Genomic DNA, 115343 nt, shown 5'->3' on the forward strand with positions numbered 1-115343 from the left:
TGGACATAGTGGTTTTACCGGAACATTTGCCTGGGCAGACCCTGAGGAAGAGATTGTTTACGTATTTTTGTCAAACAGAACTTATCCTGATTCTAATAACCGAAAGCTTATTCGTGAAGACATAAGATCTGAGATCCAGAAAGTGATATATGAATCTATAGAATTTTAACTAATGAAAATTGCCATTGTTTGTTATCCTACCTTTGGAGGAAGTGGGGTTGTCGCCACAGAGTTGGGACTCGCACTATCCCGCAGAGGTCATGAGGTACATTTTGTAACCTACAAACAACCGGTAAGGCTGGAGACTATTTCCAGTCATATCAGATTTCATGAAGTCAACGTACCGGAATATCCACTTTTCCATTATCAGCCTTACGAGCTTGCATTAAGCAGTAAACTGGTAAACGTGATCAAAAATTATGGGATAGAACTTCTGCATGTACATTATGCCATTCCGCACGCTTATGCCGGTTATATGGCAAAAAAGATGCTGGAAGAAGAAGGAGTTAGCATTCCCATGGTAACCACACTTCACGGCACAGATATTACCCTGGTGGGGAACCATCCATTCTATAAGCCCGCGGTTACCTTTAGTATTAATAACAGTGACTTTGTCACGTCAGTATCCAATAGTCTCAGGGAGGATACTCTAAAATCCTTTGAGGTTCGCAAGAATATAGAAGTGATCCCCAATTTTATTGATGTAACCAAGTTTCAGAAAAAAACATTTACAGATTGCCAGAGGGAGTTAATGGCGCATAGTGATGAAAAGATTATTACTCATGTAAGCAATTTCAGAAAAGTAAAGAGAATTGAAGATGTAATCAGGATCTTTTTTGAAATTCAGAAAAAGGTGAAAGCGCGCTTGATGATGGTTGGTGAGGGACCGGAAAGAGAACTGGCAGAGAAACTTGTTAGGAAATTAGAGATCAGGGATCGGGTTCTTTTTTTAGGACAAAGTAACGAGATAGATAAGATCCTGTGTTTTTCAGACCTGTTTTTATTGCCTTCAGAAACTGAAAGTTTTGGTTTAGCTGCACTTGAAGCAATGGTTCAATCAGTTCCTGTAATATCTTCTAATACAGGGGGTTTGCCTGAAGTGAATATTCATGCGTTTTCAGGGTTTCTGCATGATGTAGGAGACGTGGAAAGCATGTCTAAAAGTGCCATCTCTATCCTGGAAGATCCTGAAAAACTGGTTCAGTTTAAAAAGCAGGCTGGTGAAGCGGCACAGAAATTTGATATTAATAATATAGTGCCTATGTATGAAGAGCTCTATCAGAAAGCTCTTATAAAAGCATAAAAAAAGGTGGAAACATTATAATCTCCACCTTTGTTTTTACCTTTTTACCAGGAAGCTCTAGAACTGATATCTGATCCCTAAAGCTATATCTGGCCCAAAATCCTTACTTTCTCTATAGTTTGAAAAGTAAATCTCTGGTCTGAAATCCAGGGATAATAAAAGAGGAAAATCGAAATTATACTCGATCCCGACATCTCCAGCGATTACAGCAAACAAGCCATCGTCGTAGTCGATATCATTTCTTCGATTATCATCGTAATTTCCCAGCCCGGCACCTGCACCAACGTACCAGTTAAAACCTCCTTCGATATTCCATACCCATTGGTATAAACCAACTAGTTTTATGGCATCAAAATTATCGTTGTTTCTCCAGCCAAGGTCCAGCTCCAGACGGTTATTATCACCTCCAAGAGCTCTTTGGTAAGAAACTTCAGCACCAAAACCTCCACCATCGCCAACTCTTAAGCCGAGCGCATTTTCAGAAATTTGCTGTGCATTTACATTGCTAAAAAAAACAGCTCCCATAGTAAAAGCTGCCCAAAGAACTAATTTTTTCATGTTTGATTGTTTTGTTAGATCGAGACAAATTTATATTGAATATAATTACCACAACGTGGTGCGTAGCAAATGTATTGTTAATATTAAATAAAAATCTGTTAAGCGGTATTCCATAAAACTTCTAAATTTGAGTATGGAAAAGAAGGAAGCGTTGCGAGGGTTGGCCCAAAAGTTAACCGGCAAGTTATATTACGACGATTTATGGAAAGCCATATATGCCACAGATGCTTCTGTTTACAGGGAAATTCCCCTGGCTGTCTGTATCCCGGAAAATGAAAAAGACCTTTTATTGCTAATTGACTTTGCCAGGAATTATAAAACTTCATTAATACCAAGAACTGCAGGGACGTCTCTTGCGGGGCAATGTACCGGCGATGGAATCGTGGTAGATGTATCTAAACACTTTACAGATATTCTTAGCATAGATACACAAAGAAATAGGGTTACGGTACAGCCGGGTGTGATAAGAGATGACCTGAACAGGCGACTGGAAAAGCATGGATTGTTTTTTGGACCCAACACCTCTACCTCCAATAGATGTATGATAGGGGGAATGGTTGGAAATAATTCCAGCGGTACCACCTCCATAAAATATGGAACTACCCGGGATAAACTGGTTTCTTTGAAAGTCATTTTAAGCGATGGTTCGAAAGCCGAATTTAAAGATCTGAGCCAGGCGCAATTTCACGCAAAGCTAAAGCTGAAAAACCTGGAGGGCGAAATTTACCGGCTTATTTATGACCGGCTTTCAGATATAAATAACCGCAATGAGATTTTAAAAAACTATCCACCTGCTGAGCTGCATCGTCGTAATACCGGTTATGCGCTGGACGAATTATTACGGTCTGATGTTTTCGACCAGGGAAAAGGCCTTTTTAATTTTTCAAAATTAATGGCAGGCAGTGAAGGAACTCTGGCCTTTATTACAGAGATCTCTTTAGCGCTAGATGTGCTGCCTCCCAATCATACAGCTATGATTGCTGCTCATTATGACAGTATAGATGCCTGTATGCAAGCTGTAGTGCCTGCAATGGAACATTCTCTTTACACCTGCGAAATGATGGATAAGGTTATCCTGGATTGCACTGAAGAGAATCTCAAATACCGGGAAAACAGATTTTTTATTGAAGGAGATCCCCAGGCGATATTAATGCTTGAACTTAGAAGTGATTCTGAGGTAGAACTTCAAATGCAGGTTGAAAAATTATTGAAAACCTTAAGAGACTCAGGATTAGGTTATGCCTACCCGGTATTATATGCAGAGCAGATCGACCTTGCCCTGGAGCTAAGAAAAGCAGGATTGGGTTTACTGGGCAATATGAAAGGAGACAGGAAGGCAGTAGCATGCATCGAAGATACCGCCGTCGCTTTACCGGTTCTGGCAGATTATATATCAGATTTTAGTGAGATCATGAGATCCTATAACCAACAGGCTGTTTATTATGCCCATGCGGGTGCGGGAGAAATTCATCTCAGACCTATACTTAATTTAAAAAAGTCTGATGACGTCAGCTTATTCAGAAATATAACCAGGGATGTAGCCAGTCTGGTAAAAAAATATAATGGCTCTTTGAGCGGAGAACATGGTGACGGAAGGGTAAGGGCAGAATTTATTCAGCTCATGTTTGGTGAAAAAGTTTATGATCTACTTAAAGAGGTTAAATTTGCTTTTGATCCAGACAACATATTCAATCCGGGTAAGATCGTGGATGCTCCGGCGATGGATACTTCCCTGAGGTATGAATTTGACAGGACAGAACCTGAGATAGGTACTATTTTGGATTTTTCTGATTCTGACGGAATTTTACGCCTGGCTGAGAAATGTAATGGCAGTGGAGATTGTAGAAAACCAGTCGAGGCCGGGGGAACCATGTGTCCCAGTTATCGTGCGACCAAAGATGAAAAAGATACAACCCGCGCCAGGGCAAATGCCTTACGGGAGTTTCTAACCAACTCAGATAAACCAAACCGGTTTGACCATGAGGAATTAAAGGAAGTTCTTGATCTATGCATAAGCTGTAAAGGCTGTAAAAGTGAATGTCCCTCAAATGTAGATATGGCAGCCATGAAAGCTGAATTTCAGCATCAGTATCATAAAAGCAATAAACCTGGTTTCAGGGATAAGGCCTTCGCCAATATCACGCAACAGAATGAGAGAGCTTCAAAATTTCCAAAAATTTCAAGGTTTGTATTAACCAATAGTTTTACTTCAGGAATTGCAAAGAAAATGCTGGGTGTTGCTCCGGAAAGGGAATTACCGGTAGTGGCGAAACAAACCCTTAAAAACTATTATCTTAAGAATAAACAGAAGTTTAGCCCGGCCAATCCCATAAAAACCATTTACCTCTTTAATGATGAATTTACTAATTACCTGGATGTTCAGGTTGGAAAGGATGCCTTGAACCTGCTTGCAAAACTTGGTTACCGGGTACTTATTATAGATCATCCTGAAAGCGGCCGAAGTCAGATTTCTAAAGGTTTTCTTGATAAAGCCAGGGAGCTGACCAATAAGAATGTCTCCATTTTTAAAGACCTGGTCTCAGATGAAACGCCATTGATAGGACTGGAGCCTTCAGCTATTCTTAGTTTCAGAGATGAATATATACGCCTCGCAGATGAAAAAGATGCCGCGGAACAACTCTCCGCTAATTGTTTTTTAATTGAAGAATTCCTAAAACAGGAAATTTCAGAAGGTAATATTAAACCGGAATCGTTCACTAATAGGAAGGCTCAGGTGAAAATACATGCACATTGCCATCAAAAAGCGCTTTCCAATTCATCAAGGACATTCGATATTTTGAACCTGCCACGAAATTACCGGGTTACTATCATTGCTTCCGGTTGTTGTGGAATGGCCGGCTCCTTTGGTTATGAAAAAGAGCACTACGAAATAAGTATGCGTATTGGCGAAAATTCACTTTTTCCTGCGATAAGGAAAAGTGATAAAAATACTATCATTGCTGCCAATGGAACCAGCTGCAGGCACCAGATAAAAGATGGTACGGGCAGAGCTGCTCTTCACCCGGTTACAATTCTAAGAAACGCTTTGAAGAAACATGCGTAAATTCAATGTTAATACTCTCTAAAAAGGGTGGGGCAGAGATTCCAAAAGTTATAAATTTATCCTGTTAATTTTTAATAATGCAGGTTAGATCAACCCCTGAATCTACAATGGAGCAAACTCAACGTGTAACAGAACTTGAAGAGAAGCTGCTTAGAGCCCGGAATGAGCTCAAAAATCTAAGGCAAACCGTAAATACCCGGAATACCGGCTCTGGAATTTCTCCATCTGGAAAGGAAGAACTTAAAAACTCCATAATTGATAATATTCATTATCCGCTTTTGGTCCTTGATGAGGATCTAAGAGTAGTTTTTGCCAATAAAAAATATTATAAGGAATATGGATCCAAGGTCGAAAAGATCGATGGCGAATTAATATACGATCTGGGAAATGGCCAGTGGAATATTTCTCAGCTTAAGAAAATACTGGAAACAACACTTCTCACAAAATCCAGTATGAACAACTTTGAGTTGAAGTATAAAAACGATGAAGGCCAGGAGCGATATATATGTCTCAATGCATCCGAGATTCACCTGAAAGAATCTCCCGGCAAATATATCATGTTGTCTATCGAAGACCAGACTGAGAAAAAACTGGCAGAAATACGGCTTAAGGAAAGTCAGCATAAATACAAGGAGATGATACATTCTTCTACCTCCCTGATCGCAATTCTCAAAGGTCCGGAAATGATTATTGAAACAGCTAATAAATCTATCAAAAAGGTCTGGGGAAAAGGAGACAATGTGGAAGGTAGATCTCTCTTTGAAGTACTTCCCGAGATCAACGAGCAGGGAATGCCAGAACTTTTTGAAAAAGTTTACAAAACAGGTCAACCATACACGGCAAAAGAACGGCCAATTAAACATGAGGTGAACGGCAAGTTGGTTCCTGGATATTATAATTTCATCTATCAGCCGCAAAGAAATCTGGAAGGAGAAATAGTTGGTGTTTCTGTGATCGCAAATGATGTTACCAAACAGGCTCTCCTAAACCGGAAGATCCGCAAAAGTGAGCGTGAATTTCGTGAGTTGGTCAACTTCATGCCGCATAAAATAAATATGGCAGACCCAGACGGCAATGTTATTTTTTACAATAAAAGCTGGCTGGATTATGCCGGGAAAGAACTGGATGAATTTCTGGCAGAACCATGGCCCCTTATGATACATCCAGACGAAAGAGAGCAGGTGGTAGAAGAGGTTGATCATTGCCTTAAAACCGGATGTGACCTTGAGATGGAGTTGAGAATTGAAGATAAAAATGGGGATTACAAATGGCACTTATGCCGCGCTACTCCCGTAATTGATGATGAAGGGAATATTAATTCCTGGTTAGCTTCAAGTACAGAGATACAAAAATTAAAAGAGGAGGAACAAAGGAAGGAAGATTTCCTTAAACTGGTAAGTCATGAATTAAAAACGCCGGTTACTTCTATCAAGGGCTATGTACAATTACTTTTATCTTCACTGCAGGAACAAGCCTTGAAAGAACTAAATACTCCAGTAAAACCATATTTAAAGAGAATCGAAGGCCAGGTGGAAAGGTTAATTCGTTTAATTTCAGAAATGCTTGATCTTTCCAGGATTGAACAGAATGAACTAGAATTACAAAAAACAGAATTCAACCTTAATGAGCATGTGGAAGAGCTCGTGGAAGATCTTAAGTATTCTAATAAAGATATTGAAATAGAGATACAGAATGATTGTGATTGTGATGTGGTGGCAGATCGTGACCGGATAGGACAGGTGATCATAAATTTTGTTACCAATGCCCTTAAATATACTCCTGATGGTAACCGGGTGGAGATCAGAGTTTTTAATGAAAGTCCCGATAACGTTGCCGTAACCGTAAAAGATTTTGGGATTGGAATCGATGAAAAAGAGCAACAACAGATCTTTAAACGATTTTACAGAGTTTCCGGTAATAAAGATGATACTTACGCTGGTTTTGGAATAGGTCTTTATCTTTCCAGCAAAATCATCGAAAGACATAATGGAAAAATCATGGTAAATAGTGCAATTGGAGAAGGATCTGAATTTACTTTTACCTTACCCATAAATCAAAATTAATAATGGCAAAAATTTTAATTGTAGATGACGACCAGACTATCGGGTTCATGTTAAAGGATATTCTTGAATTCAATGGTCATGAAGTGTTTGTTTCTCAAAAACCCAGAAGGACCAAAGAGAATATTTTAGAATATAAGGTTGATCTTATTTTACTTGATAAACTCATTTCTGGCGTAGATGGCACAGATATTTGCCAGGAGCTTAAAAAAGATGAAGAGGTGGCCGAGGTGCCAATTATTATGATGTCTGCGCTACATAACGTTGGAGATATCTGCAAAGAGGCCGGAGCGGTCGATTTTCTATCGAAGCCATTTGATATGGAAACCCTGAATAATAAAATTAATTCCATCCTTTCTCCCGAACCCGGAACCTCCTGAGTGTAGATCTGAAAATAGCCGGTATTTTGAAAAAAAAATGCGTATTCACATTAAATAGAATTCCATTTTTAAATATGTAGTTAAAAAATTACATTTGTTCAAAATCCTTCTCATGCCCGGAAATTCCTTTGGTAAGATATTTAAATTAACCACGTTTGGCGAATCACATGGAGTGGCCATAGGCGGAATTATCGATGGCTGTCCCGCAGGTCTTGTGATAGATGTTGAAAAAGTCCAGAATGACCTAGACCGAAGAAGACCGGGGCAATCTGCAATTGTGACTCAACGCAAGGAGCCTGATACGGTAGAATTCCTTTCCGGAATTTTTGAAGGTAGATCCACCGGTACACCTATTGGTTTCGTGATCAAAAACGCCAATCAGAAATCCAAAGATTACTCTCATATTAAAGATACTTATCGACCTTCCCACGCAGATTACACCTATGACGAAAAATACGGTGTACGCGATTATCGTGGTGGAGGCAGATCCTCGGCCAGGGAAACTGCCTGTAGGGTAGTAGCTGGCAGTATTGCTAAGCAAATGCTTTCAGGTATTGATTTTAATGCCTTTGTTTCTTCTGTAGGTACATTAGAATTGAAAAAACATTATTCTGAATTGGATTTTTCAGAAATCGAAAATAACCCGGTTCGTTGTCCCGATCCTCAACTTGCAGCTCAAATGGAAGCATATATACGCGAGGTAAGAGCTGAAGGCGATACAGTTGGAGGTGTGGTGCATTGTGTCATTAAAAATGTTCCAAAAGGCCTTGGTGAACCTGTCTTCGATAAACTACATGCAGAATTGGGAAAAGCTATGCTTTCTATTAATGCCGTAAAAGGTTTTGAATATGGCAGCGGCTTTGAAGGAACGAAAATGCGGGGAAGTGAACATAATGATCACTTCAATAAGGACGGAAGTACGAAAACGAATTTAAGCGGAGGAATCCAGGGAGGTATTTCCAACGGTATGGACATCTATTTTAAAGTAGCTTTTAAACCTGTGGCCACCTTAATGCAGAAGCAACAAACTATAAATGCCAGCGGAGAAGAAGTGGAAATGCAGGGCAAAGGAAGACATGATCCCTGCGTGGTTCCCAGAGCAGTTCCTATCGTAGAATCTATGGCAGCCCTGGTCATTGCTGACTTATATCTTCAAAACAAATCTTCAAAAATCTAAATAGAAACACCATAAAATGAAAAAACTTGCACTGCATTGGCAGATTTTATTAGGAATGGCCGGCGGGGTTATTTTTGCCCTGATCATGACTAATTTTAGTTGGGGAGCAGATTTCGTTAGCGATTGGATCAAACCTTTTGGTAACATTTTTATCAATGCTTTAAAATTAATCGCAGTGCCATTGATCCTGGCTTCGCTGATCAAAGGGATATCAGATCTAAAAGATATTTCCAAGCTGTCAAAAATGGGAACCCGTACTATCGTAACTTATATAGCTACTACGGTGATTGCGGTAACTATTGGTCTGGTCATGGTAAACCTGATCGCACCTGGAAAAACAATCTCAGATGAGACCAGAACAGATCTTATTACAAGTTATGAAGGTGATGCCTCGGTTAGAATTTCAGATGCACAAAAACAAAAAGATGCAGGACCTTTGCAGGCACTGGAAGATCTGGTACCAAGTAATATTTTTGGTGCAGCCAGTGATAATGGGAATATGCTACAGGTGATTTTCTTTGCTATTTTCTTCGGAATTGGATTGATCCTGATCCCCGAGAAAACTGCGAAACCGGTAAAGGACTTTTTTGATGGATTCAATGAGGTGATCCTTAAAATGATAGATCTTATCATGTTAACGGCACCCTACGGCGTATTTGCTTTGCTGGCAGCTTTAGTGGTAGAATCACCAAGCACAGATCTGTTTGCCGCACTCGCGCTGTATGCACTTACCGTACTAATAGGTTTAGCCCTTATGATAGGAGTTTACATTTTATTGGTATGGGTTTTTACAAAAAATACACCATCATTCTTTTTAAATGGGATTGGACCTGCACAGTTACTTGCCTTCTCTACAAGTTCCAGTGCGGCTACCTTACCTGTAACTATGGAAAGGGTAGAGGAACATATGGGAGTACATAAGGAAGTGACGAGTTTTGTTTTGCCTATTGGGGCGACTATTAATATGGATGGTACAAGCTTATATCAGGCCGTTGCCGCGGTTTTTATTGCTCAGGCCTTCGGGATGGATCTAAGTATAGGCGCTCAACTGGGGATCATTGCCACAGCAACCCTTGCTTCCATTGGTTCTGCTGCCGTTCCCGGAGCGGGGATGGTAATGCTGGTGATTGTTCTGGCACAGGCAGGCATTCCGGAAGCGGGTCTTGCCCTAATATTTGCTGTGGACAGACCTTTGGATATGTGCAGAACTACCGTTAACGTTACCGGTGATGCAGCTGTTTCTCTAATGGTTGCTAAATCTGTAGATATGATGGGACCTCCTAATGTAAAAAACTGGGATGACGACTATCATCCCGAAACCGAATCTATAGCTGAACCAGAAAAGGTTTAGGCGGCTAAAAGTGATCTTTCTGCTTAAAAATTTATTCCTGGATTATTCTCTGATATGGGCTTAATCCAGGAATTTTGCTTTTAGTTCCGGGGTGGGGATCATGCACTGATCTTTTTTTCCAAACCATTTATACCGGTTATTGGCAATAATATCATAGATCCCATCCCTTATAACTTCAGGCAGAAATAAGAAATTCTTTAAAAGGGAATAACCTCCGGAAAGTTCACGGGAAATTTCCAGTGCCGCGGTAGATTTTTTATAATAAGCAACCCCAGGGTCGATTAGAATTATTGAATCTATTTCTTCGGGATCCATACCTCTTTCTGCTACCAGTTTCTTACCCAAATCGCTCTGTAGAGAAGCAAAACGAAAAACATCCTTTTTATCGTTTTTTATAATTCTTTGTACCGCTTTATTACAAAGATTACATACACCATCAAACAGGACGATCTTCTTATTTTCGGGAATACTGTTCATATTTTATTTTTTTGTAGCCTGTACAAGCTCCAGTTGTTCTAACCCAACTGATGTTGTAAACATACCATAATTTACAATCGCTTTACCTTTTTCAATATTATCAATTGAACCTACAGCTTTTCCATCTTCCAGTCTAACACGGTCACCGATCTTTAATTTTGCCTTAGGCTTGTTAGCTTCCTGTTTTTTTAACTGCTCTTCTTTTTTCTTTACTTCTTTTTTCTTCTCCCTGATAGGCTGGATCTTCTTCTGAACTTCCTGCTTTATCTGTCGTTCTTTTGCTTTCTTTTTCTTTTGTACTCTGGCATCTTCCTTCTTCCTTTTTGAATTTTCTATTTCAACGATCTTAAGCAGCTCACCAATTAGCTCCTTTTTCTTTTTATTGTTGAAATATTTTTCGCTCAGGTCATTTACTTTCTGGCCTAGATAGATCAATCGCTGGTTGGCATCATAAAGTTCCTGGAAATTTTCCAGTTTTTGCTGCACCCTTGAATTGATCTCTTCAAGTTTTTCTTTTTCTGCAGCGGCTTTTTCTTCTTTCGTTTTTAGAGAATCTGTTGTTTTTCTCAAAACAGATCTTTCCTTCTGAAGTTTCGCAATACTCCTGTCGAACCTGATCTTTCCTTTTTCAACTTTCTTTTTTGAGCGGTTGATCAGGCTATAAGGAATGCCATTTTTCTGCGCTACTTCAAAAGTAAATGAGCTACCTGCCTCCCCAACCTGAAGTTTATAGACAGGCTCGAGAGTTTGATTGTCGAACATCATATTGGCATTGCTCATATCTGGCAATTCATTCGCTAATTTCTTCAAATTTGCATAATGAGTGGTAAGTATACCATAGGAACCTTTCTCGTAGAATACCTCCAGGAAGGTTTCAGCTAATGCACCGCCAAGTTCGGGATCACTACCGGTACCAAATTCATCTATGAGAAAGAGAGTCTTGTCATCACATTTCCTCAGGAAATAATTCATATTCTTCAGCCTGTAACTATAGGTGCTCAGGTGGTTTTCGATAGATTGATTATCGCCGATATCGGTGAGTACCTTGTCAAATAAACACATGCGGCTGTATTCATGAACCGGGATTAGAATTCCGCTTTGGATCATGACCTGTAAAAGTCCCACGGTTTTCAGGGTAATACTTTTTCCTCCAGCATTAGGTCCGGAAATAACCATAATACGGTTATCTGGCATTAACTCTATACTTTGAGGATAGGTTTTATCGCCCTTTCTCTTATTACTTAAATAGAGTAGCGGGTGGTAGGCATCCTTTAAATGTAGTTCCCTATCACGGGTTATTTTAGGCAGGATACCATTGATCTTTTCGGCATATTTAGATTTCGCCGATATAACATCCATATCACTTAAAAGGTCCTGGTATGTTATAAGGTCTTCACGGTAAGGCCGGGCAAATTCAGTAAGTTCCTTTAAAATACGTTTTACCTCTTCTTTTTCTTCGTATTCCAGGTTATTCAGTTCCCTGGTGTATCTAAAGGTTGTTTCGGGCTGGATATAAACAATACTCCCGGTTTTGGAATTACCCATGATGCCACCTTTTACCTTTCTTCTATACATCGCCTTTACCGCCAGCACCCTAACATTCTCCACTACACTTTCTTTGATCTCATCGAGATAGCCGGAAGCCAGGTACGAACTAAGAGCAGAATTGAAACTGGAATTTATTTTACCTCTTATGGAATTAATAGAACGCCTTAATTCCTGTAGCAGGGGAGAAGCGTCATCTTTAATTTCCCCATACTTATCAATGATGCTGTCAATTCTATCAGAAAGGCTGGTATTATATTCCAGGTGTGAAACTGTTTCTGATAATGCCGGGTATATTTCCCTGTATTTTCTGAAATATTTCAGATGCGTGTTTACAATCTCTGTGATCGAAGAAATTTTCCGAAATCCGGTGATCTCAATAACTGAACCATCGATCCCTAAAAGTTTAATTTCAGACTGAATAGAATCGAAACCATGATTTGGTATAGGCTGATCCTGGGTTTTAGAATTGAAATATTCATTGGTCTGGTTTAGACCAAAAACCGTCTTATTATAATTTGGATAAGGTTGAATACTTAGAGCTTTTTCTTTTCCCTGACCGGTTATGCACATTTCACTAATTTGTTCACAAACTACCGGAAATTCAAGATCTTCGAGACTCCTGGAACTTATTTTAATCATATCAATTTTTCCCTACTTTTGAGGCTCTGCAAAGTTACTTAATTCTCATGAACGTTAGAATACACGATAGCTGGAAAAAAGCGCTGGAATCTGAATTTGAAGAAGATTACTTTAAAAACCTGATTGAATTTGTAAAACAGGAGTATTCTGAACATAAGTGTTTTCCACCTGCACCACAGATCTTCGCAGCTTTTGATCATTCAAAATTTGAAGATACCAAAGTCGTCATCCTGGGTCAGGATCCATATCACGGCAGTGGTCAGGCCAATGGCCTGTGTTTTTCAGTCAATAATGGTGTTTCCTTTCCTCCATCCTTAAAAAATATTTTCAGGGAAATAGAGAACGATCTGGGAAAACCGGTTCCAATTACCGGAAATCTGGAAAGATGGGCAGACCAGGGCGTATTGCTTTTGAATGCAACTTTAACGGTAAGAGAAGGACAGGCAGGTTCTCATCAGAAAAAAGGCTGGGAAACCTTCACCGATAAGGTCATTAAAACTATTTCAGAAGAAAAAGAAAATGTAGTTTTCATGCTTTGGGGTGGTTACGCACAAAAGAAAGTAAAGCTTATTGATGATTCTAAACATTTGATATTGACCAGTGGTCACCCTTCACCTTTAAGTGCGAATAGAGGTTATTGGTTCGGGAATAAACATTTTAGCAAAGCCAATGATTATCTGCAAAAAACTGGTAAAAAAGCCATCGACTGGTAAAAATAAAAGCTGCCTCAAAACTTATAATTATTTAGTTCTGAAGCAGCTATTTTAATACAATTAATCCACCTACTAATTAACTATGAGCTTTTTAGAAGTCCTATCTACTTCGTTAGCCAACTGAATTATATAGGTTCCTGCAGGCAAAGAAGTATTTAAGGTAATCCTTCCTGACTGGACTGGATCTACTCTTTGTTCATGCAACTGAATTCCAACCATATTGAAAACTTTAATTACTGAAGGCCGGTCAACATTCTCAAGTTGAACATTAACCTGTGAATCTGAAGGATTCGGACTCAAACTAATTTCCATACTTATCTCTTCCGGATATACGATACTGGCTGTATTCACATTATTACACGGACCTTCGCTATCCCCATGGGCCAAATGCCTGCTTAACTGTTTTGAAGAAACACATAAGGTGGTGAACCTACCATTATTCTCATGACAGATCACGATCTTATCTCCCCTGCAGTATGGATTCGGGTCGTTACAATCAGGGATTTTATCATTATCTGTATCGATACTATCATCCAGACCATCACAGACATCTTCACAATCAACCACGCCATCCCCATCTGAATCTATCGAAACTCCAAAGGCATCCACGCTTCCCGGACATGGGGAATTTTTCTCTAGGTCAATACATCCAGGCACATTATCACCGTCCCTGTCACTTGTGTCTTCGCGATTTTCACATCCACAAATTCCAGGATCTGTTTTTTGAGGATTTTGCGGACAGGCATCTAAACAGTCTGGAGTTCCATCGTTATCAGAATCCAGAAGATCGTCTGCCCCGGGACAAATATCCTCTGCATCACAAACAGTATCTCCATCGGCATCAGGACAATCCTCACAGGCATCTCCAATACCATCTCCATTGCTATCTGCCTGGTCAGGATTAGAATTTTCCGGACAGTTATCATTACAATCCAGCACACCATCACCATCGGAATCTATATCAGCTAAACCACAACCGCAGGCTCCTGGGGTAGTTTTATCTGCATCAGATGGACATTCGTCAAGACAATCTGGAGTTCCATCATTATCAGCATCTGCCAGATCATTCCCACCGGGACAAATATCCTCTGCATCACAAACGGTATCTCCATCGGCATCAGGACAATCCTCACAGGCATCTCCTATACCATCACCATTGCTATCTGCCTGGTCAGGATTAGAAGTTCCCGGACAGTTATCATTACAATCTGGTACGTTATCCCCGTCTGAATCTATATCGGCTACACCGCATCCACAAATTCCTGCTTCGGTTTTGTTAGCATCATCCGGGCAACCATCGTTACAATCTGGAGTGCCATCACCGTCTGAATCTGTATCAGCGACACCACAACCACAGGTTCCGGGTTCAGTCTTATTAATATCATTCGGGCAGTTGTCGCAAAAATCTGGAGTTCCATCATTATCAGCATCTGCCAGATCATTTCCTCCGGGGCAGATATCCTCTGCATCACATACGGTATCTCCATCGGCATCAGGACAATCCTCACAGGCATCTCCTATACCATTTCCATTGCTATCTGCCTGGTCAGGATTAGAAGTTCCCGGACAGTTATCATTACAATCTGGTACGTTATCCCCGTCTGAATCTATATCAGCTACACCACAACCACAGGTTCCTGCTTCGGTTTTGTTAGCATCATCCGGACAACTGTCGTTACAATCTGGAGTTCCATCGCCATCTGAATCTGTATCCGCGACACCACAACCACAGGTTCCGGGTTCAGTCTTATTAATATCATTCGGGCAGTTGTCGCAAAAATCTGGAGTTCCATCATTATCAGCATCTGCCAGATCATTTCCTCCGGGGCAGATATCCTCTGCATCACAAACGGTATCTCCATCGGCATCAGGACAATCCTCACAGGCATCTCCTATACCATCTCCATTGCTATCTGCCTGGTCAGGATTAGAAATTCCCGGACAGTTATCATTACAATCTGGTACGTTATCCCCATCTGAATCTGTATCAGCTATACCGCATCCGCAAATTCCGGGTTCAGTCTTATTAATATCATTCGGGCAGTTGTCGCAGAAATCGGGAGTTCCATCGTTATCGGCATCTGCCAGATCATTTCCACCGGGACAAATATCCTCTGCATCACATACGGTATCTCCATCGCCATCAGGACAATTACAGGCTTCGGTGGTAATAAAATCTCGATTTTCGCATATACCACCGGGTCCACTGGCCGCGATAACGACTTCATACTGTCCGCTATCAAAGGGTCCATAAACTCTATTAAAAGTGTCTGTATTACCTCCAATCTCATATGGTATATTCAGAACCTGTTCAGCAGTGGCAGTATTAATAATACTAATTTCAAGTAATGTAAAATTCTGAAGTTCCAGAATATCTACTACTATACCTGAACCCTCAGGACAATAAAAATCACTGGAATCCAGGCTGTATACAAATGGTTGTGTACATTCTGCTGGTTGACAGGTGTCATCTGAAAGCCCATTACAGTTTTCATCAATACCATTCCCACATATTTCCTCGGCCCCGGGATAGATTAAAGCATTAGTGTCGTCACAATCATCACTATTTTGAACATAGCCAGGCCCTAAATCTGTTAAGCAAGAAGTTATAAAGTTTAAAGAACCGAATCCATCGCGATCTGCATCTATATAAAACAGATTTTGTTGAAAACCTTCATCAATGTTTCCATCGCAATTGTTATCTACTCTATCGCAAATTTCTGTTGCTCCAGGGTTCACATTTGGATTATTATCATTGCAATCTACATCTGCAGTATAACCGTCAAAATCTGAATCAATTTCTGAACAGGCAGGAATGACCGAAGTAACAATCTGATCCGGACATTGTATTCCATTAATAGTTCCCAAAAAAACTATTGTATAATCGCCTGGAGCTATATTTTCAAATACAAATACAAAACTATCAACTCCATTTGTTGAGATTCCTTGTGAATCTACTGGAAAACCTAGTTCAGTGGATTCTAATATAACTTCTACTTCATCATAAGATGAAATTTCTAATAATAGAACCTCGAGGGGTATTCCATTTGGACAGCTATCTGTATTGACAATCGGTATAATTTGTACAGGTGTACACTCCTGTGCATTAAAAGACCATGCACAAAGTATAAAAACCAGTGAGAGTATAATATTTTTCATGATTCAATTCTTTAAATGACTAAATATCAGAGCAATATTTGTAGGAAAGAGGTAATCTCACACGATTATCCGGGCTAAAATTAAAAACAGGAGAGAAGGAAAGTTATCGCTGTGCTTTTAATGAATTCAACACATTTATTAAAACCACTTGAATGCCAGATTTCAGAGTCACTTTAAATCACCTTTTTTTAGTTCGATTTGACTGATGACTTTTTGATTTAATGTGATTTTCAAATGATATATTCCCGGTAGCAGATGATCGATACTTATATAAATGCTCTTGGGTTCTTTTTTATTCTCTGATCTGGCATTCATTATGGTTTGATAAGTTTCCACAGGCAAAACTCTATAAAGGGAGTTTAGTAGTTAAACTGTGCCTGTGGAATTTATAAAGTATTATTCTGTTGGTACGCTAAACTCCACCAGCATTCCTTTTCCACTTGCATCAGGAACTTCAGCGATAAAAGCATAATTTCCAGGCTTGAGAACAGTATTTATATAGGCTTTGCTGCCTGCCTGCATATCCTGAACACCACCTAAAAAGGTAAATCCTTCCGGCCCTGGAGATTCAAATTCGCCCGGAGTTGACCATACCATCCATTCTTCCAATGCGCTAAGATTGGCACCAGGATCATCAATTCGCACCAAATTGAAATCATGTCCCAGGAAATGCGAATAAACGCTTTGGTCAACGAAATTCACACCTATAGTATGTTTTCCCGGTCTGATATTTCCGGAAACGATTTCGATGCCGCTGGTACTACTAAGATTGATCTCTATATTAGCCTTTGGTTCTTTTATGCGGGTTTCTTCTGAAGTGACCACTACATCTGTAAGCATTCCTTTGTAAGAATGGAATTCCCCATTTTGGTTTTTTACATAACATTCCATGACATATCTTCCAGGTTCAGCAAAATGAGTGGTCATAGCAGTTTCCCCTCCGGAAACAAAGCCAACTCCACCAGAATACACAACACCAGCAAACCATGCAGGTAAACTTCCAAATGCTGCAAATGCTGCTTCGAAATCTCCTTGTGCGATATAATTCATACCGTCCTGAAATGGCGGGATTATCTCAGCTTCCCAGTCTGCCACGGTTTTACCCTCAGGTAATTTTGCGAAAGTAAAAAAGTGTGTTCCGGGTGTTTGGTTATGATACCTGAAGGTGGTCCAGCCTGAAGGGATTTCTTCCGGTAAATTAAAATTTAAGCCTATGGAATAGACATCTACGATATTCGCATCAGACCTGGCAGAAATATCTGAAACTTCGATATTTTCAGAATTGATTATTTCTGATTCACATGAAATCATAAATAAAGTTACCAGAAGAATCGAAATAGTTTTAAAGAAAAATTTAAGTGTTTTCATAATAAAGAAATTAAGATTATTGATTTGTTAGGTTAACTACTTTTGTGTTTACCCTAAAACTATAATCTTAATACCTTGAAGGATTGCACGTATGTTTCTATGTGTTGCACAGATGTTGCACTACCCGTAATCACTCATTACGCAAGGCGGTAGGAGAGGAGTTGAATTCCTGTTTGAAGGATTTTATGAAGTAAGAAGGAGAATTAAAACCAACTTTATAGGCGATTTCAGATATATTTAAATCTGTTTTATGTAAATAATCTTTTGCGATTTTACATCTGAATGACCTGATAAACTGGGTGGTACTTTTTCCTGTAAGGGCGGTCAATTTTCTATGAAGTTGTGTTCGGCTTATTCCCAATTTTTCAGATAAACTCGCGGCAGTGAGCGAAGTATCTGTTAAATGCACTTCAAGGGTAGTATAAATCTTCTTAAGGAATTCATGATCTACATTGGAGCAGGGTATCTCCTGAAATTTATAAGTTTCGGAAAATTTTTCCTGCAACCTTTTTTGTAATTCAAGAAGATTGAAAACTTTCAATTTCAATGCAGTTTCGCTGAATGGCTTGGTGATATAATCGTCTGCCCCTGATTTAAGACCTTCAATTTCATTAAAGTTTCCCGATTTTGCGGTAAGCAGGATCACCGGAATATGGCTGGTTAACTCATGGGATTTTATCTTATGGGTCATTTCAATTCCATCCATTTCAGGCATCATCACATCACTAATAATTACATCTGGAATATATTTTCTGCTTTTTTCAATTCCCTCAATTCCGTTCGTAGCAGTTTTTAATAGATAATCCTCCTTAAAAATAGATTTTATGAACTTCAAAACATCCCTGTTATCTTCCACCACTAACAAAACCGGCTTATTTTCTAAACCATTTTTTGAAGTTTCTATTTTCGAATTAAAGGATTTCTTTAAATTATCCTTTTCTACCTCCACTAATTCCGAAGGATGGTAGGCCTCCAGATTTACAGGTAACGTAACCGTAAACTGTATTTGATCCTGATTAAGAAGGTTGGCTACAATAGTTCCATGAGACAGAAAACATAATTCCTTCACCAAGGCAAGACCGATACCTGACCCAGGGTTTTGAGTATTTCCCTGATAATACCTTTTAAACAATTTAGGTAGATCCTCAGGACTTAGATCAACACCATTATTTACCACATTGATGACCAATGAATTTGCTGAAGTTTGAATATCACATATTATTTCCCCATTCTCGGGAGTATATTTAATGGCATTTGCCAGTAAGTTAGTAATAACCTTTTCCAATATTTCCGTATCTATCCATACTTTTTCTTTAACTGAAATTTCAGATCTAAGTAATATGTTTTTTTCTTCGGCCTGATATTTAAAAAGGGAAATTAACTGCGATAATAATGGTTTTATCGGCTGATTTTTCACCGATATTTTTAAGTTTCCGGTTTCGAGTTTCGAAAGATCCAGCAGTTGATCCACCAGGCTTAAGAGTCGGTCTGAATTTCGCTGAATAAGTTTCAAATTTTCCTTATGTTCCGGATCTAATCCTTCCTTGCTCAATTGCCTCGTTACCGGCCCGCTGATAAGGGTTAACGGAGTTCTGAATTCATGTGAAACATTGGTATAAAGCCTGTTTTTCAGGACATCGAGTTCCTTTAACCTTTCGGCTTCTTTGTGTTCTGCTTCTAATTCTGCCTTTAAAAGCCATCTTGCTTTTAAATACCGGTATATACCGGTTGAAATAAACACTGCCAGAATTATGTATATGATCCAGGCCAGGTTAGTGCCATACCATGGTTTTAGTATAATGAAACTAAAAGTAGCCGGGCTTTGGTCCCAAACCCCATCGTGGTTACTCGAAATAACCTGGAATTCATAGTCACCTGGAGGAAGATTGGTATATCTAACCGAATTATCAATCCCGCCGGAAGACCAGTTATTGTCATATCCGGTTAATCTATATCTATATTCGTTTTTTTCAGGATGAGAAAAATGTAAACTATTAAATTCAAAAGAAAAGGTGTTGTTTGAATGCTTAAAGCTTTTATCCCTATTATCTCCTAATGCTTCTGAAAACAAGTAAACCTGGGATATCACAGTTTCTGGCGGAAATGGATTTTTTTTGATATCATCCGGATGAAACCAGTTAATACCTTTCTCTCCTCCAAAAAAAAGAATGCCACTTTTGAAATCCTTAATACGGGCTTTTGAATTAAATTCCAGCGATTGTAACCCATCAGAAATATCAAAACTTTCTACCTCAGAGGATTTTGGATTAAACCGAATTAAACCTCTACTGGTGCCCATCCATAAAAAATCATTTCCCGGTAAAATGGAATAAATGGTATTCTCTAAAAATCCATTTTTTTTATTGTAGAAAACCTGTTTGTTATTGGCGGGATTATAATAGATGAGACCACTCGTACCTGTAGTTAACCAGATAGAATCATTTTTGGCTATGTAAATATCGGTGATCACGTCATTCCTGCCAATATCAGGATGATAAGTGGTTTTTCCGGTATCTATATTATAACTGATTAATCCTTCGTTAAAGGTTCCAAACCAGAGATTTTTTTGCTTATCCTCAGCAATGGAGAACACAAAATTTTCGGAAACATCAGTCGGTTTATCAACTAATTCCTTCCATGAAATAATTTCAGAGTCTTTATATAGAAGCATTTCTTTGGTCGTAAGAAACCAGATAGCACCGTTGGAATCCTGATAGATATCCTTTACAGTACCAGCTTCCTGAAATTTTGGGTTTGAAGTTAGATCCAGATCGCGAAAATTACCGGCTCTATCTACAATCTGAATTTTTTCGTCAAGATTGTATAACCACATTTCACCATTGATATTTTTCACAAGAAATGTGCGATCTGTCAATAGTTCCGAATTCTTACTGGTATAATGCTGATAGGTAGCATTTTTAAGGTCAAGTTTCAGAACACCATTCATTAAAGTTCCTAACCATACATTACCTTCATCATCTAAATCTATGGATCTTATAATAGAAATATCAGTCTCTTCCAGTTCGTTTGAAGTAAGCCGATTAAATTTTAAAAGATACTCATCAAAAAAGCTCGCGCCATTAACGGTTGAAATCCAGATCCTTTTATGCCTGTCCTCGTAAATGGAGTGCACGACATTGTTGGCAATAGAGTACTGGTTATCAGGATCAGATATTAAATGCCGTATTGTTTCTTTCTCAAAATCAATCTGAAAGACTCCCTCTCCAAAGGTGGCAACCCACAAACGGTCCCGACTATCAAAGAATAGGTAGCTTATATACAGGTCATTTCTAAACCTGTTATTTTTAAAACCCTTAAAAATATTGAATCTTTGAAGTTGGTCATCAAAACTTAATAAACCCATTTTTTTTGTTCCCAACCATAATCCATGTTTTTCAGAAGAATTAAGCATAGTGTATAAAGAATCGATGCCAGGTGGGGTAATCAACGGTTTCAGATCATTATTTTGAGGTAATTCATAGACTCCGTGATAGGTGTTCGTATAAATTCGGCCATCATATTCCGTGATAGATTGAAAGTCTTCTTTTCGAAATTGTTCTGAAATTATGTGGAGCGTATCTTTTTTCGAAGGTTTAATATTATAAATACCATTTCCTGAAGTACCTATAAAAATGACTCCACCAGATGTTTCAGCGACACTTTTTGGTCTTTTTATATTCTTGAGGCTAACGATGGAATCTTTTTCAAAGTTGAATCTGGCCAATTCATTATCGCTTGAGAGGATCCATAGGTTACCACTGCTATCTGTAAAAAGTTTCTGGTCACGAATAAACATATCTGCAGTACTCCGCAGAGATTTCTCATATAGTGAAAAAGTTTCACCATTATATTTATTTATTCCACTTGCATTAGCAAACCATAAATAACCAGTACTATCCTGGACAATAAAATCTACCTCATTTTGAGACAGACCGTCTTGAGAATTTAATGTGTTAAAATAGATTCTATCAGAACCAACTTGCCCGTATAGGAAAACGGGTAAAAAAGCTAAAAGGTATAATATAGATTTATACACCAAAAAAGATTTGATATAGTTAATTAGTTAAAGGTCAATTAAATATAATCAAAAAAGCACTGTGAATCTAAACCGGAAATTTATAATATGATGAGTTGAGCTAACCAATTAAAATTTGTAAAAACCTGAATAAGCTGCCTTAAATTCAGAATTATCTACAACCTATTCGTAAGGCTAATGAATACATGTAAAAAAGAAAGCCGGCAAAATCATTTGCCGGCTTTCATAATAAGGTGATCTTACTTTAAAACCTGTATCCAAGATTTACCATAAACTGGCCAACTATGGTGGGTGAGTTATCACTGAGTAAATTTCTGCCTATACCTGCATTCAGATCCAGAAGGAAACCGCCCTGGGATACAAATTTACCTCCCAGACCAAATCCGATAGCAAAATCGGTGTAATTTTCGGTTTCATATACATATTCCCCAGATGGTTCACTGAAGTAATAATCGATATCATATTCCCCATTGGAAAGCATCCCGAATCCATTCACATAAAAGCCACGGGCATATGTAGAACTAAAGAAATGTTTATACTTTCCTGTTAAAGATGTATTTTTAAAAAATCCATCACCGTAGTAATCATCATTATTAGGATATAGATATCCCTCGATAGCCCAAGTAGAATTTTCGTCTATCACTCTTTCGTAGGCAATATCGATGATACCAAAGGCCACAAGATTAAATGCATTTATACTTAATTCATTTTTATTGATGTCTCTGCTATCGGGAACAGATTCTTCAGTAGTTTCCTGAGCATTAGACAAAGAAGTTGCGAAAAGCAGGATACCTGCCAGAAATAGGTTTTTCATTGATTTGGTTAGAATTTATTGAAATCGAAAGTAGAACTTTTTTCCTATTATCTCCAACCGTAATAAAGGATATGTTTGAATAATTGATTTAAAAATCTATAGCATCAAAAATATTTAAGGATTGGTAAGTGGCTAATACCTTATTTTTCAAAATATTGCATAATAAAGACCGGTATGTTTACCGGTCCTTATTATAAAAAAGAAAATTCCATTAATTATCAAGTATTCTAACGATAGCAGATTCGCCTATAAACAGTTTATTTTCTAATAACCAGAGATTACCTTTTTTATCAAAGGTTATTGCGCCTGGGTAGACCAATCCTGTGGCTACTTCTTTTTCCATTTCACCACTATCAGTATTATACGCCTTGACAGAACCACCTCCCCATGGGATACTTGGAACTACAGAAGACAACCAACTGTTCGCATCAAACTCGACTACGTATAATAGCCCGTCCGGTCCAATTTCTAAATCAATAACTGAAGTTAATCCTTCAATTAGCAAATTGCATTCTGAAGATCCATCAATTTCAGAACAGACCAGGTTTTTTGCCTCTGCAGGCATTTTCCATACCCTTGAAAGACCAATAGGAAGTCCGCCAGCTGTTCCACCGGTAAGCTCTCCAACATAAACATAACCATCATCTCCAATAGCAACAGAGGTCGGTACGGGTTGGACATAACAGGTAATATCCTCTGAGCCGTCACTAGTTTCAAATAATTGCATCCACTCTCCATCAGAATTTAATGGCGGAGTTAGAATAGCTTTCCAATCTACATTGCCATCAGTGGTTGCCTGTAACAAGGTATTCCCGGCAGCATCAGCAACTAGTACTGTTTCTCCATCAAATGCTGAAACTTTATAAGGGTTGTTCTGTGGACCGGCCGTAAAAACGAGACCTCCATTGTCATCAAACTCTTCCTCGCATTGTTGATTTTTCCATTGAAGTCCTTCGAAGGCATCCGGATCCCTTTCTCTTTCAAATTTAGCCAGATCTGCTACCATTCTCACTTTCCCATTGGATGCCCTGTACAATTCTCCATTAATAGCGAGGTCTGTACCTCCAGTTGTGAAGAACGCATTTCCTGTACCAATAGATTCTATTCCCTGAATATCTGTTTCTGTATTCAAATCTATCATTTTCTTTAACTGTCCATTTTTGATGAGCTGAATACTACGGTTCCCAGAAAATTCATTTACTCCTACCATCACACTACCATCTGGCGTAGCCGAAATATCAAAAACAATGGCCCCCGGGAACTCGAATGGACCGGAATTGTGATTTTCCATTTTGAGGTCTTTAACGCTTTCTGTTACTGTGTTGCTTTCAGTTTCACACGCTACGAGACCAATTAATAAAATATTAAGTAAGATTAGCCAGCTTAATTTGAGGCTGATTGGTGGTTGTTTGAAATTTTTCATAATAAATGATTTTAATTGAACTATTAATAAATAATATTCCAAGATGATGTTTAGAATCGTGAATTTTGGAAATCCTGATCTCAAATAGGCATAAGGGTTCCAGAACTTTTAAAGCTTTGCTGGGCATGAAGAAGTGGGGTGATTTGAATGAATTGCAGGAATCTTGTACTCGTCTATTTTGAAAAATTTTTATTTGACAACCATTTTATTAATTTTTACTCTGTTTAAGCTGCCCCATAAAACTCAGATTCTGATATTCATTTTTATTTATCGAGGTTTTTACCTGGTTCAAGGACTGTGCGGTTAAGATTAAATTATTCTTGGATTTCTTCTTGTCGGTATAATGCATCTCAGTTATTAATCCCTCCGAAAATTGTTTGACCAGCCTTGGGTCTATATTTGGCATATTCATATTCTTAGCCCCGGAAAAATTAAACAGGTTGGTCATTTCTATTGGTGCCTGGGTGGTATGATAAACCTGTACTATATATTTATCATTTTCCATTTCAGTTCCTTTACTGTTATAACCCATGATAGTTTTATCTGGTAGTTCTCTTATTTCAAAATCGCCAACATCACTTAAATCACCATTATTATCCGGTTTTTGCATAGGATGTATCTGGAGGAATTTGCTGCCTCCAGATTCTACGAACATTAACAAAGCATTGATATCAAGATCAAATATCATCGTAGCTTCATCAAGTCCGCCAGATTTTGGATTCTCTACCTTGACCCCCTGATAATTAGTATTTTTCTTTAGAAGGAAAACAAGATCAAGCGGATCTTGTTTTTGATTGACCATCTCCATTTTTAAGCGATATTCCCAATCAAAGTTATAGGTTGCCGGCAAATCCTCTGTACCGAGATCACTATTCTTAAGATTGTCTGTCATTTTATCCATACTCTTATGAGACATGCCATCGGAATCTACCGGCTCGCTGCTGTTATTGTTTCCAGAAGTTCCAGAAATAACCCCTGGGGGTGTTGCATCTGCACCGGTCATGAATAGATCCTGAAATGGCATTTTTACTTCCTTGGCGTCGGGAAGGCTAACCGTCACCGGCTCGTACGAAAATTTATAGCTTCCATCACCCTGTGCCTGCTGAGTATTGACATTTGCATAGATCTCAGATAATCGTCCCTGATCATCAAAAAGAACCCAGGATCCTTTATATTCAGGATCTGTATATAGAAATTTAGGACAGGTACCGCCGCCATTAGGACAAGGGACTGTTGTTTTCTCATAGTCTTCTGAACGAAAATGCTCAGGTTTATAAATAAAAGCCCATTCCACGATCTGGAAGGTATTCATGTTTAATCCCTGTTCTTTAAATTTTTTCGATGTTTCCAGGGTTGGTCCGGCCGGAAGTTTTAGCATACCCATAGACATCATAGGCATCATGAAAGACATGGCATCAGAGCGCATTAACCCGGTTTTCTCCCAACGATTATTAGATTTGTTATAACCATATTGAAAACCTTCGCTATCTATAAAAATTGGGTCCTCACTTTTTGGAGATGTCCCGCGAGCAGCGATAGCATCGCTGTCAAAATAATAGACACTGCCATCTCCTTTACTGTCTGAAGTTCGTACCACCACATCAGCTGTATAAAAAGACTGCTTGGCTTCAGTGTTTTTTAACTTTGCTTCATTCTTACCTTCTGTGAATTTTTCCGCGCTGTCTCCCTGGTCATTCCCGGTTTTTTCAGAGGTTCCAGAAATTCCGTCTATAGAGCCTTCAACTGTTTTTTCAGTGGCTTCTTCGGTTTTCTTCAGCAAGACCTTCTCAGTGGTTTTTTCAACTTTTTTCTTAAGTTTTTTTAAAATCTGAGCTTCCGCAGGTATAGTTGCGATCAATAAAATTATAATCGTGAGGATAAATCTTGTTTTCATGATATCTGCTTTTTTAGATCCAAAATAAATGGCATAAGCAGTTAGGCTGAAAAGCCAGGTAGAAGGGTGAAAACTGTGGGGGTGGATGGGAAATTAAAACTTTAAAAAAACGCGACCCATCTGATTATGAGCTAAATGCAAAGATACAAAGTAAATATTTCAATTTTATAGATTTGAATATCATTTAACTGCAGAATTTTCATTTGAATCTAAGATCAAAGCTTGAATGTTAATTCTTCTGAATTCAATTTTTTATCTATAAGGTCCAGAACAAAGAGGCTATTCTGAACATTCTCAAGGTCTTCATCGCTTATCTGTTCCTGGCTCCACCTGGTAAGATCCAGCCATTTTCTAATATCCTCTAGTTTTTGGCCGTATCTTTCAGAAAGCAGAATATCAACGTTCTTTTGAATTTTGAAATCTTTCGTCTCATCATTCAAAACTTCCAACATTGTTTTTAATGCTTCAGGATCATTTTTTATAATATCGTTTGTAGCTGCGATAACGAAACAAGGCCATGGAGTAGGGCAGTCGGCTACCAGTCTAAAAGTATGATTGTCTACCAAAGGCTTGGTGGTAAAATGCTCCCACATAAAGTATTGTGCCTTATCGTTTTTAAGTGCCTTGATCGCGCCTTCCAGGTTGTTGACTATCTGGAATTCCAGCATTTTTAAATCCCAGTTCTTATGCTGAGCATTCACATAGGCCATTAAATGTGAACCGCTACCTTCCCGGCTAATTGCTGCTTTGGTCCCTTCAAGGTCCTGCACATTTTTATATGGCGATCGTGCATCTACATGAATACCCCAAATAAGAGGACTGGCAATATAGGTTTGAATAATTTTACTTTGATTTCCATTGATAATATCCCGAATCACACCTTCAGTTAGGATCACCGCTATATCGATCTCTCCAGCTCTCAGGGCTTTACACATGGCTCCAGTACCTTCAGGAAAATCTTTCCAGATAACATTTATTCCTTTTGCTTCAAACTTTCCATTCTCTAAGCATAGATGCCAGGGCAGATTAAAGTGTTCCGGAACTCCACCAACTTTGATCGTTTTCATATCGAATGTTTTTCTTTTAAATAATTGTAGATCTCATACTGGGATCGGATACTTTTTTCACCTTTTTTCTTGTGGACATAAGTATTGGATTCTTCGGCATCCTGTATCCTGGCTTTTACATTATCGTTTAGCTGAATGTTAAGAATATCCTTGAATTCTCTTTTTATATCTTCATCAAGAATAGGTGAAATCACCTCGATCCTTCGGTCAAGGTTCCTGTTCATCCAGTCTGCACTTCCAAAAAACATCAATTCATCTCCGCCATTCTCAAAATGATAGATCCTGCCGTGCTCCAGAAAACGGTCTATAACGCTGGTGATATAAATATTTTCACTTAAATCTTTTACCCCGGGAATCAAACAAGTAAAACCGCGTATCAACAACCTGATCTTTACCCCGGCCTTACTCGCCTTGTATAGAAGTTCAATCATTTCCTCGTCCTCCAGACTATTCATTTTGGCAGTGATGGCAGCCTTTTTCCCTTCCCGGGCATTTTCGATCTCATTATAAATCAATTTCAGGAATTCCTGCCTGGTTGAAAAGGGGGAGATAAGAAGATTTTTTTCCCGTGGAATAATAAGTTCTCCTTCTAAAACCTTGAAAAGTCTTTGCAATTCTTTCGTAATATGATTGTTGGCCGTAAAAACAGCATGATCACAATATATCTTGGAAGTATCACTATTAAAGTTTCCGGTTCCAATGTAGGCATAGCGCATACTTGTATCACCTTCCTGCCGGCAAATTAGCATGATCTTGGAATGTACTTTAACCTTGGGGAAACTGTAAATTACATTGGCTCCTTTTTCTTCAAATTTTCGGCCCCAGCTTATATTATTCTCTTCATCAAAACGAGCCTTGGCTTCCACAAAAACAGTTACTTTTTTACCGTTTTCTAGGGCTTTCATCAGGGAATTAGTAAGATGAGACTCATCTGCAACCCGGTAGAGGGAGATGCTTATATCTGTAACATACTCATCTTCTGCTGCTATTGCTACAAACTTTTCCACATATGAAAAAGACATATATGGAAAATGTAAGGACTGATCTTTCTGGGCGATCTCTTTAAAATAATCCTCACTTTTCTCTAAAACTGAATGTTTTAGAGGTTTTAGATTCTTATAATGCAGCTTTTTATTTTTGGTTGGATCTGGAAAGGTGAAAAAGTCTTTAAAATTATGATATTGCCCTCCTGGCATCATATCTATTTTTCCCAGTTTCAGCAATTTCCTGATCTTTTTCTGTACCTCTGTAGGCATTTTTGCGTCATAGAGTAGGCGTGTGGGCTGTCCATCTGTACGCTGTTTGAGCGATTCATAGATCTTTTCTGCGAGGATGCCTTCATAAATGTCATCTATATATAATTCGGCATCACGGGAAAGTTTTATTTCATAAATCCCAGTAATCTTATGCTCCGGAAAGATCTTATATGCTTCAAATCTAATTATTTCATCCAGGTAGGTGATCTCATGTTTATCCCTGATATCCAGATTTACGAATCTACCGCATTCCTCAACCGGAATATTTAAAACAGCAAGTTTATCTTCATTTTCGAAAGTGACCAGAAAATAAAGAATAGAGTTTTCCAGGAAAAGTTCATTTTCCTGTTTTAGATTAAGCATTACCGGCTTTAAATGTTTCTCTACCTTAGTCCTGAAAAAAGTGCTGATGAATTTCTTGTGTTCACTTTTGAAATGCTCCGCATTCAAAATATGAATCCCATTCGCGGCAAGTTCCGGAATAATTTCATTTTTATAAATATGTCCGAATTGATCCTGTTGCATTTTGACCTCCTCTATGATCTGCTTGGTAATTTTTGAAGGTCTTAAAGCAAGCTTCTTGCGGATGCTTTTTTTAACACGTTTCATCTGCCGGAGCTGTGAAACCCTTACCCGGAAATATTCATCCAGATTAGAAGAGAAAATTGCCAGAAATTTGATCCTTTCGTAAAGTGGATTTAATTTATCTGTGGCCTCCTGAAGAACCCTTTCATTAAAACTTAACCAGTTCAGATCACGATGTCTGAAATGATCATTATTAGGTTGCTGCATGGATTGTAAATTGTTTTCCCAAAAATACAAAGTACCCCATGCTTTGCTTTTAATATATTGTTAAATAAGAAGTCTAGGAAACCAGCTTATCCAGCGTATAAATGATCATTTCGTTCATTAGCACATCTGCATTCTCAGCGAATTCCCCAGTGGCACGGTTAGCCACTACAAGATTAATGGAAGCTGCGTTATGACCTAACAGCTTAGACATCCCGTAAATCCCTGAAGTTTCCATTTCAAGATTGGTAATGAAGAGATCATTATGTTTGAAAGCAGCGATCTTATCATTCAATTCAGGGTCTGGCAATTCCAGCCTTAGAACCCTGCCCTGGGGGCCATAAAAACCAATATTAGTTCCTGTAAATCCTGGAATCGTTTTAGCTGACCTTAGTTTTTTGAGAATATTCTCACCTCCTTTAACAACGTAAGGCGTCGCTTTTTTGGGCGACCAGTCTGTTTGACGTACAAAAGCTTCGGCTATATCTGTTTCCAAGATATCATCAGATTTATAATAATACATCAATCCATCAAAACCTAAGGCCATTTCACTAAGAACAAAACTACCCGTTGGAATACTTTTATGTAAAGAACCGGTAGTACCAATTCGCACGATATTCAGACTTTTTTGCTCTTTCTTTTCTTTTTTAGCCTTGAGATCTATGTTTACCAGAAGATCCAGTTCTGTTAGAGCAATATCGATATTATCTGTTCCCATTCCAGTCGACATGACCGTAATACGGGTGCCTTTATAAGTTCCGGTATGAGTGCAAAATTCCCTTTTATGTTTTCTAACTTTTATATTGTCAAAATGTTCACTAATAAGGGGAACGCGATCCGGATCTCCAACCGTGATCACAATATTTGCCAGATCTTCTGGTAAAAGTCCAAGATGATAAACAGACCCATCCTTATTAAGGATAAGTGTAGAAGCATGTAAAGTCATTCTATAATTTTAATAAACGGTGAGATTCAGATTCGTAGAGAAAATCATATTTATTGGCCCCGCCAAAACAATCCTCATTCTTAAGATCTCTGTAATAATTTTTCTTATTAGCAAGTACCAGTTCTCCCTTTTCGGTAAGGATCAATTCCTCACCGTTATCCTTATAAAAAATAGCGAGATTATCAAGTAGTCGCTGCATTTGGGTGTCACTGTAGCCATAGTAACCCTGGTATTGAAGAGCGTAGCCAAGGAGATGATTTCGATTTTTTATAGTATGATTCTCTATTATTTTGAGAATATTTCTTTCAAGAGTATTGATCCCGGTAATACTGTTAGGAAATCTCTCTATATGAGCCCTTATGCAGGATGATAAATACTCGAAGTTTGTAGACATTTTAATAAGTGGCTTAAGCTTCAAAGGATTATTTCCACAATATAATTCCCAGATTAAAAGAGCGGTTTCAATATCGTCTGTATTTAATTCGATTCGGTTTTTATAGTGATTATGAAGTTCATTTTTGTTCAGCTGGGATAGAGGTTGAAATTCTTTTTCACCTTCCAGCTTCTTGCTGCATACCAGGGAAATTGGTTTAGTACGGTCTGTTTCAGCAATTAGATTGATCGCCGCCAGCATGTTTATATGACAAAAAAGATCAAATTCAAACCAAAGAATGAACCTGTCGAATTTCTTAAGGTTTTTAAGCTTTTTAATCTCCTCGATAAATCGCTCTTCATAATTTTCTGCAGTGATATCGTAAGTGGTGCGGAGAAATTTTTTCCGAATCTTAAAGAATTCAGAATTAATATCTTTTATGGTTGGACCTTCACAAAGTAATTCTCTCCAAACAACGACCTTCCCGGGCAAATCCAATTCCTGCATCTGCTCAGCCAGACTATCCCCATTTACTATGTGTAAGGTTTTATTATCCATTGATTATATTAAAGAAGCGTGTTAGATTAACCTCCAACACGCTTTACATTATATCCTTCTTTCTTGAGAATTTGCATTATTTTTTCACGATCATCACCCTGAATAATAATTTCACCATCTTTTGTAGATCCACCAACACCGCACTTCTTCTTAAGCATTTTACCCAAAAGAATAAGCTCCTCTTCAGGACCTGTAAAACCTTTGATGATAGTAACGGTTTTACCACCGCGACCTTTGTTGCTGAAATGAGCTTCCAGGTTCTGATCTTCGGGTTTTAAATCTTCCTGATCTTCAGAATCTCCAAAAACAGATTCTTCAAAATCATCATTAGTAGAAAAAACAAAACCTCCAAGATCTTCCAGACCTAATTTTTTCTTTGCCATAACTATTTTTTAGCCAGTCCTATTTCTATAAGGCGCTGATTCAAAAATTCACCGGCAGTGATATCTTCGTATTGTTTTGGATGATCTTCATCTATACATTCCTCTAAGCAATCCAGGCGCATTTCACTTCGCGGATGCATAAAGAAAGGAATAGAATACCTTGGTTTGTCCCATTCTTCTTTTGGTGGATTGATCACACGGTGTATAGTAGACCTTAATTTATTATTAGTATGCCTTTCCAGCATATCCCCAACATTAATAACCAGTTCATCTTCCTGTGGGATAGCGTCTATCCATTCTCCATCTTTTCTTAAAACCTGCAGACCTCCTGTAGATGCACCCATTAAAAGGGTTATTAAATTAATATCTCCGTGTGCACCTGCTCTTTCAGCACCTTTTGGCTCTTCCTTGATAGGAGGGTAGTGGATAGGTCTTAAAATACTGTTCCCGTTACTTGCCCAATGATCAAAATAAAATTCATTAAGGCCAATGTATAATGCTAATGCTCTAAGAACATAGATGCCGGTTTTCTCCAGCATTCTGTATGCCTCCATTCCGGTTTTATTGAAATTCTCTAGCTCTTCCACCTGAACATTTTCCGGATATTCTTCGGTGAGATTAGCATCTTCTGTAGGTTCCTGTCCAAAATGCCAGAATTCCTTAAGGTCTCCTTCTTTTTTACCTTTGGCATGTTCTTTTCCAAAAGAAATATAACCTCTTTGACCCGCCAGCCCTTCAATTTCATACTTCTTCTTGGTTTCTTCAGGAAGGTCAAAAAACGATTTAACTTCTGTGTAGAGTTCATCAACCAGGTTATCACTTAAAAAGTGATTTTTTAAAGCTACAAAACCTATTTCTTCATAAGCTTTACCAATTTCATTTACGAACTTCTCTTTGCGCTTAGGATCGTCAGATAGAAAATCTGCCAAATCCACGCTTGGGATATTATTCATTGCCATTTTAAGCAGTTTTTTAATTAATGGTAACAGGCAAAGTTAAGTAAAATTAGGGGATATGCTTCGCCTTTTTAATTTTCTTAGCATATGGAAATTTGGTTACATTTGAGTTATAAACGAAATATATGTTCTCTGGTAAAACCAAATCTAAAGGCGTTATTTATAAAGATCATAAGTTAAACGCTACCCAATTAACAGACCTATACACTTCTATGCTGAAACCCAGAATGATAGAAGAAAAGATGCTGATACTTCTTAGACAGGGTAAAATATCTAAATGGTTTAGCGGTATTGGGCAGGAGGCAATTTCTGTTGGGGTCACTAAAGCAATGCAGGAGGATGAATATATACTGCCTATGCATAGAAATCTCGGAGTATTTACCAGCAGGAATATTCCTTTATATAGATTATTTTCTCAATGGCAGGGGAAGGCATCTGGCTTTACTAAAGGTCGTGATCGTAGTTTCCACTTTGGGACCCAGGAATACAAAATAGTGGGCATGATTTCTCATTTAGGTCCGCAGTTGGGAGTGGCAGACGGAATTGCCCTGGCCCACAAACTAAAAAATGAAAAAAAGCTTAGTGCGGTTTTTACCGGGGAAGGTGGAACCAGTGAAGGAGATTTTCACGAAGCCTTGAATATTGCTGCCGTTTGGGATCTGCCGGTTTTATTTTGCATTGAAAACAATGGTTATGGACTGTCTACTCCCACAATAGAACAGTATAGATGTAAGGACCTGGCAGACCGCGGTCCAGGCTATGGTATAGAATCTCATATTATAGATGGTAATAATATTATAGAGGTTTTCGAAAAGATTTCTGAACTGGCTCAAAGCATTCGAAACGAACCTAGACCTATTCTAATCGAATTTAAAACCTTCAGGATGAGGGGGCATGAAGAGGCAAGTGGCACCAAGTATGTGCCTGAAGAGTTAATGGAAGAATGGGGTGATAAGGATCCTATTATAAATTTTGAAAATTACCTGCTTCAGGAAGGTATTTTGAATGAAGAAAAAATAAAAGGGTTCAGGAAATCTATTAAGAAAGAAATCGATGAGAACCTGCACAAAGCTTTTTCAGAAAATATAATTGAATCTGATACCTCTCAGGAAATTGCAGATGTTTATGAAACATATGATCACCAGGAAATTATTTCAAAATCTAACAAGGAAAACATTCGTTTTGTAGATGCTATCTCCCAAGCATTGAAACAATCGCTTGAACGACATTATGACCTGGTATTCATGGGCCAGGATATAGCAGATTATGGGGGAGTTTTCAAAATAACTGAAGGATTTATGGGAGAATTCGGGAAAGACCGGGTTCGAAATACTCCCATTTGTGAATCTGCAGTTGTAGGCACAGCGATGGGACTATCTATTAAGGGAATGAAAGCTATGGTAGAGATGCAATTCAGCGATTTTGTAAGCTCAGGCTTCAATCCTATAGTAAATTACCTGGCAAAGGTGAAATACCGCTGGGATCAAAAAGCAGATGTGGTAATAAGGATGCCCTGTGGGGGTGGAGTTGGTGCCGGCCCTTTTCACAGCCAGACCAATGAGGCCTGGTTTACCAAGGTTCCGGGTTTGAAAGTTATTTATCCGGCTTTCCCATATGATGCAAAGGGACTATTAAATACAGCTTTTAACGATCCTAATCCGGTGCTTTTCTTCGAACATAAAGCATTGTACAGAAGTGTTAGACAAGATGTACCAGTAGATTACTACACTTTACCTTTTGGGAAGTCTTCTAGGATTAAAGAAGGGGAACAAATTAGTATTATAACATACGGGGCCGGAGTTCACTGGGCTCTGGATACCCTGGAAGAAATGAATTTTGCTGGTGCAGACTTATTAGACCTGAGGAGCTTACAACCGTTGGACCTAGAAGGTATTTGTGCCTCGGTCAACAAAACAGGAAAAGCAATAATATTAACTGAAGACAGTCTGGCTGGTAGTTTTGCTTCAGAAATAGCGGCATTAATATCAGAACATTGCTTTGAAAGCCTGGATGCTCCGGTATTGAGAGTAGGCAGCCTGGAAACTCCAATTCCATTCGCTCAAACCCTGGAAAGAGAATATTTGCCGAAGGAAAGATTTAAAAATAAACTACAGGAATTAATAGAATATTAATAAACTTCGGCTTTTTTCTAAAAATTTTTAAGATTCCTGAATAAAAGCATTGTTAAATTAATAATAATCTTTTGTGGGAGGTAAACCACTGCTGTAATTTAGATTCAACTAATCAATTAAATCTATTAATTATGGTACGTTTAATCGTTATTTTTCTGATCATCGCGATCATCGCCGCAATCTTTGGATTTGGTGGTATTGCAGAAGGTGCAGCAGATATTGCCAAGATCATATTTTATATTTTCTTAGTTCTGTTGGTAATTTCACTTTTAAGCCGATTATTCAGAAGATAAAAAATAATTAAGTAACAGTATCCAATGTGTTTTATGAAATTCATACTTCACATTGGATTTTTAGTTTAAATTAATCAGACAATGAAGAAGTATCTAATCTTAATTTTTATCTCTGCATTTCTCCTTTCTTGCGGGGGAACCAGTAAGGTTGCCAAAGAGGCCAGGAAAACCTTTGACGGGAACTGGACCTTGACCAGCATTACTTATCCTAATAATGCAGGGGATTTTAATGTAACCCTTTTTAACGAAGCCTCGGCCTCCTGTTTTGAAAACAGTACCTGGGATTTTGTATCTAATAATAATCGTGGAACCTATACCGTAAGCGGAATTGGTTGCGATGGTGATACAAATTACTTTATCTGGTCTATAGATGAAGAAAATACTCCAGCGGGGTTGTATGATTTTCTTTTAAAGCCAACAAACGACGATTATAAATCTACTACTGGTAATCAGGGATTCAGATTAAATCTGAAAAACCTTTCAGAAACAAATATGGTTTGGGAACAAACTGTAAGTCTTGATGGATCCCCGTTCACCATAAGAATGAACTTTACTAAATAATATTTTAAACTCAGATAGCTATGAATAATGTAATAAACAGAATGTTCGCAATTTTGCTAGCTTCAACACTTTTATTTGGTTGTGAGGCCACCAAAAATGCGAATAACAAACAAAAAGGTGCCGTGATAGGTGCTACCGGAGGTGCCGTTGTAGGAGGCGTGATAGGTAATAATACCGGAGATGGAAATACAGCTCTTGGGGCGATAATTGGAGGAGTCGTAGGTGGCGCTGCTGGGGCGATCATAGGTAATAGAATGGATAAACAGGCACAACAGATCGAGGAAGAAATTCCGGGTGCTGAAGTAGAAAGGGTAGGAGAAGGTATCAATGTTACCTTTGATGAAAAAAGCGGCGTTTACTTTGCCACAGAAAAGTATAACATTAACGATAAATCTGAGCAGACCTTAAACAAGCTTGCCGATATCTTTAAAGAATATCCAAATACTAATATTCTTGTGGAGGGGCACACCGATAACACCGGTAGTGACAGCTATAACCTGACCTTATCCAAGAACAGAGCACAGGCTGTTACAAGTTTCCTTGTAGATCAAGGGATAGACAGAGGAAGGTTTACCACCAAATGGTATGGTGAATCTCAACCTAAATATGATAACAGCACTGAGGAAGGTCGTGCCAAGAATAGAAGAGTTGAGCTCGCAATTGTGGCCAATGAAGAACTTAAAGAACAGGCAAAACAGCAGGCAGAGAAATCTGATGGAAACTAATTTCTATATAAAATCATAGAAAAGATTTAAATCCCGGTACTATTCCGGGATTTTTTTTATTCTTTTAAGTAAATTGAAAAGGTGAAGTGTACCCAGGTTATAATTATTGGTGGCGGGTTAGCTGGCCTTACTGCGGCCATAGATCTTTCTAATAAAGGGATCGAGGTTATCCTGTTCGAAAAAGAGAAATATCCGCATCATAAAGTCTGTGGTGAGTATCTTTCAGCCGAGATCCTGCCATACCTGAAATCAATAGGGGTAGACCTGGAAGATCTCAATCCCGCAAAAATAGATACTTTAGAATATTCCTCAAATTCAGGGAATTTGACCACCTGTCCATTAGAAATGGGAGGTTTAGGGATTAGCCGGTATAGTTTAGACTATTACCTATATACAACTGCCCTTAATTCAGGATGCCAGATCATTAAGGCCACTGTAATGGACGCAGTATTTAGCGAGAATAGCTTCACCATCTCAACCAGTACCGGCGAGAAATTAAATGCGGATTTCGTGCTAGGAGCTTATGGGAAAAGGTCTAATCTTGATAAAAAGCTGGATCGAACATTTTTTATGAACCAATCTTCCTGGCTTGCGGTAAAAGCTCACTATAAAAATGATCAATATCCTGATAATCTGGTATCACTGCATAATTTTGAAGGTGGCTACTGCGGATTATCTAAAACGGAGTTGGACACAATTAACGTCTGTTATCTGGCTACCTATAACAGTTTCAAAAAATATAAAAACACCGAAGAATACAGAACTGCAGTATTGATGCAGAACCCCAGACTGAAAGAATTCTTTCAAAATTCAGACCTTATTTTCGAAAAAGAATTAAGTATTGCCCAGGTAAATTTCGACAAAAAGTCTGTAGTAAAGGAGCATATACTAATGCTGGGTGATGCCGCAGGCTTAATTCATCCTTTATGTGGTAACGGAATGGCTATGGCTATTCATAGTGCTAAACTGGCAACAGATCAGGTCCTCTCATATTACCAAAAATTTCCGGTGAGCCGTGAAATGATAGAAAACAATTTTGAAAAAAACTGGCGTATTAATTTTGAACAGAGAATTAAAACGGGAAGGATATTGCAGAGGATACTTTTAAATAATTCATTCGCAACTATGTCGCAAAGGCTGGTTAATACCTTCCCGGGAATTATGCCCTATATTATCAAAAATACGCACGGACAACCAGTATATGTATAAAATAGATACCTCCATTCGCAGTGATGAGAGCGAGATCATGGATAATTTTAAACTCCAGGGATCCGCTCTGGGAAAAACGTTGGATGATCTCGAAAATATCAATACCTGGCTTGGGGGGAATAGAATTACGATTAAAGGAGTAGAAGAACTTTTAAAAAATTCCCCGACAGACCGGGAAATAAGAATTGCAGATATAGGCTGCGGTAATGGAGCTGTGCTCAGAAAGATTTCAGCCTGGGCCGGAAAAAAAAATTATAAACTACAATTAACCGGTATCGATGCTAATGATCATGCGATCAAAATTGGGGAAGAATTATCGGCAGACCATTCCAATCTTGATTTTAAATGTCTGAACATTTTTAGTGAAGAATTTAAGCAAATGAAGTTTGACATAATTCTTTGTACGCTCACCTTGCATCATTTCAAAGATCAGCAAATCATCAACCTTCTGGATCAATTAACCGGGCAGGCAGAGTTGGGAATAGTGATTAATGATTTACATCGCAGCAGTACAGCATATTTCTTATTTAAAGCATTTTGCGCTGTTTTTGTCAATAACGATATCGCCAGGAAAGACGGGCTAATATCAATTTTAAGAGGTTTTAAAAAAGAGGATCTTGCCGGTTATAAAGATCGCATATCTGCCAGCAATCATTCCATAAAATGGAAATGGGCTTTCAGGTATCAGTGGATCATAAAAAAATAAAAAGGAATTAATGAGTGTAAAAATCGTCAGGGCAGAAAAAGAATTACCGCAATATTCGCGTGAAACCAAAGATATATTACCTTTTGTAGAGGCTTGGCTTGCCGGGCAGGAGGAAAGATTTAAACGGAAGGTTCTTAAAATATTTGAAGGTGCGGCAGTGGATAAGAGATATTCCATAATGTCTCCTGAAGAGGTTTTTACTACAACTACTTTCGAAGATAAGAATGATATTTATATACGAGAGGTAAAAAAGCTGGGCAGGAATGTTCTTGAGAAATCTTTAAAAAATACCGGTTGGGATCCGGCTTCTCTGGACTATATCATTACCGTTAGCTGTACGGGGATCATGATTCCATCTCTTGATGCTTATTTGATCAATGAACTGGACCTTAAGCGCAACATCACTCGACTGCCGGTAACAGAAATGGGCTGTGCTGCCGGGATAAGCGGGATGATCTATGCATATAATTTCCTGAAGTCGAATCCGGGAAAAAGAGCTGCCGTGATCGCAGTTGAAAGTCCTTCAGCAACTTTTCAACTTGAAGATTACAGCATGGCCAATATGGTAAGCGCAGCTATTTTTGGCGATGGAGCTGCATGTGTCTTATTGTCTTCTGAAGATAATATTGATGCACCCCGAATTCTGGCTGAAGAAATGTACCATTTCTACGATGCCACTAATTTAATGGGATTTGATCTGAGAAACAGCGGTTTGCAAATGATCCTCGATCCGGAGGTACCAGCCACCATTTCTGAACATTTTCCAGAGATCATTCATCCTTTCCTTAAGAAACATAATACCTCCATTGAAAATATTGAGCATTTGATCTTTCACCCCGGGGGACGAAAGATCGTTCAAACCGTTTCTGATCTTTTTGGTAACTTAGGTAAGAATATTGACGACACCCGGGAGGTTTTACGTTTGTATGGAAATATGAGCAGTGCGACCGTAATATATGTTCTGGAAAGATTCCTTAAAAAAGAGATCCCTAAAGGAGACCAGGGAATTATGCTCAGTTTTGGACCCGGATTTTCAGCTCAAAGAATTTTAATAGAATGGTAGCAGAATTTAAAGATCAGAATTATTGGGCTCTTGTACTGGGCGGAAGCAGCGGCCTGGGTTACGCCAGTGCCAAGAAACTGGCCAGACATGGGATGAATATTATCATTATTCATAGGGATCGTCGAAGTGAAATTCCCGATATAGAAGAAGCTTTTGATGAGATCAGGAGATCTGGAGTGCAATTTGAAAGTTTTAATGCCGATGCGGTTAAAAAAGAAAGTAGAAAAGACTTAGTTGATAAGATAAAAAATGTTCTGGGTGAAAAAGGCAGGATCAGAACCCTGTTACACAGCATCGCTAAAGGAAATCTCAAACCTATGATTGGTGAAGATAATATCCTGGAGAATATAGATTTTCAACTTACTATAGATGCCATGGCTTTAAGCCTGTATGACTGGACCCAGGCTGTTTACAGGGAAGGTCTGTTCACGAAAGATGCTAGAGTGCTGTCCTTCACCAGCGATGGTAATCGCAAAGCATGGAAGAATTACGCGGCTGTATCTGCGGCCAAGGTCACCCTGGAAGCCTTAACACGAAGTATGGCATTGGAGTTTGCGCGTCATGGCATCAGAGCTAATTGTATACAGGCCGGGATAACTGTAACCAGGTCTTTCCAGATGATCCCGGGAAATGAAACTTTGAGAGTTCATGCATTAAAACACAATCCATTTAGAAGACTTACCGTACCAGATGATGTTGCCAACGTGGTATACCTTTTAAGCAAGGATGAAGCCAGCTGGATCACCGGTACGATCATTCCTGTAAATGGTGGAGAACACTTGATGTAAATGCAGGAATTACTCGAACAACTTCCATATTCCCGCCCGTTCCTATTTGTGGATGAGATCCTTCAGGTTAGCGATAATAATATTGAAGGTATTTATACCTTCTCTCCTGATCTTTTCTTTTATAAGGGACATTTTAAAGAAAACCCGGTCACGCCGGGAGTTATAATTACAGAATGTATGGCCCAGATCGGGCTGGTATGTCTCGGAATCTACCTTTCCAATAAACAATCATCGCTTAGATCTGAAGCAAAAATTGCTATGACTTCTACAGATATTGAATTTTTGAAGCCAGTATTTCCCGGAGAAAAGGTGCGGGTATGTTCAGAAAAGCAATACTTCAGGTTTAATAAGCTAAAATGTAAAGTTGAGATGTACAATTGTGAAAATATTATAGTTGCTAAAGGAACCATTGCGGGAATGATCATAAAGGACAATAGCAGGATTTAATGGGAAAAAGAGTAGTTATAACCGGTATGGGCGTTGCCGCACCAAATGGTGTGGGATTAGAAAACTTTAATTCTTCACTAAAAGCAATGAAAAGTGGGATTCAATTTTTCCCCGAATTGGAGAAATTGAAATTTAGCTGCCAGATAGGTGGAAAACCAGAAATTAGTGAGGAAATATTAAACCGTTATTTTACCCCGTTACAACTGCGGGGACTTAAAAGCAGCGGAATTATTTATGGAGTTATATCTGGTACTGAAGCCTGGGAAGATGCCGGTCTAAAAATATCAAAAGAAGAATCTCCAGACTGGGATACCGGGATTATTTTTGGAACGGGCATACTTGGGGTTGATAAATTCAGGGAAGCAATCCACCTGATAGATGAGGGTAAAACCCGCAGGCTGGGTAGCACAAGTGTTGTACAAACTATGGCAAGTGGAATAAGTGCATACCTGGGCGGAATACTTGGATGTGGAAACCAGGTAACCACAAATTCTTCAGCCTGCACAACAGGAACTGAAGCTCTTTTAATGGGATTTGAACGAATCCAAACTGGTAAAGCGAAACGAATGCTTGTTGGCAGTTGTGGTGACCACGGGCCTTATGTATGGGGTGGGTTTGATGCAATGAGAATTCTTCCAAATAAATTTAATAAAGAGCCGGAAAATGCTTCTAAACCTATGAGTCGGGAGGCGGCGGGTTTTGTACCGGGAAGCGGGGCAGGAGCTCTAGTTCTAGAAGATCTTGAGGTTGCTTTAGAAAGAGGAGCAAAGATCTATGCAGAAGTTCTTGGAGGAGATATAAATAGTGGAGGCCAGAGGGGAGAAGGAAGTATGACGGCCGCCAATAATGAGGCTGTAGTGCGTTGTATTCAAAAAGCGATTAAAAATTCAGGAATAACAGCTGATAAAATAGACGCTGTAAACGGTCATCTAACCGCTACCACCAAGGATGCAGTAGAAATAATGAACTGGACAGAAGCATTGAAACTAAAAGGAGGTTCTTTTCCTTTTATAAATTCATTAAAAGGAATGACAGGCCATTGTTTAAGCGCGTCAGGTTCTATAGAAAGCGTGGCATCTGTACTTCAGATTTCGAACAATTTTATTTTTGGCAACCTCAATTGCGAGGAAATTCATCCCGAAATTTCAGATCTTATTAGCCATAAATGTATACCCACTACCATGCTTGAAAAAAAGATAAATATTCTGGCTAAAGCCAGCTTTGGTTTTGGTGATGTGAATGCTGTGGCTATCTTTAAAAGATATAAAGCTTAATTTATTTACCATGAGTGAAAAAGAAATTTTAACCAGACTGAAAAAGATCGTAGAACCCTATGTGCAAAGCCTGGAAGGTCTGCAAAATTTTAAGGAGGAAACTGATTTTCTAAATGATCTGCAGATCAATTCTGCAAACCTTGTGGATGTCATCCTGGATGTGGAAGATGAATTTAATATTGAAATTGATAATGACAGCATGGAAGGAATGCTAACGGTTGGCGATGCGAAAGCAATTATTCAAAGAAAACTACCGCAAGGGTGATTGGAAATGATATCATAGATCTTAACCTAGCCAGGACGGAAAAGAAATCGGAAAACCTCCGGATTCTTCAGAAAATTTGTACTGAAGGAGAAATAGAATTAATTAAAAGTTCTGAGGACCCTGAACTTTTTTTCTGGAAAGTCTGGTCTATGAAGGAAACTGCCTATAAGGCACATCAAAGATTATTTGATATCCCGAGAAAATTAAATCCGCAGAAATATGAATGCCATTTTAATCCTGGAAATAAGGTTGGCTTGGTTTCTATTGATGGGTGCGATTATAATGTAAAACTTTCCATTTCAGCAGATTCTATTCATTGCCATACCCGGGATGCTAGCATTGAGGTTTTTACTGGTGTAAAAAATAAAGATCAGATTTTAATCAACTTTCTGGCAAGCCATTATACAAAAGAAAGAACATTTGATCTTAGAAAAAATTCACAGGGAATACCTTCCTGTTATCTGCATAATTTGAAAAAAATAATTCCCTTATCTGTTAGTCACCACGGGAAATTTACTGCTTTTGCGATTCCGTTAATTAAGTCCTAAAAGCAGTTAAACATTTAAAAACAGCATTGACCTCTCCCTGCTTGTTTTGTATCTTCAATCATCAATTAAAAATAATTTTTATATGAAGACAGTAGATAAAATGGAGGTGATTCATAGCCAGACGGCTGAGTTTATTGAGCAGGGAGAAACAGGTAAATTTTTAAAATTAATACCTGATACTTTTGTAATCAAAGGAGAAAAAGAAAACGGTGTCTTTAATCAGGGTTACGCGATTAGACACTTGAACCGAAGGGATATGCTTCTCATTGATGTTGTTGAAGAATCTAGCAAACCAGCGATAAAAAAACTGGTTGATGAAGGTTACATTATTAAAGGAATACTAATCACTTGTGATGCTGTTTTAAAATCTGCTTATGCAGACCTTAAGACCATTTCTGAAGATGCTGGCGGAGCACCAATCTATGCTCATCCAAGGAATAATATAAAAGATGATTTTAAAACAAAAGATATAACCGCCAAAGATAAAGTGTTGGAAAGTTTTTCTATTAATATCTTTGATCTGCCCGGTAGTGAAGGAGCTTCGGTTGTGGTATATTCTGAAATTAATGATGGAATGTTATTTCCGGGGGAAGATGCTGTTGGATCTGATTATGATTCAGAATTGAATACATTCATTAGACCGGAAAAAAAGAATGAAAATAATGACTATGGTCTGGCAGAAAGCTGGTCTGCCTTTGATACTCCATTTAGCTTTCTTTTTCCGCGGAAAGGAAAACCGGGGTTCAACCTTGAAGAAGGGGAACAAATAGATATTCTTAATAAACTAGGTAAAAGCTAAAATTCAGTAAAAATAAAATTTTCGAAAGGGTTGTTTTGAAAGATAAAATTTGACTTTGATTACCTTGAATTCAGTAAATCCGTCAAATAAGTTTTCTTTCAGAACAACCTTTATCTTTTAGGATTTTTCTGAAGATTCTTCTTTTTCCTGTTCCTTTTGTTGCTCTTCGGCCTCTTCGGCTCCCTCTTCAGAAATTAGCGGATGATCCTTAATATTAAGACCTACAATAAGGATAACATTGGTGATAGTACCATAGAGCATCATGACCACCGCAATAAAACCACCTCCAAGCAAAGAAGCCATTCCCAGGCTAACATAATAGATAGTCTCATACCATGATGTTACTACCTCTTTAGATTCACTAATAGGCAGGTTTAGCATCAAAAAGGTAATAACTGCGGCTACAATTAAAATAGTGTCAGATTTAGCGATCATAAGAACGTCCTTGTAATGCCTGTCTGTTAACCTGGATTCTGAAGACCGGCTCAACCCCAGTAAAGTAAGCATAAGCGCCAGGATCGTTGTCGAGCCCAGGATTACTGTATTACAAAGCATGTTGATCCCAGACATAGAATTCTGAAGTAGATCTAATGCTTTATATCCGGAGATCTGACCTAAAATAAAAGTACCTGAACCCATCACAATGGTAGAAACAACTCCGCCAACAATGGCTCGTTTTACTATGGCATTCATGATCAAGAAAAATTAGATGATGCTAATAATATTTCAATTTCTAAATTGGTAAAAAATAACTTCAATTTGGCTAAGGTTCTGTTAAATACCGATATTTTTCCTACAAAAGTGATTAATTTAATGATTAAAACTTCCAATTATGTCAAAACTGAATGTCACTCAAAAGCTGATCAAGGAACACCTTTTAAAAGGTAATATGGAACCGGGAAAAGAGATTGGTATAAAAATAGACCAGGCGCTATTACAGGATGCCACTGGTACATTGGTTCAGTTGGAATTGGAAGCAATGGGCTTAAAAAAAGCCCAGACAGAAGTTGCCGTGCAATATGTAGATCATAACCTTTTACAGACAGATTTCAAAAATGCCGATGATCATTTGTTTTTGCATTCTGCAGCCCAGCGTTTTGGCTTGTGGTATAGCAGACCTGGAAATGGAGTGAGTCATCCCGTACATATGCAAAGATTTGGTAAGCCCGGCAAAACCATGGTAGGATCAGATAGCCATACTCCTGCGGCAGGGTCCCTTGGGATGCTGGCCATAGGTACCGGTGGACTTGATGTGGCTGCAGCTATTGCGGGGCAACCGTATTTTGTAAAAATGCCTGAAGTCATGGGCGTTAAACTAACGGGTAAATTGCCAGATTGGGTGAGTGCCAAGGATGTGATCCTGGAGATGCTCAGGAGATATGATGTAAAAGGAGGAGTAGGCAAAGTAATAGAATATTATGGGCATGGCCTTAATAATTTAAGCGCTATGGATCGCCATGTAATCGCTAATATGGGTGCAGAACTTGGAGCAACCACCACCGTCTTTCCCAGCGACGAGGAAACGAAAAGATTTTTAAAAGCCCAGGGCAGGGAGGAAGACTGGATCGAACTAAAGGCTGATGATGACTGTAAATACGATTATCATGATGAGATTATTTTAGATGAATTAATTCCGCTCATAGCCCTGCCTACAAGTCCAGGCAATGTAGTTCCGGTAAGAGAGGTTGAAGGCAAGGAAATAAGCCAGGTTGTGATAGGATCTTCAGCAAATCCGGGTTTGAGGGATTTTTGGATCGCCGGAGCAATTGTGGAAGGCAAATCTGTAAACAATGATGTCTCTTTTGATATTAATCCAACCTCAAGGCAAATGATCCAGAACATGATCGATAATCGAGCCTTTGCAAATTTAATCAAAGCAGGAGCTAGATTTCATCAGTCCGGATGTATGGGTTGTATCGGGATGGGACAGGCACCGGCATCTGGCACCATAAGTTTAAGAACCATGCCACGAAATTTTCCTGACAGATCTGGAACCAAAGATGACCAGGTGCATTTGTGTAGTCCTGAAACTGCAGCAGCATCGGCATTAACTGGAAAGATCACAGATCCAAGAGATCTGGAAAAACTTTATGATATGAAGTATCCTGTCTTTAAACATCCGGAGACAGAAATTATTAATACAGAGATGCTGGTAGCACCACCAGAGGATGGATCAAATATAGAATTGAAAAAAGGACCAAATATTAAATCACTGCCCTATATAGAACCGATGCAGGAAAAATACTGTGTACCTGTATTGCTGAAAATGGGTGATAATATCTCTACAGATGAAATTTTAAAGGCCGGAGCTGAAGTTCTGCCATTTAGAAGTAATCTTCCCGAGATAAGTAAATACTCCTACACGGTAATAGACGAAAGCTTTTACGATCGCGCTATGGAAGCTAAAACCACCCATGGTGGACATATAGTAGTTGCTAAAGATAATTATGCCCAGGGTTCCAGTAGAGAACATGCGGCAATTGCACCAAAATATCTCGGACAGGTAGCGGTTATCGCAAATTCCTATGCACGTATTGCCTGGCAGAACCTGGTTAACTTTGGAATTCTACCACTCGAATTTATTGATATTAAGGATTATGATAAAATAGACCAGGGCGATACCATTTACTTTAGAAATCTTCGCGATGATGTTAAAGAAAGGAATAATATAAAAGTCATTGTTAAAAATGATAATGGGAAGAAAGAAGAATTTGAAACTAAACATTCCATGAGTGACAGGCAGATAGATGTACTTCTAAAAGGTGGAATTATTAACGAATTTAAAGATAGACTGGAAGAAGAGGACCTGAAGGCTTAAACATTTTGAGCAGTTAGAAAAAAAAAGCCCTTTCATTTCTGAAAGGGCTTTTTAAATTAATTTGACCTAGTGGGTACTCATTTTAGATTTACGCTTACTGCATTGTCTTTCTATATCGCTTGTGGATTTAGCAATTGCTGCCTCAAAAGAATCTTCGTTAGATTCTGCAAAAATTTCAGGGCCCGGGGCACTTAATCTTATTTCTGTGATATACCCATTTGGTTTCTGATTTTCGTCTCTTTTAAAGAATACATTCGCTCTAACTACCCAGTCATATTTATTCTCTATTTTATCAAGTTTTTTCTGAGTTAAAGCTTCAAGACTATTGCTCTTGTCTATGTTTACGAATTCAAAAATAGCTTCCATATAAATTTCTTTTTATTTATTTAAATAAACTTATTTCTTTAAGGTTGACCAAGGCTCTTAGGGTAGAATTGGCAAAGTTTTAGGAGTATTTTTAGACTTTTAAGGTGATACCTTAAATTATAATTGAACGCAAGGTAAATAGTGTGAAAATTTAAACCAGGGATATATAATTGCTTATTTTTATTATGTTATGGAAACAAACAAATTACATAGAAAAATGATGGAACGGGCTATTGAATTAGCCCGGGAAGGTCGTGATATGGATAATGGAGGACCCTTTGGGGCAGTAATTGCCAAAGGAGATGAAATTATTGCCGAAACCAGGAATGAAGTTCTCTGTAAAGGAGATTGCACACAGCATGCTGAACTTAGAGCTATTCAAAGAGCATGTAGAAAATTAAACAGCCTGAATTTGAAAGGTTGTGTATTGTATACGAGTTGTGAACCCTGTATGATGTGTCTTGGCGCTGCTTACTGGGCAGATCTGGATTATATCTATTATGGAGCTTCTGCCGATGATGCTAAAGAATATGGATTTAAATACAGTGACATGTACTATAATTCAAATGCGGAAGAAAGGCATAGAGAATTTAGAATGTTCCAGATATCCAGGGAGGATGCAGTAGGCTTATGGGATAGTGTAAGTAGAAAGGAACTTAACGTATAAAATAAAAAGTTTAACTTTTAGAACCGAAGTGATGGCAATTGCTTCGGATTCTTTATTTTAAATAACGAAATATTTTTTGAACTAATGGGCCGGAATAGCGAAGAAAAAACCAAGAAAGAAAAGGAACAGCAGGAAAAGGTAGATGAAGAACTGGATAAATCTGGTAACGAAAATGATGATAATGCTAAAACCCATGGTGAGATTCTCCGGCAACAGATCATTGATGGGTGTGAAACCTTTGACAGAAGCCCAAGTAGTATACTTTTAAGCTCATTCACTGCCGGTCTAGAACTGGGTTTTAGTTTTCTTTTGTTATGCTCGGTTTTCAGCTTTTTTCAGGGTAGTGTAGAAGAAGAAACTTTATATAAAACCATTTCTTTCGTCTATCCGGTTGGTTTTATCCTGGTAATTTTAGGTCAGTCTATTTTATTTACAGAACAAACCTCGCTGCTCACTTTACCAGTACTTAGTAATAAAAGAAGTGTATCCAGTCTTTTAAAAATCTGGGGGATAGTAATAATCGGAAATCTTGCAGGAGGTATTTTAATTGGTTTGACCTTAACCTGGATAGGACCACAACTGGGATTATTCCAGACAGATGTAATTGCAAAGATTGGAGAACACTATGCCAGTTACGGAATTCTAACCATCCTGGTAAGTGCATTGTTAGCCGGGTGGTTAATGGGATTACTTAGCTGGCTGGTGACCTATTCCAGGGAAACTACTTCAGAAATAATCATAATTTATATAATTACTGCCGTCATGGGCTTTACAGGCTTGCATCATAGTATCATTGGAAATATTGAAATATTCTCAGCAATGTTGATCTCTCCCGAAATCGATTTTTTGAGCTATTTAAAAGTTCTGATTACAGCATTAATTGGTAATGCCCTTGGTGGAGCAATTTTCGTAGCCTTGCTTAAATACAGGGCTTTTGTATTCAATGTGAAATTGCCCTAATTCCATGTTAAATGAATTTTAATGTATCAGGTTGAGGTCGATGTAATTATTAAATTGAAGAAAAATTAAAACTATGTCTGAAGATAAAAATAACCAACAAGCCGATTGGCAAAAAAATTCAGGAAGATCTTCTAATTTCAACTCTAAAGATGAAGACTTGAAGAAAGATGGGGATGGCAACTTAAAGATCAGAAAAGAAAATCAGGGATTGAGCGAAGAAGAAAATGAAAGTATCCGGGAAACTCTCGATTCGCTATCTGATGAAGATAAAAATGAAGAAGAGGAATAGATTGTGATTGAATATTAATTAAAGATCTGATGCAAACGCCATCGGATTTTTAATTTTTGTTAAGTTATAGGTATAAATAGGGGGGAGGCACTTAGTATAAATCTGTATCTTTATTGGAATTGAGACTTCTATTCGACTGTAAATTACAGATTTATCAAATATGAGATTGAAAGAATTCCTGAAAGAATGCCATGACAAAGGCGTCGTCAAACTGCTGTCCATATATGTGCTCTCGGGTTGGATCATTCTTCAGGTTTTATCTGTAATCCAGGATCCACTAAGTCTACCTTTGAAAACGATCACTTATTTTATAATTGCCCTACTGATAGGCTTTCCTGTTTATATCTATATCATTTGGAAATTCCAGCTCGAACCCAGGGAGAAAAATCCTGGTAGATCACATAATTTCCAAAGGATGTATTTTACCGGTCTTGGAATAACTGCTTTCCTGTCTTTTATAATTGCATTTTTAATAGGCGCTAACAATTTTGTGGCACAGAATTTATTAGTGCCTGATCTTACAACAACAGAAAAAATTGCCGTTTTGGAATTCGGCAATAATACAGGTGATTCCAGGAATGAAATTCTGGGAAAAATGGCTGCAGACTGGATTGTACATGGTATTAACTCTACGCAGGTCGCAGAGGTGATATCTCCTGAACTTGTTACTTCTTATGCTTCAATGATCTCAGATCAACCACCTTCTGCAGATAAAGAATTTATCAAGAGATATTTTAAACCGGCAATGATTATCTCTGGTAATTTTTACAGGGAAGGAGAGAACCTTATTCTTCAATCCCGGATACTTAATAGTGAAAACGACGAAGTCGTCATAGCCTTTAAAAAACAGCAATGCGATATAAATAAACCGCTGGAATGTATAGAAAATCTAAAACAATTGATCTTGAGTTTTCTTGCCACAAACCAAGATCCCGATATTAATCTTCAGGAAGATCCACCAACTTTTGAAGCTTATCAATACCTGCTAAATGCAAAAACTCTGGGTAATAATTCAGATAAATATCTGGAATTAATTAATCTGGCAATTGAAGCAGATGCAACATATTTTGAACCTAAGGTTTTAAGGATAGCACATTATTATAATAAAGGGGATTATAAGACTGCAGATTCGTTGAGAAAAGCAATAGACGAAACTATTTATAATGATAAGCGGCAATTAAATTTATTAACTCTTTATAAAAGTTTACTGGAAGGTAACAACCGGAAGATCTTCACAACAATGATGAAAGAATATGCCTATGCACCTTATGAGTTGGGAAGTAATTCCAGTGCCATGGTGATAGCCCTGCAATTTGTAAACAAACCGGAATTGGTAGATACCATTTACAACCAAATCGAAAAAAGTATAAATGACCTGGAAAATTGCCAGGAGTGCAGGTCCCGGATTTACATCAAAGCTCTTGCAGATATTGAATTAGGTAATTATCAGGAGGTTATTAAATTAATGCAGCCCGTGGTAAAAAATTCAGATTTGGAATATTTACAGAAACCATTATTGGTGGCATTTATACGGTCAAATAACGAAGAGGAACTGGAAAATTATTTTTCAAATAAAAAACCAGGCCTGGAACCTGAAGTTCTTCAATCGCTTTACCTGATGGTTGCCAGGGAATACCTTTTACAGAATAATAGCGAAAAGGCCAATTTATATCTTAATAGAATTATTAATACTAAGGTTGCAAAAAATCCTGGTTTAATGGCTGAAGCATATTTTTTGCTTGAAGAATATGAGCAGGCATTTTCTATCTATCGGGAGATAATTTCCGAAGCACCTGAAAATATTACAGCGTTGGGAAGATTGGCCATAATCTCATCCAGATTAGGAGAAAAGGATAGGTCTCAGAAATATTTAGAAAAATTAAATTCAATTAGAGGAAATTACCAGTACGGCAGCATAGATTATCAGATGGCCATATTTCATAAAATGGAAGATAACTGGGATAAAACCTATGAATTTCTACTGAAGTCTATCGCCCGGGGAAACACCTATACTTCAGATAATTTTCAAAATGATCCTCTCTTACTGGATTATAAGGACAGGCCTGAATTTAATAAAATACTAACCTATTGGCATTAATAGAATTTTATCGGGGAAGTGAATGTAATGCTAACAATCTCTCATTGGGCAGGTAAATTTCCTGTAAATGCTAGTGCCTCTTTAAGGTCTGTAAAATGCTTAATTTCACCTTCTTTATAGAAAAGTCGTTCTATCTTGATATTGGTAGTACCGGTCCATCCATGGGTAACTATACAAAAACTCCTAAATTTTCTATTCTGATTAAAGAATTTGAGCCAATCCTGGGCAACTACAGAATAATCATACATACGGTTAGAAATATAATTCACATGAAGGTCTTTCCCGTAAACTTTTTCAGCTAAAGCAATTACCTGTTTTGCTAATTCCCAGCCAAAAGTAATTCCTTCATTTAATTCGGCTACAATGGTGTTTTCTAAAAATATAAAATCCCCAAAATCGAGCTGATGTTTCTGAAGAACATCTTTAGAAGGAATTATATTTAAAACCGAATTAGGATGAATGGCCACGTGAAAATCAATATTAGAGCACAAAAATAACATCTAATTATCTAATATTCATTTTATTATGAATTATAAATACCTTTCTTATTTTATCACTCCAGGATAAAACCTGTCTAAAGCGTATGGAAAAGGGGGAGATTTTATATATAGCCTATTCTTCATATAAATTATTCTATTTTACATAATATAAATTATAGTTCAAACAGGTTGTTTATTCAAGAGGAGTTTATTTGTTTATTATCTTTTAATTTAGCTGTAAGTTCCCTGAACAACCCACGAGCGATCAATACCTTCATTATTTCATTGGTACCGGCATAAATTCTGGCAGCTCTGTTATCTGCATACATTCTGGCAATTGGATAATCCAACATATACCCATAACCTCCAAATAACTGAAGACATTCATCTACAACTTTATTATGCATTTCTGTTGTTGAATATTTCGCTATGGATGCACTTTCAGTACTGAGTTTATTTTCTGAAAGTAATTTTGTACATCGATCTATGAAAGCCTGATGTATTTGCAACTGGCTGGCGCACTCTGCCAGTTTAAACTGAGTATTTTGAAATAAGGCAATTGGCTGCCTGAATGCTCCCCGTGTGGATGTATATTCAATGGTTTGTTCAATAGCTCCCTGAGCACCACCAATGGCATTTAAAGCCACTATTAATCTTTCTCTGGCTAATTCCTTCATCATAATTTTAAATCCGGAACCTTCTTCTCCAAGCAAATTTTCCTTCGGTACCATAACGTCATCAAAGAATAATTCACATGTATCCTGGGATTTCATCCCAATTTTCTTCAAGGGAAGGCCTTTTTGGAATCCCCTGGATCCGCTTTCAACTATTAATAAGGAAACCTTATTATTGATCTTGACTGCTACAATTGTCATATCGCTCATATAACCATTTGTAATAAAGGTTTTTTGGCCATTAACCAGGTAGTGGTCGCCTTTATCCTGAGCATGTGTTTTTATCGCTTTTAGATCACTTCCACAGTCTGGTTCGGTCATACCCAGAGAGGTGATCATTTTCCCGGCAGCCATTTGAGGCAGATACTTTTTCTTTTGGGTCTCAGTACCATATTTAAGCAAATATGGAGCAATAACATCTGAATGTAATGAAAAACCCGGCCCGGAAATTCCTTTTCTGGCTAGTTCTTCTATGAATAAAGCATTAAAACTAAAATCTAAACCGCTCCCACCATATTCTTCTGGTATATCAATACATAATAAACCTAATTCACCTGCTCGTTCCCATATTTTCCGACTAACCATTCCATTTTTTTCCCATTCATCTAACTGATCCATTATTTCATTTTGGATGAAATCCTGAATCATTTTTTGTGTCATTAAATGCTCTTGAGTTGAATATATCTCACGTTCTATTAAAACATTCTGTAACATACCGGTTGGTTTTAAATTTGAGCACTATACAGGACCCTATGAAATCAATACTTTATTTAGAATTATACCGTATTTAAAGAGTAAAAGAATATATTAAGTGAAATTCCTGAAGCTTTAATTACATTCTTTATGCTTTGGTAATTTTAGAATTTAATCAGGCTCATCCTTTTTGTAATATGACATTTCTTACTTTTTTGGTAATCTTCTCTTCAGGCTCCTTTTTATTTTTTGGAGTCAGCTGTTTTTTTACAGAACATATGCGAAATGAATTTATTCGGTATGGTCTTGGAAAGCAGCTAAAACTTGTCGGCTCTTTGCAAATTGCAGGGGCAATTGGTCTTGGCCTGGGATATTTGTACCTGTTAGAATTGAGTATTCTGGCAGCCTCCGGTTTAATGGTATTAATGATTCTCGGCTTTGGAGTACGTTTAAAGATCAGGGATACTTTTCTGCAGTCTTCTCCATCTATACTCTATGCCCTGATAAATGCTTATATCGCACTCAGCCTGTATAACGCACTTTAAAATTCCAATTAGACGACAAAAACTATTAACAGGCATAGAATTAAAAACAATAATGCCGGAATCGATTTTTTAAGAGGATCATTTATTTTAATATGCATAAAAACAGATCCTGCTAAAAGAAAAGCCAGTCCAAGAGCTGAAGGATTAACAAGTTCAGGATACCAGATTCCCGCGATTAATGCAATTGCCAGGGTGACCTTGAGAAATCCAATTAGATATAAACTCCATTCAGGCATGCCATAAACGGCAAATTCTTCTTTTAAGGTAGTGGCATTTCCACCCCGCCATTGTGTACTTTTATTATATTGAATGAGCCATACATTAAGAATACTTAATCCTACAATTAATTGTAGTGCAATTGATATGTAATCCATTTTCCCTGTTTTTTGAAGTAATATTAATCCTAATCTACTAAGATTATTTCGAATTGTATGGCATGTAAAGGGATTAATTGAGAAAACCTGCCGGTAAATCTAATTTTTGATACGAATTTTATAATATTTTAAGATTTGATTAGCCTATCCCTTTTTTAAAATGTTCCTCGAATTCATTCCTCAGTATTTTTAACTTCGGTTCAATATATGTTTTACAAAATGGTCTTTCCGGATCTGTCTTATAATAGTTTATTATTTCTGGTCTCGATGCTTTGAAATCTTTGATTCTGATTGGCCTGGTAATAAGTCGATCTTCTGTTTGTGAAGTAAAAATTTTAAGTATTTTCTCTACTTCCCGAAACTGTTTCTGATCAAAAGTATATACTGCAGAAAGATATTTAGATCGCATACTGTGATTGGAGGTGCTTTTGTGTGAAGAAATATGAACCTTAATTAAAGTTTTCAGACTTATTGAATCGGGATCATAGCGAACAAGTACACCCTCATAAAATTCCTCTGGCGCCTCCCTGGTGGAGATATATCCCTGTCCTACCTTCTCCACTCCTATTAAAGATTGAAAAACCGCTTCGGTACACCAGTGACATCCCCCGCCAAATCCTATTTTAATTAACTTTGACATCCTGAATATGAGTTTTACTCATTCATTTCTGTCCCGTCCTTCCGAAACATTATATCTTTATTTTTACCCTTTTGTTTAAATTCAACATCATAGAATTCCCCTTTTTTAGCATTCAGAACATGTTCTACCTCCGTAATCTCAAGTTTTGAATATTTTTCCCTGATCACCTTTTTGATTGCATCTGGCAGATTTTGTTTTTTAATATCATTTTCGGTTTCTACCCATGTACCATCAGCTTTAAAATCTGCTCTGTATTTCTCACCTTTCTTTTTAAAATGTGATTCCCAGTACCCATGATCATCTTTTTCCCAGTCCGGGTCATCCTCACCAGGGTATTTTTTCTGAAAAGAAACTTTAACGGCTTCTGGTACATCCTCTTTCTTTTTCTGACAACTAAGCATTCCGGATATCAGGCATATTACAGTCAAAAGTGAAATTGTTCTCATAATATATTTTCTATAAAGCTAATCATGACTGTTTTGAATAAGGGCTAATGAAATCATAAATTTGAAATTTATCACCCTAAAGGTTTTAATATTAAGCATGTATAAATTAAATTAAGGTTTATTTTTAAAGGCAATGATCAAATTAATCAAGACGAACTCAGAAAATGGAGATTTTCAGGAACTGGTTAAAATGCTTGATTCATACCTGTCGGTAACAGACGGAGATGAACATGAGTTCTATGACCAATTCAATAAACTGGATAATCTGGACCAGGTCGTTGTCCTGTATAAAGAAAATGAGCCGGTAGCATGCGGAGCTATTAAAGAGTTTGGTCCTGGTGTTATGGAAGTAAAAAGAATGTTTGTTAAACCGGGATTCAGGAATAAGGGTTACGCCAGTAAAGTTCTGAAGATTCTTGAGTTGTGGGCTATGGAACTGGGTTATAAAAAGTGTATTCTGGAAACAGGATTAAGACAGGTGGAGGCAATTGGCCTGTATCACCGCAACAATTACAAAGTAATAAAGAATTACGAACCGTATAGCAACAGGCCCAATAGCAAATGTTTTGAAAAGGTTCTCGCTCAACCTTAAATTTAAAATTAAAACAGTTCATGTCTGTCTTAATTTGTTGTTATTAATAAACAACATACTCCCTGCGCTATTTCTCTAAATCAACTAAAGTCTTCTGAATATTCCCTGGTACGGGTTGGTAAGACGCAAAATTGGCCTTAAAAGTTGCTCTCCCCTGTGTCTGGGATCTAAGGTCTGTGGAATAGGCATGCAGTTCTGATTCCGGAGCCAGACATTTGAGAATCTGAAAATTCTCTCTGCTCTCTATTCCCTGAATAATAGCTCTGCGGGATTGTAAATCTGTCATTACATTTCCCAGCATTTCTTCAGGAACTTTAACGATAAGCTCAATAATTGGTTCAAGTAATCTAGGGTTGGCATTAAGGAAAGCTTCTCTAAAAGCATGGGCTCCCGCTATTTTGAATGAGATATCATTGGAGTCTACAGAATGCATCTTTCCGTCATAAACCATTACCCGCACATCCCTTATATAAGAACCGGTTAAAGGACCTTCTTCCATAACTTCCAGAATACCTTTCATTATGGAGGGAAGATATCGCTGATCTATAGCGCCACCTACGATACAGTTATAAAAAATGAGTTTTCCTCCCCAGGCAAGATCAATTTCTTCTTTTCCACGAATATTGAAACCCTCTGGTTCGCCTAATTCTTCGTACCAAGGTTCAATTTTCATATGCACCTGGGCAAACTGACCTGAGCCGCCAGATTGTTTTTTATGACGATAGTTCGCATTCGCTGAGCGTAAAATAGTCTCCCGGAATGCGATCTTTGGTTTTTGCCAGGTAACCTCGATATTGAATTGATTATTCAGGATCCATTCTACAATCGCCAGGTGAAGTTCACCCTGACAATTTATAATTAATTGCCTGCTTTCCTTAGCATAGGAAACAATTACCGTTGGATCCTGACTACTGATCTTCTTCAGAGCGTCACTCATTTTTTCTTCATCCTTATTATTCACTGCAGAAATTGCCATACTATATCTGGAATCGGGATATTGGATAGGCTTTAAAATAACTTCTGTTTCAGGATTACTTAAGGTGTCACCGGTTTCGGTTGCTTTTAATTTCAAGGTTGCGCCCATATCCCCTACCGTAAGCCTGGAGACTGAAATCCTCTCTTTTCCATCCATAATAAATAACTGGTTGAACACTTCTACTTCCCCGCTTCTTGTGTTGAGGAGCTTGTCATTAATGGTGACCTGGCCCCTTTTTACTTTAAAGAAGCTAACCTGACCCAAATTAGACTGATGCACGGTTTTATATATTAACAGGACACTCGAACCGTCGATTTCAGGTTTAATTTCACGGCCATCGAGACTTTGTTCAGGTCCTAAATCTGCTGCCGCGGGTGCAACATTATCTATAAATCCCATTAAGCGACCACTTCCCATATCACTAAGGGCAGAAATACAGAAAACCGGAAATAGTTCATGGTTCAACATCCCGGCTTTTATACCTTTTCTCATCTCATCTTCGGTAAGGGAATTGTTTTCGAAAAACTTTTCCAGCAATTCCTCATCATTTTCAGCAGCCTTTTCCACCAGTTCATTATGCAAGTAATCTGCTTTTTCCTTTTCCTCTACAGGAATGGATAATTTTTCTGGCTTCCCTCCTTCCGGAGAAAATTTATACATTTTCATTTTTAAAATATCTATGATACAATAAGAGCCTGATACGATGAGAGGATATTGTATCTGCACTACATTGTTGCCCACGAGGTTGTGGATACTTTGGAGACTTTTTTCGAAGTTAAAGGCGGGATGATCCAATTGATTTATGACAAATAAAGTAGGTTTCCGGTACCTGTCAATATAGTTCCAGATAATCTCTGTCCCCACTTCCACCCCATGCTGACCGTTAAGAATAGTAAGAACGGTATCTGCAACTCTAATAGAACTAATCACTTCCCCTATGAAATCATCAAGACCCGGTGTGTCGATGATATTGATCTTATAATTACGCCATTCGGTATAGAGTGGGGTCGCAAATATGGAGTTCCCCTTTTCATGTTCTACCTCATGATAGTCTGATACTGTATTCTTATTTTCGACACTACCTCGCCTGTTAATTAGTTTAGCTTCATACAGCATTGTTTCAGCCAACGTAGTTTTACCACTATTGTGAGCGCCAACAAAAACAACATTTTTAATGTGCTTTTCATCATATACCTTCATCTGTTGTTAGTTTTAATAACAGCAAAGCAGGTTTTTAGAAAAATAAGAATGGGTTATAAAGTTGCAGAAATGCTTCTTAAAGATAAGGATTCCTGATATAATTCAAACAATTTCAAGTTAGGTTTACCTGATAAAATAAGACATTAAGTTTTTTTATATTAGGAATCTGACTCTTTGGGAAATTCTCTTTTACTGAACAATATGCCATAGGGTTCCAGGGATTTAATGTTCAAAAGGACTACGGTAATGATCCCCATCACCGGGATGGCCAGGATCATTCCAATCACTCCCCATACTAAATTACCCAGAATTACAGATAGTATTACAAAAAAGGGATGCACATCTACCCTCTCACCAACGACATATGGCTGAAGAACATAGCTCTCCATAAACTGGGTGACGGTAAAGGTTAGCGCAATCCCGATAAGCACTGTGGTGTCACCAGAGGTTAAAAACCCAAATGCTACCGCCATGGTAAAACCTATGATATTACCAATATATGGAATTAGCGTTAGCACCGCTGCGATCACACTTACCAGTATAAAATTATTTACGCCTGATATACCAAGACCTATTGAATAAAGTACGGCCAGAAGCCCCATCAAAATGAGTTTACCTAATAAGTATTGTGGAGCGACCCGTGCCGATTTATTTATAATTGTCTTAACAGTTTCCCTTTTCTCGTCTGGAAAAACAGTAAGCAGAAAATTTTTGAAAATATGCCGATAATTTAGTAGAAAAAATACGTAGACGAACGTGAGCAGATAATTGGCAAAGAAACTGGATAAACTACTCATAAAAGCAGTGATTTTATCGCTAGCCCCGGAGCTAACATCTGAAGAACTATTTTTGGCTTCTTTAATATCTTCCTGATCCAGGGGAGAATGTGCTAAGGCAAATTCTTTGAGCTGTTCGATTTTGGGAGCCATTGTTTCCTTGATCTGAGGCCAGTCATCTGCAAATGATCTTATTTGATAAGATACCAGGGCCATTAATCCAACCGAAATCAGAAAGAGCAATAAACTGTTTAAAATAGCCGCGACAGGTTTCTTTATCTTTTTTTCCAGTCTTTGTGACAATGGTAAAACAACCAGGCTAAGAATTATTGCGGTAAATAATGGTGCAAAAAAACCTTTGGCTTTGGTCATGCCCAGGAACAGAAAATAGATAGACACGATTATAGCGGTTACATAAAATAATAGCTTTTTATTGGTAAACATTTGGTTGGTTTTCTGGTATGTATGAACCAATATCGGAAATGTTTTAAGTTCTTTCTATTAAAGAAATCTAAAAGCATCTGAATTTTTATGATACGAAAGAGCATTTGCTTTTAAAATCCTGAAGTTGCCATCTCCTTTCTAACTATCAAACCTAAAATTTTATAGAATTAACCAGGTATATAAATATAAGGATATTGGTTATCCCGAATTCAAACATAAAAAAAGCCATCATTTCTGATGGCTTTAATTTTTCGAAAAAGAAAAACGTCTTAGTCGATTAGCTCAACATTAACAGCGTTTAATCCTTTTTTTCCTTGCTCAGTTTCGAACTGAACTCTATCGTCTTCTCTAATCTCGTCGATAAGTCCACTTGAGTGTACAAATATATCTTCGTTAGAACCTTCAGTCTGAATAAAACCGAATCCTTTTGTATTATTGAAAAACTTTACTTTACCTTCTTGCATTACTATACTTATTAAATGTTATAAAATCACCATGACAATTTAGAGATCACATGGTGCACGATCTTTATTATTTTAAATCTACCAGGAAGGCAGTTTAAAAATACTTAGTCGATCACTTCAACGTTTACAGCGTTAAGGCCTTTTTTGCCTTGCTCAACTTCGAACTGTACTCTGTCGTCTTCACGAATTTCATCGATTAAACCACTTGAGTGTACGAAGATGTCTTCGTTTGAATCGTCATCTTTAATAAAACCAAATCCTTTGGTATTATTGAAAAACTTTACTTTACCTTCTTGCATTACTATACTTATTAATTGTTACAAATTTGCCGTCTTTGTTTAAAGATCGTACGACATCCAATCTACATTATAATCAGATCCCTAAAGACCTTGAAAATACTTAGTCGATCACTTCAACGTTTACAGCGTTAAGGCCTTTTTTACCTTGCTCAACCTCGAACTGTACTCTGTCGTCCTCACGAATTTCATCGATTAAACCACTTGAGTGTACGAAGATGTCTTCGTTTGAATCGTCAGCTTTAATAAAACCAAATCCTTTGGTATTATTGAAAAACTTTACTTTACCTTCTTGCATTACTATACTTGTTATTATTTATAAAATTGTCGTTTTTGTTTATAGATCGTACGACATCCAATCTTTTCTTATTATCCTGCTCTAAGATTATCCATCCTTCCTAACTGGCGAAGCATTTTAAAATGTTCCCCAACCGCCGAGACAAAATTATGTTTATTATGATACGGCAAGCCGTATTCTTTAGCAGTTTCTGCTACTATATGTGAAATTTTTCGATAATGAACATGACATATATTGGGTAATAAATGATGCTCAATCTGGTAATTTAATCCACCGATAAACCAGGAAAACAACCTGCTTTTTGGAGAAAAATTACTGGTAGTCATTAACTGGTGACTTGCCCAATCTCCTTCTACAATACCATCTTCATTAGGAAGAGGATAATCTGTGGTAGGAACTATATGCGCCAACTGGAATACGGTAGTGATTAAAAGTCCGGTAACAAAATGCATACTAATAAAAGCTAGTACCACGATCCACCAGGCTACCGGGGCCATAATAATAGGTAATATTAATACGAAACTAAAAGATACAATCTTCCAGGCAATAACACTCATTAATTCTTTACTGAAAGGCTTGTCATCATTAAAGAATCCCATCTTTTTAAACTTTGCCATTCTTACAAAATCCTTTGCGGTTACCCAGGATACTGTAGACAGACCATAAAAAAACCAGGAATAAAAATGCTGAAATTTATGAATATAATACCTTTTGGTATGCGGTGTAAACCTTAAGAAGAAAGGAGGATTTATATCATCATCTGCTTCCTCTATATTGGTAAATGTATGGTGTAATACGTTATGCTGTATTTTCCAGATACTGGCATTTGCCCCTATTAGGTTAAGCGTGTATCCTAAAAACTGATTTACCTTCTGGTTCTTTGAATAAGAATTATGAATTGCATCATGCATGATACCCATTCCAATTCCTGCCATTCCAAAACCACTCGTAATATATAAAGCGAAGATCATCCATACACTAGACACCATACCCGTATTTATAATCACTAACGGAGTAATAAAGGCTAAAAGCATTAAAACCGTTTTTACGATCATACTGCCATTGGCGTGTTTACTAATATTATTAGTTTTAAAATATGAATTTACACGGCTTCTAAGAGTCTTGGAAAATTCGGAGGCCCTTTTTTGGGCAAATTTTGGATTATTGATATTTGTACTGTTTAATTACTGTCTAAATACTGAAGTGAACAAAACTTGGAATATCCTGAACGGATTTACTAAAGTGAAGAAAACTAAATTATTTTTACATGGCAAATGTACAGTTTTATATTGAACACCCACCATAATAATTAATTAATTTTCAATAAATTACAATTCAGGATACCTTAGGTAATGTGAAAAGGCTTAAAATCAGCCTCTGGAAGATCTTAGATAAGTTTTACTCTTACGGCATTAAGGCCTTTCATTCCCTGTTCTAATTCGAAACTTACTTTGTCGTTTTCATCGATCTCGTCTATAAGACCGCTAACATGCACAAAATATTTCTCACCGGTAGTTTTACCAATAATAAATCCGAAACCTTTTGAATGATCGAAAAATGAAACTTTTCCTTCTGTATCTGTAACTTCCTCCTCATAATCCCTATCTTCCTTCTTTGGGATAGCGATCTCAATATCTTCTACCTCTACCTCTACCTTCTGGGAAGGATCTGGTGGAGTATCTGTAAGGTTTCCATCTGCATCTACATAAGCGATCATATCCTCGAAAGATCCTCCCTTGTTGGAATTTTCTTTTCTCTCAAGTTTTTTCGCTTCTTTCTCCTTACGCTTTTTAAGCTTTTTCTTTTCTTTCTCTCTTTTGTTTTGGGTTTGTCCGGATCTTGCCATTCACTAAAATTTAATTACTATTCGTTTCTAGTTTTAATGCACTGCACCAACCAAACGAATACCAGAAAAATTTAATGTGTAAGATTATCTTTTGAAGGTTTAATTCAGAGAGAGCAATTGCCAGTATCGGCCTGCATCAAAATTTTGGTAAAGATAGTTAACCGAATCCGATTATAAAAGATTTATAGCTGAGACTTAAAAAGAAAATGGATCTATAAAGTAATTTTATGGTTTTTCAACTTAAAAAACCCTGATCCCATATGAGATTATCGTGTGGAAACGCTTTGGTGTAATTCAAATTACTAATCGGGGATATTCATTAATTGCCTTAACTTCTGGATATGCTGTTCAACTTCCCTGATCTTATCTTCATAAGATCTGGCAATCTGTTTAGAGCCTTTATTTTGAAATTTTTCAACCATATCCCGTAATAAATTTTTCTTTTCTTCCAGAGTCCTGAAACAAACCCAAAGCGTTTCTTCCAGATTTTCATTCTGTGCGAGAAGCAATGCTTCCTGAGAAAATGAATGCCCTACATGACAGCGATATCTATCGATTTCTGTATCCTTAATCTTCCATAGTGGCCCACCGCAACTGGCGCAACTTAAAGGAACTTTTTTACCGAGATAATTTTCCTTTCTTATCTGGCTTTTAATATTCTGGGCTATTTCAGCTTCCCTTCTGATTGTTTCCGGAATTTTTCCTGTTTCTGGCAGTGCATCCTTAATAATAGTATTTAAATATTCGCCCATATCCTCAAGATTAACGGTATGATCTATACTCACAAATTTCTGTGCGGTTAAGGGCATACCAGCAAATTCTGCCGTATCAGGATCCTGAATTACAGTAATTCCGCCGCAACGTTTTATAGCTTCCAAACCCACGGTACCGTCATTTAATCTACCTGAAAGCAAAACACCTACGCATCTATGGGCATAATGGACTGCCGCTGAACGAAACAAAACGTCAATAGAAGGTCTGAATAAATTCTCCCGGGGTCCATGGGTGTTTTTTAACCGCCCATCCTCCACTACCATATGCTGGTTGGGTACAGCCAGGTAAACTTTTCCTTTCTCGATTTCCAGATCATGCCTGGAGTCAAGTACAGGAATTTGCAATTTTTGATTCAGATATGTAGAAAAGCTGGAGATCATATCGAAAGATGTGTGCACGACCACAAGAAAAGATGCGTCAACATCTGAAGTAAAGTTTTTTAAGACGGTCTCTACCGCTATTCTTCCTCCAGCTGAAGCTCCAATAAGAATAATGCGATGTTCTTTCATTTTTTATTTTCTTATAAAAAAAGCCGGTATTTCTACCAGCCTTTCAAAATTATTTGCTACAAATTCTAACTATCCTTTTCGAAAGATATTTTAGCATTTACAGCGTAAGAAGTAATTGCGTCACCGGAGACATGAGCTTTCATTTCCTTGATATAGACAGACCTGATATTCTTTACGGATTTGGCGGCTTCTTTAACGGCATTTTTTGTAGCATCGTCAAAACTTTTTTCTGAAGAAGCAATAACTTCGATCACTTTTACTATTCCCATAATTTAAAAATTTAGATGTAAAAAATATTTTCACCTGAATTTACCTATTACAATATTGTATTTCAAATCATTAACACAACATTATAAGATCGAAAAGTAATCGCATCTGCTCATGCCTCTTTTACTGGTATTAAATAAACAGGAATTTTTGTGCGTTCAAGAATTCTGCTGGCCGTGGTACCCATTAATACTTTTTCAAGGACCGAGTGGCTGTGAGTTCCCAAAACTAGCAGATCTGCATTCCATTCTTTTGAATAAGTAAGAATAGCCGAAGAAGTCGGGCCTTCTGCCAGATGTGTGGTTACCCCCGGATCCTCCAAATGTTCAGCTGCGGTTAAAAGGAATTTCTTAGCAACTTCTCTAAGTTCAGAAATTACATTAAGATCCACCTGCATTTCATTATAGCCTTCAAATCCCATAAAATTAGGATAATTGATCCCATAGTAACTCACATCTGCCAGGACATGGATTAGGCAGACCTGTGCTCCTAATTTTTTGGCCAGGTTATAACCTTCCTGGACTACTTTTTCTGATCTTGGATTATAATCCACCCCTATTAAAACCCGTTTCATATTTTATATGTCTTGATTATTACATCAAGTTAATCAAAATAGTGATAAGATATTAATCAGGGCTACCTTCCATGGCATCTACTGCCCCTATAAAAGCTATGAATAATACACAAGGTCCGGCATCTTTACACCTGGCTGTATGTGCTTTCCTCGCCGGACCGTAGGCATAGGTTCCCGGTTTTAATTGCTGTGTCTCTTCACCTTCATAAGTAACATCCATTTCTCCGGATAACAGGACCATGCGTTCAGCTGAATTGTGCCAATGCAACGGAATATCTGTATTTGCGGGTACTTTGAAAAGAACATCTGCATTGCCGGCATTTGGATCACCATGCAAGACACTAATATTGCAACCTACTGGCATAAACTCAGGGCAGCCTCCCCATTCCAGAGAACTGTCATAGATGTCTATGGCCAAAGAAGACTCCTGTGAATAAGAATCAATTGTAAAGAACAGGGAAATTAGCATTCCCAGGAACACGTGTTTCAAGTTGTAAAGGAAAGTTTTCATATTAAATAAATTAAAGTGACAGTAATTGAAATCATCATTTCAGGTATTTGATCTGCCAGTTAGAAATTAAAGTAAGTTACCCTTCTCACTGTTAGAATTAAATAGGTATAAACATGTAATTTTATTTTAGAGAGAATTGCGAAAACCATGACCATTGTCATTTTAATTTACCCCTTATTTCTTCAGTTTTGACTGTGTAATAATTATCTTTAATAAGGCAATCCAATTAAATTTAAGAGTCATGAAAACTACAAGAGAAGCAGCCAGAGAAGCGAGTCATAAAAATCTTGTTCAGGTTCTAACAGATCTTCTGGAAAAGAATTATGATGCAGAAAAAGGATATAAGAAAGCTATTGAGCACACGAGTAATCAAGATCTTAAAGAGTTTTTAAAAAAACAGGCATTACAGCGCAATCATTTTGCTACTGAAATTGACAAGCACATACATTTACTAAATGAGCACCCTTGCTGGTATTCATAGACTCTGGATAGACGTAAAAGCTACCTGGAGTAAAAAAGATGATGAAGCTATTCTGGAAGAATGTATACGTGGTGAGAAATCCAGTCTGAAAGAATACCAGGAAAAAATAGATAACAATCTTTTAACCCCGGAAATTAAAACTATGCTGGAGATGCAAAGGGATAAGATTGCAAAAACGATTAGGCAGATCAAAATTCTAGAAGATCTTAAAGCTTAAAAATAAACAGCCGGTCAATTAAACCGGCTGAAATTTTATATAATTAGGAAATTAATTCTTTACTACGATCAACTCTGCCTTGGCGCCCGTTAAAAGGTTCCATTCTTTCACTGCTATCTGCTCCCCTTTCTCGCTTAGCACCCGTAATTCGGCAGTATTGGGACCAGAACTTCCCTGGTTCAAAGCTACGAACTGAATGCTGTTAAAGCCATCCTGTAAAGTAACCAGTATCGGCTGAAACCCGGCATGAAGACTCACACTTGCTGCAACCATTTCCCCGTTTACAAAGATCTGCACCTTGTCACCATCAATATACTGATGATCCCGGCAATAAACTTCTACAAACCTGCCTTTGGTGACAACATTCCCAAGGCTTTGGTCCCGGCGGTATTCCTCTTTAATTTCCTTATCCTTGCTCCATTTCTTTTTGATCACATCGGCTTCAGTCAATAACCCATTAGGATTTTCCCTAAGGTCTATAGGCTTGGGCTTTTCTTTTAAAAATCTGCTTTCTGTTTCAGCCTCTTCTCTTTTAAGGATAGGAAAGCCTGTAGAATTGGATTCTTCAGCCCTGATGACTCTGCCAGTATTTACAGTACGCGGGATCTCAATTTGTGCCTCAGCCGCAAATGCCACGCAAAAAAAATAAACGAATAGAAATTTGATTCTCATAATATAGGATTCATTCAATAATCCATTATCAAAAATACAGCCAATTTATTAAACATTCTATACAGAGCAGATTTTGGTCCATACTAAGGAAATTCGGGATTTGATTTTAGCTCCTCTATCTGAGCCGTATGTCGGGCCGTATGACCAGCCATGAATAATACAGTTTGATAGGCATCTATCTTCCCGAAAGGGAATTCATTTACATAATTACGCATATCTGCATCAGATTCTTTAAGCCATTCAACAATATTTTCACGCTGATCTTCAAAGGCTTCCAGTGCTTCTTCTGAACTCGAGAATTTGCCGCTGGGCTGAAACTGATCCTGGGTTTGTATAGTTCCGCTGCGATCTGTAATAAAACCGACTACTTCTTCATCTGTCATTTTCACCTCTTCTTTCTGGTCCAAGGTTTCTCCGGAATTAATCCTTGCCTCCAGCATAGATTTTAAAGCTCCTTCTACTATGATAACGTGTTCAACGATCTCTGCTACAGACCAACTATCATCAGATGCCTGGTAAGACATCTGTTCTTCAGAAAGGCCATCTACCTCTTCTTCCAAAGCCATCCTTGTTTCCTCCAGGTACTCGAAAACATCTATGTTATCAATTAAGATTTCCTCTGCCATTTGCTTTTCGTATGTCGCATGGCACCCCTCTTTTTTAACAAAGTCTGAACTGAAAAATGCCAGACTTAAAAATGTGATTAAAATTTTCATGATTAAGATTTTAATTATTTACAACTTTATTTTTTCTTTTTCAAGTGAGCAACATAGGTTCTTAGTTCTTTAAATTTTTGTTCATCATTTTCTGCAAAGACATAAATATCACAGAAAGCATACTTTTTCTTCTTACCGGGCTCTACCTGGAATTCCACTATTCCTTCTACTACCGATTTTTCGTCAGAGATGATTATCTGACTAACCTTAATCTCTACCGGTCCTCCCAACCGCATCCGGTCAAGTGACTTTTCAAAATTCTTCTTGCCTGAAATGGTCTTTTCCCCCACGATCTGCCATGATACATCATCGGTTACACTCGCCGTAAGAAAATCTGTATTGCAACTTGCAAATGCCTCATTCAATTTTTTCAACAGCTCTTCTCTATCCTTCATTTTCTCAGTTGTTTTGTTCAATCAGTGACAATATATTACCAGCCGGATCCCTGAACCATGCGATCCCCGGGGTGTCTCCTCCTCTATGGATACCTTTTTCATTAGTGCGCACCTCCCCATCATAAATCTCAAATTTGACCCCTTTGGCTGTAAGCAGGTCTACCTGCTTTTCAAGGTCAGGGACATAAAAATTCAACACCGTGAATTCTGCCGGCTCATGATTTTCTTTAGGGTAGATAAGCACAGAGCAATGTTCCGGATCCAGTTCCAGAAAACCCATACTGTTGTCCTTTATTTTCATTCCCAGTATATTTTCGTAGAACTCTTTAGTCTTATTAATATCATTGGTTGAGAAAGAAGAAAAAGCATCACAGTTTTTAAGCATAGAACTGATTTTTAGATTCTTACTATATAAATTTACGCTATTATTTTTGAATATCTAATATCCTTTTGATTCGGGCTGATATTCATTAAAACATTTACTTTTTCAATCCTGGAGTAATTTCAGATGTTTAAGGAAATATTCGGGTTCTAGCTGGAAAACCTTAAATTTGACCTGCAAAACAGACAGCATTCTATGAAAGTTCAGGAAATACTGAAAGAAAATTCTATAGCGAACCGGTTTATTTCACAATTAAGAGATACGAATATCCAACATGATCGTATGAGGTTCAGAAGAAATATTGAACGTCTTGGTGAGATCATGGCTTACGAACTTAGCAAAGAACTGGAATATGAAAACAAAAATGTAGAGACGCCGCTGGGATCTGTCACTGTTGCCACACCTCAAGACGAACTCGTGATCTGCTCTATCCTTAGAGCGGGTTTACCTTTGCACCAGGGAATATTGAATTATTTTGATGATGCAGAAAATTCCTTTATTTCGGCTTACAGACATCATCCCGATAATGATGAGAAATTTGAGATCCTGGTAGAATATCTGGCCTCACCTTCCCTGGAAGGTAAAACTTTGATTCTTGCAGATCCCATGCTGGCCACCGGCAGGTCTTTCAGTAATGTTTTGAAGGCATTAGAGTCAATGGGAAATCCTGCTATGATACATCTGGTATCTGTAATTGGTTCTCAAGAAGGTGTAGAATATCTTAAAACAGTTTTCCCTGAAAATTCCAAATTATGGATCGCTACTATTGATAAGGAACTTGATGCTAATGGCTATATTGTTCCAGGGCTTGGAGATGCAGGTGATCTTTGTTTCGGAAATAAATTACAGCATTAGAAAGGATACCCAATAGCAAAGTTAAAGACGGGACTGCCAAATTCATTCACCCATCTTTCTCCCACAGGTTTGCGGGGATCATGAAGAGGAAATGCCAGGTCGAATCTTATTACAAAACTCTGAATATCTATTCTGAGACCGGTACCGGCTCCTATCCCTAATTCGTTCAGGAAATCTGACCCAAATTTGCCATTCTGTCCATTTTCATTGGTTGTTTCCGGCTGGGCATCAGAAGTCCACACATTCCCGGCATCCACAAAAAAAGCACCATTTAAAAATTGTACTATAGGAAACCTGTATTCAGCATTGGCCTCGAAGCGGATATTTCCATTCTGATCCCGATAGCCAATATTTTCCTCGTCTGCACCTTCATTAGGATCAAATGTTCCCGGTCCCAGAGATCTGGTTCTAAATGCACGAACACTATACGGCCCTCCTGAAAAATATTGTTTGCTAAAAGGCAGGACTTCTGAATTTCCATAAGACAGACCATAACCTGCAAATAGCCGGGTGGCAATAGTTTGATTCTTCGCGAACCTGAAATGATATCTCAAATCCATATCTAGCTTGGCATATTGGGCATATTCCAGACCTAAAACCTCTTTTTTACCATCCTGAGCTTCCTTACCAATAAGGCTCATCGTATTCCCTGCCATGTCAAAATTGGTATTTAAGAAGAAAGCATGTTTCTTTTGACTATCAATCAATTCATTATAGGTAAATGAATATGTTAAGCCGGCAATAAATTCCTGGTCAAAACTACTTTCCAGGAAGGGATTCTCTGTTAATATTTGCTGAAACTCGTCACTAACATTGGTAAGGCTCACGTAATTGAGATCTACAGGATTAAATTCATGAGTTACATAGCGGTTTGCGTTCCAGTAATAGCCAAAGGATGAATTGATGGAAGAAAGCGAAAATAACTGGCTCCTGGTCAGGTAATCGGCACCTAACCGAATGCGGGTTTTCGGGATATCATATTTGAAGAAATTCTTGCTGAATTTCACCGGAAATAAAAGCCTTGGAATAATCAGATCGTTGGAAATTCCCAATTGAAGGGAATTACTTCCCGGAGCTCCCGATGTTCCCTGTTGAACTTCATATCCAAAATTAGCCGAAACATTCAGGGTTTCACCGCCATTAAATAAATTCCGGTTTATAAAGGTCAAGGCAAGGTGAGGCCCGGTAAAACTATTCGATTTGGTTACTGCCTGCAACTCAGCTCTGATCGCGCGTTTTTTCAGCGGAGAAAGAAAAATATTGGCTTCAAGCAAACCGAGGTTATCCTGAGCCAGGGTATCTATCTCTTCATAACGAATATTCACAAATTTATATACCCCGATCGTACCCAACCTTCTACTGGTACTTCTTGATAACTTAGGACTGTAATAATCTCCCGTTTCAAGAAGGATATATGGATCCAGGTATTCCGGTTTAAAAAAGAGTTCATCCTGGAAGTAATTCTTGTCCTTGTAACGCTTATAATTTCGGGTTATAGAATCTTCATCCACGTTATAATTAACATACACATTTACATTAGAGATCTGGTATGGTATTACAGATTTTGAGGGTACATCTTTCTTTAGGCGCAGGAAAAGATCAAATTTCTTTTGATCGTATTGATTTGTATCTGCTTCAAAAATCAGGAACCCCGGGTTAAAATTATAATAGCCTTCTTTCTTTAAATGGTTGTCTATTCGTTCCCTCTCATTCTTAAATTCTGGCAGGTCAAAACGCATTCCTTCTTCAAGCAAAGTATTATCAAGGTTTTCCTTAATATCCCGGTATACCAGTAAAGAATCTGAATCCAGCTGGTATGTGGCCATGGTATATGGCTCTAGAACCGAAAGTTTGTAAGTGGCAGATGCAGTCCTGGATTCTTCATTGGTTTTAGTATCTGAGCTTACCCGACTATAGAAAAAACCTCTGTTCTCCAGCCTGTTGATTAAGAGCTCTTCCGTATTATTAAGTTCAATATCTGACAGGTAAACCGGCTCCTCGCCAATTTTCTTATTCAAAAATTTATTAATAAAACCGGGTTTATCCCGTTGCGCTTTATAGTGATAATATAAGCCAGGTCTCATTCCCAGGAACTTCGAATTAGGATTAGGTCTAAGTACGTTAGTAAGTTCTGCTTCCAGTTCTTCCCGGTCTGTTATAGTGGAATCTGCTTCTATTTCTATTTCTCCACCGGTATACAGGAATTCCCCTTCAGGAATGAATTTTTCAACACTACAGGAGGAAAAAGCACCCAGAATCAGGAGAATGATGAAAAATTTAGTTCTTATCCTCACTATTTTCTTTTTTATCGTTTTCATCGGTGTCTTCATTCTGCACCTTTTCCATCACCGCCTTTTCAAACATATTCTTGAATTTATTGAACTCTTTGGTAAAAATAAGGGCGATACCACTTACCACTACCTGCCCGTCTATTACATTCTCAAATTGACTACGACTAAATCCTTTTAATCTCCATACTCCGTTTTCATCCAGTAAATAAGAAATGCTAACATTCCCTATCAAGGGTGTGGAAGCCTGTCCAGACTGATTTCCACCCTGGACATCGACTTCACTTCCTACTTCCACGATTAAACGATCATCCAGAAATGCTTTCTGGGCGCTGATCCCTAATTGAGTTCGCTCTTGTGGGCTGTCACCCTGATAATCTGTAAAACTATCCACATCAAAATTCAATTTAACACCACTCTCTCCAAGGATCTTACTGGATAGCATATTCAATTGGTCTGATAATGCAGAATTCAGGTTGTCCCGGGCCACGGCTAAGGTACCACCACTACTGCCATCAGCTCCCGATGCGGGGAAAAAACGATTTAATACAAGTAAAGAAAATACCTGTTTATTTAATTCCTGTTCCTGGTTATTTAGTTGTTGGACCCTGCCAAAGATCTCCCCACCGGCAATTCCCTGTTGCTCCTCAGGCATATCCAGGCCAAAACTAATTTTAGGCTCCATAAGGTCACCATCAATGTTTAAATAGACCAGGAAAGGTAATTTTTGACGAAATCTATCTGTACTTCCGGCATCTGAAGCTGAAATTTGAGTGGCCATTAATGCCGATGCCGAGGTTTCTACCCTGTAAATAGCTCTTACATCCAATTGTGCATCAAAAGGATCCCCGGCCCATGAAACCCGACTTCCATCAGCTATTTCAAATCTTCTTTTTACCAGGTTATAAAGGCTCATCTCGTAGAATCCATCATTGATCTCATAAATTCCGGTGAGTGAGGTACGCCCATTTGGATACATATTAAACAGGAGGTCTCCTTCACCCTGAACCTGAAATTTATCTCCTGTTTCAGGATTAATGATAACATTAAACTTTGCTCCCTCAACTACTGAAATTCGAGCAAAAATTTTATAGCCCGAAACCACATAGGATTCTTCCTCGGTCTGAGATAGAATAGCATCAGGATTTTCTTTATTTAAGAAAATGACCACACCCTCACGCTCTTTTATCTGAAGTTCTGTTTCTGGTACCACATAGGTGAAATCGGTGCTTTCGTTAATTTCAACATTCATATCAACCTCCGGCAAATTGAGGTCTCCGGTGATCTGCGCATCAACATCTACAGAGGCCGTTCCGTAGAAAAGATCATTATCATCTACAGTAGAATTCAAAAGCCGGAAATCGCTCGCCTGTATATCCAGATCGAAAGTTGGGTTTAGCAGGTTTTCAGTCAGCACTTCTCCATTGACAACTATGGAATTATTATTCGTGTCGTTGATATTGAAATTTTGGAAATAAACTCCATCATTGTCCATGGTCAGGTTTTCATCAGGAAGAATAAAGGCTGCATTTAAGTATGCCACATTGAACCTGGCCTGGTCAAAATTCAGGCTGCCTTTATATTCCGGCTCCAGGACGGTCCCATTCAGAGTGAAATTACCGCTAAAACTGCCACTGGCATTCTTGATCTCACCCTGAGAGAAACCTTCCAGTGCGGTCATTTTCACAGAATTTAGATCGAGGTTCATATCAATTTCTGCGGAAGGTTCTGCAGCGGTGTAAGTCCCGGTAAGGTCAAGGTCTACTTCACCGCCTTTTAAGGCCAGGGCAAAGTCATAGGTACTGAATCCCGCAGAGTTCCCTTCAAGACTTAAGGTGTTGAGATCTACTCCCAATATTTTAAAATCGTTGATTTCCATATCTGCCAGCAAGCCGGTTTCACCAAATGGTTCTTCGTAGATTATATTTCCGTTCAACTGCCCGGTAGCCAATTGCTCTTCAGGATTGAAATAATTAAGAAGAGCTTCCAGCTTAAAATTTCGAAAATCCAGGCTCAGATGCTCTTTTTCTATGCCCGGCTTGTCATTACTAAGCTGCATTTCCTGGTTATTTCTGAAGATCCTGAAATTCTGAAAATCCAGATAATCTGTATCAAAGCTTAACTGGTTGGATTCGTCTATATTCCATTCCTTAGTATTGAGAATAAGATCCTGTGGGTTTATATGGTATCTCAGGGTATCACCCTGAAAATTCAATTCAGAATTTACATGAACCAATTGAGTTTCATCATAAAAAGAAGCGAAGTCCAGGTTTAACTTTTGCTGCACCACTTTTCCTTTTAATATAGTTTCTTTGATAGCCAACGGGCCAACGTCGAGCGAATTAAAGGCAAATTCAAAATTTAAATCCTCAGGGTCAGATTTCATGCTTAGTTTTAAACTATCGATCTTACTGCTGTAATAATTTAAATACGGGATAGAGACAAAAGCATCCATCACCCGGTCTTTTTCTCTGAAATCTATATTTATATCTACCGTATCTAACTCTTCAAGATTTACCAGGAATACTTCGTTTAAAATTGGCGCCTCACTAATAGTAGCATCCAGTTTTAAGTTCACCGGGTTAACGAGGGAATCCTCCTGGTAATCTTCAGAAATATACCTCTTGAAATGCCTGTCTATCGCGTTGGAAAATGCAACCGGGCTGGCATTAGACTGAAGATCAAGATCCAAAATCCGGTTATTGATCTTCACCGAAGTAGTATCCTCTCCCACGAAGGCTGCAGCATCAAAACTACCCAAAAGGTAAGTTTCATTATTATAAACCGCTACTCCATCTTTGATCTTAGCTTCCAGTTCATAGGCTGTAGAATTTCCTTTAAACCAACCACTTAATTCAAAGCCTGTTTTAATCTCTTTTCGCGTAATTCCAAGAGCCTCAAGATCTGCTCCTATAATATTAAGATCAAACCCAAACCTTGGCGATATGGAATCGAGATCCACGATCACCTTAGAATTCATATTAAGATTGGTATCCTGATAATCCAGGTTTAAAGGCCCCTGCCCATCTTTGATATCGCCGGTAATATTTATGTCCCTGAACTCATAGTTATTATAGGTAAAGGAAGAAATTTTGCTATCCAGGTCTGCATTAAGATCGTTGATATTACTTCCACTTCCGGAGGCTTTCAGATTTATCTGAAGGTCTCCAAGAGCATCATTCTGCAGCAAAGTACCAAGAGCAATGCTGTCACCTTGGATTTCAGCATTAAACACAATATTATCCTGTACATCAAATTTTCCATCAACCTGAATGCTGCCCAGGTCAGTTTTTAAAACTGAATTTGTTTTAATCTCAGTAGCAGACCCGGCAAAACTTCCATTTAAGCTAACCTGTTTGGGTAACTGAATGCCCAGTTCCTTTTCCTTTACAAATTTCTGCAGGTCCTTCCTGTTAGAACTTACCTTTAGATCTGGTAAGTTAAAAGCAATATTATCAGGATCCTGGAGGTTTATAACCGTACCATAACCCGAGATACTGGTACTACTCCATTTAAGTCTCAATGATTGAAGATCCAGGTTAGCAAGTTTACCTGAGGTAGTTAAACTTCCCCTGATTGGAGACGAAGCAAGGGCTTTAAAGTATTCGTTCTTGCGCAAATCTGGCTGGAAACGATATATATCCTGCAGATCCAGGAAAATATCTCCCAGATCTATATTCAAACCGGCATCCCCGGGTTCCTTGATAAAGCTGTTTAGACTCTTATAATCTATGGCGATCTTACCGCTAAGGCTATTTTGATTAATGTCAAGGTCGATTCCCGATAATTCTATTTTTTGATCTGTAATTACCGCATTGATATTAAATTCATTTAAATCGAGACCTGATGCCTCCTTAAATCTGAATTCATCAATGGCAAGGTTTAACCTTTCCTCTGCGTAGGTTAAATTTCCCGCAGAGAAAGTAAGGCTATCCAGTTTTACTGCATCAGGGTTAAAAACTCCTTTTTCTACCGTTGCATTGTTTACGAAATAATTAAAGGAATTATTTTCCAGGTTGATACCGGTAATATCAATTTTCCAGTCTGGCCACTCAAAATCTGAAGGAGAGTCTTCCTGCTTACTTTCCTTTGACTTAATCTGCTGCATTTTAAGTGTGATCCGGGATTTTGAAAGATCAATTCCATCACTTTTTATAAACTGTTCTTTTAGGTCGAATTCTGTATTATCCAACTCGAAATTCGCAATATCGAAACTGCTATATAGAGAATCCGGCTGGGAATCATAAACTCCCTTGACCTCTGTAAACTTCAGATTTCTAATATCAATGACCGGTAAAGGAGCTTCTTCAGAATCACTTTCAGGAAAAGGTTTGGTCTGTTTATAGTTGATAACAGCATTACCTAGCATAGCATCATTTACCCTGAAGATCATATTCTGAAGATCGGTTTCAGAAAACTCAAGTTGTAAATTTTCAAATTTCACTTCAGAATCAATACCTGTCACATCATCCTTATATATTATATCGAAATCCTGAAGATCTATATCTCCGATATTTATTTGCATGGGTGCCGCAGAAGTATCTACAGCAGCCGCAGTCTGGGTGGTGTCTGAAGCATAGGCTTTCATTAAAAAATCAAAATTGAAACCTTTAAGAGAATCTTTTCTGATTATTTTTGCTTTCACCTGCGAGGCTTCCAGATCATTCAGATCGAAACTATTTCCTTTGATGAGGGGCATGAAAGGAATATTTGCAGACAGACTACCGGCATATGCCACGGTATCCCCTGCAGGATCTTCGATAAGTAGTTCATCTACCTGAATATCACCATTAAACTTAACATACAGTCGCTCAAGGTCAATATTAGCACCGGTTTTTTCTTCAATAGAACTAATTACCTTATCCTTTATAATACCCTGCCCCCAGGGACTTCGAACGAACAATATTACAAGCAAAAGAAAAATAAGAATCCCCAGGAAAATTTTTCCCAGTATTCTTAATATCTTATATATCCTTTTTTTCGCTTTGCTCAAACAGTAAAATTTAGGAAGTTTCCAAAGTTATCGTTTAGAGGCTATTTCACGAAACCTGTTGGTAGTATTTTCTAATAAACTTCTGTTAAAATACCCTGCTTTTAATAGTTCTCAGGCTGTTCTCAACATGTTTTTAATAGAAAAGTGTGGATTTTATTTACACAACTAAACTAAAATTCTACAGTTTTATATGTAAGGAGTTGCTGTGTTTTTTTGTATAAATTATAATAATAAGACTTTCTCAAAATATACAAATGAGCTCTGTGCTCCCGCTATACCTGGATTCTATTCTTGTATTCTTTCGACTAAAAGAAAAGGTAAACAGGCCAAACATTCATAATTAATGGCAATGGCATTATTATCGCTTTTAACAAAATGAATATTTAAACTACAATCAACTTTTTAATTTTAAAAAATATCATTTATGAAAAGAGTAATAACTGTAACAGTCCTGGCAGCCACAATGCTAACTTCCTGTGTTTCTAAAAAGAAATATGTAGCTCTGGAAGGTGAATTGAATGATACCAGAAGTACTTTGCAAAAAACTCGTGTTGAGAAAGAAGAAATTGAAGATAAGTACGCACGTATCGAAGAGAGAGTTGCAGAATACAACGCCAAGATCAATTCCCTTAGAACTGAAAATGACGGTATGATGGAAATGAATGATCTTACTGTGATGTCTAACAACACTAAAGAAAAGATGCGTAGTACCATCGCTAAGATGGATCCAGAGAAGGTAAAAGGAGCTGAAACTCTGGAAGATTCAATCAACCTGGCAGTATCTTACAACCTTAAAAAGAACATTACAGAAGGTGCAGATGAAGACGATATTGAAATTAGCGTAGATGAAACTGTGGTAATGATCAATGTATCTGATAAACTTCTTTTTGGTAGTGGAAGCTATAGAGTAACCAAAGAAGCTCAGCCATTGCTGAAAAAGTTAGCCGAAGTGATTAATAGTGAACCTGCTATGGAGGTTATGATCGAAGGACATACAGATGATCGCACTATGGTAAAGGATTCCTACCTTAAAGATAACTGGGATCTAAGTGTAAGAAGAGCCACTTCTATTGTTAGATTGCTCCAGGATAAATATGATGTAGAGCCGTCTAAACTTATTGCTGCAGGAAGAAGTAGCTACCAGCCACTTGTTGAAAACACCAGTAAGGAAAATATGGCTAAGAACCGTAGAACAAGAATTGTTATCATTCCAAATCTGGATAAGTTCTTTGCTATGCTGGAAGGTGATGCCTCTGTAGCTAAAAACTAGGACATAAATTAAATTTCATATAAAAAGGAAAGCCTGAAAAGCTTTCCTTTTTTTTATCCTGTTTTAACCAGAATTTAACCGTCTGCCTTCTGTATTACCTGGGATAATCTTTAAATTGAAAGGACAAAAAAATTAAAATCATGGAAAAGGGTAAAAAGACCAATGCAGATAATCTAAAAACCGATTCTGAAGAGACTACTTATAATCCTGAGGTTACTAAAGAGGATAAACAGGCCCTTAATGAAAAAGGTCGTAGTATGAATAAGGGACAGGATAGAGCCCTGGACCGGGAAAGGGAGGTAGACTTTACCGCTAGTGAACTGGATATACCCGGCAGTAACGATGCTCGTCCCACGAAGGAAGGTGAAATTCCAGATGAGCAAAACTTGCAGTATAATGACCGTGGTTCCAGGCCGGAGCATAAGAAAAAACCGACCATCCAGATTCCGACAAAGGAATATAATTAACCCGTTTTCATTTTTTTGTCTGGATGAAATAATCCAAGGAGTATCTACCGGCTCCGGTAAAGAATAATAACAAAAAGGCAAAGAGATAAAGCAATGGCAGTTCTTGTTTTGCAAAGGGATCTGCCTGGTGCACTATGAGGGCCGCTGTGGCCATAGTAATCACAATGGGCACTGCCGCCAGTCTGGTGATATACCCAATAATTATCAGGATAGCACAAAAGAACTCAGCGAAAACAGCCAGCATAAAGGTAGTTTCCATTCCCAGACCAAACGGATCTGCAAACTCAATGGGTTCTCCCCCAAAGAATTTCAACATTTTAGGATAACCATGGGTTAACATAAGACAGGAAATAGCTATACGATATATAACCAGGCCAATATCTATAAGATTAGGATTCAAAATCGTTTTGTAAGATTTCATTTTCCAGCTGTTTTTAGTTAGCACTATAGTGTAAATATAATGTTTTCAGAAACTTACAGAATTATAACACACAAAAACGTGACTTATGAGAGAAATATATTGTTAAAATAATTTAAATATTTTGTGTATTTCGTCGATTTATTGTGCTTTTCATCGGATTATACGATTTGGTTTAGTAAGTTTAACATGTGTTAAAAAAGAAAAGTATTTTTATAGTTTCAATTTTTCTATGCCTGGTAAGCACGGTTACCGGACAGAATAGTGCTACCGCTAATTTTACGGCTTCTGTAACGATCATTGAGCCGGTTAGCATCAAGACCACCTCAAATATGAACTTTGCCGAGATAAATGCCGGTACAGGTGGTACAGTAACCCTAAACCCAGATAATTCCAGGCAGGCAAATGGCGGTGTAGAACTAAAACCAGGTGGACTTACCACTGCGGCAGAATTTGAGATCAAAGGACAGCAAGGCCACGCATACGATTTACAAATACCGTCAGGTATCTATAGCATGAGTAACGGCGCAAATGAGATAATCATCAGGGACTTTGCCCTATCTGAATTACCCCAGCATTTAGAAGAGGACACTCAGAAAATACGACTAGGCGCTACTCTAGAAATTCCTGCAAATCAGAAACCCGGTCGTTACGTTACTCCTACACCTCTTGAAATAACTATTAGCTACAATTAGAAACTTCATTGTAGGTATTTTCATCTTAAATTCTTCTGTTTATTTTAAAATTTAGTTAAAACTGACCATGATTCCGTGTACTTTACCTAAAGCATTGTGCCTTTTAACGAGTTTATTAACTACTTAACGATTTTATTTGGTCAGCTCTCATTGATAGTAGCATATTTACCGCAGTAATAAAAATCACCCAAAACCTACTACTATGAAAAAGATTACTTTTATTTTAATAGCTCTGATCTCAGGAAGCGCTTTTGCACAAAATGCTGCAGAAGCAATAGGAACAGCAGATATTTCAGCTGAAATAGTTACACCAATTAAAATAGAGAATGGTACTGCCATGAATTTCGGTAGCATTGTTGCTGCTGAAGGCGGTAATGTAAGAGTGAATACAGAGGGTAACAGAACTTTTAGTAATACTAATATGGATGTAACTTCTGCAACGACAATTACGGCAGCTACATTTGATGTTACTGCGGCTAATAATTATGCCTATAGTATAACAATTCCTTCTACTGTTCTTACAGGTACAGGATCAGATATGGCGATATCTTTTACACAGGATTTGTTAGGTGATACAGATGGAACTGCAACAGGTTCAGGAACCGCTCAGAAACTGAAAGTTGGAGGACTTCTTACTGTAGCTTCAGGACAACTAGCAGGTACATATAGTGGAACGGTTAGCGTTACCGTTGCTTACGAATAATATTTTGTAAATTTAAATTAGGACGCCGCCCACTGTGGCGGCGTCTTTATTTTTTATTACCAATTGTTAAATTGTAAAATCATTCAAAGATGAAAAAGTTTATTTTTCTTTTAGCTATTAGCTTCTGCTGGATGAACAATTGGGCTCAAAATTCTGCCTCAGCAGTAGTTAATAGTAGAGCAACAATCATTGATCCAATAAAAATTGACAAAACTGTAGACCTGGACTTTGGTAATATTATTAGTGCCTATAATCCAGGCCAGGTTGTATTGTCCCCGGATGGATCCCGTGTTGCCTATGGTGTCCAGATTTCTAATTCTGTTCCCGGGACCGTGACCCCGGCAGAAGCTGTGGTGACCCATGGCAATAATAATTACTCAATCAGCTTACCGCAGCAATTCACCTTATACAATCAGGAAAACCCTAATCAGATCCTAATAATAGACAGATTTACCGTCCAGCCTCAGGAAGGTAATTTGATAGATATTATAAAAATAGGTGGTACCTTGAATCTGGATGCGAATCAGACTTCAGGATTTTACACTAATTCATCAGGATTTAATGTAACCGTTTCATATAATTAAATAGTAGTTTCTGTAAACGGTTGATCTGTAATCCTTAATTTTGTCTCTAATTAAAATAAATAATCCAACCCCCCGGATATGCAAAAATACCTACTTAGTTCCGTCTTACTTTTTATTTTCATTTCTTCAGGAAATAACATTTTAGCTCAGGGAGATTTAATGATCATGCCGAAAAGGCTTGTTTTTGATGGCTCTGAAAGATCCCAGGAAGTTAACCTGGCCAATACAGGAAGTGATACTGCTGTCTACGCTATTTCATTCGTAAATTATAAAATGACCGAAGCCGGTGATTTTGAGCAGGTAGAAGAACCTGAGGAAGGTCAGCGTTTTGCTACAGATTTTCTGAGATATTTCCCTAGAAGAGTTGCCCTGGCTCCAAACGAAGCTCAAACTATACGCGTGCAATTAACCCGGACTGGAAATCTAGAACCGGGTGAATATAGATCCCATATGTATTTTAGGGCTATAGAGAAAGAAACAGCCCTTGGTTCTGAAGAATCTGATGAAAGTGAAGGAATCTCTATCAATATTAAAACGATATTCGGAATTAGTATCCCCATTATTATCAGAAATGGCGAATCTACTACTCAAATCGCTTTAAACGATATTTCCCTGAATCAGGAGGGAGAATTTCCAAGGCTATCTCTCAATATTACGCGATCTGGTAACATGTCTGTTTATGGAAACCTGACTGCCACCCATATCTCACCAGAAGGAAATAAAACTGAAGTGGGTATAGTAAAAGGAATTTCGGTATATACACCTAATACCAAAAGAAATTTCAGCTTTGAACTTAGAAACGCTGCAGATGTAGATCTTAATAAAGGGAAGTTGATCTTAACATATTCAGAAGGTCAATCAAACATTTTAGCTACCAAAGAAGTATCCTTATAATAGTATGAGCCTAAGCTACCAGCGTTTAAATAGTTTGTTTGGACTTGCCTTGTTATTGGTTATTTTTATTGTCCCGGCAACCTTGAATGCTCAGGCGGCTTTAGAAATTGGGAATGAGCGTTATACTATACAGGAAAATTTTCTAGAAGAGTTTTCCCAGGTTACCCTTTCAAAAAATTCTTCTATTCTCGAGGTTAATGGAACTTTGATCGTTCAGGGAGATTTGAGGATGGACGGTAATTTTTCTACTTTAATTATGGGCCCTAATGCCCGGGTTATTGTTTTCGGTGACTTTTTTGCTTCAAACCAAATAGAATTAAACGTATCCAGTTACCTGATAATTTATGGCAATTTTATAAAAAAAGGCTCAGACACTCAGGGAGATCTGAATGTTGAAAATGCAAATATTTACATTTATGGAACGGTAGAAAATTGGGGTGATGATTTCCAAACCTGTGGTGGTCAATATGATGGAAATACTGGTGATATTCAGCAGGAAAGTTGCGATTATGGAACCGAAGATGATTTTGAAAACAATCGGGATGATTTTCCCGAGGATCTTGTAGACCTCGTAAATTGCTATAATTTAACCGCAATTAGCGATCAAACAGCCTGTATAGGTGGCACTGCAACCTTTAGTGTGGCAGAATCATTGAATATATCTGCCGCCGATGTGACTTTTAGATGGCAGAAAAAAGTTTTATCAGATGGAACGTGGGAAGATATACCCGGCGCTACAAATTCAGAATATGTTATATCCCCGGTTACTGCTGAATTAGGGAATAATTTTTATAGAGTCATAGTAAAACCAACTCCAAGCTCCAGCTCTAATTGTAAGATTTCTATTTCAAGAAATGTAATTTTAAACGTCCAGGAACCTGGAATCTGGACCGGAGCCGTAGATACTAATTGGAATAATAGTGCCAATTGGAGTTGTGATCGCTTGCCCGGTTTGGATACGGATGTTTTAATTCCAGAAAATCTCAGCTCAGGAAATTATCCGGTAGTTAATCCCGGAGCTAATGCTTTGGCGAATGATCTTGAGGTTCAAAATTCTGCCTCCCTGGAGATTAATTCCAACTGGCTTAGGATTACTGGAAATTTAAGTAATCAAGGGGTTTTAGATACAGAGAACGGAAGTATTTCATTTGAAGGGACCAACACGCAAATTATTCCTGTAGCTGCTTTTCAAAATAACAGGGTTTTAAATCTCAGGATAAATAACCCGGCTGGTGTTTCTTCTGAGGCGCTAATTGAAGTAACGGGCACCTTGAATCCTGAAAATGGTGTTTTTCAAACCGGGGATAAGCTTACCTTAATTTCAGATGCCACTCAAACAGCCTTAATCTCTGGCAACGGAAACGGAGAGGTCTTAGGCCTGGTAAACATGCAACGTTTTCTTGATAAAGCATTTGGTTATAAATATTTTAGCTCTCCGTTTAAAAATTCCACTGTTGGAGATTTTATTCCCTATATTGTTTTAGAAGATGCGGTAAGTGGCTTTCCGCATTTTTATCGATATGAAGAAAACAGGACAGTGAGCATTGATGGTTCACCCCAGGATGCTACCGGATGGTTGGCGTATACTGAAACCGGGAATAGTTTAAATATTTCTGAAGGCTACGCCCTTAATTTTGGATCATCTTTCAACGAGAAAACCATAGAATTAACCGGTGAAGTAAATAACGGTCTTATAACGGCTCGTCTATTAGAGAATAATCACGGGGAATATACCAAAGGTTTTCATTTGGTTGGGAATCCCTACCCTTCACCAATAGACTGGAATTCTGCAGAAGGATGGACCAGAACCAATATAGATGATGGAATATACTTTTTCAACGCCAGTGATACTGATCAATATAGTGGTACCTATACAGCTTACGTAAATAATATATCTACCGGAAGTGGAGAAACACAGAATATAATTCCCTCAATGCAGGGCTATTTTATAAAAGTCAGTGATTCTGAGACTAAACAAAAGGTTACCGGGAATTTTGGAATGGATAATAGAGTTAGGATAACTGATTTTAATCAGAATTTTTATAAAAACCAACTTTTAGAACAGCCTCTTTTACTTCGATTGGAAGCTGGATTTGTTCAACATCCTCAATCAGATGCACTAGTTATTTATTTTACATCCTCGGCTACTGAAGGTTTCGAAAAAGAGCTGGATGCACATAAACTGTGGAACACAGATCCAACCGTTCCAAGTTTTTATAATCTTACTGAAAACCAAAATGCTTTGGCTATTAATGCTATTCCTTATCCGGATTATTCAGATTATAGAAAAATTCCTCTGGGACTAAGAGTGGAAGAAAATGGGGAAATGAATATTAATATGGCTTCCATAGAAAATTTGAGTCCTAATCTAAATATCTATCTGATAGATCATATCGCAGGAGTAGGGCAAAATCTACGCTCAAAACCTAATTACAAATTCAATATAACTAAAGGGGTTCATGACAGCAGATTTGAGTTAATGTTTTCTGAAAAAGAAGTGACCAATCCTGCTATTGCTTTCAATCTACCATTTGAAGCAAAGGTTCAGGATGGAAACATTATCGTTAATCTTAACCTGGAAAAAGATCAGAAAGGCAATTTAAGGCTAAGTACTATAACTGGACAAATTCTCATTACAAGATCAGGTACCGGGAAGGAGCAGATTATTTTCCAGGGGATCAAGAGTGCCGGGGTTTATATAATAAGTCTGCAAACCGGCCAATCTCAATATTCCAGAAAATTAATAATCAGAAACTAAATGAAAATTTTATCGTCCAGGCACTTATATACACTTTTATCGGCTCTACTCATATTCCTTTTTTCTTTTTTTGAAATGGTTGCTCAGGAGAATCCACCGGTTCCTGTTCAGGTCGAGGTGAGAACTTCCAGAAATCTGAATTTTGGAACTTTTACTGCAGGTAGTGCCGGAGGTAATGTCACCGTTAGCTTCGATGATCAACGTAGCGTAGATGGTGATATTTTTGAGCTGAATTTTGGACAACCTGTCTCTGCAGCATTATTTGATGTTTATGCCAACCCCGGAACTATTATTCAAATTCAGGATATGGGGCCTTATACTCTCGAAAACCAGGCAACCGGACTTCAGATTGATCTTTTTATAAATAGTTTCAGCACTGGCCAGAAAACCTTTGTTACCAAGGCTCCCAATGCTGAAATACCTAATGAAGTTTTTGTTGGTGGCACCTTGAGAATTCCTCCTGAAAATTCCGGAAATCTACCAGGTACGTACTTTGGGACCTTTACTCTCAATTTTATTCATCAATAGCAATTTACTTCCAGTTAATGCACCTACAATTTTTCAACTTAGCTGCTGGTATTTATAAAAGCCTGTTTATAGCTTTTGTATGCATTATTTTTTCATCTTCAGGTTTTGCCCAGGAAAATATTCCAGCGTACGATGAGTTAAGTGTAGAGCTAACGGTTCCCGATCTTGGCACCCTGGAGATGCCGATTGCTATAAAAGGTCAGGACGCTTATTTGCCTGTCAGGGAATTATTCAATACTTTGAAGATAAAGAATGAAGAAACTGCAACTGGTTTTACAGGCTTTATAGTTCATCAGGACTCCACATTTGTAATTAATATTACAGAAGAATTTATAATTTATAAAAATTCTGAATATAACCTGGAAAAGCGGGATTTTATTCAATCCCCCACAACATTTTATTTAAAATCAAATTTGTTTGGAGAAGTATTTGGTTTAAATACTAATTTTTCCTTCCGGAGTCTGTCGGTTCAATTGCAAACCGATATAGAGTTACCTGTGCTAAAAGAATTACGTCTGAAAAAAATTCGAAAAAATTTAAATAAAGTAAAAGGCCAGAAAAATCCGGATACTACGATCGCGAGAGAATATCCTTTTTTCAAAGGAGGAAGTTTGGATTGGGGGGTAGTAGCAACGCAACAAAGCAATTTTGAAAATGACAACAGGTTATCGCTGGGATTGGGAACCATGTTTCTTGGCGGGGAAACTAACCTTTTACTCAATTATTCCACAAGGGTTCCATTTAACACACGTAATCAGTTCTACCAATGGCGCTATATTGATCATGGCAGTCAATTTTTTAAACAGGTAACCGCGGGTAGAATCTTTACCCGGGCCACCTCTTCCCTATTTGCCCCGGTTAGTGGAATCCAATTTAGCAATAGCCCATTTATAAACAGAAGATCATTTGGGACTTACACGCTGAGTGATTATACAGATCCAAGATGGACTGTAGAGCTATACATAAATAATATTCTGGTAGAATTTACCCAGGCCGATGCCTCAGGCTTCTATACTTTTGACGTGCCTCTTATGTATGGAAACACGGCGGTTCGATTAAAATTTTATGGTCCGTACGGGCAGGAACGTATCGAAGAACGTTTAATTAATATTCCATATAATTTTGTCCCAAAGAGAGAAGTTGAATATACTTTGAGTGCGGGAATTGTAGAAAACGATGATCTGGATAAATTCTCAAGACTTAATGTCAATTATGGACTAAGCAATGCTGTCACGATTGGTGGAGGAGTAGAATATCTTTCAGGAGTGACCAGTGGTGAAGTAATGCCTTTCGTAAACTCATCAATTCGGTTTGCATCTAATTTGCTATTTAGCGGAGAATACATGTATGGGGTTAAAAAAGAAGGTGTGTTAAGCTACAGAACCCCTGGAAACTTACAGTTGGAACTTAATTATATTAACTATGATAAAGATCAAAAAGCCATAAATTTCAATTATCTGGAAGAACGAAAGATCAGCTTATCCACACCTATACGTGCCAAAAATTTTTCACTGTTCAGTAGGTTTAGTGTAAATCAAATAATTATGCCTACTACTGAATTTACTACTGCGCAATTATTACTTTCTGGGACGGTAATGGGTATAAGCACTAATTTTACAACCTATGGTATATATAATGACCGAGTGAAAAGACCAACTGTATATTCCTCTATCTCCCAAAATTATAGGCTGCCAAATAAATTTTTATTCTCACCACAGGTGCAGTATGATTTTAGCCGAAATGAATTCAATAATATTATTCTTGAAGTAGAAAGACCTGTTTTTAAGCAAGGTTTCTTAAACCTTGCTTATGAGAGCAATCTTTTACGAAATGCCCACATTTTTGAAATTGGGTTCAGGTATGCTTTTAATTTTGCACAAACTTCATTGACCTCCAGACTTGGAAACAGGAATAACTCATTTGTTCAGTCGGCTCGTGGAAGTTTGATGTTAGACGATAATACAGGTTATATTCTTGCTAATAACCGTACTGCAATGTCCAAGGCAGCGTTGAATATAATTCCGTTCCTGGATTATAATTCAAATGGAATGCGGGATCCCATGGAACCGGCAATCCCGGGTATCCGCTTAAAAAATTCGGTTGGAAGACCTACCTATAATGAAGATGAAACAACACTGCGAATTACAGAGCTGCAACCTTATATAGATATTATTCTTGAGGTAGACCCTAATAGTCTCGACAATATAGCCTGGAAGGTGAAAAATGAAAAAATCAAAGTTCAAACCCTTCCAAATCAATTTCAGGAAATTGAAATTCCTGTCGAAGTTCTTGGCGAGGTTGCCGGAATGGTATATATGAGCGATGGGAAATCGAAAAGGGGAATTGGCCGGATAACAGTGAATATTCTTGATAAAAGTGGAGATCTAGTAAGGAAAATTTTAAGTGAAGGTGATGGATATTTTACATATCTAGGCCTGTCCCCGGGTAATTATATCGCTGAAATTGATCCGTTACAAATGAAAAAACTTGGTTATTCGGCTACAGACCCCTTAGAGTTTAAAATTGAAATTGATAAATTCGGAGATATTGTTGATACACTCGAGTTCATCATTGAAAATGATCAATAAGTAATTTCCAGGACTCTCAGGTTTCTTATTTCAGTACCCAGTTTTAGTTCAACCAGATCGCCTTCCTTGCTCCCGGTGATCGCTTTTGCTATTGGGGCAATAAAGGCTATTTTTTTCTTTCTAATATCTGCTTCATCCACGCCCACAATTTGGAATTCCTGCAGCTGTCCCGAGTTCTCATTCTTCAGTTTAACATAGGCCCCAAACCTTATTTCATCTTCAGGTTGCTCTTTAGGATCAAGTATCCTGGCTGTCTGCAATCTTTCAGCAAGAAGATTTATCTTTCCGTCTATTAAACTTTGAGCTCTTCTTTTTTCCGTATCATTTTCAGCCTGTACATTTGCTCTTTTTTCTTCCAAATCTTTCATTTCCCTTTTTAGCTCTGCAAGACCTTTTGGCGTAACATAATTTGTAACACCTTCAGGCAACGCCGCTCTGGGTGGTATCAAAACCGGTTCTTCCTGATCATCCTCCTTTACGAATCCCCTACTCATATAATCTTTCCTATTATTGAGCTACCTATATTATTCAAATTGATGCTCCTGAGCAAATGTGTTATCTTAAATATTTCAGAAAGAAAATAAGTTGATAAAACTTAAGATTAATTTTAAGCTATGAAATTGATTAGCAATGACGCTTGAGATAATTATCCTGTTTGTAATAATCATTACGGTGATATTTTTATTTGCGCTGGAAGTCTTTCCCGTGGATAAGATCGCATTTTTTATTATGGTTAGTCTGCTCCTAACCAACATAATAAGTCCGGAAGAGGCTATTTCAGGGTTTTCCAGTCCTGCAACGATTACGGTTCTTGCTCTAATGATCATTGCTATAGGTCTTGAATCTAACGGGGTTATTGACTGGCTTGCGAACGGACTTAAAAAATTGCGTGGTCTTCCCTTATTCCTTATGGTACCTGTATTCATGTTCATTGCCGGAGGAATTTCGGCATTTATCAATACCACCGCAGTTGTACTGGTATTTGTAAAGATCATTGATGAGCTATCTGATAAATATGGTATCCCAAGCTCTAAATTATTACTTCCAATTTCTTTTGCCGGAATTATTGGGGGTAGTTGTACACTTATGGGAACATCTACCAACCTTATTGTCAACGCAGTGGCCGTTAAAAGAGGCGTGGAAAGATTTGGTTTTTTTGAATTTACCTGGTTGGGAGTCATTTTCCTGATCATTACCGTGGTTACAGTTAGCATTCTCATAGGACTGTTACCAAAACAGAAAAAAACTGATATATCCAGCGAATATGACCTGGATGCATATATAACCAAGGGAATAGTTTCAAAAAATTCGGGACTAATAGGACAGAATATTGAGGATGTTTTTGGAAATGAAGCTGAAGATATCGATGTCATCAGGTTAAAAAGGAAAGGCTCAGTAAATGAACATCCGGGCAAATATACTACGCTTCAGGAAGGAGATCAATTGCTCTTAAGGTGCAGCATCTCACAATTACTTAAATTAAAAGATTCCGGCGATCTCACCATAATTAAGAACCCAGACAGGTTCAAAACCAGTTCTTCAGTAGAAAAAACTGAAAATCTTGAAGACAATATTCAGTTATTGGAAATTCTGATGCTCCCTAACTCCCCTTTAATAGGTAAAAGCATTAAAACTGTGGGCTGGTATGACCTGCATGGTGCTTCTCCCCTGGCGATAAGGAAAAGAAGAAGCCTCAGGAATCCCGGGCCAAGGATACTGGACCGTAAATCTGATGATATTGAGTTGAGAGTTGGTGACCGCCTGCTTGTTGAAGTTTCTCCGAATGATCTGCACGAGTTACAGCAAATGGATGATATCGCTATTCTTAGACAGCACGACGATATACGAATTGTCACTAAATCCAAACGAAACCTTTCTTTGGGGATTTTGTTACTGGTAATAGGACTTTCTGCGTTCTCCATCTTTCCTATTCTAAAAAGCGCACTTATTGGTTGTTTCCTGATGATATTTTTAAAATGTATAGACCTGGGTAAAATGTATTCCCAGGTGAACTGGCAGATCATATTTCTGCTGGCAGGTATGATTCCCCTGGGTGTGGCGATGTCCAACTCGGGTGCCGATCAATGGATCTCAGATAATCTATTGCGTTTGTTCGATAATAAAAGTGATTTTATTGTTATCGGGGTTTTATTCCTGGTCACAATGTTCCTGAGTGGTTTTATATCCAACAATGCTACAGCAATTATTATTGCACCAATTGCTATTACCATTGCGGCAAGCCTGAACCAGGATCCAAAACCATTTATTCTGGCTGTATTATTTGCTTCAAATTTCAGTTTTTTCACACCTGTAGGATACCAGACCAATACCATTATCTACGGAATGGGAATCTATAAATTCAGGCATTTTTTTCTTATTGGAGGTATTCTTTCGGTCATACTCTGGATTACCGCCACCATACTCCTTACCGGCCAGTTATAATTACTATTTTTGAAAAAAAATCAATGCCCAAGCTTCTTATCATTGGTTATGTATGGCCAGAACCCAATTCTTCTGCAGCCGGTTCACGAATGTTGCAATTAATCGAATTCTTTATTCAGGAAAAATATAATATCACTTTTGCAACCACAGCAAGAACCACAGATAACATGGTGAATCTGGAAACGTGGGGTGTGGAGATCGAAAATATCAAATTGAATGATCCCCAGTTTGATATTTTTTTAGAAGACCTGAAACCAGACGTTGTCCTGTTCGACCGGTTTATGATTGAAGAACAATTTGGCTGGAGAGTGGACCAGATTTGTCCCTACGCGATCAAGATTCTGGACACAGAAGATCTACATTTTTTGCGTAAGGCGCGGCATCAGGCTTATAAAGATATAATAGCTACTGAAAATATCTTAAAAAACTTAGATCTTACGAAAAGAGAAATTGCGGCCATCTACCGCTGCGATCTGAGTTTGATCATTTCTGAACCTGAATTGGAATTATTGCAGGCAGAATTTGGGATCCCTGAAGCTATTCTTTTTTACCTGCCTTTTATGCTAAAGCCTGTCTCTGAAAAACAACAATCAGCTTTACCTGGATTCGAGGAGAGAAAGGATTTTATAAGTATTGGTAATTTTCTACATGAACCCAACTGGAACGCTGTACTGTTCCTAAAAGAAAAAATATGGCCGGAACTCCGGAAGGAATTACCTGGTACGAAGATGAATATTTATGGAGCCTATCCCTCCCAGAAAGTTTTGAACCTGCACAATCCATCAGAAAATTTTATGGTTCACGGCTGGGCAGATAACTCTGCAGAGGTAATGAAACAGGCCAGGGTATGTCTGGCTCCTATACAATTCGGGGCGGGACTTAAAGGAAAGCTGGTAGAAGCAATGCAAAATGGCACCCCATCTGTAACTACTATGCTTGGCAGTGAGGGTATAAGTAAATCTGGCGAATGGAATGGTTTTATTTCTGATGATGTTCCTCAATTCGTTCAGAAAGCTTATAATCTTTATTCTAACCAGCAACCATGGAATGAAAAACAAAAGATTGGTTTTACCATTTTTAATACCCGATTCAATATTAAATTACATCAGCAGCGATTTCAAAGCTATTTGAATATCCTTAGAGAAAACCTTGAAAAACACAGGGAACATAATTTTACCGGGCAAATGCTAAAGTATCATTTTCATAAAAGCACCTATTTTATGAGCAGGTTTATAGAAGAAAAAAACCGCCATAAAAAATAGAAAACCGCCGGTTGAACAATTAACCAACGGTTTTCACTACACAAAAAACAATTTAATCAAACTTTGAACAAAATTTTCAGACCGATTCCTGAAACCGGTCGCTAAACAATTTTTCATTCAATTTTTTTAAAGTTTCTATTTTATTCCTGGTGTCCACCAGAAGGGAAATATTATTTTTACTACCCCCATAGGAGATCATCCTTACCGGAACATCCCGGAGAATTTCGAATAACCTGGAAGTACCGCGGTCTTCAATAAGCCCCTCTCCTACCACGCAAATTATACTATGATTGGCATCCACGCTTATTTCGCCGTAATCTTCAAGTTCTTCCAGAATGCTATCCAAATTGGTACGGTCGTCTATTGTCAGGGAAATAGCTATCTCTGAGGTGGTGATCATATCTATGGCAGTCTCATATTTATCGAAGATCTCGAAGATCTTTCTCAAGAATCCATGTGCCATAAGCATCCGGTTGGATTTAATCCTGATGGCCGTGATCTCATCCTTGGCAGAGATCGCTTTTAAACCTTTAGTTTCAACTTTAGCACTTATGCGTGTACCGGTAGTTTCAGGTGTAAACGTATTTTTAAGGTAAACCGGAATATTTTTACCAATGACCGGTGATATCGTCTGGGGATGCAGGATCTTGGCACCAAAATAGGCGAGCTCTGCTGCTTCTTCAAAACTTAATTCTGAAACCGGCCGGGTATTTTCTACGAACCTGGGATCGTTATTGTGTAATCCATTGATATCTGTCCAGATCTGGATTTCGGAAGCTTTGATTGCAGCACCAAGAATAGTAGCCGTGAAATCGCTTCCTCCCCGCTTCAGGGTATTAATTTCACCTTTACTATCGATACGAACAAATCCCTGGGTGATAAGAATATCCTGGGAATTTAGTTTTTTTAGATGATCATCTAATAATTGCCCAATTAGGCTAGTATCTGGATTTTCAAGATTATCTACCCGCATAAATTCCCTGGCATCCAGAAGATTATTCCCGATACCTTCAGCAGTAAGATATGAGCTAAAAATATAGGTAAGCAAGCTTTCTCCTGTAGTTACTATTTCAGCATCCAGTTGCTTATTCCATTCAGCATTACAAAACTTTTCAAGAGTAGACATCCGGTATTTTATATGCTCTCTTACTCTTGCATTAACAGATTTTTCAGCAATAAGCTCGTCAATAAGCTGCAGGTGTTTAATTTCAATTTCATTAAACAGGCTGGAGCAATTTTTCCTGTTTTTGTTTCTTACAGATGTTGAGAGCTCTACCAGCATATTGGTGACCCCGGACATAGCAGATAAGACCAGTAATTTATCGCCATTCTGGTCTGTTACTATTTTCCGTACATTCCTGATACTTGCCGCAGAACCTACAGAAGTGCCTCCAAATTTTAATACCCTCATAGCCTGTAATTTCAGGCTGCATAGGTATTATTAAAAACATGTCTTCCAAAAATTATATTTCATTTTATATACATTTGTACAAAATGTTCAATAATAAACAATGAAGACAATTACTACCTGTGTGCATGATATAATTCGGCATCAACCATTTCTGGACGATGCAATAGCCCGGGATATAATCAACTTTAGCGGATTGGCTGCAGATATTCAGCCGCAGGTCGAGAAAGAAATGCGAAAACCCGTGAAGCAAGGTAGTATTATCATGGCCTTAAGAAGATATGCTCCCAGCCGAACGAAGGTAGATATGCAAAGTTTAAGGGAATTGGGGGATATTATCGTAAGATCAGGAATCACTGAATATACGTATCTCAACTCCCGAAGCATCATTTCTAACAAAGCCAGATTACTGGAAGCCGTTAAAGATCAGAGCGGGGTATATTTAAATTATTCCAGTAACTACCAGGAAAGCAATATTCTCGTCTCCTCCTCTCTTACAGACCTGGTTGAGAAATGCTTTAGGAATGAAGTACGGGTTTCTGTTAAAGAGGAATTATCATCAATTACCATTGCTCTTCCAAAGAATAGTTCCCAAACCGTGGGACTATACTTTTATATTTTTAAACTACTAGCTTATGAGGGTATACCGGTATTTGAAATGATTTCCACTTCAAATTATTTCGCCTTATTCCTGGAGAAAGAATTTATCAATAAAGCGTTTTTATTAATGAATGAAATCAAACGATAACCTACCAGTATTCGTAATAAACCCCGGTCATGGCAACAAGGGTGAAAACCAGGACCAAAACGATGGCAATATAGATCACTTTATTATTTTCCCTGGCAGAGGTCTGCAGGAATTCCATGTCAGAAAATTTTTTTGGTTGGTTTTTGGTAGCCATAATATTAGCGATTAGAACTAAAAGGGCGTTAATATACTAAAAATCAAATATCTAGATACTTATATATTTAAATTTATCATAATTAAGAATCAATTTATACAGGAACTTTCTAATTTCATCCCGTATAAATTGTAATTATGAAAAGTATAATAAGGGCCATTTTAGCCGGCTGGGGCGCTAAAAAACTTGGCGGAGGCTGTGGATGTGTTGGTATCGTCGTAGTATTCATTATTCTTTGGATAATCCTGGGATATCTGGGCCTTGGCTAATGGATTAATTATATTCCCGGGTAATGGTCGTCCATTCCATTGTTTTTAAAATTCGAACAAGAATGGGATCGATCTCTTTTTTCAATTTGGAATCTTTTGGGAAAGCATAACTATAATAATCTTTTTTAAGACTGTGCTCCAGTACCTCCAGTTCCTTAGAAAGATCAGACATTTCTATTTCAAATCTCAGAATCGGTTCGTCATATACTAACACTTCAGTTTTTCCATTTAATAAGGATTCGAGGCCTTTTGCGGCACTAGCTACCAGTTCATTTTCAATATCATATAATTCCAGCAATTCCTGTGAACTGGAACTCCTTACGGTGGTTACTTCAAATCTTTCCAGATCCTGAATATTATTAATCTCCTCATTAATACTTCTCACGGTTATGGATGAAGCGATTCCCGCGGTAAAACTGGAGATTATGATCACAGCCATAAACATCCAGATCAAACCTATTATTCTACCGCCGGTTGTTCTTGGAGACTTATCCCCATATCCTACTGTAGTCATAGTAACCGCACTCCACCAGAACCCCTGCATGATACCTCTTAAATTCCCGCCAAATTCTTCCTTATTTTTCTTTCTTTCAAAAAACCAAACCAGGATTCCGAAAATAAGGATCACCAAAAGAAGTAATCCCACTACGGAGAAAAACTCCCAGCTAAAGAATTTTTTTATCTGCTTCAGAAAAGTAGACTCTTTTCTTTTAGCCACACTTGTATGAGAAATAAAGTAAGGCTGTGTAAAGTCCATACGGGTCATCCTTTTGTCGGTAACCGTTATAGGGTTCACGCTTAGGTCTACTTCAGCATTTTCAACAGCATTCAACAAATCCTGAAGATTAGCATATTCTCTGAATTCATACCCTGCTTGTAGTTGCTCATTCACCATCTTCCAGGAACTAATGCTCAAACCAGAATAACCATTGTGTCGTTTTACAACAAATGGAGGAGCTTCTGTAATCCCTATGATCAGCTTTTTATTACCCGGTAACGAGTCACTTTGGTGAGCAAAGCCGGATATGAAAAATAAAATGGCAAGAACCAGAATAGAATATTTACGACAAAAAGACATTGATTTTTATTTGTGCCCGAAGATAATAAACATATAAAAAAAACCGGGCTATTATTTGGTATGGTCTTTTTGAAAGATATAAGAGATATTTAATTTCTTCCTGCCAAATTTTCTAGCCTTACCAACGTTTTTTCCCATATAAATATCTATGCGGTTACGCCATCTGTAATGCATTTTATCCTTTACCACGAATAGGCTATCGAACCCTTCGATCTTTACTTTAGAATTGTGGTCTATCCCCATTCTTATCAAGTCCCTGGAAACAGCAATGGCATTCATTCCGGGTTTTAATGTATCACCCCAGGCCGTAATATTTGGATTGTCCTGAGTCTGGGCTTCCACAGAATTATATGCGGTGGCGGTTACACACATAGTAACCCAATTCTCATTTTCAGCTGATCTTTTTTTACAGGCAGATAAGGTTAATAAAATTGACAATAGGATGGACTTAGAACCATGTCCTACAAATTTTAATGAAGAGATCGAATTGTCAAGCTTCATAATTTTCACAATGAATATCCTTCCCTGTAATCCCGTTTTACAAATTGATTGGCTTCCTCAAAATTTGTGACTTTCAGATTCTCAGCATCCCAGATCATCTTTATATCTCTTCCGGGGTAATAGATCTGGGTTTTCCCATTGGAATTTGTTCTGGTTTTCTGGATATCATAACCACGTATGGCCAGATTCGCAATCAAAAGAGTTTCTGTCAAAGGACCTGCTATTTCAAAAGGTGAGCTCAGAGTTTTTTCTTTATATCCGGCAATAGCAGCTTCAACCCATTGGGCATAATGCCCATTCATACCGTCTTTGACCCTAGGATATTTTTCTGAAACAATTACCTCATTTGTTCTGCTTGTAGGTAGTAATCTTGGATTCAAACCGTAGGTGCCACACATCATTTTTCCTTTGGTTCCAATTATCAATGTACCGTTCCCGCCATCACCAAATGTTTCTTCGGAACCTAATTCATCAGGTCGCATAGGTTTTATTCCCCCGTCCATCCAGTGTAATTTAATATCTGACGATGATTTCTTTTTTCCGGCAAACCTCATTATCACATGGCTCGAGGGAGGACAACTCTCGGGGAAATAGCCTCTTTGGAATTCGTCCACATAAATACTCCCCACACTACATTCAACCTCATGAGGATATTTAAGTTCAAGTACATTAAAAGCCGGCTCGACTAAATGACATCCCATATCTCCCAATGCCCCGGTACCATATTCCCACCAGCCTCGCCAGTTAAAAGGCACCAGGCCATCTACATAATCTTTATAAGGAGCGGTACCCAGCCACAAGTCCCAGTCAAGCTCAGCTGGGATCACAGAAGTTTTTTCGGGCCAGGAAATACCCTGAGGCCAGACTGGCCTGTTAGTCCATACGTAAACCTCATTAACATCACCAATTACACCGGCTTCGTACCATTCTTTCATCCTACGAACACCGTCGCCAGAGGCACCCTGGTTTCCCATTTGAGTTACCACCCGGTATTCTTTTGCTGCCTCTGTAAGTTTCCTGGCTTCATAAATATCATGGGTAAGAGGTTTTTGAACATATACATGTTTTCCTCTTTGCATCGCTCCCATAGCCTGAACCGCATGATTATGGTCTGGAGTAGAAACACAAACCGCATCAAAATTTTTTGCTTCGTTATCATATAGTTCCCGATAATCTTTGTAATATTTTGCTTTAGAAAACCTTTTTACCGATGCCGCTGCCAGGCGGTCGTCCACATCGCACAAATAGGCGATCTCTGCCTTTCCGGTTTCGTAAAAACTTAATAGGTCAGACTCGCCTTTTCCACCTACTCCAATCCCGGCAATCAATAATTTATCACTGGGAGGTATAAAACCAGGACCGCCCAGCACGTGCCTGGGCACTATATAAAAACCTGTAGCTGCCAGACCAGACTTTTTAATAAAATCTCTTCTGGAATTTGAACTTGTAATGGGTTTAAGCTTCATAGGAATCATCTAAGTTAGTTTGACAGATACAAAGGTGATTTGGTGATAATCTGCATTCAATTTAATGAAAATATGACAGAATGCGTCATTATCGGATATTCTGTCGGGTTATCAGAGATTCGGCAGGGTACTTGCACTAATTGATACAAATGGCTGAAAATTAGTTGATAGCCAAATTTAAAATTGAAAAAATACTTTTTATGAGTCAAGTAAAGCAAAATGACGCCGTTAAGGTACATTACACAGGGAAATTAGAAGACGGTCAGGTTTTCGATAGTTCAGTAGAACGAGGAGAACCAATAGAGTTCACATTAGGACAGGGCCAGCTTATCCCGGGATTTGAAGAAGGTCTTATCGGTATGGAAGTAAATGAAAAAAAGACTATAAATATACCTAAGGAAGAGGCTTACGGAGAGCCAAAAGCTGAATTAATTCAAGAGGTTGATAAGAATCAACTTCCGGAGGAACTTAAACCTGAGGTTGGAATGCCATTGGTTTCAAAAGGGCCTGATGGTCGTGAGATCAACCTGGTAGTTACAGAAGTTAAAGATGAAAGTATCGTAGTAGATGCAAATCATCCGTTAGCAGGTAAAGATCTTGTGTTTGATCTTGAAGTTGTAGAGATTAAATAAGATCCTGAACCATATAACATTGAAAGCCTGAATTAATTTTCAGGCTTTTTTAGTTTATGATTGGTTAAGGTTTTTATAATTGTTTTCCATTTCATGCTTTGGTTATTAATTTAGAGAGTAATCTCAAAAATTAAATTATGAAAAGGAAAGGATCGGCCATATGGAAAGGCTCATTAAAAGAAGGAAAAGGAACTGTTAGCCTTGAAAGTGGTGTTCTAAAAGATGCCCAGTATTCGTTCAAAACGAGGTTCGAAAATGGAAAAGGTACCAACCCGGAAGAATTGGTTGGAGCTGCGCATGCAGGATGTTTTAGTATGCAATTATCTGCATTTCTAACTGAAGATGGTTTTGAACCGGATAAAATTGAGACGACTTCTGAAATTACTTTCGAAGATGGAGAAATCACCAAATCTCATTTGATCCTGAATGCGGAAGTACCTGGGATTAACAAAGATCAATTTGATAAAATTGCAAATAAAGCCAAGGAAAGCTGTCCTTTATCAAAACTGTTGAAAGCTGAGATCACGCTTGAATATGATCTCAAATAGAATTATTATAGTAAAGAGGTCTGATCTTAATAATACTCAGGCCTCTTTTTAATTTCTTCCAGGCTATGATATATTAGATTTGTAATATCAGGATGCATTTTATTATTAGATACCCATTTTTGATTCACTTCCAGTTCAATCCCAATATATCCTGAAGAATGCCTTTTTCTTAAAGCAGTTGTAAAACCATCTGCCTTCCCTAAATAAGGATAGTTATACCTTACATTAAGACCGGGTTTGTAACTAAGCATAAGTTTCTTCCAATCTCTCGCCAGCTTTTTCTCCGTAAATCTCTGTGGGTCATAAAGCAAACCTATATCTGCATTGCGAACAATGTTATTTAAAACAGGCGTAAAACTATGAACCGAAAGGTGGAAGACACTTCCTCCATTCTTTATACAGGAGTCTATAGCGCTAATTACTTCATCCCGGTATGCATTATAATAAGTCTCGATAATAGACTTTTTTTCAGGCGGACTTAGGTGTTTGGAATAGCGGGAAAACAAACTTTTATGCCACACAGATCTGTTAGATTCAATAAGCAGCCTGCCTATCTTTTGATGATATTTATAATCTGCCAGCTCCCCTATTTTCTCAAATAAATTAAAAGAACCTGGATCAAATGCCTCATGAGTTTTTAAGACATCAGGATCATTTATAAATAAGCTGCTATATTTTTCCGGAATATCTGGAAATGCGTGCTCACTGGTTATTATCAGTGTCATGGCCGGAACATTCGGTTTTCCTGTAAGCATTCTGCAAGACGCCCATAAACTTTTCCAATCTGTACTTTTGAGAAATCATTTCGTAAAGCCTTTAAAATACGTGTGGCAAGACTACCATTTTGTAATATAAATTCAATGTGCTTTTGATGGTCATCACTCAATTTTTTTCCAACCAGGTCATAGAGTTTTTTCCAAATGGTTTTTACATCGGCATCTTTCTTAAGATCGAAAATAGCCAGGTATTTTTTATTCGTGATAAGCGTATTTTCAGCTGAAATAATGACATCGTTCATAATTAATAAGAGATCATCCTCATACCAGGACTTTTGATCTTCCAGGGAAATCAACTCTTCAGAAACCAGAAGTTTTAAAACTTCAATTATAAATGCAGCAATGGCCACATCTGCCGTAGGATTTTCCTGGGTATCTATCACCCTGATTTCGATGGCATTTCTATCGAACCTGGAGATAGCACCCCTGGAATTTAAAAAATGATGGTCCAGAATTTTATCGGTATCAAAAGGCTTTATAGCTTCGGTTATTGGGTTAAAGATTATTTTATAGTAATCTGATTTGTTCCAAACCTGTTCCGGGATCACTTTTCCCGTCATATGAGGAATCTCTTTCTGGTTGGATTTATAATAATGCATCCGGGCATCTTTAAAACCGGTATATTCACTATCTAAAACGGGTGAGCTCGCTGCAAGACCTGGTATGATTGGCAGTAAAAGCCTTGTGGCGGCATGTAATTTTTCAAATTCTGTATCATCGAAGAACGGGAGGTTTATATGCATACTTTGCACATTGCTCCAGCCATGACCCTTGCAATTAAAAATACGGTTATATAAGGCGTAAATCTTACTGTAATGATGTGGCCAAAGTTGAGTCTCGGTCGTTGGATCCATCGATGGATGGGCTGCAGTAGGTAACAGCTGCGTATCGAATTCTTCCAGTAAATCATTTATTTCTCTAACGTTAGCTGCAAATAAAGCATCAAGGTTTTCCAGATCACTGGTTGGCCCGTTAGTTTTTATCTCAATTACATGAGAAACAAGTTCATTACTCCATTCTATTTTACCGTTTTCAATGTCTGAAGTTAGGGTACCATTCTTTTTAGTGATCAATTTGTCCACGATGGGATTTATTTTTAAACCAGATCTTTGAACCAGCATGTATTCCAGCTCAATCCCGTATACTTCAAATAAATGATATGCCATTATAATTTGTTTTCTAATCTGTTTTTTAATGCAGTCAAAATATCGGTATAAACCCGGTCGCCGTAAAATTCATCCTCTACGCCTGCATCTATATTTGGATTGTCGTTAATTTCAATAACCAGTGCTTTAGAATTTACTTCTTTAATGTCTATTCCATAAAGGCCCTTCCCCATTAATTTTGCAGCCTTTACTGCATTTTTAAGGATATTGGAAGGAACTTTTTCTATGGGTAGACAATCTGCGTTTCCGTCCTGTTCCTCTTTTTTATCGGCACTCCAGTTATAGATCTGCCAGTGGTCTTTTGCCATGTAGTACCTACAGGCATAAAATGGTTTTCCATCAAGAATTCCAATTCTCCAGTCATAATCTGAAGGAGAAAATTCCTGGGCAATTACGAGGTCAGATTTCTTTAACATGGCAGTAACCACTTCTAAATATTCTTCTTCGGTCTCAGCTTTTTTAACTCCAAAGGAAAAAGTTGAATCCGGAGATTTCAGAACCACCGGTAAACCTGTTTGTTTTAAAACCTGATCTTTGTTGTCTTTATGTACTATAATTGTCTTTGGTGTTGGAATTCCGGCATTTTCAAGTGCTTCAGCCATAAATACCTTATTACAACATTTCAGAATTGCATCCGGATAATCTATAATCGCTATATCTTCCTGCTGCGCCTTTCTTGCAAATGCATAAGCCTCATTATTCACCTCGGTGCTCTGACGAATAAATAATGCGTCAAAAGCAGAAAGCCTGGAAAGATCCTTAGGCCCTATAATTTCAACGTAGAATCCCATTTTTTCAGCAATGTCTGTAAATTTTTTTAGAGCTTTAGGATTGCTCGGTGGAGCCACGTCATTAGGTTGAACCAGGATAGCCAGATCATATTCTGAAGTATTGCTTCGCGGGGTATCATATCTTTTCTTAGAAAAATACTGTTCTGCGAAACCAAGCATGCTTTCTTTATGCTCCTCTGGAATTTCAGATTCTGAGATCGCCTTGATACTTTTAATGTTCCATTTAGAGCTGTAAGAAAAACGTACCCTTAGAAATGGAATTTGAAAATGCCTGAAAAACATGGCGCTTAATTCACGGTATTTGGCAGCCACATTTTGTCCAAAATAGATACTAAGGGTAAACTCTCTGGATTTAATATTTTTCAAGGATTGCTGCATCAGGTCATCAAAATCTTCTGAAACAATTTTTACCAATTTAGGTTCGCCCAGATCAACTATATTCTTCACTGTGGGAATCGCTAAATGCCCGCGTGCTTCGGCTAAAAGGGATACATAATAACCCTTAGACTGATAGGAATAATCTTTACAAAGATTAAAGATCCTCGCCTTTTTTAATTTGGAAAATTCCGGATTGGTAAGATAATCCCTGGATGAAATGATCTTCACGTGTTCTGAAGAAATAGTCCAGGTCTCAGGTTGATTAACAACTATATATTTATTCATTTAAAATGAAAAGGTTTTTTCAAATGTAGATTAAAATTTAGTCTGATTATTCATTTTAAGATCAGCTTAGTAATTTTTGTTGATACAATACCGGCTTATATATAGTAAGATTTTAATCCTGAATACTACTCATTACCAGAAAATCAATTCCTCTGGCAAGAAACCTATCGGCTGGTGGGATCATTTTTTCTTAAGGATCTTCAATTCAATAATGTTAGCAGGACCACCCAGAGATTCATTTGCAATGAACATACGCCCTGAAGGACTAAAACATAGACCCTCCGGCTGCGTAAATTCAGCAGGATCCAGTAAATGCATCTCTTTAATTTTTCCTGTTCCTTTCATAATAAGGATCTTTTGAAACTCTGCATCCAGTACATATAGTTCTTTGCTTTCAGGATTAAAGCTAAGGTCTGATGGCCTGATCAACAAACGTGGATTATTGGTTTTTAGGACTTCAAAAGCAGGATCATTATAATTAATCTTAAGATATGGACTATAATTAAGTTCAGCTGTTTTAGGATCAAAAGCATAGATGCCTTTATAATCGCCACGATTATCCAGATTCCGGTCTTTTACAGATAAAAGTAATTTCCCATCACTCGTTGCCGCCAGGCCTTCTATGTTATGGCGGTATTCAAAATCGAGTTCAACTACTTCAGAATCCTTTTCTGGTCCGGTAATATTATTAATCTTATGAAGCCTGCCATTGCTTTCTGCAGCCCAGAAAGAACCATTTAAAAATGTGAGTGCTTCATAATCTCCAGGTCCGGCAAACTTATACTTCTTTACGATCCTGGAAGATTTGAGGTCATACACAAAAATAATCCCGTCTTCATCCTGAATACAGGCAATTCTATTGTCATTTAGCCAGTAAATCCCGGAGATTTCTCTGAGCTCTTCCGGCATTTCCCATTTATTAATAATCTTATAAGATTTTATCGCATCATTAAAATCATAATCATTTGCCTGGTATATAGCATAAACTATTCCTGCAATTATTAGCACCATCATGATAATACCAACAGCCCATCGATTCATAATTTAAGTCTTTAACAACTAAAATTACGTTAATGTACCTCAGAGGCAAAAAGATTAACAATTATTTGAATCAGCTCCTCTGCCCTGTCTATGAATGGTTTCAGTTATTTTATGACGAAAACTGTTAATAAATAGTTAAAATAGTACCTTTTATAACATAGTACTGTAACGAAAGTATAACCCGGTCGTCTTTTAAGTAGAAACAATCATTAAATTCATCAATTATGACAACTTTATCATTAAACACAAAAAGCAGAAAATCTTTTATGAACACAGAAGCTAATGCTAATAGCACAAGAATTCATAGCAGAAGAAGATTTGCTTAAACAATCAAAAATTCATCAATCATTAAATTTTATCATCATGAGAACTTTATCAAAAAACACCAAGAACAGAAAATCTTTTATGAATACCGAAGCCAATGCCAGTAGCACAGGTTTTATAATCAAAAGAAGATTTTCCTAATCACTAAAATCATCATCAACCATTAAATTCATCAATTATGAGAAATCTAGATAGCATCATTCAGGATTTGGAAACTACGCGGCAAGGAGGTGTTACCCACCGCAGGCCATTTCTAAATCTCAAAAGTTCCAGAGGTTATATCAAATGGCAGGAAAATAGATGTTATGCTTAAGACCTCACAGACCCGAAAAATACAGATCTGGAATTAGCCTTTTTAAGATCTATATTTAGAAACATTCGAAGTCATCACTTATAAACCGAATGTAATACAAACCCAAATTACTATTTTATGGAATATTTTGGAAGATAGCCGGTAAGCTCACGTTTACCGGCTATAATTTTTGGTTAAAAAAGAATTAAAATTAGCATAAAAAGGCTGTGTCAGGGATAAACATTCTGTTTATTTGCAGCATTTATCCTAAACAAATGTTAGAGAGAATAAAAAGACATCCCAAACTAAAATGGGCAATTTTGATCCTGATAAGCCTGACCGCTATTTTCTTTTTATTTTTTGGTAGTATTTATTTTGGCGTATGGGGGAAAATCCCCAGCTCCAGGGAGCTCACCGAACTACAGCAAAATAAAGCAACTCAGGTACTGGCAGCAAATGGTAAACTAATCGGGAAATTCTATATTTTCGATAGGCAACCTATAAAATTTTCGGAATTTCCAGATCATCTGCTGGAGGCTCTTATAGCTACCGAAGATGTAAGATTTTATGAGCATGACGGTATTGATAACCGCAGTCTCCTCCGGGTATTTTTTAAATCTATCTTATTACAGGACGAATCGGCCGGCGGGGGAAGTACCATTACTCTCCAATTGGCAAAGAATATTTATGGCCGTAAGGATTTTGGAATGTTTGGGATCGTCATCAATAAGATGCAGGAAGCAATTATCGCTAAAAGACTTGAAGATGTTTATTCCAAAGAAGAGATCCTGGAGCTTTATCTTAACACAGTACCCTTTAGTGACAACACCTATGGTATAGAAAGTGCTTCTTTGAAATTTTTTAATAAAAAAACTTCAAACCTGAGCCTGGAAGAAGCTGCGGTTTTAGTAGGGATGCTTAAAGCAAGTCATTACTATAACCCGAGAATATTTCCTGAACGCAGCCGCCTTAGACGCGATGTGGTTCTAATGCAAATGGCCCGTAATAACTATTTGAGCCTGGAAGAAGCCGAAGAGGCAAAATTAACCCCGCTGATCCTAGATTACAAAAGCTATAGTCATGATAAAGGAATAGCGCCATATTTCAGAGAGCAAGTAAGAAAGGACGTAAGTAAAATTCTTGACACTCTAAGAAATAAGGACGGCAAGAAGTTTAATATTTACCGGGATGGTTTAGTGGTTCATACTACTTTGAATTTTACCATGCAACAACTCGCAGAAGAGGCCATGCTGGAACATATGGAGGAATTGCAGGCTGCTCATGAGAAGTCGTATGGAAATAATGCACCATGGCTAAGGAATAAGGAAATTCTGAATGATGCCATCAAAAGATCTGAAAGGTACCAATCGTTACTAAAGCAAGGTTTATCTGAGTCGGAAATTTTAAAAAGGATGGAACAGGAACATCCTATGGAATTATTTAGCTATGCAGGAATGGAAACCAGAAATGCTAATTCTTTGGACAGTATAACCCATTATTTAAAATTTCTGAATTCCGGTTTGCTTTCGGTTGACCCTGAGAACGGTGGAGTTCAGGCCTGGGTTGGCGGGGTTGATTTCAGATTCTTCAAATATGACCACGTAGCACAAAGTAAGAGACAGGTTGGCTCCACTTTTAAACCTATCGTTTATACAGCAGCACTGGAAAATGGTATAGATCCCTGCTCCTATTTTTCGGTTAGGGAAGTTACCTATAAGGATGGCTGGACACCTTCCAATTCATCTTCAGAAGGTGATGATCCTAATATGAATTATAATCTGAAGACAGCATTGAGCCAATCCATGAATACAATTGCCGTCAAAGTATTGATGGAAACAGGAATAGGTAATGTGATTGAACAAGCCAGGGAAATGGGAATAACCTCAGATCTTCCGGGCGTGCCATCTATAGCGCTTGGGACTGCTTCTTTAAGCCTTAGTGAATTGGCCACGGCATATACCAGCTACGCCAATAATGGGTATTATTCAAGGCCATATTACCTGAGCAGGATCGAGGACGCGAACGGTAATATTCTGGCAGAATTCAAACCTGAAATATCAAAGAAGAAAGCTTTTAGCGACGATACCAGAAAGATTATGGTAAATATGATGCAGGCAACGGTTAATGAAGGCACAGCTACCCGTCTGCGTTTCAAATATGGCTTACAAAACGATATTGCCGGTAAAACGGGAACAACGCAGAACAATAAAGATGGATGGTTCGTAGGAATAACCCCGGAGCTGGTGTGTGTAACCTGGGTTGGAGCAGATGATCACCGCATAGGTTTTCGCAATACTGCAATTGGTCAGGGTGCCAACTCGGCCTTACCAATATTTGCGAAATTAATGCAGAAAATGAATGCAGATGCAGAATTTAACGAAATCACCAATGCCCGGTTTGCCCCATTATCGCAAGAACTAGCAGATATGCTGGAATGTCCCCCTCAGGAGAGGGACAATTTCTTTGAACGCCTGTTTTCAGGAAAAAATAAAGACAGGAGAAATGATGATCAAAAAGACAAAAAGAAAAATGGTTTCTTTAAACGCCTGTTCGGGAAAAAGGATAAGGATAATTAAAACTCCTTATTAATAGCCATTCTTAACTTTCGCGAATAATCTTCTTCAAGCCAGTCCCGGTAGTTCTTCGTGCTTTTGCTAATGCAGTAGGAGTATTTCCTTATGCGCGAAGAAATATCGTCTTTAAGCTCTTTTGCCAGAATCCTGGCATCAAAAACATCTTCACTATTTTCCACGCACATTTTAACATGTTGCTCCATAGACCATTCCAAAACCGCCTTGGATTTTAGTCCCTTTTTAATCACTTCATCATAAGCCGCTTCCACATCAAAATTAACATCTTCTGTCTTTGAGAACTGTTCACGAACTTCTGGAGGCATCTGGTACTGGAAATCTCTTTCAATCTCCTCATCACTAAGAAGATTTTCAAAATAGAAATCGGGCGACCTAAATATTTGTTTCCAGTCTACCGGGGTACTCCAGTGACCAAACCTGGCCATATTGTTCCCGAGATCTATGACATTAAATTCGCTTTTATCCTTTAGCACCCGTGATCCACGACCAATCATCTGGAAGTACAGGGTAAGAGATTTGGTAGCACGATTCAAAATAATGGTTTCTACAGTAGGTTCATCGAACCCGGTAGTAAGTATACTTACAGAAGTTACGATAGCATCAGGAGTATGTTTAAACCACTTTAAAATGTCTTTTCTATCCTGCTTGCTGGTGGTATTATCCAGATGCCTGATAGGTAAACCTGCATTTTTAAAAGTATGATAAACTTCTACAGAGGTATTTATACCGTTATTAAAAATCAGGGTTTTCTTTCCTTTAGACCTTTCATAGTAGGCCATAAGAAGTTTTTCCTGCATACTGTAGTTGGAATAAAGTTCTTCAGATGATTTTACCGTGTAATCACCATTCATTCCAACCTTTAAATTTGTAAGGCCTACGTTATAGCTGTAAATATTGGCCCGCGCCAAAAATCCTTTTTCGATCAAAGAATTAATAGAATCTCCAACAATCAACTCCCGGTAATTATCTTTCATGGGTAGTTTGATATTACTACTCAATGGTGTAGCGGTAACTCCAAGTATAAAACACTTTTCAAAGAATTTGAACAATTTTCTGAAGCTATTATAGTGGGCTTCGTCAATAATGACCAGGCCTATATCCTCGATCTCCAGTTTTTCGTCATTCAACCTGTTATTAAGGGTTTCGACCATGGCCACAAAACACATGTAATCATCCTGGTCTGGTAATTCCTTTACCTTACTGTTAATGATCTTATTACGAACTCCAAAACCAGATAACATTTTGGAGGTTTGTTTACAAAGCTCTATCCTGTGTGTGAGAATTAGTACTTTTTTATTTGTTCGCTGAATATATTCTCTCGTCATTTGAGAGAATATTACCGTTTTACCACCACCGGTAGGCAGCTGATAAAGAAGATTGTAGTTTTCTGGATGTTCTTCTATCACCCCAAAAATCTTATTGATATCTTTTTGCTGATAGCCGTATAATTCCTTGTCTACTTTCTTCTTTTCAATACCAAATGTTTCTAACGCCATAGAGTCCTTTATAAGTAAGCAATTTTGCAAAAATAAGGCATTTTAAACTTTACTCAAAAATTAATTGCCGAATATGAAACATTATTTAAAGCAGTCTTTCCTTAAAAATTACGTATTTTTAGGCTGTTGATTTTTACTATTCATATTCTTTTCGAGACTGAAAGAATTTCTCTGATTTTTCATCCCCCGGAAAATTTTGAAACTTAAAATCCGGTGGCTTGATCTCTGCAGAAAAATTATATACCACATACCAGGCTGTATTAAATAACTGCGAATTGTTCTCGGGATTATCGCGCGAACAGTGGCTAGACCTTTTACAGGACTTTCATGAAGAAAAATGGACCCGTAATACCTGCATTATTAATCACCAGAAATTTCTTTTTCATTTTTATATAATTACCAGCGGCAGGTTAAAAATGTATAATACAGATAAGCATAGCGAGAAAGAACACACCTTATTCCTGCTAAAAAGATCTGATGTATTTGATATTTTTTGTCTTTTCGATGGCATTAAACATAGAGTATTTTACGAATGCCTGGATGACATTAAAGTTCTGGCTATCCCTATGGATAAACTTCGCGACTGGTTAAAGAACAATCCCGGGCAATATCAATTTTTTCTGGCTTATGCCGGAAAAATGATGAGAACATTAGAGGAAAATGTCTCCCAGCTCATTTTTCAAAATATCTCCATTCGACTGCTAAAATTACTTATTGAAAATGTTAATGCAGAATCACAAAAGCTGGAATTAATTAATGACCTTCCAAATAAAGAGATCGCAAATTTAATTGGATCTACAAGAGCAGTAGTAAACCGGCATCTGCAACTGCTAAAACAAAATGGCTTAATAAATATAGCGAGAAATCAGTTAGAGGTTCAGGATTTCTCACAGCTTTTAAAAGAGTTACAGGAACAGGATAAAAGTGATAAATAACCTACTTGTGCTACTTAAGTCGTTTATACACAGTTAAATATATCCTAAATTGCAGATTCATTCCTTAAATTTTTTATTCATCATTAATTCATTAAATCATGAAAAAGATCATCACATTAGCACTAGTAGTATGTTGGGTACTAACTTCTTATTCCCAGGAAATTATTGAACTTGACGAAACTACATTAAATTTTAGTCCAACTGGCGAAATCGTATTTGAAGACTACCAAAATGGAGTTTTAAAAGTTAAAGAAACTTATCAGCACCAATTTCAATCTAATGCCATTGCATTTGTAAATGAAAATTTTGATATTGGGCGATACAGGGAAGAATCTGGAAACCTTGACGGGAATATTTTTATCACCCTTAGAAGTCCTAAAGGGCAATTAACAGCTCAATTTGACCACAAGAATCAATTGGTTAACACTAATCAGAAATTTAAAGATGTCCCCTTGCCATTTGACGTGAGAAATGAGGTTTATGCCCAGTTTAAAGGATGGACCATTAGTAAGAACAGATATTTCGCTTCGGGCAGAGAGGCAAATATTGACAAAGAGAAGTATATCGTATACCTGGAAAAAGATAAGTCCAGGGAAAAAATTAAAATTACTCCTTCCCGTAGTTCAGTAACCGGGGTAGCGACGATAGAAAAATTTTAATTAATAGATATGGAGGCTGTAAGAAAATTTAGCGCTGTCTAAATCTCATAAGACAGAATGTTAAAATGTAATAGTAGTTAATAAATGGTTGATCTCTCAGATCACAAAATCACACAGAGTTAACGCTAAGATTTCATACAGCCTCTCTTTTATTCAAAAAGTTCAGATGATAGATAACGGTCTCCACGATCACAGATAATACTTACCACCAAACCTGACTCCAGTTCATTACAAAGCCTGATAGCAGCGGTTGCTGCTCCTCCACTACTCATACCGGCAAATATTCCTTCTTCTTCAGCTAATCTTCTGCTCATTTCTATAGCTTCTTTCTCACTTACTTCTAAAACCCTGTCCACTTTCTTAGGATTAAAAATCTTTGGTAAATAAGCTTCTGGCCATTTTCTAATGCCGGGTATCCGGGAATCATCGGTTGGCTGCACTCCTACGATCTGGATCTCCGGATTCTTTTCCTTTAAATAGGTACTGCTTCCCATAATGGTACCGGTAGTTCCCATCGAAGAAACGAAATGGGTGATTCTTTTATTGGTATCAAACCATAGCTCAGGCCCGGTTGTTTTATAATGGGCCTGCCAGTTGTCATCGTTGGCAAATTGATTTAGCATGAAATATTCGCCGGTATTCATTTTCTCTTCGGCAAAATCCCTTGATCCTTCAATCCCGTCATCGGCACTTGTCAAAATCACCTTAGCACCATATGCACGCATGGTTTGAACCCTTTCTACCGTGGAATTTTCAGGCATGACCAATTCAATGTTCAGACCAAAAATACCCGCGATCATGGCCAGGGCAATCCCGGTATTTCCACTGGTGGCTTCTATTAATTTGGTGTTTTTATCAATATCTCCACGATCCAGTGCACTCTTTATCATATTATAGGCCGCCCTGTCCTTTACACTACCCCCGGGATTTTGACCTTCAAGCTTAAAATACAGTTCTACTCCTTCTTTCTGAAAAACCCGTTTAGCTTTAACAAGAGGAGTGTTACCTACCAGATCTAAAATTGAATCGTTCATTTTTCTATAGAATTTTTTATACTTATTTGAGGAGTATGGGAAACCATGGAATTTTCAGGAACAGATTTAGTTAGCCAGACGTTACCTCCTATCACGCTGTTAGCGCCAATTACAGTTTCTCCTCCCAGGATGGTCGCATTTGCGTATATGGTCACATTACTCTCTATGGTAGGGTGTCTTTTAATATTTCTAAGTGTGCGGTTCACGGTTAGTGCCCCAAGGGTAACTCCCTGATAGATCTTTACATTGTCTTTTATTACCGCGGTTTCTCCAATTACGACCCCGGTAGCATGATCTATAAAAAAAGATTTTCCAATTTTAGCTCCGGGATTTATATCTGTACCGGTAATACTATGAGCGCATTCTGTCATTAACCGGGGAACCAGGGGTAAACCAAATTTGTAAAATTCATGACTAAGCCTGTAGGTGGCTATGGCAAAGAAACCCGGATAGGATAAGTAAACTTCTTCTACAGAATTTGCGGCCGGATCATTTATGGCGATCGCCTGGGCATCCAGGTTTAATTTTTCCAGGATCCCCGGGAGCATTTGCAAATAATCCTTCCAGATGTCCTGGCAGGGTGAACCCGGTTCCCAGCAAACCAGTTTTGCCAGCACCTCAAAATCCATCCCTAATTCCATGAGATTATCTTTAACAGCCGTCTGTTTATCGAAAAGAGTATAAAATAGCTTATGGGTAAACGCTTCTGTTTTAGTTTTAATACTCAGATTAAGATTAGGCAGATTCTTCTGTTGCTCAATTTGAGAAATTATTTTTTCGATCTCCATAACGTTGATATTGGCTCTTAAATTTACTTATTTACAACGACTTCGTAAAGCACGTAAATATTCAGAAAGATTAGGTGAAAACTGTAGTTAAAGATTTGCCAAGGTAAAAACAAGTTGACCGAATGTGATTTAAATTAGTGTATTAAATTTTTTATATATGGCAACAGAAAAAAGCCCTAAAAAAGATTCTAAGAGTCAACAAAAACCGACTCCAAAATCCAAGGATCAGGGTAAATCCAAAAAGTAATTATTGATTTTTTTACCGAACAATTTCAGGCCATCTCCAAAGGATGGCTTTTTATTTTATCTTAAAAGGGAAAAGTGACCTGTTTTATTTTCCATGCCATCTATGCTAATATAGTACCAGTAATCGTCAGCCGGAAGGTCTCTTCCGTTGTAAACACCATCCCAGGTAAAGTTCGCTCCGTTATCCTGTATTAAAAGTTTCCCGTACCTGTCAAAAATCCTGATCTCAGACCTGTCAAAAAACTCAAGACCCCGTAATTCAAACCTATCGTTATAACCATCATTATTGGGGGTGATCATTCTGGGGATCACAATATGTGCAAAACGTAGAGAAACTATACTGCATCCTTCGGTATCGCGGATATAGCCGGTATAAATTCCCGCCTCAACAGATTCGAAAATCGGGGAAGTTTGAAAATTATTTCCATCCAGAGAATACAAAAAATCTCCCTGGTCCACTGGATAAATCACTACATCTTCTCCTACTGATTTTACTTCTTGGATTTCAGCAATCTCTGTAGGATTTACTGTAAACTCTTTGCTGGTAAAACAACCTTCAGGTGAAATTACCTTTACCGAATAAATACCCGGTAAATTTATATTTATAGATTCGGTGGTTTCTCCCCCAGTCCATTCATAATCGTAGCCAGATATGCCGGCACTTAAGGTAAGAGTGGACTCAGGACAAATTTTTATTACTTCATCTTCCAGTTCAGGTAAATTGCTCCTGGTAAATCGCACTGCAGTTCTCTGGCTCGCGCCGCATTCGTAAATAGGATCAATTGCTTCTGCATAATAGACACCGGGGGATACCGGGAAAAAAGTATTAGTATTTTCAGCCAGTAGGTTACCCCCGGTTTCTGCATCATACCAGTTGATTAACAGGTTACTTTCTGCAGTAACTTTTAAGGCCGGGGCGGGTTCATTCTGGCAGGCAAAAACATTCCCCTCGCTTAGAGGTGGTTCCGGTGTTTGGATGATCTGTACGTGAAAAGCATCAGAAGCTGAACTACATACATTACTATTCAAATTTATAATGTCTTCGGCTACCTTTATCCTGTAAAAGACAGGTTCGTTTATTTGAGCAGTTTGGTATATATTACTGTTTGCCCCGGGAATATCTCCCCAATCTTCACCATTCAAACTTATTTGCCATTGGTAAAACTGCTGCTGGTAGACTGAACTATCAGCATTCGCTACCAGAGTAAGTCTAATTGGTGTATCTGCTTGACACAGGTAGAAATCATCACCGCTCTGCCCGTCTGAGGAAACTGTAGTAAGGTCACCACAGGATCTGAAAATAATATCATCAATTGCCAGATCATTTCCACATCCTCCTTCACCGTTATTAAACATCTTTAAAATAACAGATTCCTGTCCGGGTTCTGATCTGAAGGTAAGGGCGAACTGATTCCATTCAGGATTTGAAGTTGCATTAATATTGGGGGTGTCACCTGCTTTAATAAGGTTGGTGTCTGTTTCATCCCAGATCTCGAACCTTACATTATTTGGAATCCCACCTGCTTCACAATCATTACTGTCTGGGTCATACACATTCATTAAAAATGCCGAAAACTCATAGGTAGTGCTTTCACAAAGGCCGGTAATTTCCTTCCGGTAAAACCTGCCTGCAGTAAAATCTGCATTTACAACCAGCGCTCTTCCACCAGAAATATTTGTATCTGGGAAACCTTGATGCCACGAAGTTATTTCATTTCCAATATCATCTGAGATAGTGTATTCACCATCCTGTGGATCACCTGTGACATAAGTATAATTAGTGATTTCAGGAGAAAGAGGACTTCCGGTGCCGCTACCCCCTCCAAAATTCTCGTGGAAAATAGGGTCACCTTTACTGCCACTGCAAAAACCTAATTGTGCAAAAGAATTTTGCAGAAAAAAAAAGAATATAAATGCTAATATATATTTCAAAGAAAACGATCTTTTAGCTGTTCGAACTGATAAGTGTTGACCCATTTTTGATCTTCAGCTTCCTCACCTATCTGGTAAATACGTTTCACGAATTCGTTAGATATACCCTTATCTATGACAAAATTTACAACCTGCTCGAATGATTTCAGCATACTTTTCTGGAATCCTTCTGAAATATTTTCCCTGTCCCTGGAATAAGTCTGGGCCACTTCGATGTTATAAAGCATAACATCTGCAAGAGCATGAGCTTCCATTTCTAATTTCAAAAAATGCTTGATCAGTTTGTGCGCTACAGATCTTCTCGCTTTGGGTCTGCGGTTATTAGGAGGGAAATACTCTTTGGAGATTTTGAATTTAGCTTCTCTAACCAGTTTCTCTTCATTTGGATTAAAAACAAAATTATAAAAGGTCTTTACCTCTGGGAAACGCTCATAAAGATCCAGTATCTGCTCCTCCAGTTCCTTTTTGGGCAGGGAATTAATGTATTTCTTAAATGCGCGTTTACTCATTAGCCTACATTCAACTTTTCCATATTTAATTTAAGTTTCTCAGAAATATCGAGTAACCATTCTAATTGTTTGGTTACCAGATGAGCCTCCTGTAATTGAAAGCGCATTTGCCTGTCTATTTTTTGTTTCCCGGCTTTGATCTCAAGATCTCTTTTTTCTGCAAGTTTATCGAATTTATCCTGAAGGGCCTTACCTGCGTTGGTTATCTCTTCAGATTTTTTCCTGATTAATACCTTTTCTTCAAGAATATTTAGACTGTTTTTGAGATTTATAATGATCCCGTTTGTATAGGTTTCAAAATCCTTAGATGCGCTGGTGGTGGGATGGGTTCTAATATAAGTACCCAAAGAAGCGAGGGCAGAAAGAAAAGTATGATTTAGGCCAACGATCTCATATATAAGACTAAGCTGCTTTTGTCTCGATTTGGGTTCCTGCGTCATTCGTTGAAATGCTCCGCTAAGTTCACCCATATCCAGAAAAGCTCTTTTTCTCGCAAGTTTATAGGAAACCGGAAGCGATCTTTTATCATGGTAATAATGGTCGATTTCTTCCAGGTATTTAAGATTTGCTTTAACTGAAGCTGCGATAACCTTGTTAAGATTTTCAGATTCCCACTTTGGCCATAAAATTAAATTTCCAAAGGCGGCTAGGCCTGCACCAATCATAGTATCAATTACTCTATACTGAATTACATTTATCACATCTGGTTGCAGTAAGGCGTAAATAAATATGATACTCAAAGTAATAAAGATCGCTGCCGTAGTGTAATTCCTTTGAATGAGAGAAAATGCGAGCGTAAGAGACAATATACCCAGAATTGCATACACCGTGGTGTTCTGAGTAATAAACACGATACCTACGGCAATAGCGGCTCCAATTAGAGTACCAATAATCCTTTTACGTGTACGCACTTTGGTGAGACCGTAATTTGGCCTCATGATAACTACAACCGTTAATAATATCCAGTAAGCGTTCTGTACTGAAAAAAAGGTTCCAATAAAATATCCAACCAGGACAACAATGGCCAACCTGAGTGAATGCCTGAAAATAGCAGAATCAAAGTTTAAATTATTCTGCAGTGTGTTTAAACTATACTCCTGTTGGGTAAGAAACTTTCGAACTTCTTTTTCCTTCACTAAAAGCCTGGGTTTACCTTCTAGGTTTCTAAGGATCCTGTCTATATTATTGATTTTATTTGCCTGCCTGGACTGATAGTCAAAAAGATTTCGAAGCAGTATCATTTCTTCCCGCCTTTTTCCAAGGTCTATTTTTCTCCGAAACTTATCGAGAGCTGCTTCAATTGTTTTTAAAGCTTCAGGAATTTCATTTTTTGGAAGTTCAGAATTCTTTTGGACGGCCAGGGCTATATCCTCCAATTGCTTAGCCATTTTAAGACTGAAGTCGGCAAAAACGTTCACCTCGTCCTGATCTTCTTTAAATGAAGTGAGCATGGTTCTTTGATCTATAGGATTGGCCATAGCCAGTTCCAGCATGTCCACAAGATCTATAAATATCATTAGTCTTTTACGGCCGTAACCTGAACTTCCTGAAGATTGGCGTTTTGAAATTAGAATTTCCCGCAGGCTTTCATGATGTTCATTTAAATCGGTTTGACTTTGAAACAATCTTTTTTGAATTTCCTGTTCATCAGTATCCGGTCTGTATAATTGTACCCTTAGCCTTAGATACTGTGAGGTTAGTTCCATTGTCTCACCTATTAATTGTTCGGTGGCCCGTTCGGGTTTAATTAGATACCAGCTAACACTAACCAGCAAATACCAGATTCCGCCAATACCAATCAAAATAGATTTTTCCCAGATCTCGATTCCGGAGGAAATATTGGCAAAACTCAATACCACTGCCAGTAACCCGGAGAAAGTAACCAAAGATGCCCTGAAACCATATACAGAAAGGAATGAGATCGAAAACATCATAATGGCGAGCATGGGGATAAGCATCCATAAACTTAATGCCGCATATCCCGCAATACAAAAAGATACGGTTCCCAGAAGAGCCGCAGCCATAATACCTAGAACTTTATGTTTAAAACTACCCGGTACATCACTTGGGGAAGAAAGTAAACAGCCCATGGCCAGGCTAACGCCAATTTCAAGTGTCCCGAAATTCGAAAAAAAACCTATAGGGACCACAATAGCTATGGTCAACACGATAGCTTTTGAAAAGTCTGTACTCCTCAAAAACTTAATAAGGTCATTTTGATATTTCCTGAACCGGCCTGTCAATATATAATCAATTTTTAAGCGCTGAAAATAATGCTTTAAGTCTAACTATTACTGCTATCTATAATATTAAGCTATATATATAAGCTTAAAAAGGCCGGTTAAACCGGCCTTTTAGTTTTATATTTTTTATTGAACTATTGTTGCTGTTCTGTTGGCATGATATACACGTCATTAATATTTGCCCGTTTAGGTTGAATTAGGGAATAATATATAGCTTCCGCAATATCTTCTGCTTCCAGCGGAGTCATCTCCTTAAAGTTTGATAACATGTCTTCTTTAATCTCATCATCTGTGATCGTTTCTGTTAAGGAAGTATCTACGAAGCCCGGCTCAATAGACGTTACATTAATATTGAAATTTGGAGCAAGCTCCTGTCTTAAACCTTCAGAAAACATTCTTACGGCAGATTTGGTGGCACAATACACGGCTCCTCCGGGATATATCTTACGTCCCGCACTTGATGAAATATTGATGATATTACCACTTTTTTGCTCCATCATCGTAGGTAACACTGCAGCCACCCCATTTAAAACACCTTTAATATTTACATCTACCATTTTGTCCCACTCATCTGTATGTAGATTTTTTACATAGGACAATGGCATTAATCCCGCATTATTTACCAAAGCATCTATAGATTTAAACTCTTTCTTGGTATGCTCAACCACCTTTTTAAGGTCTTCCTTTTTAGTTACATCTGCAGTGACCACAAGTGCTTTGCCTGCCTGCCCTTTTTCAATCTTTGATTGTAATTTTTTGAGTTTATCTTCACTTCTTGCGGTTAAAACAACATTTGCTCCTTCTTTTGCCAGTTTCATCGCGGTTGCTTCTCCAATTCCACTGGATGCTCCCGTAATGATTACCGTCTTTCCTTTAATACTCATATCAATTTTGTTTTTTTTAATTTCCACTAAAATACCGCATAAAAGACTGTCAACAATAGTATTTATAGGCTTTGTCATGATTTTAACCCTTATATGGCCAAGCTGTTAATTTTTTAAATATTGTATAAAAAAGCCTGACCATCAGGTCAGGCCTGGTCGTATTAATTTGAAGATTTTTATTTCTGAGGGGGTCGCGAAGGTCTAACTTCTATCTTACTCGGTAAAGTTCTGGGGTTCATCTTTAAAAGATCACCTACCAGTTCACCAATATCTTCAATCTGAATTTTCCAGGCATCTTCTTCTGAAGGTTCATGGTCATTAAAATAGGTCGCTACTGAACCTGGCATAATAGTACTAACTTTAACTCCTTTATCCCGAAGATCCAGCATTACTGCCTGAGTGAAGCCGGTTACTCCAAATTTACTTGCATTATATGCTGCCCCCCCTGCAAAAAAGTTTGTACCGGCGAGACTTGAAATTGTAATAATATATCCCTCAGATTTTTTTAAAGCTTCCACACAGGCTTTGATACTATAGAAAACTCCATTAAGATTAGTATCTATCGTGTCCTTCCATTCCTCCACTGTTAGCTCTTCCACAGATCCGAAATTTCCGATTCCCGCATTGGCTATCAGAACATCTAATTGTCCCCATTTATCCAGAACTTTCTGTACGGCTTTTTTCTGACTTTCAAAATCTCTGACATCGGCTTCCAAACCAATAATATCACCAAAACTGGAGAGTTTTTCTGCTGCCTTTTCTGCAGAGGAGAGTGATCTGCTGGTGACAGCTACCTTGTAACCCATTTGTAAAAGAGCCCTGGCCACTCCATATCCTATTCCTTTACTTCCTCCGGTGATGAATGCTGTTTTATTTTCTTTAC

General features: G+C 37.9%; 106 protein-coding genes and 1 pseudogene (2 of these 107 only partly in view). 49 read left to right on the plus strand and 58 right to left on the minus strand.

The window, feature by feature from the left end:
* Positions 1-169: the final stretch of a serine hydrolase domain-containing protein gene (locus FGM01_RS00750; protein ID WP_423738344.1), read on the plus strand. It extends 2756 nt beyond the left edge of the window; only the last 169 of its 2925 coding nucleotides appear in the window; its start codon lies off the left edge, out of view; it ends in the stop codon at positions 167-169.
* Positions 170-172: 3 nt separating this feature from the next.
* On the plus strand, positions 173-1303 hold the full coding sequence (gene bshA / locus FGM01_RS00755; protein WP_143409212.1) for an N-acetyl-alpha-D-glucosaminyl L-malate synthase BshA: 1131 nt from the start codon (positions 173-175) through the stop codon (positions 1301-1303).
* Between the two features lie 57 nt (positions 1304-1360).
* Here the strand turns inward: bshA and FGM01_RS00760 are convergent, their stop codons facing one another.
* Positions 1361-1861, minus strand: coding sequence for a hypothetical protein (locus FGM01_RS00760; RefSeq protein WP_143409213.1), 501 nt, complete (start codon positions 1859-1861; stop codon positions 1361-1363).
* 133 nt (positions 1862-1994) lie between these two features.
* Here FGM01_RS00760 and FGM01_RS00765 point away from each other — a divergent pair, with 133 nt between their 5' ends.
* From FGM01_RS00765 to FGM01_RS00785, 5 genes are all read left to right on the plus strand, one after another.
* On the plus strand, positions 1995-4925 hold the full coding sequence (locus tag FGM01_RS00765; protein WP_143409214.1) for an FAD-binding and (Fe-S)-binding domain-containing protein: 2931 nt from the start codon (positions 1995-1997) through the stop codon (positions 4923-4925).
* Between the two features lie 77 nt (positions 4926-5002).
* On the plus strand, positions 5003-6988 hold the full coding sequence (locus FGM01_RS00770; protein WP_143409215.1) for a PAS domain-containing sensor histidine kinase: 1986 nt from the start codon (positions 5003-5005) through the stop codon (positions 6986-6988).
* Positions 6989-6990: 2 nt separating this feature from the next.
* Positions 6991-7365, plus strand: a complete 375-nt coding sequence (locus FGM01_RS00775; RefSeq protein ID WP_143409216.1) for a response regulator — start codon at positions 6991-6993, stop codon at positions 7363-7365.
* A gap of 112 nt (positions 7366-7477) precedes the next feature.
* Entirely contained in the window at positions 7478-8542 is a 1065-nt protein-coding gene (gene aroC, locus FGM01_RS00780; protein ID WP_143409217.1) for a chorismate synthase, read from the plus strand.
* A gap of 16 nt (positions 8543-8558) precedes the next feature.
* Positions 8559-9893, plus strand: a complete 1335-nt coding sequence (locus FGM01_RS00785; RefSeq protein WP_143409218.1) for a dicarboxylate/amino acid:cation symporter — start codon at positions 8559-8561, stop codon at positions 9891-9893.
* Between the two features lie 60 nt (positions 9894-9953).
* Here the strand turns inward: FGM01_RS00785 and FGM01_RS00790 are convergent, their stop codons facing one another.
* Together FGM01_RS00790 and FGM01_RS00795 are read right to left on the minus strand one after the other, a co-directional pair.
* On the minus strand, positions 9954-10370 hold the full coding sequence (locus FGM01_RS00790) for a thiol-disulfide oxidoreductase DCC family protein (RefSeq protein ID WP_143409219.1): 417 nt from the start codon (positions 10368-10370) through the stop codon (positions 9954-9956).
* Between the two features lie 3 nt (positions 10371-10373).
* Positions 10374-12557, minus strand: a complete 2184-nt coding sequence (locus FGM01_RS00795; protein WP_143409220.1) for an endonuclease MutS2 — start codon at positions 12555-12557, stop codon at positions 10374-10376.
* Between the two features lie 47 nt (positions 12558-12604).
* Between FGM01_RS00795 and FGM01_RS00800 the strand changes: the two genes are divergently transcribed.
* Positions 12605-13270, plus strand: coding sequence for a uracil-DNA glycosylase (locus tag FGM01_RS00800; RefSeq protein ID WP_143409221.1), 666 nt, complete (start codon positions 12605-12607; stop codon positions 13268-13270).
* 72 nt (positions 13271-13342) lie between these two features.
* On the opposite strand, the gene FGM01_RS14640 is transcribed toward FGM01_RS00800, so the two are convergent.
* The 12 genes from FGM01_RS14640 to FGM01_RS00860 form a co-directional block, all read right to left on the minus strand.
* Positions 13343-16429, minus strand: a complete 3087-nt coding sequence (locus FGM01_RS14640) for a thrombospondin type 3 repeat-containing protein (protein ID WP_143409222.1) — start codon at positions 16427-16429, stop codon at positions 13343-13345.
* Positions 16430-16825: 396 nt separating this feature from the next.
* Positions 16826-17797, minus strand: a complete 972-nt coding sequence (locus tag FGM01_RS00810) for a hypothetical protein (protein WP_143409223.1) — start codon at positions 17795-17797, stop codon at positions 16826-16828.
* Between the two features lie 130 nt (positions 17798-17927).
* Complete coding sequence (locus FGM01_RS00815; protein WP_143409224.1) at positions 17928-21833, minus strand: hybrid sensor histidine kinase/response regulator transcription factor; 3906 nt, start codon at positions 21831-21833, stop codon at positions 17928-17930.
* Between the two features lie 244 nt (positions 21834-22077).
* Positions 22078-22647: a hypothetical protein gene (locus tag FGM01_RS00820; protein ID WP_143409225.1), complete on the minus strand. Its 570-nt coding sequence runs from the start codon at positions 22645-22647 to the stop codon at positions 22078-22080.
* Between the two features lie 211 nt (positions 22648-22858).
* The gene (locus FGM01_RS00825; protein ID WP_143409226.1) at positions 22859-24070 is read right to left on the minus strand and encodes a ScyD/ScyE family protein; all 1212 of its coding nucleotides are present in this window, start codon (positions 24068-24070) and stop codon (positions 22859-22861) included.
* 208 nt (positions 24071-24278) lie between these two features.
* On the minus strand, positions 24279-25964 hold the full coding sequence (locus FGM01_RS00830; RefSeq protein WP_143409227.1) for a hypothetical protein: 1686 nt from the start codon (positions 25962-25964) through the stop codon (positions 24279-24281).
* A gap of 215 nt (positions 25965-26179) precedes the next feature.
* Positions 26180-27031, minus strand: coding sequence for a substrate-binding domain-containing protein (locus FGM01_RS00835; RefSeq protein WP_143409228.1), 852 nt, complete (start codon positions 27029-27031; stop codon positions 26180-26182).
* Positions 27028-29079 (minus strand): polyphosphate kinase 1, encoded by a 2052-nt coding sequence (ppk1, locus tag FGM01_RS00840; protein WP_143409229.1) that lies wholly within the window; start codon positions 29077-29079, stop codon positions 27028-27030. Before ppk1 ends, FGM01_RS00835 begins: the two co-directional genes overlap by 4 nt.
* Positions 29080-29152: 73 nt before the next feature.
* Positions 29153-30022, minus strand: coding sequence for a nucleoside phosphorylase (locus FGM01_RS00845; protein WP_143409230.1), 870 nt, complete (start codon positions 30020-30022; stop codon positions 29153-29155).
* Between the two features lies 1 nt (position 30023).
* Positions 30024-30953, minus strand: a complete 930-nt coding sequence (locus FGM01_RS00850; RefSeq protein WP_143409231.1) for a DUF1835 domain-containing protein — start codon at positions 30951-30953, stop codon at positions 30024-30026.
* 26 nt (positions 30954-30979) lie between these two features.
* Positions 30980-31336 (minus strand): translation initiation factor, encoded by a 357-nt coding sequence (locus tag FGM01_RS00855; RefSeq protein WP_143409232.1) that lies wholly within the window; start codon positions 31334-31336, stop codon positions 30980-30982.
* 2 nt (positions 31337-31338) lie between these two features.
* Positions 31339-32289, minus strand: coding sequence for an isopenicillin N synthase family dioxygenase (locus tag FGM01_RS00860; protein ID WP_143410320.1), 951 nt, complete (start codon positions 32287-32289; stop codon positions 31339-31341).
* Positions 32290-32417: 128 nt separating this feature from the next.
* Between FGM01_RS00860 and FGM01_RS00865 the strand changes: the two genes are divergently transcribed.
* From FGM01_RS00865 to FGM01_RS00925, 13 genes are all read left to right on the plus strand, one after another.
* Positions 32418-34424 carry an alpha-ketoacid dehydrogenase subunit alpha/beta gene (locus tag FGM01_RS00865; RefSeq protein WP_423738342.1) on the plus strand — a complete coding sequence of 669 codons (2007 nt, stop codon included), beginning with the start codon at positions 32418-32420 and terminating at the stop codon, positions 34422-34424.
* A 131-nt stretch (positions 34425-34555) separates the two neighbouring features.
* Entirely contained in the window at positions 34556-34717 is a 162-nt protein-coding gene (locus tag FGM01_RS00870) for a DUF1328 family protein (RefSeq protein ID WP_108171536.1), read from the plus strand.
* A gap of 81 nt (positions 34718-34798) precedes the next feature.
* The gene (locus FGM01_RS00875; protein WP_143409233.1) at positions 34799-35278 is read left to right on the plus strand and encodes a lipocalin family protein; all 480 of its coding nucleotides are present in this window, start codon (positions 34799-34801) and stop codon (positions 35276-35278) included.
* A 20-nt stretch (positions 35279-35298) separates the two neighbouring features.
* Positions 35299-36003 (plus strand): YiaD family glycine zipper/OmpA-like lipoprotein, encoded by a 705-nt coding sequence (locus tag FGM01_RS00880; RefSeq protein WP_143409234.1) that lies wholly within the window; start codon positions 35299-35301, stop codon positions 36001-36003.
* 81 nt (positions 36004-36084) lie between these two features.
* Positions 36085-37212: an NAD(P)/FAD-dependent oxidoreductase gene (locus FGM01_RS00885; RefSeq protein ID WP_143409235.1), complete on the plus strand. Its 1128-nt coding sequence runs from the start codon at positions 36085-36087 to the stop codon at positions 37210-37212.
* Entirely contained in the window at positions 37205-37918 is a 714-nt protein-coding gene (locus FGM01_RS00890) for a methyltransferase domain-containing protein (protein ID WP_143409236.1), read from the plus strand. Before FGM01_RS00885 ends, FGM01_RS00890 begins: the two co-directional genes overlap by 8 nt.
* Before the next feature lie 10 nt (positions 37919-37928).
* Entirely contained in the window at positions 37929-38981 is a 1053-nt protein-coding gene (locus FGM01_RS00895) for a type III polyketide synthase (RefSeq protein WP_143409237.1), read from the plus strand.
* A complete protein-coding gene (locus tag FGM01_RS00900; protein WP_143409238.1) occupies positions 38975-39769 on the plus strand; it encodes an enoyl-ACP reductase FabI in 795 nt (264 codons plus the stop codon). The genes FGM01_RS00895 and FGM01_RS00900 overlap by 7 nt, the downstream gene beginning before the upstream one ends.
* Complete coding sequence (locus FGM01_RS00905; protein WP_143409239.1) at positions 39770-40216, plus strand: 3-hydroxyacyl-ACP dehydratase FabZ family protein; 447 nt, start codon at positions 39770-39772, stop codon at positions 40214-40216.
* Positions 40216-41490: a beta-ketoacyl-[acyl-carrier-protein] synthase family protein gene (locus FGM01_RS00910; protein WP_143409240.1), complete on the plus strand. Its 1275-nt coding sequence runs from the start codon at positions 40216-40218 to the stop codon at positions 41488-41490. Before FGM01_RS00905 ends, FGM01_RS00910 begins: the two co-directional genes overlap by 1 nt.
* A 10-nt stretch (positions 41491-41500) precedes the next feature.
* Positions 41501-41755, plus strand: coding sequence for an acyl carrier protein (locus FGM01_RS00915; protein WP_143409241.1), 255 nt, complete (start codon positions 41501-41503; stop codon positions 41753-41755).
* A complete protein-coding gene (locus FGM01_RS00920) occupies positions 41752-42303 on the plus strand; it encodes a 4'-phosphopantetheinyl transferase family protein (protein ID WP_143409242.1) in 552 nt (183 codons plus the stop codon). The genes FGM01_RS00915 and FGM01_RS00920 overlap by 4 nt, the downstream gene beginning before the upstream one ends.
* Before the next feature lie 82 nt (positions 42304-42385).
* Positions 42386-43102, plus strand: coding sequence for a hypothetical protein (locus FGM01_RS00925; RefSeq protein WP_143409243.1), 717 nt, complete (start codon positions 42386-42388; stop codon positions 43100-43102).
* A 117-nt stretch (positions 43103-43219) separates the two neighbouring features.
* Here the strand turns inward: FGM01_RS00925 and FGM01_RS00930 are convergent, their stop codons facing one another.
* Positions 43220-43795 carry a hypothetical protein gene (locus FGM01_RS00930; RefSeq protein ID WP_143409244.1) on the minus strand — a complete coding sequence of 192 codons (576 nt, stop codon included), beginning with the start codon at positions 43793-43795 and terminating at the stop codon, positions 43220-43222.
* 139 nt (positions 43796-43934) lie between these two features.
* On the opposite strand from FGM01_RS00930, the gene FGM01_RS00935 reads away from it, so the two are divergent.
* Positions 43935-45920 carry an aconitate hydratase gene (locus tag FGM01_RS00935; protein WP_143409245.1) on the plus strand — a complete coding sequence of 662 codons (1986 nt, stop codon included), beginning with the start codon at positions 43935-43937 and terminating at the stop codon, positions 45918-45920.
* 66 nt (positions 45921-45986) lie between these two features.
* Here FGM01_RS00935 and FGM01_RS00940 read toward each other — a convergent pair whose 3' ends face one another.
* Positions 45987-46286, minus strand: coding sequence for an HPF/RaiA family ribosome-associated protein (locus FGM01_RS00940; RefSeq protein WP_143409246.1), 300 nt, complete (start codon positions 46284-46286; stop codon positions 45987-45989).
* Positions 46287-46476: 190 nt separating this feature from the next.
* On the opposite strand from FGM01_RS00940, the gene FGM01_RS00945 reads away from it, so the two are divergent.
* From FGM01_RS00945 to FGM01_RS00960, 4 genes are all read left to right on the plus strand, one after another.
* On the plus strand, positions 46477-46953 hold the full coding sequence (locus tag FGM01_RS00945; RefSeq protein ID WP_143409247.1) for a nucleoside deaminase: 477 nt from the start codon (positions 46477-46479) through the stop codon (positions 46951-46953).
* An 84-nt stretch (positions 46954-47037) separates the two neighbouring features.
* Positions 47038-47913, plus strand: coding sequence for a formate/nitrite transporter family protein (locus FGM01_RS00950; RefSeq protein WP_143409248.1), 876 nt, complete (start codon positions 47038-47040; stop codon positions 47911-47913).
* 73 nt (positions 47914-47986) lie between these two features.
* Positions 47987-48202 (plus strand): hypothetical protein, encoded by a 216-nt coding sequence (locus tag FGM01_RS00955; RefSeq protein ID WP_143409249.1) that lies wholly within the window; start codon positions 47987-47989, stop codon positions 48200-48202.
* Between the two features lie 160 nt (positions 48203-48362).
* Positions 48363-50300, plus strand: a complete 1938-nt coding sequence (locus FGM01_RS00960) for a tetratricopeptide repeat protein (protein WP_143409250.1) — start codon at positions 48363-48365, stop codon at positions 50298-50300.
* 41 nt (positions 50301-50341) lie between these two features.
* Here FGM01_RS00960 and FGM01_RS00965 read toward each other — a convergent pair whose 3' ends face one another.
* Together FGM01_RS00965 and FGM01_RS00970 are read right to left on the minus strand one after the other, a co-directional pair.
* Positions 50342-50791 (minus strand): hypothetical protein, encoded by a 450-nt coding sequence (locus FGM01_RS00965; protein ID WP_166435168.1) that lies wholly within the window; start codon positions 50789-50791, stop codon positions 50342-50344.
* Positions 50792-50976: 185 nt separating this feature from the next.
* Positions 50977-52167 (minus strand): acyl-CoA dehydrogenase family protein, encoded by a 1191-nt coding sequence (locus FGM01_RS00970; protein WP_143409252.1) that lies wholly within the window; start codon positions 52165-52167, stop codon positions 50977-50979.
* A gap of 176 nt (positions 52168-52343) precedes the next feature.
* Here FGM01_RS00970 and FGM01_RS00975 point away from each other — a divergent pair, with 176 nt between their 5' ends.
* Positions 52344-52691 (plus strand): DoxX family protein, encoded by a 348-nt coding sequence (locus FGM01_RS00975; RefSeq protein WP_143409253.1) that lies wholly within the window; start codon positions 52344-52346, stop codon positions 52689-52691.
* An 8-nt stretch (positions 52692-52699) separates the two neighbouring features.
* On the opposite strand, the gene FGM01_RS00980 is transcribed toward FGM01_RS00975, so the two are convergent.
* From FGM01_RS00980 to FGM01_RS00990, 3 genes are all read right to left on the minus strand, one after another.
* On the minus strand, positions 52700-53065 hold the full coding sequence (locus FGM01_RS00980; protein ID WP_143409254.1) for a DoxX family protein: 366 nt from the start codon (positions 53063-53065) through the stop codon (positions 52700-52702).
* A 139-nt stretch (positions 53066-53204) separates the two neighbouring features.
* Complete coding sequence (locus tag FGM01_RS00985; RefSeq protein ID WP_143409255.1) at positions 53205-53705, minus strand: peptide-methionine (S)-S-oxide reductase; 501 nt, start codon at positions 53703-53705, stop codon at positions 53205-53207.
* 14 nt (positions 53706-53719) lie between these two features.
* On the minus strand, positions 53720-54151 hold the full coding sequence (locus FGM01_RS00990; RefSeq protein WP_143409256.1) for a PepSY-like domain-containing protein: 432 nt from the start codon (positions 54149-54151) through the stop codon (positions 53720-53722).
* 133 nt (positions 54152-54284) lie between these two features.
* Here FGM01_RS00990 and FGM01_RS00995 point away from each other — a divergent pair, with 133 nt between their 5' ends.
* A complete protein-coding gene (locus tag FGM01_RS00995) occupies positions 54285-54743 on the plus strand; it encodes a GNAT family N-acetyltransferase (protein ID WP_143409257.1) in 459 nt (152 codons plus the stop codon).
* A 67-nt stretch (positions 54744-54810) separates the two neighbouring features.
* Here the strand turns inward: FGM01_RS00995 and FGM01_RS01000 are convergent, their stop codons facing one another.
* The 11 genes from FGM01_RS01000 to FGM01_RS01050 form a co-directional block, all read right to left on the minus strand.
* Positions 54811-56919 (minus strand): elongation factor G, encoded by a 2109-nt coding sequence (locus FGM01_RS01000; RefSeq protein ID WP_143409258.1) that lies wholly within the window; start codon positions 56917-56919, stop codon positions 54811-54813.
* Between the two features lie 158 nt (positions 56920-57077).
* On the minus strand, positions 57078-58139 hold the full coding sequence (locus FGM01_RS01005) for an AI-2E family transporter (RefSeq protein WP_143409259.1): 1062 nt from the start codon (positions 58137-58139) through the stop codon (positions 57078-57080).
* Between the two features lie 269 nt (positions 58140-58408).
* On the minus strand, positions 58409-58603 hold the full coding sequence (locus tag FGM01_RS01010; RefSeq protein WP_143409260.1) for a cold-shock protein: 195 nt from the start codon (positions 58601-58603) through the stop codon (positions 58409-58411).
* A gap of 104 nt (positions 58604-58707) precedes the next feature.
* Complete coding sequence (locus FGM01_RS01015; protein WP_143409261.1) at positions 58708-58902, minus strand: cold-shock protein; 195 nt, start codon at positions 58900-58902, stop codon at positions 58708-58710.
* Positions 58903-59002: 100 nt separating this feature from the next.
* Entirely contained in the window at positions 59003-59197 is a 195-nt protein-coding gene (locus tag FGM01_RS01020; protein ID WP_011709462.1) for a cold-shock protein, read from the minus strand.
* A gap of 71 nt (positions 59198-59268) precedes the next feature.
* Positions 59269-60231: a fatty acid desaturase family protein gene (locus FGM01_RS01025; protein ID WP_243735742.1), complete on the minus strand. Its 963-nt coding sequence runs from the start codon at positions 60229-60231 to the stop codon at positions 59269-59271.
* Positions 60232-60584: 353 nt separating this feature from the next.
* Positions 60585-61043 (minus strand): cold-shock protein, encoded by a 459-nt coding sequence (locus FGM01_RS01030; protein ID WP_143409263.1) that lies wholly within the window; start codon positions 61041-61043, stop codon positions 60585-60587.
* Between the two features lie 302 nt (positions 61044-61345).
* Positions 61346-62326 (minus strand): chemotaxis protein CheB, encoded by a 981-nt coding sequence (locus tag FGM01_RS01035; protein ID WP_143409264.1) that lies wholly within the window; start codon positions 62324-62326, stop codon positions 61346-61348.
* A gap of 65 nt (positions 62327-62391) precedes the next feature.
* Positions 62392-62595, minus strand: coding sequence for a dodecin family protein (locus tag FGM01_RS01040; protein WP_143409265.1), 204 nt, complete (start codon positions 62593-62595; stop codon positions 62392-62394).
* Positions 62596-62705: 110 nt separating this feature from the next.
* The gene (locus tag FGM01_RS01045; RefSeq protein ID WP_143409266.1) at positions 62706-63167 is read right to left on the minus strand and encodes a universal stress protein; all 462 of its coding nucleotides are present in this window, start codon (positions 63165-63167) and stop codon (positions 62706-62708) included.
* Between the two features lie 52 nt (positions 63168-63219).
* A complete protein-coding gene (locus FGM01_RS01050) occupies positions 63220-63678 on the minus strand; it encodes a cupin domain-containing protein (protein ID WP_243735743.1) in 459 nt (152 codons plus the stop codon).
* A gap of 241 nt (positions 63679-63919) precedes the next feature.
* On the opposite strand from FGM01_RS01050, the pseudogene FGM01_RS01055 reads away from it, so the two are divergent.
* Positions 63920-64376: pseudogene (locus FGM01_RS01055) on the plus strand (ferritin-like domain-containing protein).
* Positions 64377-64427: 51 nt separating this feature from the next.
* Here the strand turns inward: FGM01_RS01055 and FGM01_RS01060 are convergent.
* The 4 genes from FGM01_RS01060 to FGM01_RS01075 form a co-directional block, all read right to left on the minus strand.
* Positions 64428-65048 (minus strand): hypothetical protein, encoded by a 621-nt coding sequence (locus tag FGM01_RS01060; RefSeq protein ID WP_143409267.1) that lies wholly within the window; start codon positions 65046-65048, stop codon positions 64428-64430.
* Between the two features lie 83 nt (positions 65049-65131).
* Positions 65132-65764, minus strand: a complete 633-nt coding sequence (locus tag FGM01_RS01065; RefSeq protein WP_143409268.1) for a DinB family protein — start codon at positions 65762-65764, stop codon at positions 65132-65134.
* Between the two features lie 26 nt (positions 65765-65790).
* A complete protein-coding gene (locus FGM01_RS01070) occupies positions 65791-66159 on the minus strand; it encodes a nuclear transport factor 2 family protein (RefSeq protein ID WP_143409269.1) in 369 nt (122 codons plus the stop codon).
* 4 nt (positions 66160-66163) lie between these two features.
* Positions 66164-66544 (minus strand): VOC family protein, encoded by a 381-nt coding sequence (locus FGM01_RS01075; protein WP_143409270.1) that lies wholly within the window; start codon positions 66542-66544, stop codon positions 66164-66166.
* A gap of 192 nt (positions 66545-66736) precedes the next feature.
* On the opposite strand from FGM01_RS01075, the gene upp reads away from it, so the two are divergent.
* Positions 66737-67396, plus strand: coding sequence for a uracil phosphoribosyltransferase (gene upp / locus FGM01_RS01080; protein WP_143409271.1), 660 nt, complete (start codon positions 66737-66739; stop codon positions 67394-67396).
* On the opposite strand, the gene tamL is transcribed toward upp, so the two are convergent.
* A complete protein-coding gene (gene tamL, locus FGM01_RS01085; RefSeq protein ID WP_243735744.1) occupies positions 67393-69714 on the minus strand; it encodes a translocation and assembly module lipoprotein TamL in 2322 nt (773 codons plus the stop codon). The two genes, upp and tamL, sit on opposite strands and share 4 nt — an antisense overlap.
* Positions 69674-74677: a translocation/assembly module TamB domain-containing protein gene (locus FGM01_RS01090; RefSeq protein WP_143409273.1), complete on the minus strand. Its 5004-nt coding sequence runs from the start codon at positions 74675-74677 to the stop codon at positions 69674-69676. The genes tamL and FGM01_RS01090 overlap by 41 nt, the downstream gene beginning before the upstream one ends.
* A gap of 424 nt (positions 74678-75101) precedes the next feature.
* Between FGM01_RS01090 and FGM01_RS01095 the strand changes: the two genes are divergently transcribed.
* On the plus strand, positions 75102-75947 hold the full coding sequence (locus FGM01_RS01095; protein ID WP_143409274.1) for an OmpA/MotB family protein: 846 nt from the start codon (positions 75102-75104) through the stop codon (positions 75945-75947).
* Between the two features lie 140 nt (positions 75948-76087).
* Positions 76088-76414, plus strand: a complete 327-nt coding sequence (locus FGM01_RS01100; RefSeq protein WP_143409275.1) for a hypothetical protein — start codon at positions 76088-76090, stop codon at positions 76412-76414.
* A gap of 7 nt (positions 76415-76421) precedes the next feature.
* Here FGM01_RS01100 and FGM01_RS01105 read toward each other — a convergent pair whose 3' ends face one another.
* Positions 76422-76835 (minus strand): DoxX family protein, encoded by a 414-nt coding sequence (locus FGM01_RS01105; RefSeq protein WP_143409276.1) that lies wholly within the window; start codon positions 76833-76835, stop codon positions 76422-76424.
* Positions 76836-77023: 188 nt separating this feature from the next.
* Here FGM01_RS01105 and FGM01_RS01110 point away from each other — a divergent pair, with 188 nt between their 5' ends.
* The 7 genes from FGM01_RS01110 (at position 77024) to FGM01_RS01140 (ending at position 85582) form a co-directional block, all read left to right on the plus strand.
* Positions 77024-77527: a DUF4402 domain-containing protein gene (locus FGM01_RS01110; RefSeq protein WP_143409277.1), complete on the plus strand. Its 504-nt coding sequence runs from the start codon at positions 77024-77026 to the stop codon at positions 77525-77527.
* Positions 77528-77729: 202 nt separating this feature from the next.
* Positions 77730-78230 (plus strand): DUF4402 domain-containing protein, encoded by a 501-nt coding sequence (locus FGM01_RS01115; protein ID WP_143409278.1) that lies wholly within the window; start codon positions 77730-77732, stop codon positions 78228-78230.
* An 89-nt stretch (positions 78231-78319) separates the two neighbouring features.
* Positions 78320-78814 carry a DUF4402 domain-containing protein gene (locus FGM01_RS01120; RefSeq protein WP_143409279.1) on the plus strand — a complete coding sequence of 165 codons (495 nt, stop codon included), beginning with the start codon at positions 78320-78322 and terminating at the stop codon, positions 78812-78814.
* A 78-nt stretch (positions 78815-78892) separates the two neighbouring features.
* Positions 78893-79708 (plus strand): fimbrial biogenesis chaperone, encoded by an 816-nt coding sequence (locus tag FGM01_RS01125; RefSeq protein WP_143409280.1) that lies wholly within the window; start codon positions 78893-78895, stop codon positions 79706-79708.
* A gap of 4 nt (positions 79709-79712) precedes the next feature.
* On the plus strand, positions 79713-82466 hold the full coding sequence (locus tag FGM01_RS01130; RefSeq protein ID WP_143409281.1) for a T9SS type A sorting domain-containing protein: 2754 nt from the start codon (positions 79713-79715) through the stop codon (positions 82464-82466).
* Positions 82467-82994: a DUF4402 domain-containing protein gene (locus FGM01_RS01135; protein WP_143409282.1), complete on the plus strand. Its 528-nt coding sequence runs from the start codon at positions 82467-82469 to the stop codon at positions 82992-82994.
* Positions 82995-83011: 17 nt separating this feature from the next.
* A complete protein-coding gene (locus tag FGM01_RS01140) occupies positions 83012-85582 on the plus strand; it encodes a hypothetical protein (RefSeq protein ID WP_143409283.1) in 2571 nt (856 codons plus the stop codon).
* Here FGM01_RS01140 and FGM01_RS01145 read toward each other — a convergent pair.
* Positions 85576-86076 carry a GreA/GreB family elongation factor gene (locus FGM01_RS01145; protein ID WP_143409284.1) on the minus strand — a complete coding sequence of 167 codons (501 nt, stop codon included), beginning with the start codon at positions 86074-86076 and terminating at the stop codon, positions 85576-85578. The genes FGM01_RS01140 and FGM01_RS01145 overlap by 7 nt on opposite strands.
* Positions 86077-86212: 136 nt before the next feature.
* On the opposite strand from FGM01_RS01145, the gene FGM01_RS01150 reads away from it, so the two are divergent.
* Both FGM01_RS01150 and FGM01_RS01155 read left to right on the plus strand, forming a co-directional pair.
* Entirely contained in the window at positions 86213-88024 is a 1812-nt protein-coding gene (locus FGM01_RS01150; RefSeq protein ID WP_143409285.1) for an SLC13 family permease, read from the plus strand.
* Positions 88025-88047: 23 nt separating this feature from the next.
* Positions 88048-89286, plus strand: a complete 1239-nt coding sequence (locus FGM01_RS01155; protein WP_143409286.1) for a glycosyltransferase family 4 protein — start codon at positions 88048-88050, stop codon at positions 89284-89286.
* A gap of 76 nt (positions 89287-89362) precedes the next feature.
* Here FGM01_RS01155 and FGM01_RS01160 read toward each other — a convergent pair whose 3' ends face one another.
* Entirely contained in the window at positions 89363-90697 is a 1335-nt protein-coding gene (locus tag FGM01_RS01160; protein ID WP_143409287.1) for an aspartate kinase, read from the minus strand.
* 100 nt (positions 90698-90797) lie between these two features.
* On the opposite strand from FGM01_RS01160, the gene FGM01_RS01165 reads away from it, so the two are divergent.
* Positions 90798-91442 (plus strand): hypothetical protein, encoded by a 645-nt coding sequence (locus FGM01_RS01165; protein ID WP_143409288.1) that lies wholly within the window; start codon positions 90798-90800, stop codon positions 91440-91442.
* 1 nt (position 91443) lies between these two features.
* Here the strand turns inward: FGM01_RS01165 and FGM01_RS14480 are convergent, their stop codons facing one another.
* On the minus strand, positions 91444-91596 hold the full coding sequence (locus FGM01_RS14480) for a hypothetical protein (protein ID WP_166435169.1): 153 nt from the start codon (positions 91594-91596) through the stop codon (positions 91444-91446).
* Positions 91597-91733: 137 nt separating this feature from the next.
* Here FGM01_RS14480 and FGM01_RS14675 point away from each other — a divergent pair, with 137 nt between their 5' ends.
* Entirely contained in the window at positions 91734-91865 is a 132-nt protein-coding gene (locus FGM01_RS14675; protein WP_262710767.1) for a hypothetical protein, read from the plus strand.
* 4 nt (positions 91866-91869) lie between these two features.
* Here the strand turns inward: FGM01_RS14675 and FGM01_RS01170 are convergent, their stop codons facing one another.
* Genes FGM01_RS01170 through FGM01_RS01180 form a run of 3 tightly spaced genes read right to left on the minus strand, consistent with a single transcriptional unit; the run spans position 91870 to position 94910 of the window.
* A complete protein-coding gene (locus FGM01_RS01170; RefSeq protein WP_143409289.1) occupies positions 91870-92943 on the minus strand; it encodes a transporter substrate-binding domain-containing protein in 1074 nt (357 codons plus the stop codon).
* Positions 92944-92994: 51 nt separating this feature from the next.
* Entirely contained in the window at positions 92995-93444 is a 450-nt protein-coding gene (locus FGM01_RS01175) for a 3D domain-containing protein (RefSeq protein WP_423738343.1), read from the minus strand.
* Positions 93445-93449: 5 nt separating this feature from the next.
* Positions 93450-94910, minus strand: a complete 1461-nt coding sequence (locus FGM01_RS01180) for a Gfo/Idh/MocA family protein (RefSeq protein WP_143409290.1) — start codon at positions 94908-94910, stop codon at positions 93450-93452.
* A gap of 200 nt (positions 94911-95110) precedes the next feature.
* Here FGM01_RS01180 and FGM01_RS01185 point away from each other — a divergent pair, with 200 nt between their 5' ends.
* Together FGM01_RS01185 and FGM01_RS01190 are read left to right on the plus strand one after the other, a co-directional pair.
* Positions 95111-95542, plus strand: a complete 432-nt coding sequence (locus FGM01_RS01185) for an FKBP-type peptidyl-prolyl cis-trans isomerase (protein WP_143409291.1) — start codon at positions 95111-95113, stop codon at positions 95540-95542.
* Positions 95543-95679: 137 nt separating this feature from the next.
* Complete coding sequence (locus tag FGM01_RS01190; protein WP_143409292.1) at positions 95680-96090, plus strand: OsmC family protein; 411 nt, start codon at positions 95680-95682, stop codon at positions 96088-96090.
* Between the two features lie 26 nt (positions 96091-96116).
* Here the strand turns inward: FGM01_RS01190 and FGM01_RS01195 are convergent, their stop codons facing one another.
* The 4 genes from FGM01_RS01195 to FGM01_RS01210 form a co-directional block, all read right to left on the minus strand.
* Positions 96117-96815, minus strand: coding sequence for an N-formylglutamate amidohydrolase (locus tag FGM01_RS01195; protein ID WP_143409293.1), 699 nt, complete (start codon positions 96813-96815; stop codon positions 96117-96119).
* A complete protein-coding gene (locus FGM01_RS01200; protein ID WP_208012699.1) occupies positions 96812-98032 on the minus strand; it encodes a glutamate-cysteine ligase family protein in 1221 nt (406 codons plus the stop codon). Before FGM01_RS01200 ends, FGM01_RS01195 begins: the two co-directional genes overlap by 4 nt.
* Complete coding sequence (locus FGM01_RS01205; protein ID WP_143409295.1) at positions 98032-99486, minus strand: RimK family protein; 1455 nt, start codon at positions 99484-99486, stop codon at positions 98032-98034. Before FGM01_RS01205 ends, FGM01_RS01200 begins: the two co-directional genes overlap by 1 nt.
* Positions 99487-99666: 180 nt before the next feature.
* Entirely contained in the window at positions 99667-100527 is an 861-nt protein-coding gene (locus FGM01_RS01210) for an SdiA-regulated domain-containing protein (RefSeq protein WP_143409296.1), read from the minus strand.
* Between the two features lie 502 nt (positions 100528-101029).
* On the opposite strand from FGM01_RS01210, the gene FGM01_RS14680 reads away from it, so the two are divergent.
* Positions 101030-101164, plus strand: a complete 135-nt coding sequence (locus FGM01_RS14680; protein WP_262710768.1) for a hypothetical protein — start codon at positions 101030-101032, stop codon at positions 101162-101164.
* 254 nt (positions 101165-101418) lie between these two features.
* On the plus strand, positions 101419-103719 hold the full coding sequence (locus FGM01_RS01215; RefSeq protein ID WP_143409297.1) for a penicillin-binding protein 1A: 2301 nt from the start codon (positions 101419-101421) through the stop codon (positions 103717-103719).
* On the opposite strand, the gene FGM01_RS01220 is transcribed toward FGM01_RS01215, so the two are convergent.
* Positions 103716-105230 carry a DEAD/DEAH box helicase gene (locus FGM01_RS01220; RefSeq protein ID WP_143409298.1) on the minus strand — a complete coding sequence of 505 codons (1515 nt, stop codon included), beginning with the start codon at positions 105228-105230 and terminating at the stop codon, positions 103716-103718. The two genes, FGM01_RS01215 and FGM01_RS01220, sit on opposite strands and share 4 nt — an antisense overlap.
* 218 nt (positions 105231-105448) lie before the next feature.
* Between FGM01_RS01220 and FGM01_RS01225 the strand changes: the two genes are divergently transcribed.
* Positions 105449-106165 (plus strand): Crp/Fnr family transcriptional regulator, encoded by a 717-nt coding sequence (locus FGM01_RS01225; RefSeq protein ID WP_143409299.1) that lies wholly within the window; start codon positions 105449-105451, stop codon positions 106163-106165.
* Positions 106166-106263: 98 nt separating this feature from the next.
* The gene (locus tag FGM01_RS01230; protein ID WP_143409300.1) at positions 106264-106824 is read left to right on the plus strand and encodes a hypothetical protein; all 561 of its coding nucleotides are present in this window, start codon (positions 106264-106266) and stop codon (positions 106822-106824) included.
* Between the two features lie 149 nt (positions 106825-106973).
* Here FGM01_RS01230 and cysM read toward each other — a convergent pair whose 3' ends face one another.
* The 7 genes from cysM to FGM01_RS01265 form a co-directional block, all read right to left on the minus strand.
* Positions 106974-107858, minus strand: coding sequence for a cysteine synthase CysM (gene cysM / locus FGM01_RS01235; RefSeq protein ID WP_143409301.1), 885 nt, complete (start codon positions 107856-107858; stop codon positions 106974-106976).
* Complete coding sequence (gene epsC, locus FGM01_RS01240) at positions 107855-108646, minus strand: serine O-acetyltransferase EpsC (RefSeq protein WP_143409302.1); 792 nt, start codon at positions 108644-108646, stop codon at positions 107855-107857. Before epsC ends, cysM begins: the two co-directional genes overlap by 4 nt.
* Before the next feature lie 303 nt (positions 108647-108949).
* Positions 108950-110824, minus strand: coding sequence for a T9SS type B sorting domain-containing protein (locus FGM01_RS01245; protein ID WP_243735745.1), 1875 nt, complete (start codon positions 110822-110824; stop codon positions 108950-108952).
* Positions 110821-111333 carry a DUF6155 family protein gene (locus FGM01_RS01250; protein WP_143409304.1) on the minus strand — a complete coding sequence of 171 codons (513 nt, stop codon included), beginning with the start codon at positions 111331-111333 and terminating at the stop codon, positions 110821-110823. Before FGM01_RS01250 ends, FGM01_RS01245 begins: the two co-directional genes overlap by 4 nt.
* Entirely contained in the window at positions 111333-113576 is a 2244-nt protein-coding gene (locus FGM01_RS01255) for an FUSC family protein (protein WP_243735746.1), read from the minus strand. The genes FGM01_RS01250 and FGM01_RS01255 overlap by 1 nt, the downstream gene beginning before the upstream one ends.
* A 134-nt stretch (positions 113577-113710) precedes the next feature.
* Entirely contained in the window at positions 113711-114460 is a 750-nt protein-coding gene (locus FGM01_RS01260) for an SDR family oxidoreductase (protein WP_143409305.1), read from the minus strand.
* 176 nt (positions 114461-114636) lie between these two features.
* On the minus strand, positions 114637-115343 hold the 3' portion of the coding sequence (locus FGM01_RS01265) for an SDR family oxidoreductase (RefSeq protein ID WP_143409306.1). 4 nt of this gene lie beyond the right edge of the window; the window shows 707 of its 711 coding nt (coding positions 5-711); its start codon lies off the right edge, out of view; its stop codon occupies positions 114637-114639.

It is taken from the genome of Christiangramia sabulilitoris (assembly GCF_007050985.1).
Classification (GTDB): domain Bacteria; phylum Bacteroidota; class Bacteroidia; order Flavobacteriales; family Flavobacteriaceae; genus Christiangramia; species Christiangramia sabulilitoris.

Bases quoted from the DNA above. Each gene is read 5' to 3' on its own strand.
- FGM01_RS00975 (WP_143409253.1), top strand. From the start codon at position 52,344: ATGACATTTCTTACTTTTTTGGTAATCTTCTCTTCAGGCTCCTTTTTA.
- FGM01_RS00995 (WP_143409257.1), top strand. From the start codon at position 54,285: ATGATCAAATTAATCAAGACGAACTCAGAAAATGGAGATTTTCAGGAA.
- FGM01_RS01145 (WP_143409284.1), bottom strand. From the start codon at position 86,076: ATGAGTAGGGGATTCGTAAAGGAGGATGATCAGGAAGAACCGGTTTTG.
- FGM01_RS00875 (WP_143409233.1), top strand. From the start codon at position 34,799: ATGAAGAAGTATCTAATCTTAATTTTTATCTCTGCATTTCTCCTTTCT.
- FGM01_RS00945 (WP_143409247.1), top strand. From the start codon at position 46,477: ATGGAAACAAACAAATTACATAGAAAAATGATGGAACGGGCTATTGAA.
- FGM01_RS00765 (WP_143409214.1), top strand. From the start codon at position 1,995: ATGGAAAAGAAGGAAGCGTTGCGAGGGTTGGCCCAAAAGTTAACCGGC.
- FGM01_RS00905 (WP_143409239.1), top strand. From the start codon at position 39,770: ATGCAGGAATTACTCGAACAACTTCCATATTCCCGCCCGTTCCTATTT.
- FGM01_RS00880 (WP_143409234.1), top strand. From the start codon at position 35,299: ATGAATAATGTAATAAACAGAATGTTCGCAATTTTGCTAGCTTCAACA.
- FGM01_RS01165 (WP_143409288.1), top strand. From the start codon at position 90,798: ATGAAGACAATTACTACCTGTGTGCATGATATAATTCGGCATCAACCA.
- FGM01_RS00760 (WP_143409213.1), bottom strand. From the start codon at position 1,861: ATGAAAAAATTAGTTCTTTGGGCAGCTTTTACTATGGGAGCTGTTTTT.
- FGM01_RS00795 (WP_143409220.1), bottom strand. From the start codon at position 12,557: ATGATTAAAATAAGTTCCAGGAGTCTCGAAGATCTTGAATTTCCGGTA.
- FGM01_RS01095 (WP_143409274.1), top strand. From the start codon at position 75,102: ATGAAAAGAGTAATAACTGTAACAGTCCTGGCAGCCACAATGCTAACT.
- FGM01_RS00955 (WP_143409249.1), top strand. From the start codon at position 47,987: ATGTCTGAAGATAAAAATAACCAACAAGCCGATTGGCAAAAAAATTCA.
- FGM01_RS00935 (WP_143409245.1), top strand. From the start codon at position 43,935: ATGTCAAAACTGAATGTCACTCAAAAGCTGATCAAGGAACACCTTTTA.
- FGM01_RS00855 (WP_143409232.1), bottom strand. From the start codon at position 31,336: ATGGCAAAGAAAAAATTAGGTCTGGAAGATCTTGGAGGTTTTGTTTTT.
- FGM01_RS00950 (WP_143409248.1), top strand. From the start codon at position 47,038: ATGGGCCGGAATAGCGAAGAAAAAACCAAGAAAGAAAAGGAACAGCAG.
- FGM01_RS00865 (WP_423738342.1), top strand. From the start codon at position 32,418: ATGTTCTCTGGTAAAACCAAATCTAAAGGCGTTATTTATAAAGATCAT.
- upp (WP_143409271.1), top strand. From the start codon at position 66,737: ATGAAAGTTCAGGAAATACTGAAAGAAAATTCTATAGCGAACCGGTTT.
- FGM01_RS01135 (WP_143409282.1), top strand. From the start codon at position 82,467: ATGAAAATTTTATCGTCCAGGCACTTATATACACTTTTATCGGCTCTA.
- FGM01_RS01000 (WP_143409258.1), bottom strand. From the start codon at position 56,919: ATGAAGGTATATGATGAAAAGCACATTAAAAATGTTGTTTTTGTTGGC.
- FGM01_RS01155 (WP_143409286.1), top strand. From the start codon at position 88,048: ATGCCCAAGCTTCTTATCATTGGTTATGTATGGCCAGAACCCAATTCT.
- FGM01_RS01035 (WP_143409264.1), bottom strand. From the start codon at position 62,326: ATGAAAGAACATCGCATTATTCTTATTGGAGCTTCAGCTGGAGGAAGA.
- tamL (WP_243735744.1), bottom strand. From the start codon at position 69,714: ATGAAAACGATAAAAAAGAAAATAGTGAGGATAAGAACTAAATTTTTC.
- FGM01_RS14640 (WP_143409222.1), bottom strand. From the start codon at position 16,429: ATGAAAAATATTATACTCTCACTGGTTTTTATACTTTGTGCATGGTCT.
- FGM01_RS00940 (WP_143409246.1), bottom strand. From the start codon at position 46,286: ATGGAAGCTATTTTTGAATTCGTAAACATAGACAAGAGCAATAGTCTT.
- FGM01_RS01140 (WP_143409283.1), top strand. From the start codon at position 83,012: ATGCACCTACAATTTTTCAACTTAGCTGCTGGTATTTATAAAAGCCTG.
- FGM01_RS01130 (WP_143409281.1), top strand. From the start codon at position 79,713: ATGAGCCTAAGCTACCAGCGTTTAAATAGTTTGTTTGGACTTGCCTTG.
- FGM01_RS00860 (WP_143410320.1), bottom strand. From the start codon at position 32,289: ATGAATAATATCCCAAGCGTGGATTTGGCAGATTTTCTATCTGACGAT.
- cysM (WP_143409301.1), bottom strand. From the start codon at position 107,858: ATGAACGATTCAATTTTAGATCTGGTAGGTAACACTCCTCTTGTTAAA.
- FGM01_RS01105 (WP_143409276.1), bottom strand. From the start codon at position 76,835: ATGAAATCTTACAAAACGATTTTGAATCCTAATCTTATAGATATTGGC.
- FGM01_RS00960 (WP_143409250.1), top strand. From the start codon at position 48,363: ATGAGATTGAAAGAATTCCTGAAAGAATGCCATGACAAAGGCGTCGTC.
- FGM01_RS00900 (WP_143409238.1), top strand. From the start codon at position 38,975: ATGGTAGCAGAATTTAAAGATCAGAATTATTGGGCTCTTGTACTGGGC.
- FGM01_RS01160 (WP_143409287.1), bottom strand. From the start codon at position 90,697: ATGAGGGTATTAAAATTTGGAGGCACTTCTGTAGGTTCTGCGGCAAGT.
- FGM01_RS01150 (WP_143409285.1), top strand. From the start codon at position 86,213: ATGACGCTTGAGATAATTATCCTGTTTGTAATAATCATTACGGTGATA.
- FGM01_RS14680 (WP_262710768.1), top strand. From the start codon at position 101,030: ATGAGAAATCTAGATAGCATCATTCAGGATTTGGAAACTACGCGGCAA.
- FGM01_RS01005 (WP_143409259.1), bottom strand. From the start codon at position 58,139: ATGTTTACCAATAAAAAGCTATTATTTTATGTAACCGCTATAATCGTG.
- FGM01_RS01075 (WP_143409270.1), bottom strand. From the start codon at position 66,544: ATGCTTAAAAACTGTGATGCTTTTTCTTCTTTCTCAACCAATGATATT.
- aroC (WP_143409217.1), top strand. From the start codon at position 7,478: ATGCCCGGAAATTCCTTTGGTAAGATATTTAAATTAACCACGTTTGGC.
- FGM01_RS01125 (WP_143409280.1), top strand. From the start codon at position 78,893: ATGCAAAAATACCTACTTAGTTCCGTCTTACTTTTTATTTTCATTTCT.
- FGM01_RS01020 (WP_011709462.1), bottom strand. From the start codon at position 59,197: ATGCAAGAAGGTAAAGTAAAGTTTTTCAATAATACCAAAGGATTTGGT.
- FGM01_RS01070 (WP_143409269.1), bottom strand. From the start codon at position 66,159: ATGAAGGATAGAGAAGAGCTGTTGAAAAAATTGAATGAGGCATTTGCA.
- FGM01_RS00810 (WP_143409223.1), bottom strand. From the start codon at position 17,797: ATGAAAACACTTAAATTTTTCTTTAAAACTATTTCGATTCTTCTGGTA.
- FGM01_RS01065 (WP_143409268.1), bottom strand. From the start codon at position 65,764: ATGAAAATTTTAATCACATTTTTAAGTCTGGCATTTTTCAGTTCAGAC.
- FGM01_RS00850 (WP_143409231.1), bottom strand. From the start codon at position 30,953: ATGGATAATAAAACCTTACACATAGTAAATGGGGATAGTCTGGCTGAG.
- FGM01_RS01100 (WP_143409275.1), top strand. From the start codon at position 76,088: ATGGAAAAGGGTAAAAAGACCAATGCAGATAATCTAAAAACCGATTCT.
- FGM01_RS01040 (WP_143409265.1), bottom strand. From the start codon at position 62,595: ATGGGAATAGTAAAAGTGATCGAAGTTATTGCTTCTTCAGAAAAAAGT.
- FGM01_RS00925 (WP_143409243.1), top strand. From the start codon at position 42,386: ATGAAGACAGTAGATAAAATGGAGGTGATTCATAGCCAGACGGCTGAG.
- FGM01_RS14480 (WP_166435169.1), bottom strand. From the start codon at position 91,596: ATGGCTACCAAAAACCAACCAAAAAAATTTTCTGACATGGAATTCCTG.
- FGM01_RS00970 (WP_143409252.1), bottom strand. From the start codon at position 52,167: ATGTTACAGAATGTTTTAATAGAACGTGAGATATATTCAACTCAAGAG.
- FGM01_RS01230 (WP_143409300.1), top strand. From the start codon at position 106,264: ATGAAAAAGATCATCACATTAGCACTAGTAGTATGTTGGGTACTAACT.
- FGM01_RS00835 (WP_143409228.1), bottom strand. From the start codon at position 27,031: ATGAAAACGATCAAAGTTGGTGGAGTTCCGGAACACTTTAATCTGCCC.
- FGM01_RS01060 (WP_143409267.1), bottom strand. From the start codon at position 65,048: ATGAGAATCAAATTTCTATTCGTTTATTTTTTTTGCGTGGCATTTGCG.
- FGM01_RS01250 (WP_143409304.1), bottom strand. From the start codon at position 111,333: ATGAGTAAACGCGCATTTAAGAAATACATTAATTCCCTGCCCAAAAAG.
- FGM01_RS00830 (WP_143409227.1), bottom strand. From the start codon at position 25,964: ATGAAAACAAGATTTATCCTCACGATTATAATTTTATTGATCGCAACT.
- bshA (WP_143409212.1), top strand. From the start codon at position 173: ATGAAAATTGCCATTGTTTGTTATCCTACCTTTGGAGGAAGTGGGGTT.
- FGM01_RS01185 (WP_143409291.1), top strand. From the start codon at position 95,111: ATGAGTCAAGTAAAGCAAAATGACGCCGTTAAGGTACATTACACAGGG.
- FGM01_RS00990 (WP_143409256.1), bottom strand. From the start codon at position 54,151: ATGAGAACAATTTCACTTTTGACTGTAATATGCCTGATATCCGGAATG.
- FGM01_RS01015 (WP_143409261.1), bottom strand. From the start codon at position 58,902: ATGCAAGAAGGTAAAGTAAAGTTTTTCAATAATACCAAAGGATTTGGT.
- FGM01_RS01200 (WP_208012699.1), bottom strand. From the start codon at position 98,032: ATGGCATATCATTTATTTGAAGTATACGGGATTGAGCTGGAATACATG.
- FGM01_RS00895 (WP_143409237.1), top strand. From the start codon at position 37,929: ATGAGTGTAAAAATCGTCAGGGCAGAAAAAGAATTACCGCAATATTCG.
- FGM01_RS01260 (WP_143409305.1), bottom strand. From the start codon at position 114,460: ATGAGTATTAAAGGAAAGACGGTAATCATTACGGGAGCATCCAGTGGA.
- FGM01_RS01120 (WP_143409279.1), top strand. From the start codon at position 78,320: ATGAAAAAGTTTATTTTTCTTTTAGCTATTAGCTTCTGCTGGATGAAC.
- FGM01_RS00775 (WP_143409216.1), top strand. From the start codon at position 6,991: ATGGCAAAAATTTTAATTGTAGATGACGACCAGACTATCGGGTTCATG.
- FGM01_RS00845 (WP_143409230.1), bottom strand. From the start codon at position 30,022: ATGACTTTACATGCTTCTACACTTATCCTTAATAAGGATGGGTCTGTT.
- FGM01_RS01025 (WP_243735742.1), bottom strand. From the start codon at position 60,231: ATGCTTTTAGCCTTTATTACTCCGTTAGTGATTATAAATACGGGTATG.
- FGM01_RS00985 (WP_143409255.1), bottom strand. From the start codon at position 53,705: ATGTCAAAGTTAATTAAAATAGGATTTGGCGGGGGATGTCACTGGTGT.
- FGM01_RS01210 (WP_143409296.1), bottom strand. From the start codon at position 100,527: ATGAATCGATGGGCTGTTGGTATTATCATGATGGTGCTAATAATTGCA.
- FGM01_RS01220 (WP_143409298.1), bottom strand. From the start codon at position 105,230: ATGGCGTTAGAAACATTTGGTATTGAAAAGAAGAAAGTAGACAAGGAA.
- FGM01_RS01030 (WP_143409263.1), bottom strand. From the start codon at position 61,043: ATGGCAAGATCCGGACAAACCCAAAACAAAAGAGAGAAAGAAAAGAAA.
- FGM01_RS01050 (WP_243735743.1), bottom strand. From the start codon at position 63,678: ATGAAAACTTTCCTTTACAACTTGAAACACGTGTTCCTGGGAATGCTA.
- FGM01_RS01215 (WP_143409297.1), top strand. From the start codon at position 101,419: ATGTTAGAGAGAATAAAAAGACATCCCAAACTAAAATGGGCAATTTTG.
- FGM01_RS00825 (WP_143409226.1), bottom strand. From the start codon at position 24,070: ATGAAAAATTTCAAACAACCACCAATCAGCCTCAAATTAAGCTGGCTA.
- FGM01_RS00800 (WP_143409221.1), top strand. From the start codon at position 12,605: ATGAACGTTAGAATACACGATAGCTGGAAAAAAGCGCTGGAATCTGAA.
- FGM01_RS01045 (WP_143409266.1), bottom strand. From the start codon at position 63,167: ATGAAACGGGTTTTAATAGGGGTGGATTATAATCCAAGATCAGAAAAA.
- FGM01_RS00790 (WP_143409219.1), bottom strand. From the start codon at position 10,370: ATGAACAGTATTCCCGAAAATAAGAAGATCGTCCTGTTTGATGGTGTA.
- FGM01_RS00890 (WP_143409236.1), top strand. From the start codon at position 37,205: ATGTATAAAATAGATACCTCCATTCGCAGTGATGAGAGCGAGATCATG.
- epsC (WP_143409302.1), bottom strand. From the start codon at position 108,646: ATGGAGATCGAAAAAATAATTTCTCAAATTGAGCAACAGAAGAATCTG.
- FGM01_RS00785 (WP_143409218.1), top strand. From the start codon at position 8,559: ATGAAAAAACTTGCACTGCATTGGCAGATTTTATTAGGAATGGCCGGC.
- FGM01_RS00980 (WP_143409254.1), bottom strand. From the start codon at position 53,065: ATGGATTACATATCAATTGCACTACAATTAATTGTAGGATTAAGTATT.
- FGM01_RS01180 (WP_143409290.1), bottom strand. From the start codon at position 94,910: ATGAAGCTTAAACCCATTACAAGTTCAAATTCCAGAAGAGATTTTATT.
- FGM01_RS01175 (WP_423738343.1), bottom strand. From the start codon at position 93,444: ATGAAGCTTGACAATTCGATCTCTTCATTAAAATTTGTAGGACATGGT.
- FGM01_RS00915 (WP_143409241.1), top strand. From the start codon at position 41,501: ATGAGTGAAAAAGAAATTTTAACCAGACTGAAAAAGATCGTAGAACCC.
- FGM01_RS00770 (WP_143409215.1), top strand. From the start codon at position 5,003: ATGCAGGTTAGATCAACCCCTGAATCTACAATGGAGCAAACTCAACGT.
- FGM01_RS01010 (WP_143409260.1), bottom strand. From the start codon at position 58,603: ATGCAAGAAGGTAAAGTAAAGTTTTTCAATAATACAAAAGGATTCGGT.
- FGM01_RS01195 (WP_143409293.1), bottom strand. From the start codon at position 96,815: ATGACACTGATAATAACCAGTGAGCACGCATTTCCAGATATTCCGGAA.
- FGM01_RS00910 (WP_143409240.1), top strand. From the start codon at position 40,216: ATGGGAAAAAGAGTAGTTATAACCGGTATGGGCGTTGCCGCACCAAAT.
- FGM01_RS00930 (WP_143409244.1), bottom strand. From the start codon at position 43,795: ATGAATGCCATAGTAAAACGAGCCATTGTTGGCGGAGTTGTTTCTACC.
- FGM01_RS01170 (WP_143409289.1), bottom strand. From the start codon at position 92,943: ATGTCTTTTTGTCGTAAATATTCTATTCTGGTTCTTGCCATTTTATTT.
- ppk1 (WP_143409229.1), bottom strand. From the start codon at position 29,079: ATGCAGCAACCTAATAATGATCATTTCAGACATCGTGATCTGAACTGG.
- FGM01_RS00820 (WP_143409225.1), bottom strand. From the start codon at position 22,647: ATGAAAAACCTATTTCTGGCAGGTATCCTGCTTTTCGCAACTTCTTTG.
- FGM01_RS01190 (WP_143409292.1), top strand. From the start codon at position 95,680: ATGAAAAGGAAAGGATCGGCCATATGGAAAGGCTCATTAAAAGAAGGA.
- FGM01_RS14675 (WP_262710767.1), top strand. From the start codon at position 91,734: ATGAAAAGTATAATAAGGGCCATTTTAGCCGGCTGGGGCGCTAAAAAA.
- FGM01_RS01205 (WP_143409295.1), bottom strand. From the start codon at position 99,486: ATGAATAAATATATAGTTGTTAATCAACCTGAGACCTGGACTATTTCT.
- FGM01_RS01115 (WP_143409278.1), top strand. From the start codon at position 77,730: ATGAAAAAGATTACTTTTATTTTAATAGCTCTGATCTCAGGAAGCGCT.
- FGM01_RS00870 (WP_108171536.1), top strand. From the start codon at position 34,556: ATGGTACGTTTAATCGTTATTTTTCTGATCATCGCGATCATCGCCGCA.